Origin of the sequence: Enterococcus sp. AZ088, from assembly GCF_051714845.1 — a bacterium.
Taxonomy (GTDB): domain Bacteria; phylum Bacillota; class Bacilli; order Lactobacillales; family Enterococcaceae; genus Enterococcus; species Enterococcus faecalis.
Window position 1 is genome coordinate 1,045,134 of sequence record NZ_JBIOSQ010000001.1, and the last position, 115,343, is coordinate 1,160,476.

General features: G+C 37.5%; 109 protein-coding genes, 1 tRNA gene, 1 pseudogene and 1 riboswitch (2 of these 112 cut by a window edge). Of the genes and pseudogenes, 87 read left to right on the plus strand and 24 right to left on the minus strand.

Features of this window, described 5'->3' with window-relative positions:
* On the minus strand, positions 1–428 hold the beginning of the coding sequence (locus IGL17_RS05260) for an NAD(P)-dependent malic enzyme (protein WP_002382174.1). Its footprint begins 742 nt before the window's first position; only the first 428 of its 1,170 coding nucleotides appear in the window; it begins with the start codon at positions 426–428; its stop codon lies off the left edge, out of view.
* Positions 429–459: 31 nt separating this feature from the next.
* Positions 460–1,785 (minus strand): 2-hydroxycarboxylate transporter family protein, encoded by a 1,326-nt coding sequence (locus tag IGL17_RS05265; RefSeq protein ID WP_002357930.1) that lies wholly within the window; start codon positions 1,783–1,785, stop codon positions 460–462.
* A gap of 147 nt (positions 1,786–1,932) precedes the next feature.
* Between IGL17_RS05265 and IGL17_RS05270 the strand changes: the two genes are divergently transcribed.
* From IGL17_RS05270 to IGL17_RS05280, 3 genes are all read left to right on the plus strand, one after another.
* A complete protein-coding gene (locus IGL17_RS05270) occupies positions 1,933–3,483 on the plus strand; it encodes a Spo0B domain-containing protein (RefSeq protein ID WP_016617880.1) in 1,551 nt (516 codons plus the stop codon).
* Complete coding sequence (locus tag IGL17_RS05275) at positions 3,464–4,156, plus strand: response regulator (RefSeq protein ID WP_010713498.1); 693 nt, start codon at positions 3,464–3,466, stop codon at positions 4,154–4,156. Before IGL17_RS05270 ends, IGL17_RS05275 begins: the two co-directional genes overlap by 20 nt.
* 185 nt (positions 4,157–4,341) lie before the next feature.
* The gene (locus IGL17_RS05280; protein ID WP_025193343.1) at positions 4,342–5,685 is read left to right on the plus strand and encodes an NADH peroxidase; all 1,344 of its coding nucleotides are present in this window, start codon (positions 4,342–4,344) and stop codon (positions 5,683–5,685) included.
* Positions 5,686–5,737: 52 nt separating this feature from the next.
* Here IGL17_RS05280 and IGL17_RS05285 read toward each other — a convergent pair whose 3' ends face one another.
* Positions 5,738–6,649, minus strand: coding sequence for an LCP family glycopolymer transferase (locus tag IGL17_RS05285; RefSeq protein ID WP_016617882.1), 912 nt, complete (start codon positions 6,647–6,649; stop codon positions 5,738–5,740).
* Positions 6,650–6,926: 277 nt separating this feature from the next.
* On the opposite strand from IGL17_RS05285, the gene alsS reads away from it, so the two are divergent.
* The 3 genes from alsS to IGL17_RS05300 all read left to right on the plus strand — a co-directional run bounded on the left by alsS (position 6,927) and on the right by IGL17_RS05300 (position 10,527).
* Complete coding sequence (gene alsS, locus IGL17_RS05290) at positions 6,927–8,579, plus strand: acetolactate synthase AlsS (RefSeq protein ID WP_002357923.1); 1,653 nt, start codon at positions 6,927–6,929, stop codon at positions 8,577–8,579.
* A gap of 11 nt (positions 8,580–8,590) precedes the next feature.
* Positions 8,591–9,295 (plus strand): acetolactate decarboxylase, encoded by a 705-nt coding sequence (gene budA, locus IGL17_RS05295; RefSeq protein WP_002366507.1) that lies wholly within the window; start codon positions 8,591–8,593, stop codon positions 9,293–9,295.
* Positions 9,296–9,444: 149 nt separating this feature from the next.
* Positions 9,445–10,527: a PA2928 family protein gene (locus tag IGL17_RS05300; RefSeq protein WP_002366508.1), complete on the plus strand. Its 1,083-nt coding sequence runs from the start codon at positions 9,445–9,447 to the stop codon at positions 10,525–10,527.
* A 114-nt stretch (positions 10,528–10,641) separates the two neighbouring features.
* Here IGL17_RS05300 and IGL17_RS05305 read toward each other — a convergent pair whose 3' ends face one another.
* Positions 10,642–11,403, minus strand: a complete 762-nt coding sequence (locus IGL17_RS05305; protein ID WP_025193344.1) for a WxL domain-containing protein — start codon at positions 11,401–11,403, stop codon at positions 10,642–10,644.
* Positions 11,404–11,633: 230 nt separating this feature from the next.
* On the opposite strand from IGL17_RS05305, the gene IGL17_RS05310 reads away from it, so the two are divergent.
* The 23 genes from IGL17_RS05310 (at position 11,634) to IGL17_RS05420 (ending at position 39,336) form a co-directional block, all read left to right on the plus strand.
* Entirely contained in the window at positions 11,634–12,014 is a 381-nt protein-coding gene (locus IGL17_RS05310) for a hypothetical protein (protein ID WP_002393185.1), read from the plus strand.
* Between the two features lie 207 nt (positions 12,015–12,221).
* Entirely contained in the window at positions 12,222–13,058 is an 837-nt protein-coding gene (locus IGL17_RS05315) for an ABC transporter permease (RefSeq protein ID WP_002382189.1), read from the plus strand.
* Positions 13,051–13,830: an ABC transporter permease gene (locus IGL17_RS05320; protein WP_002357916.1), complete on the plus strand. Its 780-nt coding sequence runs from the start codon at positions 13,051–13,053 to the stop codon at positions 13,828–13,830. Before IGL17_RS05315 ends, IGL17_RS05320 begins: the two co-directional genes overlap by 8 nt.
* Positions 13,831–13,868: 38 nt before the next feature.
* Complete coding sequence (locus IGL17_RS05325; RefSeq protein WP_002384674.1) at positions 13,869–14,909, plus strand: ABC transporter ATP-binding protein; 1,041 nt, start codon at positions 13,869–13,871, stop codon at positions 14,907–14,909.
* Positions 14,910–14,935: 26 nt separating this feature from the next.
* Positions 14,936–16,000, plus strand: coding sequence for an ABC transporter substrate-binding protein (locus tag IGL17_RS05330; protein WP_002357914.1), 1,065 nt, complete (start codon positions 14,936–14,938; stop codon positions 15,998–16,000).
* Positions 15,976–17,760 (plus strand): adenine deaminase, encoded by a 1,785-nt coding sequence (locus tag IGL17_RS05335; protein WP_016617884.1) that lies wholly within the window; start codon positions 15,976–15,978, stop codon positions 17,758–17,760. The genes IGL17_RS05330 and IGL17_RS05335 overlap by 25 nt, the downstream gene beginning before the upstream one ends.
* Entirely contained in the window at positions 17,744–19,072 is a 1,329-nt protein-coding gene (locus tag IGL17_RS05340; RefSeq protein ID WP_016617885.1) for an amidohydrolase, read from the plus strand. Before IGL17_RS05335 ends, IGL17_RS05340 begins: the two co-directional genes overlap by 17 nt.
* 184 nt (positions 19,073–19,256) lie before the next feature.
* Positions 19,257–20,147 carry a helix-turn-helix domain-containing protein gene (locus tag IGL17_RS05345; RefSeq protein WP_002399965.1) on the plus strand — a complete coding sequence of 297 codons (891 nt, stop codon included), beginning with the start codon at positions 19,257–19,259 and terminating at the stop codon, positions 20,145–20,147.
* Positions 20,148–20,366: 219 nt separating this feature from the next.
* Complete coding sequence (locus IGL17_RS05350; RefSeq protein WP_033624238.1) at positions 20,367–21,302, plus strand: FAD:protein FMN transferase; 936 nt, start codon at positions 20,367–20,369, stop codon at positions 21,300–21,302.
* A 26-nt stretch (positions 21,303–21,328) separates the two neighbouring features.
* Positions 21,329–21,937, plus strand: a complete 609-nt coding sequence (locus tag IGL17_RS05355) for an NADPH-dependent FMN reductase (protein WP_002357907.1) — start codon at positions 21,329–21,331, stop codon at positions 21,935–21,937.
* Positions 21,938–21,955: 18 nt separating this feature from the next.
* A complete protein-coding gene (locus tag IGL17_RS05360; RefSeq protein ID WP_002360528.1) occupies positions 21,956–23,212 on the plus strand; it encodes an NADPH-dependent oxidoreductase in 1,257 nt (418 codons plus the stop codon).
* A 411-nt stretch (positions 23,213–23,623) separates the two neighbouring features.
* Positions 23,624–25,114 carry a helix-turn-helix domain-containing protein gene (locus IGL17_RS05365; RefSeq protein ID WP_016617887.1) on the plus strand — a complete coding sequence of 497 codons (1,491 nt, stop codon included), beginning with the start codon at positions 23,624–23,626 and terminating at the stop codon, positions 25,112–25,114.
* Positions 25,065–25,739: an AP endonuclease gene (locus IGL17_RS05370; protein ID WP_016617888.1), complete on the plus strand. Its 675-nt coding sequence runs from the start codon at positions 25,065–25,067 to the stop codon at positions 25,737–25,739. Before IGL17_RS05365 ends, IGL17_RS05370 begins: the two co-directional genes overlap by 50 nt.
* A 257-nt stretch (positions 25,740–25,996) precedes the next feature.
* Entirely contained in the window at positions 25,997–26,887 is an 891-nt protein-coding gene (locus tag IGL17_RS05375; protein ID WP_002384670.1) for a metallophosphoesterase, read from the plus strand.
* 291 nt (positions 26,888–27,178) lie between these two features.
* Positions 27,179–28,090, plus strand: a complete 912-nt coding sequence (locus IGL17_RS05380; RefSeq protein WP_002382199.1) for an ABC transporter permease — start codon at positions 27,179–27,181, stop codon at positions 28,088–28,090.
* Between the two features lie 14 nt (positions 28,091–28,104).
* Entirely contained in the window at positions 28,105–28,986 is an 882-nt protein-coding gene (locus IGL17_RS05385) for a carbohydrate ABC transporter permease (RefSeq protein WP_002357901.1), read from the plus strand.
* Between the two features lie 17 nt (positions 28,987–29,003).
* Positions 29,004–30,602: an ABC transporter substrate-binding protein gene (locus IGL17_RS05390; RefSeq protein ID WP_002357899.1), complete on the plus strand. Its 1,599-nt coding sequence runs from the start codon at positions 29,004–29,006 to the stop codon at positions 30,600–30,602.
* Positions 30,603–30,658: 56 nt separating this feature from the next.
* Positions 30,659–31,252 (plus strand): DUF624 domain-containing protein, encoded by a 594-nt coding sequence (locus IGL17_RS05395; RefSeq protein ID WP_010713489.1) that lies wholly within the window; start codon positions 30,659–30,661, stop codon positions 31,250–31,252.
* Positions 31,245–32,162: an acetylxylan esterase gene (locus IGL17_RS05400; RefSeq protein WP_002382200.1), complete on the plus strand. Its 918-nt coding sequence runs from the start codon at positions 31,245–31,247 to the stop codon at positions 32,160–32,162. Before IGL17_RS05395 ends, IGL17_RS05400 begins: the two co-directional genes overlap by 8 nt.
* Complete coding sequence (locus IGL17_RS05405) at positions 32,143–32,907, plus strand: endonuclease/exonuclease/phosphatase family protein (RefSeq protein WP_016617890.1); 765 nt, start codon at positions 32,143–32,145, stop codon at positions 32,905–32,907. Before IGL17_RS05400 ends, IGL17_RS05405 begins: the two co-directional genes overlap by 20 nt.
* A 4-nt stretch (positions 32,908–32,911) precedes the next feature.
* Entirely contained in the window at positions 32,912–35,062 is a 2,151-nt protein-coding gene (locus IGL17_RS05410; protein ID WP_033624239.1) for a glycoside hydrolase family 3 N-terminal domain-containing protein, read from the plus strand.
* A 17-nt stretch (positions 35,063–35,079) separates the two neighbouring features.
* Complete coding sequence (locus tag IGL17_RS05415; RefSeq protein ID WP_016617892.1) at positions 35,080–38,355, plus strand: GH36-type glycosyl hydrolase domain-containing protein; 3,276 nt, start codon at positions 35,080–35,082, stop codon at positions 38,353–38,355.
* Between the two features lie 15 nt (positions 38,356–38,370).
* Positions 38,371–39,336, plus strand: a complete 966-nt coding sequence (locus tag IGL17_RS05420; protein ID WP_002375065.1) for a LacI family DNA-binding transcriptional regulator — start codon at positions 38,371–38,373, stop codon at positions 39,334–39,336.
* A gap of 32 nt (positions 39,337–39,368) precedes the next feature.
* Here IGL17_RS05420 and IGL17_RS05425 read toward each other — a convergent pair whose 3' ends face one another.
* Complete coding sequence (locus IGL17_RS05425) at positions 39,369–39,899, minus strand: DUF5067 domain-containing protein (RefSeq protein WP_002384665.1); 531 nt, start codon at positions 39,897–39,899, stop codon at positions 39,369–39,371.
* A 270-nt stretch (positions 39,900–40,169) separates the two neighbouring features.
* A complete protein-coding gene (locus tag IGL17_RS05430) occupies positions 40,170–40,883 on the minus strand; it encodes a GntR family transcriptional regulator (protein WP_002366529.1) in 714 nt (237 codons plus the stop codon).
* A gap of 242 nt (positions 40,884–41,125) precedes the next feature.
* Here IGL17_RS05430 and IGL17_RS05435 point away from each other — a divergent pair, with 242 nt between their 5' ends.
* The 3 genes from IGL17_RS05435 (at position 41,126) to IGL17_RS05445 (ending at position 44,565) form a co-directional block, all read left to right on the plus strand.
* Complete coding sequence (locus IGL17_RS05435; protein ID WP_002375063.1) at positions 41,126–42,559, plus strand: glycoside hydrolase family 1 protein; 1,434 nt, start codon at positions 41,126–41,128, stop codon at positions 42,557–42,559.
* Between the two features lie 24 nt (positions 42,560–42,583).
* Positions 42,584–43,633, plus strand: a complete 1,050-nt coding sequence (locus IGL17_RS05440) for an oxidoreductase (protein ID WP_010712336.1) — start codon at positions 42,584–42,586, stop codon at positions 43,631–43,633.
* Between the two features lie 473 nt (positions 43,634–44,106).
* Complete coding sequence (locus IGL17_RS05445) at positions 44,107–44,565, plus strand: DUF441 domain-containing protein (protein ID WP_002357887.1); 459 nt, start codon at positions 44,107–44,109, stop codon at positions 44,563–44,565.
* Positions 44,566–44,603: 38 nt separating this feature from the next.
* On the opposite strand, the gene IGL17_RS05450 is transcribed toward IGL17_RS05445, so the two are convergent.
* The 3 genes from IGL17_RS05450 to efbA all read right to left on the minus strand — a co-directional run bounded on the left by IGL17_RS05450 (position 44,604) and on the right by efbA (position 47,151).
* Positions 44,604–44,945, minus strand: a complete 342-nt coding sequence (locus tag IGL17_RS05450; RefSeq protein WP_002391631.1) for an iron-sulfur cluster biosynthesis family protein — start codon at positions 44,943–44,945, stop codon at positions 44,604–44,606.
* Positions 44,946–45,018: 73 nt separating this feature from the next.
* Positions 45,019–45,282 carry a hypothetical protein gene (locus tag IGL17_RS05455; protein WP_002381957.1) on the minus strand — a complete coding sequence of 88 codons (264 nt, stop codon included), beginning with the start codon at positions 45,280–45,282 and terminating at the stop codon, positions 45,019–45,021.
* A 156-nt stretch (positions 45,283–45,438) separates the two neighbouring features.
* Entirely contained in the window at positions 45,439–47,151 is a 1,713-nt protein-coding gene (gene efbA, locus IGL17_RS05460) for a fibronectin-binding protein EfbA (protein ID WP_002407011.1), read from the minus strand.
* A 219-nt stretch (positions 47,152–47,370) separates the two neighbouring features.
* On the opposite strand from efbA, the gene IGL17_RS05465 reads away from it, so the two are divergent.
* Positions 47,371–48,030, plus strand: a complete 660-nt coding sequence (locus tag IGL17_RS05465; protein ID WP_002386659.1) for a hypothetical protein — start codon at positions 47,371–47,373, stop codon at positions 48,028–48,030.
* 433 nt (positions 48,031–48,463) lie between these two features.
* Here IGL17_RS05465 and IGL17_RS05470 read toward each other — a convergent pair.
* A pseudogene (locus IGL17_RS05470) lies at positions 48,464–49,008 on the minus strand (hypothetical protein).
* Between the two features lies 1 nt (position 49,009).
* Here IGL17_RS05470 and trpX point away from each other — a divergent pair.
* From trpX to IGL17_RS05485, 3 genes are read left to right on the plus strand one after another with little or no spacing between them, the layout of a single operon-like run.
* On the plus strand, positions 49,010–49,999 hold the full coding sequence (gene trpX / locus IGL17_RS05475) for a tryptophan ABC transporter substrate-binding protein (protein ID WP_002391629.1): 990 nt from the start codon (positions 49,010–49,012) through the stop codon (positions 49,997–49,999).
* Positions 50,000–50,023: 24 nt separating this feature from the next.
* Positions 50,024–50,911, plus strand: coding sequence for an ABC transporter permease (locus IGL17_RS05480; RefSeq protein ID WP_002361674.1), 888 nt, complete (start codon positions 50,024–50,026; stop codon positions 50,909–50,911).
* Positions 50,908–51,675 carry an ABC transporter ATP-binding protein gene (locus IGL17_RS05485; RefSeq protein ID WP_002357878.1) on the plus strand — a complete coding sequence of 256 codons (768 nt, stop codon included), beginning with the start codon at positions 50,908–50,910 and terminating at the stop codon, positions 51,673–51,675. The genes IGL17_RS05480 and IGL17_RS05485 overlap by 4 nt, the downstream gene beginning before the upstream one ends.
* A gap of 31 nt (positions 51,676–51,706) precedes the next feature.
* On the opposite strand, the gene IGL17_RS05490 is transcribed toward IGL17_RS05485, so the two are convergent.
* Entirely contained in the window at positions 51,707–52,168 is a 462-nt protein-coding gene (locus IGL17_RS05490; protein WP_002357877.1) for a threonine/serine exporter family protein, read from the minus strand.
* Positions 52,169–52,179: 11 nt separating this feature from the next.
* Positions 52,180–52,956 carry a threonine/serine exporter family protein gene (locus IGL17_RS05495; RefSeq protein WP_016617893.1) on the minus strand — a complete coding sequence of 259 codons (777 nt, stop codon included), beginning with the start codon at positions 52,954–52,956 and terminating at the stop codon, positions 52,180–52,182.
* A gap of 231 nt (positions 52,957–53,187) precedes the next feature.
* Between IGL17_RS05495 and IGL17_RS05500 the strand changes: the two genes are divergently transcribed.
* Complete coding sequence (locus tag IGL17_RS05500) at positions 53,188–53,394, plus strand: hypothetical protein (RefSeq protein WP_002357875.1); 207 nt, start codon at positions 53,188–53,190, stop codon at positions 53,392–53,394.
* Positions 53,395–53,411: 17 nt separating this feature from the next.
* Here the strand turns inward: IGL17_RS05500 and IGL17_RS05505 are convergent, their stop codons facing one another.
* Positions 53,412–54,191 (minus strand): Cof-type HAD-IIB family hydrolase, encoded by a 780-nt coding sequence (locus IGL17_RS05505; protein WP_002363786.1) that lies wholly within the window; start codon positions 54,189–54,191, stop codon positions 53,412–53,414.
* A gap of 214 nt (positions 54,192–54,405) precedes the next feature.
* On the opposite strand from IGL17_RS05505, the gene IGL17_RS05510 reads away from it, so the two are divergent.
* Together IGL17_RS05510 and IGL17_RS05515 are read left to right on the plus strand one after the other, a co-directional pair.
* On the plus strand, positions 54,406–55,125 hold the full coding sequence (locus IGL17_RS05510; RefSeq protein ID WP_002381953.1) for a response regulator transcription factor: 720 nt from the start codon (positions 54,406–54,408) through the stop codon (positions 55,123–55,125).
* Positions 55,125–56,594, plus strand: a complete 1,470-nt coding sequence (locus tag IGL17_RS05515) for a sensor histidine kinase (protein WP_002366540.1) — start codon at positions 55,125–55,127, stop codon at positions 56,592–56,594. The genes IGL17_RS05510 and IGL17_RS05515 overlap by 1 nt, the downstream gene beginning before the upstream one ends.
* 37 nt (positions 56,595–56,631) lie before the next feature.
* On the opposite strand, the gene IGL17_RS05520 is transcribed toward IGL17_RS05515, so the two are convergent.
* From IGL17_RS05520 to IGL17_RS05530, 3 genes are all read right to left on the minus strand, one after another.
* Positions 56,632–57,183, minus strand: a complete 552-nt coding sequence (locus tag IGL17_RS05520) for a hypothetical protein (protein ID WP_002360506.1) — start codon at positions 57,181–57,183, stop codon at positions 56,632–56,634.
* Positions 57,184–57,197: 14 nt separating this feature from the next.
* Positions 57,198–57,899: a hypothetical protein gene (locus tag IGL17_RS05525; RefSeq protein WP_002357870.1), complete on the minus strand. Its 702-nt coding sequence runs from the start codon at positions 57,897–57,899 to the stop codon at positions 57,198–57,200.
* A 105-nt stretch (positions 57,900–58,004) separates the two neighbouring features.
* Positions 58,005–60,113 (minus strand): LTA synthase family protein, encoded by a 2,109-nt coding sequence (locus IGL17_RS05530; protein ID WP_002357869.1) that lies wholly within the window; start codon positions 60,111–60,113, stop codon positions 58,005–58,007.
* A 257-nt stretch (positions 60,114–60,370) separates the two neighbouring features.
* Between IGL17_RS05530 and IGL17_RS05535 the strand changes: the two genes are divergently transcribed.
* Positions 60,371–61,543, plus strand: a complete 1,173-nt coding sequence (locus IGL17_RS05535; RefSeq protein WP_002410029.1) for a class I SAM-dependent rRNA methyltransferase — start codon at positions 60,371–60,373, stop codon at positions 61,541–61,543.
* A gap of 66 nt (positions 61,544–61,609) precedes the next feature.
* On the opposite strand, the gene rnhC is transcribed toward IGL17_RS05535, so the two are convergent.
* Complete coding sequence (gene rnhC / locus IGL17_RS05540; RefSeq protein WP_002382224.1) at positions 61,610–62,527, minus strand: ribonuclease HIII; 918 nt, start codon at positions 62,525–62,527, stop codon at positions 61,610–61,612.
* A gap of 218 nt (positions 62,528–62,745) precedes the next feature.
* Here rnhC and IGL17_RS05545 point away from each other — a divergent pair, with 218 nt between their 5' ends.
* The 8 genes from IGL17_RS05545 to rbfA all read left to right on the plus strand — a co-directional run bounded on the left by IGL17_RS05545 (position 62,746) and on the right by rbfA (position 72,615).
* Positions 62,746–65,166, plus strand: a complete 2,421-nt coding sequence (locus IGL17_RS05545; protein WP_016617894.1) for a cation-translocating P-type ATPase — start codon at positions 62,746–62,748, stop codon at positions 65,164–65,166.
* A 141-nt stretch (positions 65,167–65,307) separates the two neighbouring features.
* A complete protein-coding gene (locus IGL17_RS05550) occupies positions 65,308–67,194 on the plus strand; it encodes an Ig-like domain-containing protein (RefSeq protein WP_016617895.1) in 1,887 nt (628 codons plus the stop codon).
* Between the two features lie 205 nt (positions 67,195–67,399).
* The gene (gene rimP / locus IGL17_RS05555) at positions 67,400–67,873 is read left to right on the plus strand and encodes a ribosome maturation factor RimP (protein ID WP_002357863.1); all 474 of its coding nucleotides are present in this window, start codon (positions 67,400–67,402) and stop codon (positions 67,871–67,873) included.
* Positions 67,874–68,016: 143 nt separating this feature from the next.
* On the plus strand, positions 68,017–69,216 hold the full coding sequence (gene nusA, locus IGL17_RS05560; protein WP_002357862.1) for a transcription termination factor NusA: 1,200 nt from the start codon (positions 68,017–68,019) through the stop codon (positions 69,214–69,216).
* 20 nt (positions 69,217–69,236) lie between these two features.
* Positions 69,237–69,536 carry an RNase P modulator RnpM gene (gene rnpM / locus IGL17_RS05565; RefSeq protein ID WP_002363794.1) on the plus strand — a complete coding sequence of 100 codons (300 nt, stop codon included), beginning with the start codon at positions 69,237–69,239 and terminating at the stop codon, positions 69,534–69,536.
* Positions 69,526–69,831 carry a YlxQ-related RNA-binding protein gene (locus IGL17_RS05570; RefSeq protein ID WP_002357860.1) on the plus strand — a complete coding sequence of 102 codons (306 nt, stop codon included), beginning with the start codon at positions 69,526–69,528 and terminating at the stop codon, positions 69,829–69,831. The genes rnpM and IGL17_RS05570 overlap by 11 nt, the downstream gene beginning before the upstream one ends.
* Positions 69,832–69,843: 12 nt before the next feature.
* Positions 69,844–72,240, plus strand: a complete 2,397-nt coding sequence (gene infB, locus IGL17_RS05575) for a translation initiation factor IF-2 (RefSeq protein ID WP_016617896.1) — start codon at positions 69,844–69,846, stop codon at positions 72,238–72,240.
* Between the two features lie 24 nt (positions 72,241–72,264).
* Positions 72,265–72,615, plus strand: coding sequence for a 30S ribosome-binding factor RbfA (rbfA, locus tag IGL17_RS05580; protein ID WP_002360497.1), 351 nt, complete (start codon positions 72,265–72,267; stop codon positions 72,613–72,615).
* A 372-nt stretch (positions 72,616–72,987) separates the two neighbouring features.
* Here rbfA and IGL17_RS05585 read toward each other — a convergent pair whose 3' ends face one another.
* Together IGL17_RS05585 and IGL17_RS05590 are read right to left on the minus strand one after the other, a co-directional pair.
* Positions 72,988–73,473: a toxin gene (locus IGL17_RS05585; protein ID WP_002382232.1), complete on the minus strand. Its 486-nt coding sequence runs from the start codon at positions 73,471–73,473 to the stop codon at positions 72,988–72,990.
* A 34-nt stretch (positions 73,474–73,507) separates the two neighbouring features.
* Positions 73,508–73,990 (minus strand): helix-turn-helix domain-containing protein, encoded by a 483-nt coding sequence (locus tag IGL17_RS05590; protein ID WP_002357856.1) that lies wholly within the window; start codon positions 73,988–73,990, stop codon positions 73,508–73,510.
* 168 nt (positions 73,991–74,158) lie between these two features.
* On the opposite strand from IGL17_RS05590, the gene IGL17_RS05595 reads away from it, so the two are divergent.
* From IGL17_RS05595 to IGL17_RS05705, 23 genes are all read left to right on the plus strand, one after another.
* Complete coding sequence (locus IGL17_RS05595; RefSeq protein WP_002379367.1) at positions 74,159–74,341, plus strand: hypothetical protein; 183 nt, start codon at positions 74,159–74,161, stop codon at positions 74,339–74,341.
* Between the two features lie 45 nt (positions 74,342–74,386).
* The gene (locus tag IGL17_RS05600; protein ID WP_016617897.1) at positions 74,387–75,142 is read left to right on the plus strand and encodes a DnaD domain protein; all 756 of its coding nucleotides are present in this window, start codon (positions 74,387–74,389) and stop codon (positions 75,140–75,142) included.
* An 18-nt stretch (positions 75,143–75,160) separates the two neighbouring features.
* Complete coding sequence (locus IGL17_RS05605) at positions 75,161–76,003, plus strand: ATP-binding protein (RefSeq protein WP_016617898.1); 843 nt, start codon at positions 75,161–75,163, stop codon at positions 76,001–76,003.
* 66 nt (positions 76,004–76,069) lie between these two features.
* Complete coding sequence (locus IGL17_RS05610; protein ID WP_016617899.1) at positions 76,070–76,468, plus strand: hypothetical protein; 399 nt, start codon at positions 76,070–76,072, stop codon at positions 76,466–76,468.
* Between the two features lie 13 nt (positions 76,469–76,481).
* The gene (locus tag IGL17_RS05615; RefSeq protein ID WP_002360491.1) at positions 76,482–76,889 is read left to right on the plus strand and encodes a RinA family phage transcriptional activator; all 408 of its coding nucleotides are present in this window, start codon (positions 76,482–76,484) and stop codon (positions 76,887–76,889) included.
* Positions 76,890–77,110: 221 nt separating this feature from the next.
* Entirely contained in the window at positions 77,111–77,527 is a 417-nt protein-coding gene (locus tag IGL17_RS05620) for a hypothetical protein (RefSeq protein ID WP_002382237.1), read from the plus strand.
* Positions 77,528–77,539: 12 nt separating this feature from the next.
* Positions 77,540–78,052: a phage major tail protein, TP901-1 family gene (locus tag IGL17_RS05625; RefSeq protein WP_438839739.1), complete on the plus strand. Its 513-nt coding sequence runs from the start codon at positions 77,540–77,542 to the stop codon at positions 78,050–78,052.
* Positions 78,053–78,085: 33 nt separating this feature from the next.
* Entirely contained in the window at positions 78,086–78,445 is a 360-nt protein-coding gene (locus IGL17_RS05630) for a tail assembly chaperone (RefSeq protein ID WP_002357848.1), read from the plus strand.
* Positions 78,446–78,462: 17 nt separating this feature from the next.
* Positions 78,463–78,831, plus strand: coding sequence for a hypothetical protein (locus tag IGL17_RS05635; RefSeq protein ID WP_002361692.1), 369 nt, complete (start codon positions 78,463–78,465; stop codon positions 78,829–78,831).
* Positions 78,821–81,754, plus strand: coding sequence for a phage tail protein (locus tag IGL17_RS05640; RefSeq protein ID WP_016617900.1), 2,934 nt, complete (start codon positions 78,821–78,823; stop codon positions 81,752–81,754). Before IGL17_RS05635 ends, IGL17_RS05640 begins: the two co-directional genes overlap by 11 nt.
* 1 nt (position 81,755) lies before the next feature.
* Positions 81,756–82,682 (plus strand): distal tail protein Dit, encoded by a 927-nt coding sequence (locus tag IGL17_RS05645; protein WP_002365553.1) that lies wholly within the window; start codon positions 81,756–81,758, stop codon positions 82,680–82,682.
* Between the two features lie 12 nt (positions 82,683–82,694).
* Positions 82,695–84,152 carry a phage tail protein gene (locus IGL17_RS05650; protein WP_016617901.1) on the plus strand — a complete coding sequence of 486 codons (1,458 nt, stop codon included), beginning with the start codon at positions 82,695–82,697 and terminating at the stop codon, positions 84,150–84,152.
* 32 nt (positions 84,153–84,184) lie between these two features.
* Positions 84,185–85,954 carry a hypothetical protein gene (locus tag IGL17_RS05655; RefSeq protein WP_016617902.1) on the plus strand — a complete coding sequence of 590 codons (1,770 nt, stop codon included), beginning with the start codon at positions 84,185–84,187 and terminating at the stop codon, positions 85,952–85,954.
* Between the two features lie 23 nt (positions 85,955–85,977).
* On the plus strand, positions 85,978–86,373 hold the full coding sequence (locus IGL17_RS05660; protein WP_002357842.1) for a phage holin family protein: 396 nt from the start codon (positions 85,978–85,980) through the stop codon (positions 86,371–86,373).
* Positions 86,374–86,491: 118 nt separating this feature from the next.
* Positions 86,492–87,616 carry an SH3 domain-containing protein gene (locus IGL17_RS05665; RefSeq protein WP_016617903.1) on the plus strand — a complete coding sequence of 375 codons (1,125 nt, stop codon included), beginning with the start codon at positions 86,492–86,494 and terminating at the stop codon, positions 87,614–87,616.
* Between the two features lie 155 nt (positions 87,617–87,771).
* The gene (gene truB / locus IGL17_RS05670) at positions 87,772–88,692 is read left to right on the plus strand and encodes a tRNA pseudouridine(55) synthase TruB (protein ID WP_010713466.1); all 921 of its coding nucleotides are present in this window, start codon (positions 87,772–87,774) and stop codon (positions 88,690–88,692) included.
* A 25-nt stretch (positions 88,693–88,717) separates the two neighbouring features.
* A complete protein-coding gene (ribF, locus tag IGL17_RS05675) occupies positions 88,718–89,668 on the plus strand; it encodes a riboflavin biosynthesis protein RibF (protein WP_010828738.1) in 951 nt (316 codons plus the stop codon).
* Positions 89,668–90,264 (plus strand): GNAT family N-acetyltransferase, encoded by a 597-nt coding sequence (locus tag IGL17_RS05680; RefSeq protein WP_016617904.1) that lies wholly within the window; start codon positions 89,668–89,670, stop codon positions 90,262–90,264. Before ribF ends, IGL17_RS05680 begins: the two co-directional genes overlap by 1 nt.
* 149 nt (positions 90,265–90,413) lie before the next feature.
* The gene (locus tag IGL17_RS05685) at positions 90,414–90,737 is read left to right on the plus strand and encodes a PadR family transcriptional regulator (RefSeq protein ID WP_010775788.1); all 324 of its coding nucleotides are present in this window, start codon (positions 90,414–90,416) and stop codon (positions 90,735–90,737) included.
* 3 nt (positions 90,738–90,740) lie between these two features.
* Entirely contained in the window at positions 90,741–91,082 is a 342-nt protein-coding gene (locus IGL17_RS05690; protein WP_002357836.1) for a DUF1048 domain-containing protein, read from the plus strand.
* A gap of 24 nt (positions 91,083–91,106) precedes the next feature.
* On the plus strand, positions 91,107–91,367 hold the full coding sequence (locus tag IGL17_RS05695; protein WP_002360471.1) for a DUF2087 domain-containing protein: 261 nt from the start codon (positions 91,107–91,109) through the stop codon (positions 91,365–91,367).
* 158 nt (positions 91,368–91,525) lie between these two features.
* Complete coding sequence (locus tag IGL17_RS05700) at positions 91,526–92,701, plus strand: FtsW/RodA/SpoVE family cell cycle protein (RefSeq protein ID WP_002357834.1); 1,176 nt, start codon at positions 91,526–91,528, stop codon at positions 92,699–92,701.
* Complete coding sequence (locus tag IGL17_RS05705; protein WP_002357833.1) at positions 92,667–93,815, plus strand: FtsW/RodA/SpoVE family cell cycle protein; 1,149 nt, start codon at positions 92,667–92,669, stop codon at positions 93,813–93,815. Before IGL17_RS05700 ends, IGL17_RS05705 begins: the two co-directional genes overlap by 35 nt.
* Positions 93,816–93,876: 61 nt before the next feature.
* On the opposite strand, the gene IGL17_RS05710 is transcribed toward IGL17_RS05705, so the two are convergent.
* Complete coding sequence (locus IGL17_RS05710) at positions 93,877–94,764, minus strand: LysR family transcriptional regulator (RefSeq protein ID WP_002357832.1); 888 nt, start codon at positions 94,762–94,764, stop codon at positions 93,877–93,879.
* Between the two features lie 23 nt (positions 94,765–94,787).
* The gene (locus IGL17_RS05715; RefSeq protein WP_002382245.1) at positions 94,788–95,663 is read right to left on the minus strand and encodes a LysR family transcriptional regulator; all 876 of its coding nucleotides are present in this window, start codon (positions 95,661–95,663) and stop codon (positions 94,788–94,790) included.
* 252 nt (positions 95,664–95,915) lie between these two features.
* Positions 95,916–96,086: riboswitch (M-box (ykoK) riboswitch) on the plus strand.
* Positions 96,087–96,199: 113 nt separating this feature from the next.
* On the opposite strand from IGL17_RS05715, the gene mgtA reads away from it, so the two are divergent.
* The 12 genes from mgtA to IGL17_RS05775 all read left to right on the plus strand — a co-directional run bounded on the left by mgtA (position 96,200) and on the right by IGL17_RS05775 (position 110,832).
* A complete protein-coding gene (gene mgtA / locus IGL17_RS05720; RefSeq protein WP_002357830.1) occupies positions 96,200–98,860 on the plus strand; it encodes a magnesium-translocating P-type ATPase in 2,661 nt (886 codons plus the stop codon).
* A gap of 243 nt (positions 98,861–99,103) precedes the next feature.
* Positions 99,104–100,252 carry a radical SAM family heme chaperone HemW gene (gene hemW, locus IGL17_RS05725; protein ID WP_016617906.1) on the plus strand — a complete coding sequence of 383 codons (1,149 nt, stop codon included), beginning with the start codon at positions 99,104–99,106 and terminating at the stop codon, positions 100,250–100,252.
* A 225-nt stretch (positions 100,253–100,477) separates the two neighbouring features.
* Entirely contained in the window at positions 100,478–101,521 is a 1,044-nt protein-coding gene (gene hrcA, locus IGL17_RS05730) for a heat-inducible transcriptional repressor HrcA (protein ID WP_002357828.1), read from the plus strand.
* A 54-nt stretch (positions 101,522–101,575) separates the two neighbouring features.
* A complete protein-coding gene (gene grpE / locus IGL17_RS05735) occupies positions 101,576–102,115 on the plus strand; it encodes a nucleotide exchange factor GrpE (protein WP_002357827.1) in 540 nt (179 codons plus the stop codon).
* 59 nt (positions 102,116–102,174) lie between these two features.
* Entirely contained in the window at positions 102,175–104,004 is a 1,830-nt protein-coding gene (gene dnaK, locus IGL17_RS05740) for a molecular chaperone DnaK (RefSeq protein WP_002357825.1), read from the plus strand.
* Between the two features lie 114 nt (positions 104,005–104,118).
* Positions 104,119–104,241: a hypothetical protein gene (locus tag IGL17_RS05745; RefSeq protein WP_002357824.1), complete on the plus strand. Its 123-nt coding sequence runs from the start codon at positions 104,119–104,121 to the stop codon at positions 104,239–104,241.
* A gap of 54 nt (positions 104,242–104,295) precedes the next feature.
* Positions 104,296–105,465 carry a molecular chaperone DnaJ gene (gene dnaJ / locus IGL17_RS05750; RefSeq protein WP_002357822.1) on the plus strand — a complete coding sequence of 390 codons (1,170 nt, stop codon included), beginning with the start codon at positions 104,296–104,298 and terminating at the stop codon, positions 105,463–105,465.
* Positions 105,466–105,703: 238 nt separating this feature from the next.
* Positions 105,704–106,438, plus strand: a complete 735-nt coding sequence (locus tag IGL17_RS05755) for a metallophosphoesterase family protein (protein ID WP_016617908.1) — start codon at positions 105,704–105,706, stop codon at positions 106,436–106,438.
* Between the two features lie 97 nt (positions 106,439–106,535).
* Entirely contained in the window at positions 106,536–108,728 is a 2,193-nt protein-coding gene (locus IGL17_RS05760; RefSeq protein WP_002360465.1) for a Tex family protein, read from the plus strand.
* A gap of 26 nt (positions 108,729–108,754) precedes the next feature.
* Positions 108,755–109,216, plus strand: a complete 462-nt coding sequence (locus IGL17_RS05765) for a SprT family protein (protein ID WP_002365561.1) — start codon at positions 108,755–108,757, stop codon at positions 109,214–109,216.
* Positions 109,217–109,284: 68 nt separating this feature from the next.
* A tRNA-Leu gene (locus IGL17_RS05770) sits at positions 109,285–109,368 on the plus strand.
* A 246-nt stretch (positions 109,369–109,614) separates the two neighbouring features.
* The gene (locus IGL17_RS05775; protein ID WP_002357817.1) at positions 109,615–110,832 is read left to right on the plus strand and encodes a pyridoxal phosphate-dependent aminotransferase; all 1,218 of its coding nucleotides are present in this window, start codon (positions 109,615–109,617) and stop codon (positions 110,830–110,832) included.
* A gap of 65 nt (positions 110,833–110,897) precedes the next feature.
* Here the strand turns inward: IGL17_RS05775 and IGL17_RS05780 are convergent, their stop codons facing one another.
* Positions 110,898–111,074, minus strand: a complete 177-nt coding sequence (locus tag IGL17_RS05780; protein WP_002357816.1) for a hypothetical protein — start codon at positions 111,072–111,074, stop codon at positions 110,898–110,900.
* 177 nt (positions 111,075–111,251) lie between these two features.
* Between IGL17_RS05780 and IGL17_RS05785 the strand changes: the two genes are divergently transcribed.
* Positions 111,252–112,079: a helix-turn-helix domain-containing protein gene (locus tag IGL17_RS05785; RefSeq protein WP_002381942.1), complete on the plus strand. Its 828-nt coding sequence runs from the start codon at positions 111,252–111,254 to the stop codon at positions 112,077–112,079.
* A gap of 100 nt (positions 112,080–112,179) precedes the next feature.
* Positions 112,180–113,328 carry an N-acetylglucosamine-6-phosphate deacetylase gene (gene nagA / locus IGL17_RS05790; RefSeq protein ID WP_002357814.1) on the plus strand — a complete coding sequence of 383 codons (1,149 nt, stop codon included), beginning with the start codon at positions 112,180–112,182 and terminating at the stop codon, positions 113,326–113,328.
* A gap of 42 nt (positions 113,329–113,370) precedes the next feature.
* Here nagA and IGL17_RS05795 read toward each other — a convergent pair whose 3' ends face one another.
* Together IGL17_RS05795 and IGL17_RS05800 are read right to left on the minus strand one after the other, a co-directional pair.
* The gene (locus IGL17_RS05795) at positions 113,371–113,757 is read right to left on the minus strand and encodes a hypothetical protein (RefSeq protein WP_002357813.1); all 387 of its coding nucleotides are present in this window, start codon (positions 113,755–113,757) and stop codon (positions 113,371–113,373) included.
* 13 nt (positions 113,758–113,770) lie between these two features.
* A complete protein-coding gene (locus IGL17_RS05800; protein ID WP_002363828.1) occupies positions 113,771–114,430 on the minus strand; it encodes a DNA/RNA non-specific endonuclease in 660 nt (219 codons plus the stop codon).
* A gap of 160 nt (positions 114,431–114,590) precedes the next feature.
* Between IGL17_RS05800 and IGL17_RS05805 the strand changes: the two genes are divergently transcribed.
* The gene (locus IGL17_RS05805; protein WP_002363831.1) at positions 114,591–115,292 is read left to right on the plus strand and encodes an ABC transporter ATP-binding protein; all 702 of its coding nucleotides are present in this window, start codon (positions 114,591–114,593) and stop codon (positions 115,290–115,292) included.
* Between the two features lie 9 nt (positions 115,293–115,301).
* Positions 115,302–115,343, plus strand: the 5' portion of a protein-coding gene (locus IGL17_RS05810) for an FtsX-like permease family protein (protein WP_438839740.1). It continues 2,595 nt past the right edge of the window; only the first 42 of its 2,637 coding nucleotides appear in the window; it begins with the start codon at positions 115,302–115,304; its stop codon lies off the right edge, out of view.

The following is a 115,343-nucleotide window of genomic DNA, read 5'->3' on the forward strand; positions in this document are numbered from 1 at the left end:
CAACGAGGAGCGCTGATATCTTCCAAGTTAATTCCCCCAAAGGTTGGAGCCAAAAATTTCACCGTTTGAATAATTTCTTCAGTATCTTGTGTATCTAAAACAAGGGGAATCGAATCCACACCAGCAAAGCGTTTAAACAATGCAGCTTTTCCTTCCATGACAGGCATCGCTGCTTCAGGACCAATGTTACCTAAACCTAAAACTGCTGAACCATCACTAATAACGGCGACGGTGTTTTTCTTTGTCGTTAATTCGTAAGCGCGTTCTTTTTTTTCATGTATGGCAGAAGAAACAGCCGCAACACCTGGTGTGTAGGCAATTCCTAAATCTGCTTTTGTTTCAATCGGAACTTTAGGGCAGACTTCTAATTTTCCCCCAAATTTTTTTGCTTGCTCAATCGCTAATTCTTTTACATCTTTTGTTGACATATCATTTTCCTCCTAAATAATTCACTTATAGTTAAAAAAGCATTCTAAAAATAGCAGTCATTGTTATTACTGTAATGGCACCGCCTAAACGTGTCGCAACTTGTGCAAACGGCATTAAGTTCATTCGATTGGCTGTACTTAAAATAGCCACATCGCCAGTCCCACCCATACCACTCTGACAAGCGGAGACAATGGCAGCCTCAACGGGATTCATATTCATGAAGCGTGAAACGAAAAATCCTGTAGCAATAACAGTGAAAACGACACTAATTACCACAACAAAATATTGCCAGCTAAGCATTCCTACGACATCTTTTAAAGGAATATATAACATACCTAAGCCGACCATTAACGGGAACGTAAAATTGCCAGAGATAAATTTATAAAGCTGTTTTGATCCGCGTTGGGTTTCTTTCGGTACTACGTTTAAGTATTTTAAAAAGGCTGCGACAACAATCATCAAAACAGGACCAGGAAAGCCTGTTAAGTGTTGCAATAAACCGCCTGTAATAAATAAGGTACACGCAATTAAAACACCAGCACCCATTAATTTTACATCAATTGGTGCTTTGTCTTCTTCTAAAGCATCACTTAAATCATCTGAATTGGTAATTTTAATCAACTGACCTTGTCCAGAAAGTTCAGGGCGTTTTTCTCCTAAACGACTAAGTAAACCTGAACACATGATAGCAAAAAAATTACCAATAATGGTTGCGGGAATTAATTGCCCCACTAATTGTTCACTTGGCAATCCAGTAATGGCACTATAACCAAGGGATAAAGGAAGAATACCTTCACCGATTCCACCAGCTAAAACAGGAGTGACGATATAGAAAAGGCTATGTTTCCAACCGAGACCTAACAGCGTTCCAACAAGGGTCCCAACGCCCATTGCTAAAATCATTCCTAATGCCATCGGGACAATCATGCGCATTAAACCTTGGACTAAAATTTTGCGGTTCATTCCAAGGATACTTCCACAAACTAAACAAGCAATATAGAAATAGAGAAAGTTTGCTTGTTTCATTAAAATATCTGTTGAGTCTAAGACATTTTGGTTGAGTAAATTGAAAAAGACCATAATTGATGGTACTAATAAAGATAAAATTGCGGGACCGCCAAAATGTTTCAAAATAGGAATATTTCCACCAATTGTTCCAAGTAACCAACCCATTGTTAAAATTACGGCAAAACCACCTAACATATTGACTGGTAGTTGTTCTAATAGAGCCGTAACAAGAATAATGCTAGCTGTTACAAGATAAACAGGTAACGTAACCGAACCAATCCTCGTTTTGGTTAATTTGTTGCGCCAATCTGTTTCATTAGCAGCTGTTGCGTGCAATTTCTTTTCCATGCTATTTCCTCCTATAACTTTAATCTATATTCATCATAATGTAAACGTTTTCTGTAGAGTAGATTATTTAATTAATTTAACTAAAGAAAAGTTTTTTAACCAAATCTTCCTATGCTATACTTTATTTGAAGAGAAAAGAGGGATGGAATGAAGCGTGGCGGGAAATTATGGTGCTTCTTATCAGTGATTTTTATTGCAACATTAATTACTATGATTACTTTCTTTTACGGAGTAACGACGGTCCAAACAATTAAAGAAGTTCGTAAAAACCAAGAGCAAGCACTTTTAGCCGTCGGGGAACAGTTGGCTATTGAACCGAATGTTATTGAAGCCTTAAAGAATGATCACTATTCAGATGAATTGGAAGCGTATACGGTTCGTTTAGGTGAAATCCATCAGTTGGATTTTATCGTGATTATGAATATGCAGGGGATTCGTTTAACACATCCTGATCGCCAAAAAATAGGTAAGCATTTTGAAGGTGGCGATGAAGTGCGAGCATTAAAAGGGGAGGAACATTTGTCTGTTAGTCAAGGGAGTTTAGGAGAATCATTACGAGGTTTTGTCCCAGTCTATGATCAAGGAAAACAAATTGGGGTTGTGGCAATGGGCATTAAAATGACCTCGCTTTCACAATTGATTGAACGAACAAAAAATGATTACACAGTGAGTGTCCTTTTAAGTGTTGGTTTTGGCTTTATATTAGCCATCGTGGTTTCTTATTATTTAAAAAAACAACTTCACGATTTAGAGCCAAGAGAAATTGCTCGTCTATTAGAAGAGCGAAACGCCATGCTTGAGGAAACGAAAGACGCAATCCTTGTGATTGATACCGATCAAAATATTTTATTAGCAAATATTGAAGCAACTAAAATGTATCATAATATAACAAATAGTGAAGAAAATTTACTAGGAAAGAAACTTTCAGCATTGGTTTTATCTCCTGAAAAATTAATCGTACATTCAAAAACAGAGCAATTCTATCGTCAAAATGGCCAGGATTATTTCGTCTCAATCGCCCCGATTAATGTCCGTAAAAAAACAATTGGGCATGTTATCTTTCTGAAAAATGCGACGGAAACGTTTATTGTCGCAGAACAGCTTGTCAGCACAACGACATATGCTTCGGCATTACAAAGTCAATCACACGAATTTATGAATAAGATGCATGTCATTTATGGCTTAGTCGATTTAGAAGATTACGAGGCGCTAAAACATTATCTAGCCGATTTATTGAAACCAGAAAAGGAATTTGCACAGCGCTTAGCTATTTTGGTTAGGAATCCTATTTTAGCAGGTTTTTTAAGTGGGGAAAGAATCAAGTTTGCAGAAATTAAAACACAATTAGCTATTGAAATTTATCCAGAAATTCCACCAAATAAACGAGATGAAGATACGCAAAATTTGATTGCTATCTACCGTTATATTCATCGTTTCCTGATGGAACAACCGTTACCAGAAGAGATCATTGAAACCATTGATTATCAGCCAGGAAGTTTGACGACGACTTATTCGTTTGCTTATCCAAAAGAACAACTGGAACGCTTTGAACAAGAGTTTTTCACTTCTTATTTGGCAAGATTATTAGAGAATGCGGAAGCGACATTGACTTGGGAAAACCAACAAAACAATTGGCTTGTCCTTCGCATAAATGTTCATTACGAAGGAGCAGAGGAAAATGAACCTATTGATTATTGAAGACGATCCTATGGTTGCATATATACATCAAAAATATCTTGAAAAATTAATTCACCAACCGACTATTTTTACGGCGGCAACAATTGCTGAAGGTCTACAACTAACGAAAGAAAAACAACCAGCACTTGTTTTATTAGATGTTCATTTAAAAGATGGCAATGGCTTGACCTATCTGGCAACAATTAGAGATGAAAAAATTGACACAGAAGTTATCCTGATTACGGCTGCCAACGAGTTAGAAAATGTTAAACGAAGCTTACATTTAGGCGTTTTAGACTATTTAGTTAAACCCTTTTCTTTTGAGCGATTTCAACAAAGTATCGAAAACTATCAGAAAAAAGCTGCTCAATTCACGCTGGAAACGAAGGAGCTTTCGCAAACAAAAGTGGACCAATTGTTTCATTCTTCACAGACAAACGCACGTAAAAATGAACAAGATCTTCAAAACATGTCCTTAGAAAAAGGACTAACACAAGCAACATTACAATTATTGTTAAAAAAAATAGACGAATTTACCGACTATTTTACGATTCAAGAATTATCAGAAGCGAGTCAGCTTTCACATGTTTCTGTTCGCAAATATGTGTTGTTTCTAGAAAAAAATAACCTTTTAGAAAGTAAAAATAGCTATTTAAAAGTGGGGCGTCCCTATCAATCGTATCGGAGAATTTAGTATTTTTTATTTTTTAGTAAATAAAAAAAGTAATTGAAAAGTGGCGAAATACAGAGGATACTCCTTTTTATTCTCATTTAAAGAACTTAATTGAGAATGAAAAAGAGGATATTATTTGTTGTTTTTTGAGAATATATGATATTCTTTATTATGTAAGAAATAATATTATATGGGAGGAACGAGCGATGAAAGTTATTGTTTTAGGATCATCACATGGAGGTTATGAAGCGGTAGAAGAATTACTAAATCTTCATCCTGATGCAGAAATTCAATGGTATGAGAAAGGTGATTTTATCTCATTCTTGTCTTGTGGCATGCAGTTGTACCTAGAAGGAAAAGTGAAAGATGTTAATTCTGTTCGCTATATGACTGGCGAAAAAATGGAGAGCCGTGGTGTAAATGTCTTTTCTAATACTGAAATTACAGCGATTCAACCAAAAGAACATCAAGTGACAGTGAAAGATTTAGTGTCAGGTGAAGAACGTGTTGAAAATTATGATAAATTAATCATCAGTCCCGGAGCTGTCCCATTTGAATTAGATATTTCAGGTAAAGATTTGGATAATATTTACTTGATGCGTGGTCGTCAATGGGCCATTAAATTAAAACAAAAAACAGTAGATCCAGAAGTCAATAATGTGGTTGTGATTGGTAGTGGTTATATTGGGATTGAAGCTGCCGAAGCATTTGCAAAAGCCGGTAAAAAGGTTACCGTTATTGACATTTTAGATCGTCCATTAGGGGTGTATCTAGATAAAGAATTTACAGATGTTTTAACAGAAGAGATGGAAGCTAATAATATTACCATTGCAACTGGTGAAACAGTTGAACGTTACGAAGGCGACGGTCGTGTGCAAAAAGTCGTTACAGATAAAAATGCGTACGATGCTGATTTGGTCGTTGTAGCGGTTGGCGTCCGTCCAAACACTGCTTGGTTAAAAGGTACCTTAGAATTACATCCGAATGGCCTAATCAAGACGGATGAATACATGCGGACAAGTGAGCCAGATGTATTTGCAGTAGGGGATGCTACGTTAATTAAATACAATCCTGCAGACACAGAAGTAAATATTGCCTTAGCAACGAATGCTCGCAAACAAGGTCGCTTTGCTGTGAAAAACCTAGAGGAACCAGTTAAACCTTTCCCTGGTGTTCAAGGATCTTCTGGCTTGGCCGTCTTTGATTATAAATTTGCTTCAACAGGGATTAACGAAGTCATGGCTCAAAAATTAGGAAAAGAAACAAAAGCGGTGACAGTAGTAGAAGACTACTTGATGGACTTCAATCCAGACAAACAAAAAGCTTGGTTTAAATTAGTGTATGATCCTGAAACAACACAAATTTTAGGCGCTCAATTAATGTCGAAAGCAGATTTAACTGCAAACATTAATGCTATTTCATTAGCGATTCAAGCCAAAATGACAATTGAAGACTTAGCCTATGCGGACTTCTTCTTCCAACCAGCGTTTGACAAACCTTGGAACATTATTAATACAGCGGCTTTAGAAGCGGTAAAACAAGAACGTTAATAGAAGAGAAAATAAAACCCATGAGTATTTATAGTACTCGTGGGTTTTATTTTTATTTTGTATTCAATTGATTTTTCAACTCTTGTTGGACACGAGTTAATTCTTGTTCATCCACACGTTGATAGGAAACACCATCTTGCATAAAACCAGTACCTTGAAGTTGGTCTTGTTTCACTTTACCAAAGGCACTGCGATAATCTAAGGCAATTTTTTTCATGTCATCAAAACTTAAATCTGTCTTCATATTATCAGAAACAGCTGTTAAAATTTCTTGATAGTTGCTCACGCTATTAAGACTTAAGACTTTTTGGACGATGCCTTCAATCACTTTTCTTTGCCGTTCTTGGCGGCCGTAGTCACCATTAGGATCTTCGTAACGCATTCTTGAATAGGAGAGTGCTTGTTCACCATCCAATGAAATTTTACCAATCGTAAAATCATATCCGTCTTGTGAAAAAGTCAGATTATTGTTCACTTCGATTCCGCCAACCGCGTTGACTAATTCTTTTAAACCAGCCATATTAATTGAAACATAATGATTAATAGGTATATTTAAATAGTTTTCAACTGTGTCCATTGCTAAAGATGCCCCACCAAAAGCATAGGCGTGATTCAATTTATCTTGTTTTCCTTGACCTGGAATATCAACATAGGTATCGCGAGCAAGACTGACTAAGGTTGTTTGCTTGTCACGAGGGTTAACTGTTGCAACAATTGTTGTATCCGAACGACCTTGCTCGACACGCCCATCATCGCCTGTATCGATCCCTAATAATAAAACAGAAAAAGGCTCCTTATTGTTTAAATTGACCTGACTTTTTTTAGATCGTTCTACTGTTTCATAGGTTTTATCCATTGATTTAGAAACATCCCAATAAAGTTTTGCTCCCATTGCAACAACTGCAAGAAATAGAACCAAGATAATTCCAAAGATAATGGCAAAAATTTTCTTCCCTTTTGACATATTTTTCCTCCAATAATTTATCACAGGTTGTGATTTTTTTCTTATAGGTTAATCTTACTAATTTTTAGTGAAGAAGTATATAATAATTGTTGAAAGACTATAAAACTTTAAGGTATTTTGCATTATTTTTGCTTAATCTTTTGAAATATCTCAATTCTATTAAAATATGCGAATTAGTATATTACACGTTTTCAAGGTGTTTCATTGTTGATTAATTAGAATTTTAGTGGTATTTTTGTATTTGTAATTAGTACAGATTTTAATTGGAGGTATAACAGTGAGTAAAAAAGGATCAGATATCATAGTAGAAAGTTTAATCAATCACGAAGTGCCCTATATTTTTGGGATTCCCGGTGCAAAAATTGATGGGGTTTTTGATGCATTAGTTGATAAAGGCCCAGAATTAATTTTAGCTCGACATGAACAAAACGCTGCCTTTATGGCACAAGGGATTGGTCGTTTGACGGGAGAGCCTGGCTTAGTTATTGCAACTAGTGGACCTGGTGCCAGCAATTTAGCAACTGGGTTAGTAACTGCGACTGCAGAAGGGGACCCTGTTTTAGCATTGGCTGGACAGGTGAAACGGTCCGATTTGTCAAAATTAACTCACCAAAGCATGAATAATGCTGCATTATTTAGTCCAATAACAAAATTCAGTACAGAAATTCAAGATCCAGAAACATTATCTGAAAATATTGCCAATGCTTACCGTATCGCCAAAACAGCGAAAAAAGGTGCAACGTTCTTATCGATCCCACAAGATGTCACAGATAGTCCGGTGACAGGCGAAGCAATTAAGCCTTTGTCGGCTCCGAAACTGGGCCATGCATCAGCAGAAACAATCGCAGCTTTAGCTGAACGAATCAAGCAAGCGAAATTACCTGTTTTACTTTTAGGAATGCGGGCCTCTGCACGAAAAGTTACCGCAGCCATTCGTGAATTGGTTGCTATAACTGGTTTGCCAGTCGTGGAAACGTTCCAAGGAGCAGGCATTATTTCAAAAGAATTAGAAGAACATTTCTTTGGGCGTGTTGGTTTATTTCGAAACCAACCTGGGGATCGTTTGTTAAAAAGAAGTGATTTAGTGATTGCGATTGGTTATGACCCAATTGAATATGAGGCACGTAATTGGAATGCAGAAAAAGATGCGCGCGTTATTGTTATTGATGAAGTTCAAATGGAAATTGACCAATATATGCAACCGGAAGAAGAGCTAATTGGTGATATGTCTAAAAATATTTTGAAATTATCAGAAGCATTTAGTGAACCAATATTAACAGAAGATGCGCAAGATTATTTAGAAACGCTTCAAGAAAAATTAACGATTAAAGAAGTAAAAACAAGTACAATTGAAAATCGATTACATCCATTAGAAATTGTTCAAACGCTTCAAGAAAAAACCACGAATGAAATGACAGTTACTGTTGACGTAGGGAGTCACTACATTTGGATGGCTCGCCACTTTAGAAGTTATGAACCGCGTCATTTATTATTTAGTAACGGTATGCAAACATTAGGTGTCGCTTTGCCTTGGGCAATCTCGGCTGCGCTGGTTCGTCCGAATACACAAATTATCTCTGTTTCTGGGGACGGCGGTTTCCTATTTTCGGCGCAAGAATTAGAAACAGCGGTTCGTTTAAAGCAAAATATCGTGCATATTATTTGGAATGATGGTAGTTATGATATGGTTAAATTCCAAGAAGAAATGAAATATAATCGATCCTCTGGCGTAGATTTTGGTCCAGTTGATTTTGTGAAATATGCTGAAGCTTTTGGAGCCAAAGGGGTTCGAGTACATTCACAAGCAGAATTTGCCGCAGCTTTAGAAGAAGGAATGCAAACAGAAGGCCCAGTGATTATTGATGTTCCTGTGGATTATTCAGATAATCAAGAATTAGGTAAAACATTGTTACCAGATCAACTTTATTAGGAGATGGAAAAATGAGCGAACAATATGTTTATCAACATGGTACGCTAGGCGGTTTAATGGAAAGTTTGATGGCAGGAACGGCAGAAATTGGTACGTTACTCACGCAAGGTGATTTTGGAATTGGGACATTAGAAGGCTCAAATGGCGAAATTATTTTATTGGACGGTATATTGTATCATGCGAATCAAACTGGCGAAATTACTATTTTAGAAGGCGAAGAATTAACGCCATATGCCGCAGTTACTCGTTTTCAAGAAGATGGCGCATTCCCTGTATCAACGGAAACCGATGAAAATATTAAAGCACAAATTTTAGAAAAAATTAGTCCTAATTTTTTTGCGGCAATTAAAATTAGCGGTCTTTTTGCGAAGATGCATGTCCGTGTGGCACCTAAACAAGAAAAACCATATCCACCATTTGTAGAAGCAGCACGCAATCAACCTGAATTTACAGCGGAGAATATTCAGGGAACAGTTGTAGGGTTCTTTACACCTAAATTATTTCATGGTGCTTCTGCTGCAGGATTTCATTTGCACTTTATCAGTGAGGATCACCAATTTGGTGGGCACATTCTTGATTTTGGCATTAAACAAGGGACTGTTTCGTGGATGGAAGCAGCAGAATTGCGGCAGCATTTTCCAGTTCATGATGCTGACTATCGGAATAAAGAAATTGATATTGCAAAAGCTTTGTCCGCAATTGAAGAAGCGGAATAACAAGGCACATTTCTCCACGCCCATTCAAGTTGACCTAGTTAGTCAACTTGAATGGGCTTATTGCTGCTCGTCGCTTTTTGTTGTTATTTTTCAAAAAAAAATAGTATCCTTTTTATAATAAGCAAATAACAATTGGAAAGGATGGCGTAATGGACACACTTTATAGAAGTTGGCAATTGTCTGGTTGGCTTTATCATGATATTTTTGTCATCATTGTAGCAATTATTTTTATAGTAATTAGTGGTATTTTGGTTATTTCCTTAATAAGAAGGCGGAGTACAAGGCGACTGGTTCCCTATGCGTTAATTTTGTTGGTTTATCTTGCAGTGGTACATTTTGCTGGTTTAATCTTTTTCGGAATGTTTCGTTCAGTAACGATTGAAGAGAAAAGTGCGACGTTTTATTCTGAAAAAACGAAAGGCTTAACTTCAATCGAGCGAATGATTATCCCAAATGGACGAACGAATGGCATTAGCACCAGTAACTCATTGTTCCAAGTGATTTCTGTTAATAGTCAGACGGGCGAACGAATGTGGAGTAAACGTTTAGGTTGGCGTGATTATTTAATTGGTCAAACAGATCAATATGTGGTTTTGAATAATGCTGATAACGAGGCCATTTACTTACTCGATACAAAAACAGGGAAAAAACAGTTTTCTGAAGCGGATTTAGTGAAGAAATTCCCTGAATTAAAAGACTATTTAAGCTCTGATTTCGTTGATTATCGTTTTATGGATAATCGCTATCTCTATATTTATGGATTAAACAATCGATATTATCAATTAGATTTGAAAAATTGGCAGTTAAAACAAGATCCAACTTTCAAAGAAGTCTTTCAAACACAAGAAGCGCCTAAATGGACGGTAGATTCAAATGAGAGTCAAATTGGTCAAAAGCTGTCATCGGAAGAGCGTACAACAGTGCAAGGAAAACTAGAAGAGCAACTAATAGCACCAGTTTTATTAGGCAAGAAAGATGAAGCAAATTATTATGTTCTGTCATACAAGAAAAGACAAAGTAATCAAGCGATAGTTGGCTTATACAATTGGCAGAAAAAAACATACGAGTGGCAAACACCGTTGCTTTTAACTAAAGAAAATGTACCTATTGAAGCTTTTCAAGTAGAGGATGCGTTATTCATTAAAGTCCCGCGTTATTTATACAAAATTAACCTGAATAATGGTAATCAAGAATATCAGTTTGATTACCGTTGGGGCCAAGTGATTCGTTAAACGAAAAGTGGTAAAGCATGCTTAGACAAATAGAAGGAGCAAATAGTCCTTATGATATAAAAAAACGCTTAGAAGAGTAGTGATTCCGCTAGTTTTCTAAGCGTTTTTTTTATTTTATGCAGGTCCAGAGATTAAATTCCAGATAATCGAACCTGTATATGCGCCAGGAAATAATTGTGAAACAGGGGTTTGGATTGCAAGAGAAATATCGGTCATGCGGCCACTCCACATGCCTTGTCCTTTTCTATCACCAGCGTTACTCATTAAAGTCGCACCGTTACCGATAATAATTGGGTTGGTCGGGAAGTCGGGTGCAGCAGGATCTTCTGAAAAATCCAGTCCATACATTGTATTTGTCATAAAGAAACGCCTTAACGTTTTGTCATAGCGAGCATAGCCGCCTGTTAATTGAAACGTAATGATGCCTAGTAAAGAATGAGCTTCGTTTCGCATGTGTGGGATTTCAGCAGTGACATGCCAACCAGTTAAGGCTCCGCGAACATCCCCCATCCCGAAGTGTCTCATTGTATGAGTATTGCCTTCAGAAGGTCGTATAGGAACTGCTGTTAAATCACCAGAAATCGCTTGAGTTTCAAAAGTAAATTCTTTCGGAATGAAGAGCAAGTCAAAACTAGTGTTAGGATTTTCTAAGTCAGGATCAATGGCATCGTCAACCGATTCATCGCCAGGCAGCCCTCCAAGTTCTAGTTCAACTGAAACCGGCGTTTTTCCAGAACGGGTGGCAAAAGAAACCGATGGGTCAAAAGTAAAGAGACTGAATATTAGAAACAAGGCTGCCATTGATTGATAAGTGAGTAGATTTTTTTTATTCAAGAAAGTTCCTCCTTTAGGTGCTGATAATATAAGTATACGCAAAAAGAGCTGTTTTTATTTATCAGTAATTTACAGGGAATTCGAAAATATTGAGACAAATAGTTTTTAATATTAGTTGAGAAAGGTGAGTCGACAATTTTTACTTGTTGATTCTGTCTTTTTTGAGCACCATTCGTTATATCAAGCATGCTAAAATATAAAAGAAATCATCAGGTATCACTAATGAAAAGGGAGAGGAGGAGAAAACTTTGAGTAAGTGTTTGGGGTTGTTGATGATTTTATTTGTATTATCTGGCTGTTCAGGAAGTAGGGATTCACAACAGGAAGTCGTTATAGAAAAGTCTGCTAATAATGACAAAGTAAGACAATTTGTCGATCAAAAAAATCCGCATTTAGGAACGCAATTAGAAGCAGAATCTTATACTAAACAGGAAGCGATTGAATTTTTACAAAATGGTTTAGGGATACCAACGAATGACTCGGCGTTTCATTATACGTTTAAGCAGTCAAATAAAGGAAGTTATGTTGTTCAAATTATATCTGAAAAGAATAGTGTCTCAAAAGAGAATGAATTGTTCGGATATTATCAGGTGTATCAAGATGGTATTATAGTGAAAATGATGGAAAAGGATCAAACGTTCCAAGAAAATTAAGTGATAAATAAAAAAGTTGACAAAAAACACAAACAGTCTTGTTTGTGTTTTTTTGTTTAATGTTCGTGTTTTATTTTTTAATAACCTTTTTCGAAAAAATATACGAACGTTCGGGTTTAAAAACGAACAAAAAGATGAAAATGTGTTGAAATATACGTTTTCCTTGCGTATACTGATGAAGTGAAAAAACGAACGAGGAGTGTACGAATGAACAAGAAAGTTCCTTATTTAATTGTGGCACCGGGGCTAGTACTATTATTATTTTTCTTAATGATTCCATTAATTACTAGCATTTTGCCAACCATTTTTACTGATCATGGCTTGACACTAAATCAGTATGTTACTTTTTTTAAAGATGACTATAATGTTTCAATTTTCTGGCGAACGATAAGAGTTTCGTTAATAGTGACGGGTATTTCAATTGTGTTGGGCATTCCAACGGCATACTTTATTGCTGGAGTTTCCAAAAAATGGCGTGGCTTTTTAATGGCTATGACCTTGTTTCCACTATTAACCAACTCAGTTATTCGAAGTTTTGCTTGGATTAACATTTTAGGAAAAAACGGTGTAGTGAATACGTTGTTATTAAAAACGGGCTTAATTGAGCAACCGCTGAATTTATTGTATACAGAATTTGCAATTATTATCGGTTCAGTGTATTTATTTTTACCGACAATGATTATGACCTTAGTTGGGGTTATGGAAAACATTGAAGGAGAAATGCTAGAAGCGGCTGAGACGCTAGGCGCCAATCCAATGACGGCTTTTCGGAAAATTGTTTTACCTTTATCAATTCCAGGCACCATTGTAGGAAGTATATTAGTGTTTACAGGAACTTTAACGGCTTATACGACGCCACAGCTGTTAGGTGGTAACCAAAAAATGATGATGTCGACCTTCTTATATCAAAAGGCTAATACTTTAGGTGATTGGCAATCGGCGAGTGTTCTTGCATTTATTATGATTTTAACGACATTAATTGTGATGAAAGGCCTAGACATGGTCGCTAAGAAAGTAGATCGGAGAGAAGCAAATCATGCGTAAGCAAAAAGGACTATCTGTTATTGCAATTCTAGTTTTTCTGTTTTTATTTTTACCATTATGTTTGATTGTGGTGACTTCTTTTGGAACAGCCGCAGCGATTCAATTTCCGATTAAAGGCTTTACTTTAGATTGGTACGCCAAAGCCTTACAATCGGAAACGTTTATGGACAGTTTTAAGTTAAGCTTGTTGATTGGGGTATTAGCGACTGTTTTAGCATTAATAGTAGGGATTCCGGCTTCCTATGCGCTGGCACGTTATTCCGTTCGTGGGCGCAACTTTATTAAAAGCTTTTTCTTATCCCCAACTGTGATTCCAGGAATTGTGGTCGGGTATACGTTATTTCAATATATTGTTATTAAATTAGGTTTGCCTGTCTTTCAAGGATTGTTAATGGGGCATTTTTTAATTAGTTTGCCTTATATTATTCGAGTGGTTGGATCAAGTATGGAACAACTAGATTATTCAATGGAAGAAGTAGCTTGGACATTAGGTTGTACAAGATTGCGAGCTTTCATTCAAATTGTTTTACCCAATGTGTCTTCAGGAATTTTTGCAGCCTTTATGTTAGCATTTGTCAATTCGTTTAACAATGTTCCTGTATCGATGTTTTTATCAGGTCCCGGTGTGACGATGCTGCCTACTTCTTTATTAAGTTATATGGAATACAATTATGATCCAACTGTTTCAGCAATTTCTGTATTGTTGATGCTACTAACAATGGGCTTAATGTTTTTAATTGAAAAAACGTTGGGACTAGCTTCCATTGCCTAAAACATGGAAGAAGCACGAGATAGAAAGAGGAGAAAATTTTGACTTTTGTGGATTTAAAAGATATTCGCGTCAGCTATGACGGAAAACAAGATATTTTAAAAGATTTAAATATTTCAATGGAAAAAGGAGAGTTAGTTTCTTTATTAGGACCGAGTGGTTGTGGTAAAACGACTACGCTAAGAGTGATTGCTGGATTAATTAAGCCAAACGACGGACAGTTTTTCGTTGACCAAGAAGAACTAACAAAGGTTCCTGTCCATAAAAGAAACTTCGGGATGGTTTTTCAAAGCTATGCGTTATTTCCCCATTTAACGATTGCAGAAAATGTCGCTTTTGGGCTGAAATTACGCAAAGAAAGCAAACAAACCATGGACCAAAAAGTCACGGAAATGCTAAAAGTATGTGGTTTAGAAAGCTTGGGCGACCGTTATCCAAAACAATTATCTGGTGGTCAAAGACAGCGGGTTGCGCTAGCACGTGCTCTGATTATCGAACCTAAACTATTACTACTGGATGAACCGTTGAGTAATTTAGATGCAAAATTACGAGTGGCAATGCGGATTGAAATCAAACGGATTCAACAACAATTAGGCATTACGACAGTTTTTGTCACACATGACCAAGAAGAATGTTTTTCTATTTCAGATAAAGTGGCCATTATGAATAATGGCGTGATTGAACAATATGATTCACCAGAAACGATTTATCGTTTGCCTCGTACTAAATTTGTCGCTGAATTTATCGGTTTTGAAAACTTTTTCTCTGTCGAAAAAATGGAAGCTGGTCATTATCGGACACAAACAAATCAAATAGTGAAAACGACTAATCCTGAACCAAATGTTACAACGACAGTGGCAACGATTCGTCCAGAGGACATTGAGATTGTTTCAGAAGCTGCTACTAATACTGTCGCAGGTACTGTCGCTGTCCGAACATTTTTAGGGAAAAGCTATCAATATGAAGTGGAAACAGCGTTAGGTACATTGCTGGTTAATGGAACAAGTGAACAGTTATATGAAACAAACGAAACCATTCACTTGGCTTTTCCAGCTGAGAAATTAGTTATTTTAGAAAAATAAAAACCATTTTGGAGGAAGATTTAAAAATGAAAAAACGCGTAATTTTAGGGACATTAGTCGCTGCAACGTTATTAATGACTGCTTGTGGAAACAGCGAAGCAACTACGAAAAGCGAGAGCAAAGGTGGAAGTAATGCTTTAGTCGTTTCAACTTTCGGATTAAGTGAAGATATTGTCAAAAAAGACATTATCGCTCCGTTTGAAAAAGAGAATGAAGCGAAAGTTACCTTAGAAGTAGGCAATAGCGCAGACCGCTTTACGAAATTAAAAAATAATCCCAATGCGGGAATTGATGTCATTGAATTAGCACAAGCAAATGCAGCACAAGGTGGAAAAGAAGGGTTATTTGAAAAAATTACAGAAAAAGAAGTACCTAATTTAAGTCAGTTAACGCCGGGAGCAAAAGAGGTTTTTGAAAGTGGTGCTGGCGTACCAATTGCTGTAAACAGTATCGGGATTGTTTACAACAAAGAAAAATTAGGCAAAGAAATTAAGAACTGGGATGACTTATGGTCAGCTGATTTGAAAGGTAAAATTTCTGTTCCAGACGTTGCCACGACGGCAGGTCCTTTAATGTTATACGTTGCTAGTGAACATGCTGGTCAAGATATTACAAAAGATAACGGGAAGGCCGCTTTTGAAGCGATGAAAGAATTAAAACCAAACGTTGTTAAAACGTATTCAAAATCGTCAGACTTAGCTAATATGTTCCAATCTGGTGAAATTGAAGCAGCTGTGGTTGCTGATTTTGCGGTTGATATTATTCAAGGCGCAGCAGAAAACGTGACGTATGTCGTCCCAGAAAGCGGCACGTATGCCAACTATAATACAGTCAATATTCCTAAAAAAGCACAAAACAAAGAAACTGCCTTTAAATTTGTTAACGCACGGATTAGTGAAGAATCACAAAAGGCCAAAGCGATTTCATTAAATGAAGGACCTACAAATCAACAAGTAACGCTAAGCGAAAAAGAAGCGAAAAATAAAACATATGGTGCCATTGCCGAACGTGCCAAAACAGTCGATTTTAATTTTATTAATAGTCAACTAGCGGATTGGATTGATCAATGGAACCGGACGATGAATCAATAGTTTTAGAAAAGAGGGACAAAATGAACGTCGATGTATTACTAAAAAATGTGTGGCTGTATCAAACAGTCACTCAAACATTCGTTCAACGAAATGTTGCGATTAAAAATGATAAATTTTATTACATTTATGAAGAAGAGAACGTCAATTTACATCCCCAAAAAACAATTAATGCCGAGAATCAATGGATGATTCCCGGCTTAATTGATGCACACATGCATATTGAAAGTTCCATGACGACACCTACTATTTTTTCCAAAGCAGTAGTGCGTTACGGTGTGACAACGGTGATTGCCGATGCCCATGAAATGGCTAACGTATTTGGCTTAGAAGGCTTAAAAGCTTTTATGGCCGCTGAAACAGAACTAGATATCTTTCACGCAATTCCTTCCTCGGTTCCTTCGACCACTCCCGAATTAGAAACAACTGGTGGGATTATCGGCTTAGCAGAAGTAGCAGAATTACTCAAAGAGCCAAAAGTGATTTGTTTAGGGGAAGCCATGAATTTTAAAGGGATTTCCTATGAGCCAGATTCTTTAATTCGTCAAATTATCGATTTGTGCCAAAAACAACGACCAACCATGCCTTTAGAAGGCCACTGTCCTAAAATCGAAGATCAAGAGTTAGCAGATTTTCTATATAGTGGTATCACTTCAGATCATACCCATCAATTTCCTAAAACGTTAAAAGAAAAAATTGAAGCGGGCGTCTTTATTCAATTTCAAAATAAATCAATCACTCCTGAAAACATTCAGGTGATAGTAGACAATGACTTCTACAATTATGCAAGTATTATCACGGATGACGTGATGGCTGATGATTTGCTAAAAGGTCATCTAAATGAAAATGTCAAAAAAGCCGTTCATGCAGGATTGCCTATCGAAAAAGCCATTTATATGGCAACTTATACGCCGGCCAAACGAATGGGTCTCCATGATCGTGGCGAAATTGCACCTGGTAAAAAAGCTGACTTTTTGTTATTAAATGACTTAGAAAGTTTTGATATTAATACGGTTTATAAATCTGGAAAGGTCGTTTTTGAAAAAGGCGAGCCCTTCCATTATCCAGAAAAAATCGAAGAGTTTCCAGCCGCTTACCAACAAACCATCCAATGTAAAAAGTTAACAGAAGAAGATTTACTTTTAAAGGTGGCTACAACAAAAGAAACAGTTCGTTGTAATGTGATTCAAAAACAAGAGATTGGCACATTTACAGAGCGAATTACAAAAGAAATTCCTGTTGAAAATGGGTTGTTGCAATGGCAAAAAGCCAACTGTGCCTTATTAATTGTGATGGAACGTTACGGAAAAAATGGCAATATTTCTTTTTCTTTAATGGATCAACCCCTTTCCGAGAAAGGAGCCATTGCGACAACCTGGGCCCATGATCATCATAATTTAATGGTGATGGGTAATACGATTGAGGATATTTTATTAGCGCAGAATGAATTATTAGCGATGCAAGGCGGCTATTTGGTTGCTTCGGATCAGCAAGTGATGGCAACTTGTCCTTTACCAATTGGTGGGATTTTGTCGCAAGCACCGATTGAACAATTAGGCGCTTCTTTGCAAAAAGTTCGACAAGCTATGCAAGCGTTAGGCTATCAAAATATGAATGAAATCATGTCTTTTTCTACACTATCATTGCCTGTCTCGCCAGCCATTAAAGTGACAGATTTTGGGATGATGGATACGAAGTCACAACGTTTCTATCCATTAGTTTTTCCAGAGGATGGAGTTCTTTTGCATGAAAACACTCATTAAAAATGTGCATATACTAACAATGGATGAGCAATTTTCAGAAATCAAAGCCGGCTATTTAGTGATTGAAGAAGACACAATTGTGGAATTAGCACCAATGACCACACTTGATGAAAAGCGAATGGCTGCAAATCAAGTAATCGATGGTCAAAATGGAATTTTAATGCCTGGGATGATTAACACCCATACCCATGTAGGCATGATTCCGTTTCGTTCGTTAGGAGACGATGTGCCAGATCGACTCCGGCGTTTTCTTTTTCCATTAGAACAATTCATGACAAAAGAATTAGTAGGATGCAGTAGTGATTATGCAATTGCCGAAATGTTACTGAGTGGTATTACGAGCTTTTGTGATATGTATTATTTTGAAGATGAAATTGCTAAAAGTTGTGAAAAAATGAGTGTTCGTGCTTTGCTCGGAGAGACGATCATTGATATGCCCACTTGTGATAGTCCAGAACCTTCAAGCGGTCTTTTTTACGCGGAAACCTTTATTCGCAAGTGGCAAGGCCATCCGTTGATTACGCCTATACTTGCGCCACATGCACCGAATACCAATTCACCAGAAGTGTTGGCAAAAATTATTGAACTTAGTCGGCGATACCAAGTTCCTGTGACCATGCACGTTGCTGAAATGACTTATGAAATGGCTGAGTTTGAAAAAGCCTATCAAAAAACACCAATTGCTTTCTTAGAAGAACTGGGTTATTTGAGCGAGCCGTTTATTTTAGCGCATTGTATTTTGGCAACAGATGAAGATCTTGCGAGTTTAGCTGCTACTAATGGAAAAGCGCGTGTCGCTCATTGTATCGGTGCGAATACTAAATCAGCCAAAGGCGTAGCGCCGATTAAGCAAATGCTTGATCAAGGGATTATTGTCGGTTTAGGCACGGATGGACCTAGTAGTGGGAATACATTAGATTTATTCACCCAAATGCGCATGGTTGCGAATTTTCATAAGACAGCACACCAAGATCGCTCCTTGTTTCCTGCAAAAGAAATTGTTTATCTGGCAACGATGGGGGGCGCTAAAACGTTAGGTTTGGCGGAGCAAGTCGGTTCATTGGAAGTGGGCAAAAAAGCGGATATAACATTAATTGAAACGCAATCAGTTAATATGTTTCCGATTTTTGATGCCTATTCAGCGTTGGTTTATTCAGCAAATGCTAGCAATGTTGAAGCTGTTTGGGTGAACGGTCAACAGTTAGTTGCCAATAAAGAATTACAACAAGCTAATCTCAAAGAAATCAAGGAAAAATTATATCAGGCCATGAATACGTTTGTGAAAGAAGCTAAAAAAAGAGCTGCTCTCTAAACAGAGCAAGTAGGACGTATCGGATTGATTAAATAACGCTGAATTGACGTTTAGTGATTTAGGTTCTAATAGAGCGCAGACAAACTTTTAATGAAAGAGTTGTCTGTGTTCTTTTTTGTTATAAACATTTTTCTTTTTCTATATATATTTTTAAGGTAAGTTGTATTATAGTAAGTTTGAGAAGATGAGAATGAGAGGAAAAGCAATGAATATACAACGGTTTATAGAAAAACGCAAAGCACGTGGTTTGTCACAAAGTGAATTGGCTAAAGGGATTTGTACGCAAGTTACGGTTAGTCGCTTTGAAAAGAATGGTCAAGTCCCAACTTTAAAAATATTGATCCAACTATGTAATCGTTTAGAGCTACCTTTGGGGGAACTCTTCCCGCGCGTAGGGATTAAACAACCTGAAATTCTTGAAAAAATGGAAGAAGCAGAATTCTTCTTGATTACCAGCGAACATGACCAATTGCAAACAATTTTAAAAAATATTCCTTTTGATGAAATCAAAGATTCCCAACTGTTATTAGAATATTATTATTTACAAGGCTTTGTCATGATTTTTCAAAATGCTTCGTTGATGGATTGCTTATTTACCTTTGAAAAACTTCTGTTTGAAGAGCAAAAATACACGAGCGATATTTACCGTTTGTTAGCTTTTACTGGAATTGGCATGGCCTATGCCAAAGAAGGCGAAATTGAGAAAGCCGAATTTTATTTCAATAAGGTCTTCAAGGAAATTTATCTCTATACTATTCAATCAATGGAAGATACTTGGCGAGTATTAAATGTTGTCTTTCACTGTGGTGTTTTTTATGCAGAAAAAGGCGATTTAGAAACAAGTGATGCTTTGTTAGAGTATGCGATTTCCATCTGTTCTGATAATCACGTCACGTATTACTTGGCAAGAGCAGCTTTCCAGCTTGCGAAAAATGCCTTAGCTGAAGAAAAGCCGCAAGAGCAAATTTTAGAACTACTACAAGATGCCCGCGCGTATGCAAAAATCAATAAAAACCGCATCTTGTTGGAAGCAATTCAAACATTGAAAGAAACAATTTTATCTAAGGGAAATTAGTTTATATAGAAAATTATATATTTATTTTCAAAATATAATAAAAAAAGCGTTTTTTAAAAGAGTTCAAGACAAGTTACGACCTTAAATGAAAATTTTAAGGTCGTTATTTTATATAAAAAAATATATAAACGACTTGACTGGCATCAAATAAAGGCGTATGATTCATTTGTGAATAAATGTGAAATAAAACACAATCTTTCGTGGAGAGGAAGTCTTGAGGTGCAACAAAGTCAAACTATTTATTTGATGGGCACAGTAATAGATGTATTTGTAGACCATGAAGAACCTGAAAAAATTCTAGAAGAAGTGCACCAACGATTGATCACTTATGAACAACGTTTTAGTGCAAATGATTCAACTTCGGAACTGATGGCTGTCAATCAACAAGCTGGGCAAAAACCAGTTAGCGTTCATCCAGAGTTGTATCAATTAATTACATTAGGGAAAAAACATAGTTGTGATCCAGCTAGTCATTTGAATGTTACCATTGGCCCACTAGTTCAAACGTGGCGAATCGGTTTTAAAGATGCCCGTGTCCCGTCAGAAAAGGAGATTAAAGCCTGTTTGAAAAAAATTAATCCAGAAAAGATTCACTTAAATCCCTTAAAACAAACGGTTTTTTTGGAAGAAGAAGGAATGAAATTAGATCTGGGGGCTTTAGCAAAAGGCTATATCGCTGATTTACTAATTGCCTATTTGAAAGAAGTCCATGTGACGTCTGCTTTGATTAATCTGGGCGGCAATATTGTGACGTTGGGGCCCTCTATGCATCAAAACAAAAAATGGCGAATTGGTATTCGCAATCCGCAAGAATCCAGAGAAACAATCAGCTTACTTGTCGAAGTGGCTAATCAATCGGTTGTGACGTCGGGTATTTATGAAAGAAGTTTAACCGAAGCTGGGCGAGTCTATCACCATCTGTTGGATCCGACAACCGGTTACCCATTGGAAACTGAAATGGCCAGCATCACAATTATCTCGGATGCTTCAGTGGATGGTGAGATTTGGACAACGCGTTTATTTGGTTATCCAATTCCAGAAGCGCTTGAAATCCTCAATCAACTAGATGGGATTGAAGGAGTCATCATTACACAAGACCAGCAAATTTTATATAGCAGTGGGTTAGCAGATACTCTTCACATTATCCATTCATAGAACCGAAAAAGAAAGGACAGCTCATTATGAAAAAAATTATCGGCTTAGTAGGAACGAACTCAGAGCAATCAACCAATCGTCAACTTTTGCAATTTATGCAACACTATTTTGCGCAGGAGGCTGACATTGAACTAGTTGAAATTGTTGACTTTCCTATGTTTAACAAGCCAGAAGACAAAGTTTTGCCAGAAATAGTTAAAACGGTTGCTGAAAAAATTGAAGCAGCAGATGGCGTCATTATCAGTACGCCTGAATATGACCATGCGGTGCCGGCTTCTTTGATGAATGCCCTAAGTTGGTTATCTTACGGGATTTTTCCGTTTGTTGATAAACCAGTTATGATTACTGGTGCATCCTATGGCACGTTAGGTTCCTCTAGAGCACAAGCGCATCTGCGTCAAATTTTAGATGCTCCTGAATTGAAAGCACGAATTATGCCAAGCTCTGAATTTCTATTAGCGCATTCCTTACAAGCTTTTGATGAAAACAATGCGTTAAAAGATTCAGAACAAATAGATAAACTAGCTGGTTTGTTTGCAGATTTTTGTGTATTTATTGAAATTACAGAACAGCTGAAACATGCGCATGCGCAAAATAAAAAAGAAGCAGAAAATTTCTCATGGGAAACGATTTAACGAAATGGAGTGAATAAAATGAAATTAATTGGGATCGTCGGATCAAACGCTGATTCTTCTTATAATCGGTTACTACTGCAATATATTGGCAAAGAGTTTTATAAAATGTTCGACTTGGAAATTTTAGAAATTAAAGATATTCCAATGTTTAATCAAAGTAAGGATCAAACGAACAGTGTCTTGATTCAGAATATGAATCGCAAAATTTTACAAGCAGACGGCGTAATTATTGCGACGCCCGAACATAACCATACCATTCCTGCCGGTTTGAAAAGTGTGTTAGAATGGTTATCTTTCAAAATTCATCCGCTGGAAAATAAACCAGTAATGATTGTTGGTTGCTCTTATTATGATCAAGGAACCTCGCGTGCGCAATTACATCTCCGTCAAATTCTTGATGCACCTGGTGTCAATGCAATCGTGATGCCTGGAAACGAGTTTTTATTAGGAAAAGCGAAAGAAGCATTTGATGAAAACGGCAACTTAATTGCGGAGGGAACACGTCAATTTTTAGAAAGCACATTACAAAAATTCGTGGAATTCATTGATGTGATTTCAAAATTAGAAGGGGCTAAGCCAAAAGACTTACCTGAAGATTTACATGCAAAAGGAACCATTGAAACAACGATCGAAGGGGTTGATATGGCAGCAGATGATTGGGTAGAACAAGCAGCAGAAGCGGTTCAGGCTGTGGAAGGCGACACATACGTAAAATTAGATCGAGGCATTTTAACCGTAGATCAGCTAAATTATTTCTTAAAATCAATGCCAATGGAATTGACTTACGCAGACAGTAATAATCAATTTTTATATTACAATAAAAAAATGGCTGCTGAAGAAATGTTTGCTAAACGGCAACCAGGACAAGTTGGTAATCCATTAGCGAATTGCCATCCACCAAAAGCATTGAAAAATGTAGAATGGGTGATTCAACAATTACGGTCAGGAAAAACAGATGCTATTCGCGTTCATGTTCCAATGCACGGACCAGATACCTATGTAGTGCATAACTATCAAGCGATGTATGATGATAATGGAAATTACGCGGGAATTAATGAGTATATTTTAGACTTTAAACCAATTGTTGATTGGTATTTAAAACAAACTGGGCAAGAATTAGTCGGTGGAAAAAACGTCGATGCAGTCAGTGGTGCCTCCAAAAAAGAAGCGCCAGAAACGGCAGATAGTGTCTCAAGTGCATCAGTCCATGAAGAAGAGTCAGCGACCGAAAAGCCAACAGTTGACAGCGTTTCTAGCGCTTCAATTAAAGAGTAAAATAACAGTAAAAAATAGCGGCAACAAGTAGTCATACTGTATTCAGATTAGCAATGCCAAATGAGGACTTTTATTGACAGAAGCTGATACTTAAAAGAGTAAGAACTTTATAGGAAGATAGTATAGAAGACGAACCAAAAGTTTCAATCATTTTTGACGAATAGGCTAGAAAAGAAACAGAAAATTAGTCAAACAAATCAGCTTTTCTTTAAATTTAAAGTAAAAAAATAACAAAAAAAGCCTCCTTGGTGACGCAAGGGGGCTTTTTTTGGTTAAAATAATACTTTTCTATGAAGATTCCTAAATATCGAAAGAATCATTTTTAAATTTGTGGAAAAAATAAGCAAGATTGACACTCACGTCTTGTTAAAAAAATAGATACTTAAGGCGTGATAGTTTGGAGTTGAAAATGTGACTACTTTGTTAGATGAATTATTAGACCAAGAATTCCGAGATAAATTACTTATTTATCAAACTTTTATGAATAGTGAAGGTCCATTATTAAAAGAAGAATTTTATGGATATTTTGATTTATCCACTCAAAAGTTAGAATCGTTGTGCCGTCAAATAAATTATGAATGTACACAGATTTCTTCAAGGAGTCAAATTCTTTTTCCAGCTAAAGGACTGATTAGTGCGCAAAAATTATCGCAAATTGATTATCAAGCCTTAAGAAAATATTATTTTGATCAATCACTAATGGCCAAGTTGCTTCTTGATGTGGGCCTCTATCAAAAGCACACGATTCAAGAATTTTCTCAAATTCATTTTATGAGCAAAAGCAAAATTTATGCCTTCTCGTATAAACTAAATCTGATTTTAGCTAATTGGCGTATTAAATTAAAGTCAACAGGCTTGGTTGGAGAAGAGAAAAATATCCGAAGTTTTTGTTTTCAATGCTTGTATTATTTTTATGGAAGTAATCAAGAAAGGCTGCCTAACATTTTGCTGGAAAATAGTCCTGGCATTAAACGATTTATAAACGATTTACAACTGATGTATCAAAGAACGTTTAGTCTTAATCAAAGCGCACAACTATTTATTCTTTTAACGATCCAACGTTTTCGTGTGTTTTCTGATCATGTAGTGGACTCTTTTACGGAAGTTCATGTGCCTAGCTGTTTACAGCATGCGTTTGAAAAAATTTATACAAGCGAAACCCCTCTTTTTAAAGAGGATTTTGGCAAAGAGACTTCATATATTTTTCTTTTTTTAAGTTTAAATGAATACATTGATAGTCCGATTGTTTTTCCAGATAAGTTAACCATGTTAGACGAATTTATTGATCATATGAATAGTGTTATTCCTTTCTTTGAAAAGCGAATTACGGTGGAAACAAAAGAAAAATTAAAGTTGATTTGTTATCGCTGGGACCGCCTATACTTTTCAGTGGCTGCATTTATTCCCGCCAAGCAGAGCAGTTTCTTTGAAGAGCGGTTTCCTCAAATTCATCGCGCCTTAGATGGTTTTGTACAAAAGACAGAGTCGCTGCATCAAAAACGATTTTTAATGTATGAACGCGTGCATCTATACTATGATTTTATGTTTTGTTTGTTAAATGATCGGTCTTTTTGCGCAATTGAAAAAACGATTCATGTATTTGTTGATTTTTCTGGTGGGGAGGATTATAACCGCTTTATTGCAAAAATTATTGCTTCTTTCAATTATATGGATGTCATGATTGATCACAAATTAACCTTAGAAACCGATTTGTATTTGTCCGATTTTTATAGTTCGAAAGTACGGTGTCGTCAATTGACATGGCGTCATTTGCCGGAAACAAAAGATTGGCAAGTATTTGCTGAGGTGGTCAGAGAACTAAGAAAGGGAGAGACTCAGAAAAATGAGCACTATGGGAGAGAACCAATCGAGATGTGGCGAGAACAAGAATACGAAGGATAGTCAATTGAGACAAGCAGGTAACTATAAAGATTTAACTGGCCAAAAGTTTGGTGAGTTGACAGTAGTAGCACCAACGGCAAAAAGAAAAGAAGGGCTAATTGTTTGGGCCTGTCGCTGTTCTTGTGGGAGCTATACAGAAGCTTCAAGAAGACAACTAATTCGTGGGTATCGAACCAAATGTGCGCACCATCGCTATCAAACAATGTTGAAAAAAAACTATCATGAATTAGTCGTGGTACGGATCGAAAGTATTCAACAGACAATGAAAGCGTATTGTCTGTGTTCGTGCGGACAAGCTTGCTGGGTTCGCTGTGAAAATTTGTTGAATGGCCATACCAAAAGTTGCGGTCATCGTAAAAAGAAGGATTACCGACAAAGAGTTGCTGGCGTAATTCCAGGGAAGTTACAAAGTAAACGCCCCAAAAATAATAGCAGTGGACACAAAGGGGTGAGCCAGACCGCTTCTGGGAAATGGCTGGCTTATATCTCTTTGAAAGGCAAGCGCCATAACTTAGGTATCTTTACGAAAAAAAGTGAAGCAATTTTAGCAAGAAAATTAGCAGAACGTCGTCTATTTCAACCAATTTTACAACAAGAAATAGTGACTATAAATAAGGAAGTTTAGCGACAGAGAGGATGCGAAAGATGTTAGCAGGCTTATTTTCAGTAACTGGAATGATTTTATTGGGGATTTTATTTTGCTTAATTGGTTATCAAACGTTTCGAAAACATCATCATTAAGAGAAGAATGTTCTAGCTAGATAATTTCATCGACAGATGAAATTATCTAGCTTTTTTTATAAAAAAGCTAAGAAAAGGATAAGAGATTGTGGAAATTCTTTAGGTTGTTTAACAAAGCCTTAATTTCCTTTGTTTTAGATTGTGGTTAAGAAGATTTTTCTCTATACTAAGTCTTCGGAAATCAAAGAAAAGAAAGGAGCGAGTGATGTGGTTAAAAAAATTGGTTTAAGTATAATGCTCTTATTTTTTTTCTTAATTATCGCACTCCCAATCTATGCGTGGAAGATTGAGCCGAATTTAGTTCACGTTAATCAGGTGACTTTGGGAAAGAAAAATCAACGAGAACCATTGAATGTTGTGCAACTTTCGGATATACAAGTTTCAGAATTTTATGAGACGAAGCGGTTAGATAAAGTCATAAAAAAAGTCAATCGTGAAAAACCAGATATTATCGTTTTTACAGGTGATTTATTTGACAATTATGCCAAAAATCCGCAACAAAAAGAACCGATGATTGAAAAATTAAAACAGTTGCAAGCGACAATTGGAAAATATGCAGTTTGGGGAAATCATGATTACGGTGGCGGTGCTTCTGCGGTGTATGATGAAGTCATGGAGGCCAGTGGCTTTACCGTTATGAAAAACCAAGGAGAAACAGTAACCTTAGCAGATGGACGCCGTCTTTTTATTGGTGGTTTAGATGACTCGTTATTAGGAAATCCTTCCGTTTCAGAAACATTATCCTATCGAGAAACGTATGACTATGCGTTATTAATGACCCATGAACCAGATGTCGCGGATGCATTTGTTGGTACGGGTACACAGTTAGTTTTAGCAGGACATAGCCATGGCGGACAAATTTGGATTCCTTTTTATCCAATCACAAATGTTTTAGCAGAAAAGTATACCAGAGGATTGTATCAGTTGGACCAAGAAACGCAACTATATGTTAATACAGGCCTAGGAACGACCGCCATTCATGCCCGTTTTGGGGTGATCCCTGAAATTACACATTTTACTATCTATATTTAAAAAGTCTGGTCAATCCGACCAGACTTTTTTCTGTTATTTAACAGAATTATTTTTAAGAAAAAGATGTTCATATTTTGGTGAAACGTTTCTATAAAATGCTTTAAAATATCTAGAAAAGAGTATTTTTATGGAAAAAGAAGTAGGGAAAATAATTTCTTTGTAAATGGTCTATAGCGCTTTTTAATGCTGTTATTTTTAAATAAAACCGTAATGTAAGGGTTTACAACTGTTTGAAGTGAATGTATAATCTGTTTGTAGAAACGTTTCACTAAAAAGAAAGGAACCCTGCTTATGAAAAAACTAAAAAAGTTTTATGATCAGCGGCAATTGCATTGGATGGTACTTCCGGGTGTAGCATTCATGATTGTCTTTAACTACATTCCAATTTATGGAATTATCATTGCTTTTAAAAATTATACGATTGTTGATACGGTTTCTTCTGCACCATGGGTTGGACTTGAAAATTTTCGAATCATTATGGAAGATAGTTTTTTTTGGGAAGCAGTTCGTAATACCTTAGCGATTAGTTTAATGAAACTTTTTTTAGGATTCGCTATTCCGATTATCTTAGCGGTAATGATTTTTGAAATGAGAGATGGACATTTAAAAAAAGTGATTCAGACAATTTCTTATATTCCGCACTTTTTTTCTTGGATCGTTTTAGGCGGGATGTTGATTTCGTGGCTTTCAACAAATGGCTTTATCAACCAAGTCATGATGTCGTTAGGCTTAATGAATCAGGGCGTCAATCATTTGTTAGATCCTGATAAGTATTGGTGGATTGCTGTTCTTTCTGATTTGTGGAAAGAAGTAGGTTGGGGCACGATTCTCTATCTTGCTGGCATGTCTCGTATTGATCCAACGTTTTATGAAGCGGCGAGAATTGATGGTGCTTCAAAATTAACACAAATCCGAACGATTACTTTGCCCTTATTAGCGCCGATTATTTCGTTGAACTTAATTCTAAATGTTAGCGGTTTATTGGGATCGAACTTAGATCAAACGTTGGTTTTAATGAATGCTCAAAACCAAAACAAATCAGAAGTAATTAATTCATTTGTTTATCGTATGGGGCTAACGCAAGGGGACTTTTCTTATGCGACGGCAGTTGGTTTAGGGATTTCTGTTATTTCAATTGTTTTATTAGTCATTACAGATCGCATTACTAGAAAAATGAACAATGGTCGGTCGGTTATTTTATAAAGGAGGCAACAGCTGTGATTAAAAGAAAATCAAAAGAAAACAAATGGTTTTACTTTTTCAATACGTTAATTCTTGTGTTGTTTTCTTTATTAATTATCGTGCCAATTTGGAATATTTTAGTTTCCTCAGTTTCGTCAAGTTCGGGTTTAGCCGGTAAAGGCTTGGTTTTATGGCCGAAAGGATTTACGCTAGAAAATTATCGGAAAGTTTTTTCGGATAGTAGCATTCCGCGAGCGTTTTTGATTTCTGTTTTAAAAACAGTCATCGGTGCGTCGACGCATACACTGTTCTGTGCGATTGTTGCCTATGGACTTAGTAAATCTAGACTAGTCGGGCGTAACATTTATACAACGATGGGTGTTATTACAATGTACTTTGGTGGGGGCATGATTCCCACGTATCTTTTGATTAAGTCATTAGGACTCTTAGATACCTTCTGGGTATATATCATTCCAGCTTTATTTAGCTATTATGATGTAGTTATCTTAATGAACTTTTTCCGAGAAATTCCACCATCTTTAGAAGAATCCGCCAAAATAGACGGCGCCAGTGAGTTTCAAATTTTTTATAAAATCTTTTTACCTTTAACAAAACCGGCATTAGCCACCATTATTTTATTTAATGGGGTTGGTCAATGGAATGACTTTATGACCACGAAATTATACATTACCAAAGAATATTTGTATCCATTGCAGATGAAAATTTATGAAATTATTGTTCAATCAAACTTGAGTACCATGACAGAGAGCGGCAGTACAGATATGGTGGTGCAGGCAACGACACGTGGTGTTCAGCTGGCAACAATTGTCATTACAACGATACCAATTTTAATCATTTATCCATTACTACAAAAACACTTTATCGGCGGTATGATGGCCGGTGCAGTAAAAGAATAAAGAAAGTAGGGAACAATATGAAAAAAGTTTTAGGCGGTTTATTGGTGGCAACGGCGGTCGTTAGTTTAGCGGCCTGTAGCGGAGGGGAAAAGAAAGCTAGCTCAGATGTCTCAATTAAGGATCGGTATGAATTAGATGAAAAGACGCCTGCTTGGAAGTTAGATAAGAAGAAAGAACCGACCAAGATTAAATGGTATATTAACTCAGATTGGACGGCATTGCCTTTTGGAAAAGATGTGACCACTGCGCAGATTAAAAAAGATTTAAATGTGGATATTGAATTTATTTCCGGCGATGATTCAAAATTAAATGCCATGATTTCAAGTGGAGATATGCCTGATATTGTGACATTAACTGAAAAAACTGGACAAGCAGCATTGAAAGCAGATTCTTGGGCCTATTCTTTAAACGATTTAGCTAAAAAATATGACCCCTATTTAATGAAAGTTGTTAACCAAGATACGTTTAAATGGTATGCCTTAGAGGATGGAAAAACATATGGTTACCCTAATTACTCTAATACAAAAGCGGATTATGAAAGTGGAAATATCCCAGTAAATGATAATTTTGTTATTCGTGAAGATGTCTATAATGCATTAGGCAAGCCAGACGTTTCAACACCAGAAAATTTTGAAAAAGTCATGCAACAGATTAAAGAAAAATATCCTGAGATGACCCCAATGGGCTTCACCACAGTGGGCGATGGTGCAGGACCATTTTTAGACAAATTACAAGACTTCTTAGGTGTTCCTTTAGAGGATAAAAATGGTAAATACTATGATCGAAATTTAGATAAAGAATACTTAGAATGGTTAAAAACATTTAATGATGTTTACCGAGCAGGAAATATTAGTGATGATAGCTTCACAGATGATGGAGCGACGTTTGATGAAAAAGTGAAACAAGGAAATTATGCAACCATGCTCGTTGCTGGAACCAGTGGTCAAGGTGGGAACTTCACAGAATTTATGAAAAAATCTGGCACACGTTATATAGCCATTGATGGACCAAGTAGCACTTCTGGCCGAAAACCAACATTAAATCAAACCGGCATTTCAGGTTGGTTAAGTAATTACATTACGAAAGATGCGAAAGATCCAGCGAAAGTCACTCAACTGTTCACATATTTAATTGATGAACCGGGACAAATTTTAACAAAATATGGCGTTGAAGGAGTTACTTATGCGTACAATGATCAAGGAAAAATTGATTATTTACCAGAAGTGAAAAAATTAGAACAAACAGACAATGATGCCTACAACAAAAAATATGGCATTAGTCGTTTCCTATACTTTAACAATGACCGTGTTAATAAACTAAAAGTGCCAATGGAAAGTGCTTTAACGCAAATGCAAGAATGGGGCAAAGGAAAATTAGTCCCACATTTCGTAATTGAAAATATTAATCCAGATGCAGGAACGCCGGAAGCTCGGGCGAATGAAGCGATTGAAACCAAACTAAATACAACCGTTATTTCAATGATTCGTGCGAAAGATGATAAAGCCTTTGACAAATCTTTAGAAGACTACAAAGCATTCTTAAAATCAAATAAATGGGATGCAATTGAAAAAATAAAATCTGAGAAAATGGCGGAAAACAGAGACAAACTTAAGTAAGAGAGGAGGAGAGAAAAGCGGATAAAGCAACGAGAAATCCGCTTTTCTCTTTTAATATGAATAAGCTATTTGCATATGAAGGTTGGTATTATCGGATTTTTTCTTTTATTGCCAACTTGATCATTATTAATTTTCTCTTTTTAATTACCTGTATAACAGGCATCTTTAGCGGTGTCGGCTTAATTGCGTTGTATCGAACGATCTATCGTTTGTATCGTGAAAAAGATATTCCTGTTTTGCGAACGTTTTGGACAGCATTAAAAAATAACATCATGCGAGGTTTTATTTTAACAGGTGTCTTGTTCGTTGCTTTTTTACTGGGCGGTATTGTCGTAACAAGTTTATTTAAAATAGCCACTAGTTTAGGTTTCTTAGCTATTTTTCTATTAAGTTTTGTTGCATTATTTTTGACGAGTTTTCTTTTTCTCTTTTCCGTTTTTAATTGGTCCGTTAAAAAGACACTAAGTGAGACGGTTTATGTGGTCTTAAGTAATAGTGCCAATGCGATTATTTTGTTTATTTTACCTCTTTTAACGTTTGTTTTTTTCTATAAGCTTAATTTGTTTTTATATATTGCGTTAGGATTCGGGACAACGGCTTTTCTTCAAGTTGCGTTTTTTCAGAAAGTGTTAGGTGTGGAACATGAATGAGTATTTTGAGTTTTGGCAAAAGACCAAGGAAGAACTTCAAAAAATACCGCTAGATATCCATCGGCGGGTCATTGACTATCCATTGGAAAATGTTCAAGTGGAACAGGTCGACTTTTTAAGTTTCCTAGGTGAGCGCATCTTTGGCTATTTGTTACTTCCTAAAACGGCGGGGAAACAGCCAATAGTGATTGACTGTTTAGGCTATATGAATCATATTCAAGAACCTTGGCAATTTGCTCATTGGACACAAATTGGTTGTGCTTGTTTTGTCATTGATAATCGAGGTCAAGGGGGATTAACCAAAGATCGCGTGCCATATCAAACAATTTGGCATGAAGCACCAATGGGACGAGGATTTCTAGACAAAGAAGATTGGTACCAACGCCGCTTGTTTGCCGACCATTTACGTAGCGTAGAAGTGGTGCGGACCTTTACTGAAATTAATCAGGACCAAATCATTCTTCGTGGTGGTTCCCAAGGGGGTGGCGTAGTGTTAATGGTGAATAGTTTAGTCGACTTCCCGATTTTAGCTACTTTTGCAGATGTTCCAAGTCATTCTTGTTTAGAAAATCGAGTAGCAGAAGGAACGGGTTCGTATCAAATTATTCATCAGTACTTACAAGAGCATCCTCAAGCGCATGAAAAAATTGCCGCGGTTCTTCCTTATTTTGATAGTCGCCACTTTGTTTCGCAAATTAAAAATCCAGTCTTTGCTTCTGTTGGGAGTCACGATCCGATATGTCCAATGAAAGATTTTTTCCCTTCTTATCATCAGATAAAGGCAAGAAAAGCAGTCAGAGTGTATTGGAAAAAAGGCCATGGTGGCGGTGAAACAACCCAGATCCGTCGTGAGATGCGTCAAATTCAACAACTATTGCAGGAGGTTAAAAATGAAAATAGCTACGTATAATGTCCGGGTAGATACAGAGTATGACCAAGATTGGCAATGGTCTTTTCGTAAAGAGGCTGTTTGTCAGTTAATCAATTTTCATGATTGGAGCCTTTGTTGTATTCAAGAAGTACGACCGAATCAAGTCAGGGATTTAAAGGCGTATACAACATTCACCTGTCTTTCTGCGGAAAGAGAAGGGGATGGTCAAGGAGAAGGACTAGCGATTCTCTATAACGAACAAAAAGTTCAGGCTATTGATACAGGGTATTTTTGGTTATCTGAAACACCTCAGCAGCCAAGTATCCATCCTGAAGCTGGCTGTCCAAGAATTGCTTTGTGGGGACTATTTAAGGAAACGACTCAAAATACGCCTTTTTTAGTCATCAATATTCATTTGGATCATATTTCAGATCATGCTCGTTTAGCAGGAATGACCGTTATCTTAGAGGAGTTACATGACAAAATTGCACAGTATCCAACTTTATTAATGGGCGATTTTAATGCAGAGTCGGGTGAAGCGGTGCATCAAGTTGTTCAAAAAAAATTTCAAGATAGCAAAAATTTAGCTACTCATTATGGCCCAAGAGGAACATTTCAAAATTTTACTTACACAAAACCTTGGGCGGAATTAGAAGAAATTGATTATATTTATGTAAAAGGTTGGCAAGTACAGCAAACCGCAAGTTTAACAGATAGTATCGATGGACGTTTTCCCTCCGACCATTTTCCTTTAGAAGCAGAAGTATGTATTGAAGAAAGGTGAGAGTATGAAAGAAAATCAACTGATTCAATTAGTCGAAGAAATGACAATTGATGAGAAAATTAATCAATTATTACAATTAGCAGCAGCGTTTTATTCAGATAAAGCAGAAGAAAAGACCGGCCCTATGTCAGAGCTAGGACTAAGTCAAGAAACGATTGATACGGCGGGGACAACACTAGGTGTTTCCGGTGCAAACGAAGCAAAACGTGTTCAAAAAGAATATATGCAAAATCATCGATTAAATATTCCAACACTTTTAATGGCGGATATTATTCATGGTTTCAGAACCATCTTTCCGATTCCTTTGGCTTTAGGAAGCACTTGGGATGAAGCAGCGGTTGAAAAAATGGCGGAGATTTCAGCAAAAGAAGCTGCTGTTTCAGGATTACATGTAACCTTTTCACCAATGGTTGATTTAGTGCGCGATCCACGTTGGGGACGTGTCATGGAGTCAACAGGTGAAGATCCATTACTCAACAGTCGCTTAGCTGCTGCAATGGTTAGAGGTTACCAAGGAGAAAATTTAAAAGAGGACAATTGGCGAGTAGCCGCGTGCGTGAAGCACTTTGCGGCATATGGTGGTGCCTTAGCTGGTCGGGATTATAATACGGTAGATATGTCTGAACGGCAGCTAAGAGAAATGTATTTACCTGGCTATAAAGCTGGATTAGATGCGGGTGCAAAACTTGTCATGACGTCCTTCAATACAGTGGATGGGATTCCTGCTACAGGCAACCAATGGCTGTTTAGAGACGTATTACGAAATGAATTTGGGTTTGAAGGAGTTGTGATTTCAGACTGGGGAGCGATTAAAGAATTAATTCCTCATGGCGTTGCCAAAGATGAAAAAGAGGCAGCAGAATTGGCTATCAAAGCTGGTGTAGATATTGAAATGATGACCACGTGTTATCCAGATTATTTAAAAGAATTACTTGAAGAAGGCCGGATTGCTGAAACACTTATTGATGAAGCAGTTATGCGAATTTTAAAACTAAAAAATGAGCTAGGCTTATTTGAAAATCCCTATCGTGGTGCGGATGAACAAGCGGAAGCAGAAGTGATTTTAAGCAAAGAACATCGAGAAATAGCTAAAAAGATTGCTCAAAAATCAATGCTTCTTTTAAAAAATGAAAATATTTTGCCTTTTACGCCGCAAGAAAAAATCGCGCTTGTCGGCCCAGGGGCCCAATCACAAGATATTTTAGGGGCTTGGTCATGGCAAGGAAAGAAAGAAGAAGCCATTTCCCTCGTGGCTGGTGCCCAAAAATTAACTACAAATCTCCTAGTTGCCCAAGAACCCTTTGATTACTTTGAACCGACCGTGGCGGCCATTGAAGAGGCTTTAACATTAGCTAGTCAAGCAGATAAAGTAGTAGTGGCACTAGGCGAAACAGATTGGATGAGTGGGGAAGCTGCCAGCCGCAGTGATATTCGTCTACCCGAAAAACAATTAGCAGTAGTGGCACAAATTATTGAGAAAAATCCCAATGTTGTTGTCACGGTCTACAGTGGCCGGCCCTTAGATTTACAAGGGATAGATGTTGCAAAAGGAATTGTGCAAGCTTGGCAACCTGGAACAGAAGGGGGCAATGCGCTAGCAGAAATTTTGTGGGGACAGTACAATCCAAGTGGTCGTTTAAGTATGTCGTTTCCAGAAACGGTTGGTCAAGTGCCAATTTTTTACAATGTCGACAATACTGGGCGCCCTTATGAGTCAGCACCAGAAGAAAAATATGTTTCTAAATATTTAGATGTCTCTAATTACGCTAAATATCCCTTTGGATTTGGCTTAAGTTATAGTCATTTCTCTTATCAACCAATTCAACTAAGTGCATTAACATTTACCAAAGAACAACCAATCACGGTCTCTGTTTTAGTAAGAAATGACAGTCCAATCGCTGGAGAGGAAACCGTGCAATTTTATGTACGTGATTTGGTGGGACAAGTGGTTCGCCCAATTAAAGAGTTAAAAGATTTCCAAAAAGTTTGGCTGGAACCAAAGGAAGAAAAAGAAGTTCAGTTTCTTCTTTCAGAGGATATGGTGCGCTATGTTCATTCAGATAATCAGGTAACCAGTGATGCAGGTGAATTTATCGTAATGATTGGTGGAAATAGTCGCGATGTACAAACCACAACAGTCACGTTAAATGAATAAGATGGGAAGGATAAGTTATGCAGATAAAGAAGCTTAAGCAAGCAGACACAGTCGCTACATTTCTAGAGACAGGTGATTTAAAAGAATTGAATAGCTGTGGCATGATGATTAATCAATTAGAAGGCAATCCTTTAGACGGCAGTATGAACCAACTCTATTTGCGGATAATTACAGGGGACACAATTAATTATCGACCAATGATTGGTTCCAACAGTCAAAGTGATTTTTATCTTTCAGATAATCAATTGACATGGCGGGGTGAATTTGAAGCGGTTCGTTACCAAGTTGACTTTCGTTTGGGGCCAAGCAATCAATGGTTCTGGCGGGTTAATGTCACTGGAACTGGCTTAGTAGATATTGTTTATGGTCAAGATATTGGCTTAGCGACAAAAGGAGCCGTTCAGTCAAATGAAGCGTATGTGTCGCAGTATCTTGATCATCACATTTGGCAAGAGGGCGAAGAGCTTGTTGTTTTATCAAGACAAAATCAACCGCAAAATGAGAAGTTTCCAGCCCTTATTCAAGGGAGTTTTCAAAAATTAGTAGGCTACTCAACGGACGGCTATCAATTTTTCGGACGTTCATTTAAACAAACAAACACACCAGAAGCATTGGGGAAAAGATATTTAGCAAATGAAGTCTATCAATATGAATTTGCTTACACCGCTTTACAAACGGAAGCCGTCCAATTAACGAATGAAAGTAAGGAATTTGTTTTTTATGGTGCGGTAACAGAAACACATCCGCAAGCATTAGCTGAACCCTTTTTATCGAAAGAAGACTTACAAGCTATTTATGAAACTGTGACATTCGATTCATTAGAAGGAACACAGGACTATCCTCCGAAACTTTTAGGAGAACCTATCACAGGAAATCCATTAACAGAAGAAGAGTTGGCCGCACTTTATCCCATTCAGACACAAATTGAAAAAGTAGCAGGTCAGACGTATTCCTTTTTCACGGAAAATTACCATCACGTTGTTCTTCAAGAAAAAGAAATTGCCATGGAAAGAGCGCATGGCCACATTTTATTAAGTGGTAAAGGCTTAACGGTTGCTGAACCTTTGCTTAGTACGACAGTGTATATGTATGGCATTTTCAATTCACAAGTAGTTTTAGGGAATACAACCATGAACAAATTAATGAGTAATAGCCGAAACGCTTTAAACGTTATGAAACGCTCTGGTCAACGAATCTACATTTTAGAGAATGGCTTATGGCGCTTACTAACAATGCCTTCTGCTTTTGAAATGGGGTTGAACTCTGCTACTTGGTATTATAAGTTGCCAAAGGATACAATTCGTGTACGCACTTTCACTTCGCCTGATTCAAGAGTGATTCAATTGGAAGTGACCAGTCAAAAGGATGTATATATGTGGGCTGTTTCTAACCATTTGTTATTAGGACCGGAAGAAGTACCAACCTATCAATTAGAACAAGCTGGCAAAACGCTTCGAGTGACGGGAAATCATTCTGCTACAGAAAATTATTACCCAGAACTAACCTATGCATTGACAGTTGATAAATCATTTCAAGTAACCGATAGCACATTATTTGGTGGAGCTGAAGCGGACTTATTAGTCTTGGCAATCGAAAAGACCCAAAAATTTTCACTACTTATTACGGGCAGTATAGAGGACCAAGCATTAGTTAATACACCATTAGATTTTGAAAAAGCAGAAAGTCAATATTTGGCATTCATTAATGGCTTGTTGCATCATTTTGAGTTAACACACGCAGACTCAAGTGTGCAGCAAATGAATCAATTAACTCGTTGGTATACTCATAATATGCTCGTTCATTATTTGTCGCCACATGGCTTAGAACAGTATGGTGGAGCAGCTTGGGGCACACGAGATGTGTCGCAAGGACCGACAGAATTTTTCTTTGCGACGCAACAGCCTAAGATCGTGGCCTCCATTATTCAGCATCTATTTGAAAATCAATTTGATGACGATGGCAACTGGCCGCAATGGTTTATGTTTGACCGATACGAAGAACAAAAAGCCAGTGAAAGCCATGGCGATATTATCGTCTGGCCATTGAAAGTAGTGACTGATTATTTGGAACAAACCGCAGATTATTCAATCTTAGCTACGGAAATCCCTTATACAAGTCGCAAAGATAATCACAAAACAAAAGAAACAGCATCTTTATTTGAACATTTGAAAAAAGAAATAAATTATATTGAACAACATTTTTTACCAGAAACTTTTCTATCCTGTTACGGTGACGGCGATTGGGATGACACGTTACAACCTTATGATAATCGTCTTAAAGAGCAAATGGCTAGTAGTTGGACCGTTGCCTTAACGTATCAAGTATTGAAAAAATTTGCGGCTTTAATTACGGAAATCGATGCTACTTATAGTCAGCACTTAGCAATTTTAGTCGCAGGAATAAAGAACGATTTTCAAAAATATATGTTGGCGGATGAAACGATTCCAGGGTTTATTTATATGGAAACGCCAGAAACTTTTGAACAAATGATTCACCCAAATGACCAAAAAACAGGGATTCAATATCGATTATTGCCAATGACTCGTAGTATGTTAGCTGAATTATTAACACCGGAACAAGTAAGTCATCATTTAGAAATTATTGAAAAAGAATTAACGTTTCCTGATGGCGTGCGCTTAATGAACAAACCAGCGAACTATCGAGGCGGTGTGAGCACTAATTTTAAACGAGCAGAACAGGCGGCTAATTTTGGTCGCGAAATTGGTTTACAGTATGTTCATGCGCACATTCGCTATACAGAAGCGATGGCGAAAATTGGTCAGCGAGACAAAACCTGGCAAGCATTAATGCAAATCAATCCAGTTCAATTAAAAGAAGTGGTTCACAATGCAGACTTACGTCAAGCCAATGCCTATTTTAGTAGTTCCGATGGCGATTTTAAAACAAGGTATGAATCACAAGAAAATTTTGGTAAACTAAAAGATGGAAGTATTGGTGTAAAAGGTGGCTGGCGAATTTATTCAAGCGGGCCGGGAATTTATTTAAATCAATTAATTACAGCTGTTTTAGGGATTCGGCAAAAGGCTCAAAGTGTGGTTTTTGATCCCGTGTTACCAGAAAAATTGTCTGGTTTAGCACTAACTTACCAATTGTTTGATAAACCTGTCACATATAAATTTTATCCAAATCAGTCAGCGAAAATAGTTATTGATGGTCAAGAGGTTCCGTTTAAGTTTGAAGAAAACCCTTATCGAGAAGGGGGAATGGAAGTTCAAAAAGACGAGGTGCTTTCATTATTAAATGAAGCAAGTGTTATTGAAATTTACCATTAGAAAGGAGAGTAGTCCATGGTAGGAATTAAAGATATTGCAAAAAAAGCAGGCGTATCAATCTCGACCGTTTCTTACGCATTGAATGGGAGTTCAAAGGTAACTGAAGAAACACGAACGCGCATCCAAGCAATTGCTGAAGAGCTAAACTATGTTCCTAACATGGCCGCTCGCACATTAAAACGTCGTCAAACCAATATTATTGGTGTCTATTTGGCCGATTATGGCGGTAGTTTTTATGGTGAATTGTTGGAGGGAATTAAGAAAGGCTTAGCACTGTTTGATTATGAGATGATTGTCTGCAGCGGTAAAAAGTCACATCTTTTCATTCCTGAAAAAATGGTGGATGGGGCAATTATTTTAGATTGGACATTTCCAACAAAAGAAATTGAAAAGTTTGCTGAACGAGGCCATTCGATCGTTGTCCTTGATCGAACCACTGAGCATAGGAATATTCGGCAAGTTCTCTTGGATAATCGTGGCGGTGCCACGCAGGCAATTGAGCAATTTGTCAATGTGGGTTCAAAAAAAGTTCTTCTGCTTTCTGGACCAGAACAAGGTTATGATAGCCAAGAAAGATTGGCTGTTAGTACACGAGAATTAACTCGTTTTGGGATACCTTATGAAATTATCCAAGGCGATTTTACCGAACCTTCTGGCTATGCGGCTGCTAAAAAAATTTTGAGTCAACCACAGACAGAACCAGTCGATGTTTTTGCTTTTAATGATGAAATGGCGATTGGTGTCTATAAATATGTTGCAGAAACAAATTACCAAATGGGGAAAGACATTCGGATTATTGGTTTTGATAATTCTGAACTAGGTGCGTTTGTACAACCGCGATTAGCAACAATTGCCTATTCTAAACATCGATGGGGCATGGTGGCTGCAGAGAAAATTATTCATTTAATGCGGGGAGAAGCTGCTGAGAGCGAACACATTTACACACGTTTTATAGAAGGAGAATCTTTTCCGTCTGAATAATAAATAAAAAGTTTGGTCCAATGCTAGCTAAGCTAGCGGACCAAACTTTTTTCTGTAATGGTAATTTCTTCTGATGCAATGGGTTCATCCAGACTGAGAAGGCGATCTCTAAATTTAAAATGGACCGGCTTGTTCTCATTAATAAATTCATACGGGTAAGCGCCTTGGATTGTTTCACCAGGATTGATTTCATCTGCTAAACGATCTAATTTGTCTTGGAAAGGTGAATCTGTTAAGACTGCATATTGTAAATTTTGGGCTTTTCCGTGGACAGTTTGGCTAACTTCCATAAAACTTTGAATCATTAGCTGAATATTTTGTGTTTTTTCGGTTGTATTGGTTAATTCAAACAGGACATAAAACATTGGTTTGCCTTGATAATCTTTTCCTTTATGCAAGGCAGTTAAGGCTAAACGCCCATCTGGAACCAACAATGTTCGATTTTCATACGTCCCAATACTTGTCGCCAACACTTCATCAGGTGCGGGCGCACTTTGACTTGCTGGGCTGCCACTTACAGTTGAACAAGCACTTAATAAGGTACTTAGAACGAGTAAGCTCATTAAAATGTAGGGTTTCCTCATATAAAGTCCTCACTTTGGTTGATTGACTATGTAAAAAACAAATTGCTTGTATCTATATTAAAAAGAGTGCTACAAGCAATATTTTAATCGTAGTTCTAGTAAATAGCAATACTTTTATCAAAATTCATGTTTGGAAATATAATTTGAAAAATATTTTTAACTAGCAGAAAAACATTTCTAACAAAAAGTATTGGCTCAAAGTAAAGAGATCGTTTTGTTAGAAATGAGAAATGGCAACATAAAAGTTTTCTATTTTTCTGCAATTAAGACAGTTTCAAAAGTGAATTCACTAGGAATATGATTCGCAATTGAGTATTCAAAAATATGTCCATTGCCTAGGTAAGCAATTTGTTCTGCACGCATCAGGAAATCATTATCGGTTAAGTTTAAATATTTTTTTTCCAACGCAGAAGGACGGATCCCAGAAATGCTGACCCGCGCACTTTGAATTTTTTGATGCAATTGTTCCGAAATATATTGATAAATGGAGACTTTCAATTCTTTCATTGTCAAGTTCGGAATTAGGGCAACGGGCATCCAAGTATATTCAATAATTGAGGGCACATCTTCGATAATCCGTAAGCGAATAATTTTGTAGACTAACTCTTCTTCTGTAATACTTAATTTTTCAGTCACCCAAGGCTCAGGTACTTCTGTTGCAAAGCCTAAAACCACGGATTCAACTTTTCCATCGTAGGTTGAGTAAGTGCCGGTTAACGGAGAAAATTTAGTAATGGTTCGATTTTGAAAGTCTTGAACAAAGCTACCCGAGCCACGTCGTCTGACAACATAACCTTCTTGCACAAGCAAATGTAAGGCTTTTGTAATGGTTAGTTCGCTGACTTGATATTTTTCTGCAAGAAGACGACCTTGGGGTAACTTTTGATTAATGGGATAAACACCTGCTTCGATATCCTGTTTTATAGCAGCATAAATTTCTTTATAACGTGTATTTGTCCGCATCAGAGTCCTCCTTTATCACCAGTATTTCTCTCATTATACCATGAATTTAACATGTTAAAACTATATATTTATTTTTAACGTAACCACTTAATAATCAAGTACTTAAATAAAAGTAGTTGACTTATTCTTTTTAAAACTATATAGTTTTAAAAGTAAACAGAAGAACTTATTGATCTGATTGGTACTTTTTGTGAAAACCTTTTACAATAAAAGGGCAGCACAGAAAAGAGGGAGGTATGACAATGGAACATCACCAACTAAAAGCATTTCCGCAAGATTTTTTATGGGGCTCTGCTTCGGCAGCTTATCAAGTAGAAGGTGCTTGGAATGAAGACGGCAAAGGCGCATCTGTTTGGGATGAATTTGTTCGGCTACCAGGAAAAACGTTCAAAGAGACAACTGGCGATTTAGCCGTCGATCATTATCATCGTTTTAAAGAAGATGTGGCTTTAATGAAACAACAAGGTTTAAAAGCATATCGTTTCTCGATTGCATGGACACGAATTTTACCTGAAGGACGTGGTCAAGTAAATCAAGCGGGACTGAAATTTTATTCAGATTTAATTGATGAGTTATTAGCGGCAGGAATTGAACCAATGGTAACTTTATATCATTGGGATTTGCCAGCTGTTTTGCAAAAAGAATATGGTGGCTGGGAATCAAGAAAAATTATTGCTGATTTTGTGGCCTATGCGAAAATTTTATTTGACGCTTTCCGTGGCAAAGTTCGCTATTGGATTAGTTTAAACGAACAAAATGTGTTTACTTCGTTAGGTTATCAATTAGCCGTGCATCCTCCCGGCGTAACAGACAATAAACGGATGTATGAGGCCAATCATATTGCTAATTTAGCCAATGCAGCAGTGATTAATGCGTTTCATGAATTAGAAATGCCTGGCAAAATTGGCCCTAGCTTTGCTTATACGCCTGTTTATGCCGTTGATGCGCATCCTGCCAATGTTTTAGCGGCTGAAAATGCAGAAGATTTGCTGTCGCATTTTTGGTTAGATGTCTATCTTTGGGGAGAATACCCAATTGCCGCATTAAATTACTTACAGGAGCAAGGTGTGGCCCCAACGATAAAAGAGGGCGATTTAGCGTTACTACGTTCAGCCAAGCCTGATTTTCTAGGTATTAATTATTATCGGACGGATACGGTTGCTGCTAATCCATTAGATGGTGTTGGAATAGGGAAGATGAATACAACGGGTGAAAAGGGTTCTGAAACGGAATCTGGGGTACCGGGTTTATTTAAAAAAGTAAATAATCCATATGTTGAACGAACGAACTGGGATTGGGCCATTGACCCGCAAGGTTTGAGAATTGCCTTACGACGATTAGCTAGTCGCTATCAAGTGCCTATTTTAATTACTGAAAATGGGTTAGGCGAATATGATACCTTAACAGAAGATAAACAAATTCACGATACGTATCGCATTGATTATTTGCGAAGCCATATCCAAGCGATTCAAGAGGCGATTACGGATGGCGTTTCAGTTATTGGTTATTGTACATGGAGTTACACCGATTTACTGTCGTGGCTTAACGGCTATCAAAAGCGTTATGGTTTTGTCTATGTGGATCAAGATGAAACACAAAAAGGTTCCTTAGAAAGAATCCCGAAAGACAGTTATTATTGGTATCAAAAAGTCATTGAAACAAATGGACTTATCTAATTATAAGAAAAGAGTGTGGAAAATATGACAGTAAAAATGGGGTTTATTGGATTTGGTAAAAGTGCCAACCGCTACCATTTACCTTACGTAATGATTCGAGAAACACTAGAAGTGAAAACGATTTTCGATTTACATGTTAATGAAAAAGCAGCAGCGCCCTTTAAAGAAAAAGGCGTAAATTTTACCACTGACCTTAATGAATTATTGACGGATCCAGAAATTGAATTGATCACAATCTGTACGCCTGCGCATACACATTATGATTTAGCCAAACAAGCCATTTTAGCTGGTAAATCAGTGATTGTGGAAAAACCATTTTGTGATACGTTAGAACACGCAGAGGAATTATTTGCATTAGGGCAAGAAAAAGGGGTAGTAGTGATGCCTTATCAAAATCGACGTTTCGACGGCGATTACCTAGCGATGAAGCAAGTAGTAGAGCAAGGCTTTTTAGGAGAAATCAATGAAGTGGAAACGCATATTGATTATTATCGACCAGGAAGTATCACGGAACAAGGACCTAAAGAAAATGGTTCGTTTTACGGACTAGGCATTCATTTAATGGATCGCATGATTGCTCTTTTCGGGCGTCCAGATCAAGTCACTTATGATATTCGTAATAATGAAGTGAGCGAGGCAGTCGATAATTATTTTGACGTTGATTTACATTATGGTTCAAAATTAAAAGTAAAAGTTAAAACGAATCATTCTGTCGCTAGTCCGTATCCACGTTTTATTGTTCATGGCAGCAATGGCTCGTTCATCAAATATGGCGAAGATCAACAAGAAAATGATTTAAAAGCCGGAATCATGCCGGATGCACCAGGCTTTGGAGAAGATTCACCAATGTATTATGGAGAAGTGACCTACCGTAATGGCAATGGCGACTGGATTAAAAAACAAATTAAAACGCCTGTAGGTGATTACGGTCGTTATTATGATGCCGTCTATGAAACGTTGAAAAATGGTGCACCGCAACTAGTAACTAAAGAGCAAGCATTAACTAACATCGAAATTTTAGAAGCAGGTTTTCTTAACCCAAGTCCAAGTGTTTATCGTTTGAAAGAAAACTAAAGCGTGTTTAAATGACTTGAAAAGCGCCTGCCCCACAGTCCAGACAACTGTGGGGCAGGCGCTTTTATTTATAAAGAGTTGTGAATTTTAATATAAGAAACGTATATTGTTAGTAAAAATAAAAAAAGGAAAGACATCTTAGTAGCACTACTTCCCCAAGAATTGCTACTAAAATGTCTTTTGTGATGCTCGCTCAATTGAAGAGCCTTAAATAGGATATCGAATATCCAGTATAAATGCAAGTAAACTACTTTATAGTTAATATTAGTATACTTCATAAAATAATTTTTCAAAGAGAAAAAGGCTTGTTATGAGAAAAAATTAATTTTTAACTCGTTTTTTCTAAGCAAGATTCGGTTGAAAAAGACAATAATTACTGAAGCTGAATGGTAATTAAAGAGGTTCTTTGCTAAAATAGGAAAGACAAGAAAGTTTGGTTAACGAAAGAACCAAATCAGAAAGGAGGACAACCAGTGGAAAGTTGGCTTTTTTTACTACTGATTGCCTTGATTGCGTTTGTTGCAAAAAATCAAAGTTTATTAATTGCGTCAGTTGTTGTGCTTGCTTTAAAAGCTTTACCAAATAGTGCGAAAATCATGTCGTGGTTGTCAGATAAAGGCATTAATTTAGGCGTCACAATTATTTCAATTACCATTTTAGTCCCGATTGCTACAGGACAAATTGGCTTAAAGGATTTAATTCAATCATTCAAAACACCGATGGGATGGCTGGGGATACTTTGTGGAATTCTGGTGGCTGTTTTATCCTCAAAAGGAGTAGGTTTAATTAATCAATCGCCTGAGATTACGGTGGCCTTAGTTTTTGGAACGATTCTTGGCGTCGTTTTTTTAAAAGGAATTGCAGCTGGTCCGATTATTGCATCGGGGATGATGTACGTAATCATTACTACCTTTCAAGCCTTTCAACACTAAAAAAGCAAACAAAACGCGTAAACGTTTTGTTTGCTTTTTTAGTGTTGATAAATGTCCACATTACTATCTAATATGCCACTTTCATTTTTTAAAGTAATGGTTCCCGCATTCGGATGAATCACTAGCTGTAAATGCCCTGTTAAAAACATTTGGTCATACGTTGAAGTATACACGTGAAAAGAATCATTAGCAATTGTTTCGGTATAAGGCGCTTCTGCTTGATCAACAGGAACGATAATGAAACGATCGCCAATCATACAACAACCTTCTGCGGAAGAATAAGGATTAGAGCCGTCATTTGCTACCAACAAGAAGGTGTTCGTTTCAGTTAAGAAAGGGGCTAAACGTTGTTTTACTTCTTCAGAAATAGTCAGAGACATTTGCCTCACTCCTTTAAATAGTATGTAAAAGGAAGAGGGTAGCTTGTCGCTATGCCGCTCTTCAAAGGTTTTGTTATTTGCTTGTTTCTTTACTGCTTTTTTTGAAAAGAGCAATAGAAAAGGCGACAACTAAGACAACTGTTGCAGCTAAAACAAATGGATTTTTTGTTGCTGATGTGAACCCTAGGACTGTTGAACCAATCGCACCTACGTAAGATAAAATAATCGCTGCTTTCTTTGGTGTTGAAAGTTCTGTAAAGCTATCGCGGAAGGCGACACCTAAACCTAAAGCGCCAATAAAGGCAAACATCCCAAAAATAATGTGTAAAAAGACCATGAATTTCACCTCCAACAGTCAGTATAGAGAGAAATAGCTAGTTTGTAAACTAATTGAGCTTACTTGTGTTATTTATCACTTGATAAATGTTTTTGCCAATGCAAAAAAAACAACGCACGATCAATCAGCAGTACGTTGTTTTTTAGTTTAATATAATTAGGAAGCAGAAGCCTTATTTTGCTGGATTTTTTTGATTGATTCTTCTGTTGGCGTCACATATAACGTTCGTTGGTTTTCATAAATCACATAACCTGGTTTTGCTCCATTGGGTTTATGCACATGTTTTACTTGGACATAGTCAACAGGCACTTGTGAAGAAAGTCGATATTTTGAAAAATAAGCTGCTAGAAGTGCGGCTTCAGTAAGGGTTTCTTCGCTAGGATGTGCGTCACGAATAATTACATGAGATCCAGGAATATCTTTGGCATGGAGCCAATAATCAGTTTTTTTAGCGGTTCGTAAAGTCAATTGATCATTTTGCAAATTGTTTTTTCCAACGAGAATAGGTGTGCCATCTGTAGCATAAAAAAGATCGGGTTGGCTTTTTTTTGGCTGTTTTTGTTTTTTATTTTTTTTACGTTTTAAATAGCCTTGTTCAATCAGTTCTTCACGAATCACTTCAATGTCCATTGGTGTCGCAATTTCAAGTTGTGCCACAACTGACTCTAAATAAGAAATTTCTTGTTGTGTTTGCTGAATTTGTGTCTTAACAACTCGGACAGCATTTTTCAATTTTTGGTATTTTTGAAAATATTTTTGTGCATTTTGATTAGGTGAAAGTGCAGGATTTAGCGAGATACGCAACGGTGCATTTTCTTCATAATAATTTGGTAATTCCACCTCGGTGGCTCCTTTTGGAACTTGTGCCATGAAGGTTGTTAATAGTTCTCCGTCGCGACGGTAATTTTCAGCGTTTTCTGTATCGGCTAAGGTTTGCTGTAATTTTTTAAGTTTCTTTTGATTTCTTTTTAGTTCATTTTCAATTTTGCGAATTAGTTCGCCGCCTTGTTGTTTGACACGGTCTTTCTCTGCTTTACCAGAATAAAAGGCATCTAGTAATTCACTGAGTGTCGGATACGTTGTTTGTTCACCAACTAATGATTGATAAGGAATGGGCGTAAAATATTCTTTTTTTTCAGTGACGGTTAATGTCGGTACAACAGCTTCAGTGACTGAGGACCAAAATTCCGTCCAGATGGCCATTTTTTCATTTGGTTGTGCAAGTAAACGGGCACTTAATTCGTCTGCTGTATCTTTGCCTAGACCTTGGAAATGTTGTTGTAAATAGCGTCCGTTTAATTCAGGAGCTGTAGAAAGAAGCGCAAAGACTTCTTCTTTTGAGGCCGTGAGCGGATTAAGTCCCATTGGTTTTGGCGGTTCAATATAAGTTGCTCCAGGAAGCAACGAACGATAACTATTTTGGCTCATTCCAATGTGTTTTATCGCATCTAAGATTTTTCCAGAAGATTGGTTAACTAAAACGATTGTACTGTGACGTCCCATTAATTCAACAATCAAAACAATATTTTGTAAGTCACCTAGTTCATCTCTTTTTGAAAAGGTGAAGTGAATCACGCGATCATTTTCTATTTGTTGAATCGTTTCTAAAATGGCACCGTCCAGAAATTTTCGTAACATCATCACAAAATTAGGAGGTGTTTCCGGATTGCTATAGGTAATTGTAGATAGTTGTATGCGCGCATAACTAGGATGTGCTGATAATAATAATTTATGGTTTTTACCTTTCGCACGAATGACTAAAACGACTTCGTTTTCATAAGGTTGATGGATTTTTGAAATCCGACCACTTACGAGTGTTTCTGTCAACTCATGAACCATGCTATGAGTAAATACGCCATCAAATGACATAATAAATCCCTCGTTTCTTTCCGACTAATAGCTTTATTATAGCGGAGTTTTTGAATTTAAGAAAGAAGCTTGTTAAAAAGGAGTTGGGTTTTCCTTAGAAAGCTGGGGAAGTTTGCTGGTTTTTTTAGTAATTAAAGCGCAAGGGTAGGCAAGAAAGAAAATGATTAGTATAATAGATAAGAACTAAAAGCGAGGAGCGATTAGAAGTTGAATAATTTTATGGAAGAACTAAAAGAGGCACTTTATGAATTAAGACAAAGAAAACTGTTAATGATTACCGCTATTGTAGCATTAGTATTAATAATTGGCTCAATCATTTTTATTCCAACGATGCAAAAAAATATTCGAGCTGCTCAAGTTGAATCGTTAGTCGCAGGACCCATCAAATCAGAGAAAGTCAGTGTCTTAGATTACAAAACAGCAGACAAGAAAATCCAAGAAACAGGAGCCATGTCAGTCATGTTTGCTAAACCATCTGGCAAGCAATACGATCAAATGGTGAAGCTGTTTAATTCAGATAAAATGAATGAATTTCATCGTTCGCTGTATATCTATCCGTTAATTTATAATGCTGGCAAAGCACAAGAGCAATACAATGTTAGCGGCGATGAGATCACGCTTGTTTTCTTTGAAAATGGCAAAGAAAAGACACGGACGGTTGTCGAAAAATCTATGGATTTAAAAACACAATTAATACCAGAATTAAATCGATTACCGATGGCTGGCGTTTTGAAAGACCAACAAAAGGCGGCCCAAGAAGCTGAAAAAGAAGCAGCAAAGACCGCTGAAACACAGACGACGACCAGCACGACTGGCGTTGCTCAATCTACTGAAACGACGACAGAAAGCACTGATACAGTACCAGAAACTGGTGAATAATAGCTAGCTATGTTAAACTTAGATTGTAGAAAGTTTTAAGGAATTAGAAAGAGGGGATTTTCGATGGCATTAGTAATTTCAATGACGATTTTAGTAAGTTTATGGCTGATTCAATCGCAAAAACAAGCAGTTAAAGTTCCCGTGAAAATTGAAAGAAACCGAAACAATTAAGTGGTAAATATGCTGAAATAAAGAAAAACGAGCCTCTCATAAGAGTGGCTCGTTTTTTAGAAGTAAAAGAAATGCAAGAAAATAAAAACTTTTTCTTGACGAACAAAATCAATATAGTGTAGACTACCTTTAACAACATAACTAGGAGGGAAAATACATGACACAATTATCTAACGTAAAAGAAATGCACCAATCATGGCAAAACTGGCGTAGATAGTTGTATGTATGATTCTTTCATAGATACAACTTTAGAAGACTTATTCTAAAAAGTGTATCTATGCTGGTTATATTCAAGAAGAAAAAACGACCACATAGAGGACCCATCTATGTGGTTTTTGTTTTGCATAAAAACAACGACCACTCCTAAACACTTAGGATAAGTCGTTGTTTTTTGCTACGAATCACTACGATTGGTACGAAGTGACAGAGTAGATGATGAGTAGTACAAGGTGAGCGAAGAGAACGTTGTCACATTCGTAGAATCACTACGATTGGCACGAAGTGACAGAGTAGATGCAGGCTGCGTATACTCGCCGCAGTTTGGCCTTCAAGAGTGATGAGTAGTACAAGGTGAACGAAGAGAACGTTGTCCCATTCGTAGAAAAAGTACTCCTGCGATTCTCACAAAGTTGCGATCCTCGTCGCAGTTAAATCCTGACATTTGTAAAAAAGTGTTCCTAGGATTTTGACTAAGTAGAGGATTACGAATCTCAGTTTCACTTTCAACGGAAGAAACGCCCTATAGATAATGGTTTTATTATTAAAAAGAAAAAGTTGCCAAACAAAAGGGCAGTTAGGAGAATGCAAAATGAAAAATAAACGTTTAACGTTTGTCGTGTCTTTATTAGCTATTTATTTAATTGGTGCTTTTTTTGTGAATCAAAAAGTGACGAATTCAAAGAAAGAAACAGTTACTGTAGGGGTTTTGCAGTTTGTCAGTCACCCCGCATTGGACGAAATTTATAAAGGTGTCGAAGAAGGATTAAAGGAAAATGGTTATGACAAAGGCAAAAACTTAGAAATTATTTTTCAAAATGGTCAAGCCGACCAGAGTAAGTTAGCAATCATGAGTCAACAATTAGTACAAAAAAAGGCAGACGTTTTAATTGGTATCGCCACGCCAGCTGCGCAAGCGTTAGCCAACACTACCCAAGAAATCCCAATCATTTTAGGCGCCATTACGGACCCTGTTAGTGCAGGATTGGTGAAAGACAATCAAAAGCCAGGCGGTAATATCACGGGTGTTAGTGATCAATCTCCTTTGTCAGCTCAGATGGATTTACTAAAAGAATTGATACCAGCTGCCAAAAAAATAGGTATTCTCTATGCTTCCTCAGAAGAAAACTCTCGATACCAAGTAGCTGAAGCGCAGAAAGCAGCTGAAGCCAAAGGATTGACAGTGAAAACATATGCTGTGCCATCAAGTAATGAAATAGCACAAACGGTTCAAGTGATGACTAAGGAAACAGATGTGATTTATATACCAACTGATAATACGATTGCTAATGCTATGCAAACGGTAGTCGGAGAAGCAAATCGAACCAAGACGCCGATTATTCCTTCGGTGGATACAATGGTAGAACAAGGCGGTTTAGCAACTGTTGGGATTAATCAACATGCGTTGGGGGTACAAGCCGGCAAAATGGCAGCAGAGGTTCTGTCTGGAAAAAGTCAACCAGCAACTACACCCATTTATACCTTTAATACAGGCGACACAATTATCAATGAAAAACAAGCTCAAAAGTTAGGAATTACGATTCCCGCAGAGTTAGCAAAAAAATCGAAATTGATTAACTAATTATCAAAGAAAGTAGGAGAAGCGATGATTGTTTCAGCAATTGGACAAGGAATGTTATGGGCCTTGTTAGGACTAGGTATTTTTATGACTTATCGTATTTTAAATTTTCCAGATATGACCACAGAAGGTTCATTTCCGTTAGGAGGGGCGGTTTGTGTAACTGCCATTACAACAGGGGTTTCACCATTTGTAGCGACTCTTTTAGGGGTCGGAGCAGGAATGCTTGCCGGTTTAGTGACTGGTTTACTATTTACAAAAGGAAAAATTCCAATTATTTTAGCAGGAATTTTAGTGATGTCTGGTTTAAATTCCGTGATTTTATTTGTGATGAAATCGCCAAATAAGTCTTTATTAAACCAACCGAAGATTCAAGATGTTTTTCAAAAAATGGCCTTACCAGATTATTATGATACTATTTTTTTAGGGATTAGTGTTTTGGCTGTGGTAATGATTTTACTGTTATTTTTCTTTAACACTAGTTTAGGACAAGCCTATATTGCGACAGGTGACAATGAAGAAATGGCTCGCTCGATTGGCATTCAAACGGATCGCATGAAAATTTTAGGATTGGTTTTATCGAATGGCTTGATTGGCTTATCTGGCGCTTTGATTGCCCAAAATGATGGATATGCGGATGTAAGTAAAGGAACCGGTGTCATTGTGATTGGCTTGGCTTCACTCATTATTGGTGAAGTACTGTTTGGAGAATTAACGTTTGGTGAACGGCTGATGGCGATTGTTGTAGGGAGTATTATTTATCAACTATTGATTTTATTAGTGATTAAATTAGGCTTTGATACGACGTATTTGAAAATCTTCTCAGCAGTGATTTTAGCAATCTGTTTAATGATCCCACAATTGAAAAAAGCATTACACCTACACGGCTTTTCTGATAAGGGGGAAACGAAATGAAACCAGTTGTTGAATTAAAAAATGCGACAAAAATCATTGATAATGGGATGAATGAAAAAAAAGTGATTTTGGATCATGTGAACTTAGCCATTTATCCTGGGGACTTCATTACTGTTTTAGGTGGAAATGGCGCAGGCAAGAGTACGCTGTTCAATAGTTTAGCAGGAACTTTGACACTAACAGAGGGACAATTTTTAATTGAAGGAGTCAATCGCACCAATCTTTCTGAAGTCAAACGGGCCAAATCTCTAGCGCGTGTTTTTCAAGATCCTAAAATGGGGACAGCACCAAGAATGACTGTGGCAGAAAATTTATTGCTTGCCATGAAACGCGGACAAAAACGTCCCTTAACATTACGGAAGATAAATGAGCAACGCGCCTTGTTTACAAAAATCTGTCAAGAAGTTGGCAATGGCTTGGAAAATCATCTGGATACACCGACAGGTAACCTTTCTGGCGGTCAACGCCAAGCCTTAAGTTTATTAATGGCCACTATCACAAAACCAGAATTATTACTTTTAGATGAACATACTGCTGCCTTAGATCCCAAAACATCCAAGCAGTTGATGCACTTAACGGAACAACGGATTGAAGAAGGGAACTTAACTTGTTTAATGATTACCCATCGAATGGAAGATGCTTTACGATATGGCAATCGTTTAATTGTTTTACAAAAAGGTAAAATTGTTCAAGATTTAAACGCTGCTGAAAAAGCACAATTAACGCTACAAGATTTGTTGCTGTTCTTTGAAGAAGTAGAATAAAAAAACAAGCTCAGAAAATGAGCTTGTTTTTTTATTTTTTGACCAATCGGAAGAGTCGCTTGGGGAAAAAACGTTTGACAATTCGTTCCAGTAGCGATGTCACCATAAAGCCCGCTGCGATGGCTGCAGCAGTAAAGACAACTTTTAAAATCAACTGCAAACCGTCATCAATATTTCCTAACAAAATGCTCCGAACTGCTTGATAGGCAGGGCCTCCTGGCACTAAAGGAACCAAACTCGGAATATAAAAAATAATCATCGGCATTTTTTTGTAACGGGAAAAAAAGATACTAGCGATTCCTAACCCGACCGTTCCTAAAAAGTTTGCAAAGGTTTGACTAGCATCAAAAGTTTGCGTTAAGACATAATAAATCATCCAGCCTGTCATGCCAGTAATGCCACAAGCCACCAGTGCTTTACGAGGAATGTTCGTAATAATACCAAACGTCACAGTTGCTAAAAAACTAAAGAGAAGATGAAAAATTAGTTCCATTTGAACACTCCTTACATAAATAATTTAAAAATCAAGGCAATTCCCAGGCCAACAGACCCAGCAATAAAAATAGCTTCTGTCCCTCGCGCCGTCCCGCTGATGAGGTGGCCCGCTAAAATGTCGCGAAAAGAGTTCGTAATCGCCACACCTGGAACTAACGGCATTACCGCACCAATAATAATATTATCGATGTTGACTGCTAAGCGAAAATGCACAGCCAAATAGGCCAACAAACCAATGACAAAAGCGGCTGCGAATGAATCGAGGTAAGGAACTTGGAATAACTTTTGGGTAAAAAGATAACTGGCATACCCAATCACGCCAACAAAAAAAGTTGCAATAAAATCTTGCCAAGTGCCACCAAAAATGTACATTAACGTACAACTAACAATTCCGGCTGCTAACAAGCGTAACGAAATTGAAAAAGTGGGGGTATCTGTTTCTAATAGAGTTAAGCGCTGATAAAGCTCTGGTAGAGTAATCTCTTTTTGCGCAAATTCTCTTGATAATTGATTGACAAGGCTAACTTTTTCCAAATTAATCGAGCGCTGGGGAATGTTTTCTAATTGCGTATAATTACTGGAACGAAAGCCCACGAAAATCCCTGTAGCCGTCGTGTAACAAACGCTCTCTGGCTCGCCAGCATTTGTAGCAATCCGAGTAATTGTATCTTCGGTTCTATATACTTCAGATCCGCTTTCCAGCATAATTTTTCCAGCTAAAATGCATGTATCAATAATTAATTGTTTTCTTTTTTCGCTATTAACCAAAGGAATGGCTCCTTTCATTTCGAGTTCACTTTTAGTGTATCATTTTTTTTAAGAACTGTACGCAATTTAAAACAGAGATAGAAAAAAAGTGTGATTTTTTACAAAAATGAAACGAATCTTAAGAATAAATGAAAACAAATAAGGAATTAGTAAAAATTATGGGTTAGTTGTAAGAATCTAGGATCTTTCCTTGCATTTTAGTAGGAAACATCCTATCCTAAACATAGAAAAACAAAGGGGTCAATAAAAATGGACAACCAATGGTTACTCTACGGAATTAGCAGTGTTGTATTAATTATTTTAATCAGAAGAACAATCCTATCAGGAAACATCGTATTAAGTTGTTTGTTGGGAGCGATTTTGCTGATTCAAGTAGTGGGAGTAGCTCTCTGTGCTCAGCAGAAAAAGAAAAATGAACATACAAAAGAACTACCTTCTTCTAAAGTACATCAATAGAAGAAGGTAGTTTTCTCTTATAGTAAATCAAATTTTTTCAAGCCATTAACAATGCCATTCTCAGTATTTTTAGTTGAAATAAAGGTGGCTTTTTCTTTTAGTTCTTCTCGCGCATTACCCATGGCAATTCCATAATCACAGGCCTCAAACAGCGCCAAATCATTGATGCCATCACCAAAGGCATAAGTGGGAATGCCGTTTAATCCCAAGGTGTTAAAAAGATTTTTGACACCAGAGCCTTTAGAGACCCCTTTACGAACAATATCAATTGAAAAAGGACCATTGCGATAAAAGGTTAATTCAGGAAATCGCTCATAGTAATATTCATCATCATCGCCATGTTGACTTAAGACCAACATCATGTTGACGGCATCATTCTCATAACCTGTGGGATCAATTTCTGGAACAGCTGAATGAATATAGTCATAGGCTTGTTTCACTGTGCCAGTATGCCCTGTACAAAAAATACGGCGCTCATTGTAAAAAGCCAATTCATGACCACGCTGTTTGACATGTTCATGCAGTGAAACACATTCCTCTGTTGTAAATTCATCTGAATAAATCGTTTTTCCTTCATAATGAATAAATTGCCCGTTCATTACAATCGCTGAGTCAATGCCACTGGCTTTCATAATTGGCTGAATCTCACACAAGGTCCGTCCTGTCGCAATTAAAGGTAAAATTTGATTGTCTTTCAAGGCCGCCACTGCTGCGGTAATCTCAGGAGTAATTTGCGATGTTCCATCTAACAAAGTTCCATCTAAATCAAAAAAAGTAATAGCTTTCATTTTATCCATACCCTAACATCCTCTCTACGCTTGTTATTTTAACAAACTTTTCTGAAAAGACAATGGGTTCCTTTCGTTTTCTTTAAAAGAGTAGGAAAAAAAGTGATTTTTGATGGTTCTGTAAAGGATTTTTGAAGAAATATAGAATCGGTTGGTACAAATTCAATTTTAGAGTATACTACAATAGAGCAGTTTTATGAAAAGTGAATAAGGAGTGAATGAAATGAATATATTAATGATTGAAGACAATGAATCCGTCTCAGAAATGATGCAAATGTTTTTCTTAAATGAAGGGTGGGAAGCTACCTTTAAAGATGATGGCAAAGAAGGATTGGCGACTTTTCTTGCTTCGCCAGAAAAATGGGACATGATTACGTTAGACTTAAACTTACCTAGTATGGATGGGATGGCTGTTTGTCGTGAAATTCGCAAAGTTTCAGCCAATGTTCCCATTATTATGTTGACCGCTCGTGATTCTGAAAGTGACCAAGTAATTGGCCTTGAAATGGGTGCGGATGATTATGTGACAAAACCATTTAGTCCATTAACTTTGATTGCACGGATGAAAGCTCTACATCGTCGTGCCGAGGTGGCAGAGGCTGCGCATGATACGTCTGAGAATACAGATGAAACATTTGATGTGATTACGGATCATTTTAAAATGAATACGAAAACACGAGAAACATATTTAGATAATCAATTAATTGAAGGCTTAACACCTAAAGAATTTGATTTGCTATACACTTTAGCAAAAAAACCACGCCAAGTCTTTTCACGCGAACAACTACTAGAATTGGTTTGGGACTATCAATACTTTGGCGATGAACGGACAGTTGATGCCCATATCAAAAAATTACGACAAAAAATTGAAAAAGTGGGTCCTCAAGTCATCCAAACGGTTTGGGGCGTAGGGTATAAATTCGACGATTCAGGTGTTGCTTAATGAAGTATTTGTATCAACAATTACTTGCTTTTATAGGTGTGATTGCTCTGATTATTCTCATTGTCGGAACGTCTTTCACACAATTGACCAAGCGCACAATGCAAGAAAATAACTATGAACAGCTATATGGTTATGCAGAATCGGCTTTAGAAACACGTGACTTTTTTATTAATGTCGCAGGCGTTTCGGATCGAGATGTTTTATCCTATTCATTTCAGTTGACTGAGCGCGTACTCCAGAAGCAAGATGTGCAATTTGTGTTTATTAACAAGGACCGCGAAGTGCAGTACCCACCAGTTGATAGCACAAAAAAATTAGACTTTTCCTTAATCGATAAAAATTGGGATCAAATCATGAAAGGCAATCGTGTTTATGCAACAGAAAACATTGATATTTACGGGGCCCGAAATACTTCGTCCTATGTAATGTTACCGGTGTATGCATCAAATCAGTCTTCTGATAAAAAAGTGATTATTGGTTCACTCGTTATTACACAACCTGCCAAAAACGTTGACCGAAGTGTCCAGTCCGTGACACAAAACTTGATTAAAGGCTTTATTTTTTCTGGTGTGATTGCCTTGTTACTAAGTTATCTATTTGCGACTTTCCAAGTGAAACGAATTAATCGGATGCGTAAAGCCACCAAAGAAATTACTAGTGGAAATTTTGATATTCAATTACCGGTCCATGACAAAGATGAATTTGATGACCTAGCAGAAGATTTTAATAAAATGGCCGCATCTTTAAAAGAATCACAAGAAGAAATCAATCGGCAAGAAGAGCGCCGTCGTCAATTTATGGCGGATGCCTCTCATGAAATGCGGACGCCTTTAACAACTATTAATGGCTTGTTAGAGGGATTGCAGTATAATGCTATTCCTGAAAATCAAAAAGAGAATGCGATTAAACTGATGCAAAATGAGACCGCTCGCTTGATTCGCTTAGTCAATGAAAATCTTGATTATGAAAAAATTCGGACCAACCAGATTCAAATTGTTGTGAAGAAGTTCAACGGAACAGAAGCTTTAGAAAATATTGTGACTCAACTAACGGCCAAAGCTGAAGCCGCCGGTAATCAATTGTATTTAGACACCACCGAACCAATTGATGTGTATGCCGATTATGATCGTTTCGTTCAAGTAGTTGTCAATATTGTTCAAAATGCCATCCAATTTACTGAAAATGGCGAAATTCATATTGCTTTAGAAAAAGGCTATTTAGAAACCATTGTCCGTATTTCTGATACAGGAATCGGCATGACGGAAGAGCAAATTCTGAATATCTGGGATCGTTATTACAAAGTAGATCCATCCCGTAAAAATACGAAATATGGAGAATCAGGATTAGGCTTACCAATCGTTCAACAATTGGTCCGCTTGCATAAAGGAAAAATCAATGTTGAAAGTGAACCTGGTAAAGGCACCACATTTATTATTTCATTTCCTGATGTTGAAATCACTGAAAACTAAAGAAAACGTCTGGTCACAATCAGTGCCAGACGTTTTTTTAGTTTAATAACGCATGTAGAGACAGGGGGTGCACATAGGGACTATCAATAATTTGTGGATCTTTTGTCAGAAATAGCAAGCGCTTGTTTCTTTTTTGAACTGCTATTTTTAATTGAGGTAAAATTTCTTGACGTTGTCCAATCGTTAATGAAGAAAAGATGTCATCAATCACTAACGTACTTGTTTTTGAAAGCAAAAGTTGTATTATGCGCATTTTAATTTTTTCAAAAGTCGTAAAAGAAGTAAATGAACGACCAAGTAAGGCAGGTTCTAATTGGAACACCTGGAAAGCTTCGGCTAGAACTACTTTTCGATCCCGTTCTTTGATCGTACTAGCGATAAATAAATTTTCTTCTAATGGCAAGTAGGGCAGAAAGGTTTCACTAGAAGAAAGCCTAGTAATGGTTAATTGGTTTGTTTGGAAAAAATCGGCCAATGCGAGTTCTTGTTCTGGAGCAGAATAAATGATTCCATAAACTTCTCGCAAAGCTAACGCGTCGAATGAGGATTTTTTTTCGGTTGTTTTTTTGAATGATGGTGTGACATTCATAGAAAATCCCTCCCTTATTTCTGATGTGTGCGTAAATAAATCAATGTGAAAGGAGTCCCGCAAACAAGAGGAATGCCAAGCAAGATTAAGCAGTTAACAAAGCAATTACGGATTGTATAAAGCGACTGCATACTTTTAAAATCAAAAGAAAACGCTTGGATCGTTTGAATCCCTAAATGCTGGATATTTGTAATCGTGACATCCTGGTCGGTACTTTTAGCTAAAAATGCTGGAGTTTCCAAATGAGACCACTGTAAAATAGCATCACGAGCAGCCCAAAGAACAGTATTATACGTTTCTTGAAACATTAAAGTGAAAAGTAAAAAACTGAAAATTCCTAATAGAGCCGGTAAACATAACTCTAGTAAGAGCTGTTTGGTGACATACATATTTGAAAAGTGCATGTGATACCATGTATGTATTTCTTCCTTTTTTATGCGTAATGTCACATACATCAACAGAAGAAAAGTAACACCAAAGAAAATGACACTACCTAGATAGAGGTGCCAATAGTATTGGATCAGTTGGTAATGGTAACTAGTTTGTTTTTCAATATCGACAAAGTCTGGCATCGTTCGTAAAAACTCTTTTTCAAAATCAATTAAGTTAAACAGCCCAGTCAATAAGAAAGAGAACAGGAAGAAGAAGAGTGCAGTGATTAACGTGATTTTTTTATGATAAAAACTACTAGCTGTAGCGTAACGGACACTTCTCATCAACTTTCACCTCTCTAAACTATCTTTAGTATAGTGAAATAATATGAATTAATTATGAAAAAGTAGCAAAAAAGCTTGAGCAAATTGCTCAAGCTTTTTGAAGATTTATTTACCAGTTTTTTGATAGCCTTGATAACTGTCAGTGTGATATTCATCAACGGTTGATTTATTATTGTTTTTACTGTAAACACTCGTTGATTTTTCACCTTTTTCTTTTTCAATTGCTTCCAGTTGTTGCAATTGGTTCTTGTAATCATAGTCTTCTGGGTTAACTGGTTTTAAGCCGCTATTGGTATAGAAACGAAGCAAGTCACCGTTAGTAATTTGGTCAGACGTTTCTAATTGTTTCGTCGCTTTGGCTTTTAAATCAGCGACTTCTTTCTTAACTTCTTCGGTTGGCTCTGTAATTAAAGTGCCTGTTTTAGTATCGTAAATGCTAGAACCTAAAATAGTATATTTAGGTGTTACAACATTGCCGTTGCGGAAAGCAACGATTTGATTGTGTTGTTTAGAGAATAAATCTTGGCCTAACTGAATGTAGTTTTTCGTATCGACACCAAGCAAGTGTAGAAGGGTTGGTAAGGCATCAACTTGGCCGCCATACGTATGGTTCACACCGCCATTTTCTTGACCAGGAACGTGAATCATATAAGGAACACGTTGCATATTGGCGTTGTCAAAATCGTTCCAATCTGCTTTGGTTTTACCTACTAACTCTGCTAAGTTTTGGTTTCTTGAATTAGAAACCCCATAGTGATCGCCATAAAGAACAATGACTGAGTTTTCATAGAGACCTGAAGATTTCAAGTAGTTAAAGAATTCTTCGACCGCTTTATCTAAATAATTCGCTGTTGCAAAGTAACCATTAATTGTTTCGTCAGAGGTTTTTGCAATTGGGAATCCTGCTTCATCGTTTGTAAATTGAGAATAAGGATAATGATTGGATACAGCAATAAATTTAGAATAGAACGGTTGTTGTAAATGTTCTAAATATTGAACGGATTGATTAAAGAATGGTTTATCGTGTAACCCATATTGGAATGAGTTATCTGAATTAACATCATAATAACTAGCATCAAAGAAATAGTCATAGCCTAAACGTTTATAGGTTTCATTCCGATTCCAGAAGTTACCGGCATTTCCGTGGAAAGCAGCGCTAGTGTAACCTTGCGTTTGTTTTAAAATATCGGGTGCTGCTTCAAACGTATTTTTCCCACCAACTTGTGTAAAGAGTGAACCTTGGTCTAAACCAAATAGTGAATTTTCAAGTAACGTTTCGGCATCACTTGTTTTTCCTTGACCAACTTGGTGGAAGAAGTTATCAAAGCTAAAGGTACTTTTACTATTGTAAAGACTATTGATAAATGGTGTGACTTCGTGTTCTACGCCATTTTCATCTTTTAATTTGTAATTAACTAAAAATTGTTGGAAACTTTCTAAATGGATATAAATTACATTTTTGCCTTTTGCAATACCAAACTTACTATCATCGGGTGCCGCATATTGTTGTTTCACGTAATCTTCAACTTGTTTCATATCGTTAGCACTAGCTTCGGCACGGACTTGGTTTGTTTGGTAAGTTGTAATGCCATCGTACACGGTAAAGGCATTTAAGCCTAAGAATTTCACGATATAGTCACGAGAGAATTGACGTCCTAATAATTGGGGACGTTCTGTTTCAGCCATAAATAGATTGAATAAGAAAAAGACAACAGAAAGGAGTGTGACAGAGACTGCTACACGTGCGCGGACTGGACGCGCATCTGTTTTAATTTTTTTCGTTAATAATAATACGCCAATAATAATGAAGTCTAAGAAATAAATGACGTCATAAGGTCTAAAGAGACGTAAGGCACTTTCGCCAAGACCGCTAGCTACTTTGCCAGCACCAAGCATCGTATTAACTGTGATGAAGTCAGTAAATTCTCGATAATACACGACATTTGAGAAGAGCAGTAAACTCATCAAGAAGTAAATAATCATCATTGTAATATAAGAAGCTTTTTTACGGCGAACATACAAAGCGATGGCTAATAAAAAGACCGTTGTGGCAATTGGATTAATTAAGAGTATGAAATACTCGTTAATATTTTCCAAACGTAAATGGAAATCAACGGCGTACGCAAAGAGGTTTTTTAGCCACAGTAAGATGGCGATTAGCGAGAATAACCCCAGTCGCGTGTTCAAAATATTTGTTTTAAATAATTTTTTCAAAATAAACGTCCTTTCTAAACGATGATTCTATAAAAGTAAAATTAGGTAAATTTCGTATTTTACAATATCGCTTTAATTTTACTCTTTCACAAATTTTATGTCAATTCTTACCGAAGTGAGGAATGGTGATGTTAAAGAAAACTTACTATTTCCTTAAACTTTTTAGTTCGTTAAATGACGTGAAGCTTGAATCCTTTAAAGACAGATGGGCCTTTTTTTGCTATACTAGATAGGACTTTGAAAAGTAGGTGTACAGAATGAAACTTCAAGTAACTAAAAAAGCAGAACATAAATTTAAAAAAGGATATCCTTTAATTCAGAAAGAAGATTTGCAACAAGTGCCGGCGCCGTTGCCAACAGATTGGCTTACTTTGATTGATAGTAAAGGCCAGCGTTTAGCCGAAGGATATTTAGGCGAACAAAATAAAGGAATTGGTTGGTTGCTGTCATGGCATGGACCAATTAATCAATCTTTTTTTCAACAACTCTTTGAAATAAGTCGTAAGAAGCGGACGTCTTTTGAAAAGGATTCGCTAACAACCGCTTATCGATTATTTAATGGAGAAGGGGATGGCATTGGGGGTCTAATTATCGATCGCTATGCAGATTACGCCGTTTTTTCATGGTATAATGAAACCCTTTATCAGAAAAAAGCCGAACTTTTGACGGCGTTTCGCACAGTTTACCCTGACATTATTGGTGCCTACGAAAAGATTCGCTTTTCCACAAAAAATTTACCCGAATCACAGTTTTTGTATGGCGAACAAGCACCCGAGCCATTACTTGTCACTGAAAATGGCGTTCAATTTGCTACCTATTTAAACGAAGGATTAATGACAGGCATCTTTTTAGATCAAAAAGAAGTTCGTGGTCGATTAGTAGATGGTTTTGCAGTAGGGAAAACAGTCTTAAATATGTTTAGTTATACAGGTGCTTTTTCAGTAGCTGCCGCTATGGGGGGTGCCGTGGCCACCACTAGTGTGGATTTAGCTAAACGAAGCTTACCGAAAACGACTGAGCAATTTGAAGTCAATCATTTAAATCTTGCCCCGCAAAAGATTATTGTCATGGATGTTTTTGACTACTTTAAATATGCTTCACGTAAAGGCTTGAGTTATGACATGATCATTTTGGATCCGCCGAGTTTTGCTCGCAACAAAAAGAAAGTTTTTTCCGTTGCTAAAAATTATGGGGAGCTAGTGAAAGATTCTATTGATATTTTAACGGATAAGGGAACGCTTATTGCCTCAACCAATGCGGCAAATTTATCCTTAGCCAAATATAAAAAAATGGTGATTACTGCCTTGCAAGAGAAAAATGTTCGTTACAAGATTACGGACACGTATCAATTACCGGCAGACTTTCAAGTGAATCCTAATTTTCCAGAAGGTAATTACTTAAAAGTCCTGTTTATCGAAATTGAAAAATAATTTTTTACACCAAGCAAAAGTCCCAGCGCCGCTAATCGGCATTGGGACTTTTGCTTGGTGTTTATTTTATAGTAACTTTTGGGCTTTTTGGGTATTTGCAAAATGCAGCTTCGCGTAGTTCGCTAATAAGTCTAGGCCGCCTTTTTTCAAAATACGGGCGGCTACTTGGTCTGATTTGCTGCCAGCACCAGAGGGCACAGAGAAACCCAATTCTGCAGATTCTTTGTCTAACTCTTCTAAAAAAGCAGCGCGGCTAATAATAGAGGCGGCAGCAACGGCAACATGATACTGCTCTCCTTTAGTGACGAAGAACAATTTTTCAGTGACTTGATTTTTTTCATTACGAACATATTTCCGATAGTTATTTTCAGGGGTGAATTGGTCAATCAAAATCCCTTCTGGCTTTGTGGGAGCCAACTCTTGTAGCAACAGATAAATCGCTTGGTTATGCAAAGCGACTTTCATGTGTACAGCATTGTAGTTTGGTTGGATCTCATTGTATTTTTTTGGTTCAACGATTAATAACTTGTAAGGAATCAGTTCTTTAATGACATGTGACAATTGAATAATTTGTGGGTCGGTTAATTCTTTGGAATCACGAACACCCAATGCTTTTAGTTTGCTAATCATGCTTTTGTCAACATAGGCAGCACAGACAGTTACAGGACCAAAATAGCTGCCATTACCGACTTCATCGGAACCTATCACAGACCAGTTGCCAAAATCAGCAGGCAGTGTAGTAGTCTGGGCAGAAACTTTTTTCTGTGGTGTGGTACTCGTTCCTTCCCAACGAGCGGCCTCTTTTTCAGCTTGAGGTCCCTGAAACATGACTTTACCTGATTGATAAGCAGTGATGGTAGTGGTGCCAACCTTGGCCACAAAGACAGTATAAGGGACCGTTTTATTTAAACGATTGGGTTGATAAACAGTGGTCATCTCTGCTAATGTTTTTTTACTAACTTTAATTACGTGATTCTGTGCCATCAATTGTTCCTCATTTCTTGATATTTCTTCTTTACTATAGTAAAGGAAAAACAAGTAAATGAAAAGGTTTTGCGTTAGCTTGTTCCTGAAAATGACAATGTTTAGGAAATGTATAATTTTTTTCTATAGTTGGGCGCTAGTTGTTATCTAAATTTTTATTCAGTGCTATACTGTGGGAGAGAAGGAGACGATGAAAGAGTCGACTAGAACAAGGGGTGATGTGTTTGAGAAGAAAAAAAGAAATGCAAGAAAATGAACCAATAGCAGTGACTGCTAACGCGGAACGCTATTATCCAGAAGATAAACAAGGCTTGACGGCCGCACAAGTTGAAGAAAGACAGCGAAAAGGCTTAGTCAATGCCGCCGTCGATACAGAGTTTATCACAACGAAACAGATTGTTATTAATAACGTATTTACGTATTTCAACTTAATTTTTGTGGTACTAGGTGTGTTATTAATGCTGGTACAATCTTATAAAAATATGACCTTTTTGCCAGTAGTAATCATTAATACGGTCATTGGAATTTACCAAGAAATTAAGTCGAAGAAAGTATTAGATAGCTTAAATATTCTAAACGCTACAAAAGTAACCGTTGTAAGGGATGGCCAAGAACAAGAAATTTCGCCAGATGAACTGGTTTTGGATGATGTGGTGCTCTTTAAATCGGGTGAACAGATTTCTGGGGATGCAATTGTCTTATCTGGTGAAGTCCGTGTGAATGAATCCTTGTTAACTGGGGAATCTGATGAGATTACCAAAGTAGCAGATAGTCAACTTTTGTCAGGTAGCTTTATTGTGTCAGGTTCTTGTTATGCAAGAATTGATAAAATTGGCGCTGAGGCCTATGTTCATCAATTAACGCTTGAAGCGAAATCAATTAAAAAAGGGGAACAATCAGAGATGGTCGGTTCCATTAACCGTTTGGTGAAATGGGTAGGGATTATTATTGTTCCAATCGGCTGTGTTCTATTTTTCCAAAGTTATTTCATCAACCATCAAGGGCTTCATGACAGCATTGTCTCCATGGAAGCTGCCTTGATTGGGATGATTCCAGAAGGGTTGTACCTTTTAACAACCGTTGCATTAGCTGCCAGCACAATGCGCTTAGCGAAGCGCGGCGTTTTATTGCACAACATGAAAAGTATCGAATCCTTAGCACGTGTCGATGTGTTATGTGTAGATAAAACAGGAACAATTACTGAAAACACGATGGAAGTCCAAGAGTTGGTTCCTGTGGCGAGTATCGAAAATGATGGTACAGACTTAACCAATGTCGAAAAATTAATTGGCGATTTTTGCCGAACAATGTCAGCAGACAATGATACGATGAAAGCGATGAAAGAATTTTTTGTTACTAATAATCAGAGGGAAGCCGTTAGCTATACCTCGTTTTCGTCTGTCGAAAAATTTAGTAGCGTGACTTTCCCAGAAGCGACGTATATTCTTGGGGCGCCAGAGATGATTTTGAGAGACAATTATGAAATGTATCAATCTGAAGTGGAACATTATACAAGTCAAGGCTATCGCTTATTGGTGTTCGGAAAGTATTTAGGAGAATTTCAGGAAACGTTGGCAGCAGAGGTTCAACCTCTAGGCTACATTCTTCTTTGGAATCCGATTCGTAAAGAAGCCAAAGCAACTTTTGAATATTTCGCTGAACAAAATGTGGCCATTAAGGTCATTTCTGGCGATAATCCTTTAACAGTATCCAATGTAGCACAAGCGGCAGGCATTATTGGTGCTGAAAATTATGTGGACGCGCGAACATTAACTACAATGGAAGCCCAGACAGAAGCTTTAGAAAAATACACCGTTTTTGGTCGTGTCACGCCAGAACAAAAGAAACAATTTGTACTATTGTTGAAAAAATTAGATCATACAGTGGCGATGACAGGGGATGGAGTCAATGATATTTTAGCCATGAAAGAAGCAGATTGTAGTATTGCCATGGCTTCAGGAAATCAAGCTACAGCACAAGCCTCGCAAGTTGTGTTGTTGGATTCTGATTTTTCAACGATGCCGGAGGTTGTCTTTGAAGGCCGCCAAGTAGTTAATAACATTGAACGTTCTTCAAGTTTATTCCTTGTAAAAAATATTTTCTCCTTGCTGATGTCTGTCTTTGCTATGATTTTTGCCGTGACATATCCTTTACAACCGACACAAGTCACATTGATTAGTTTATTTACAATTGGTATTCCTTCGACATTTCTAGCTTTGGAACCAAATCATCGTCGCATTGAAGGGAAATTTCTTTTCAATGTGTTATCAAAAGCAATTCCTGGTGGGTTAACGGATATGTTAGTAGTCGGTGCTTTACTAATTTGTGGTGATATTCTTGCACTTCAAAAAACGGACATTTCAACGACTGCAACATTGTTGCTAGTTTCAGTCGGCTTTATGGTTCTTTATAAAATTAGTTCACCAATGAATCGTTACCGCAAGCGCGTAATGATTGGCTGTTTAATCGGAATGGTTATTACAAGTATTTCCATGAAAAACTTGTTCTCGTTAACTTCGGTATCGCCAACAGCCTTGTTACTTTTAGCCATTCTTTTCTTTGCAGCAGACTCAACTTTCCAACATTTATCAACCATTTCTGAAAAAGTTCAATTATGGTTTTATAAGAAAAGACATTAGGAGCAAAACACCGAGCCAAAATTATTTTGGTTCGGTGTTTTTTGTTTTTTATTGTTGGGAAAAATAAAAACACTTGTACCTAGTTAATCCTTGATAGTATAAACCTAACCAATTATTTTAGATAGGAAGGATTGAATAAAAATGAAAAAAAGAAGTTTTGTCTATTGGGGAATGTTTTTCATTCTTTTGTCGACGCTGATAACGCCTTTTCTGAAACTTGAAACAGGATATGCGCAAACGGAACCAACTAGTACCAGTGAAACCAATCAAACTTCTGCTACGCCAAATGTAGTGCCGCGTAAGCAGGTAGGCAACATTGTGACAGCGATTCAGCTAACGGACAAAGAGGGAAACCCACTTGGGACCATTAATCAATATACAGACATCTACCTCCGAATTGAGTTCAACTTACCGGATAATACCGTTAATAGTGGGGATACGAGTGTGATTACTTTACCCGAAGAGCTACGTCTCGAGAAAAATATGACCTTTAATGTAGTAGATGATACAGGTGCTGTGGTTGCAATTGCACAGACCGATGTAGCAAATAAAACGGTCACGTTAACGTATACAGATTACGTAGAAAACCATGCCAATATTAGTGGGTCTTTATATTTTACAAGTTTGATTGATTTCGAAAATGTCGAAAATGAATCCAAGATTCCTATTTACGTCACGGTTGAAGGGGAAAAAATATTTGCTGGCGATCTTGATTACCAAGGTGAAGGCGATGATGTTAACGAAAAATTTAGCAAGTATTCGTGGTTTATCGAAGACGATCCAACCGAAATTTACAATGTACTACGGATTAATCCAACAGGGCAAACGTATACTGATTTAGAAGTGGAAGATGTGCTAAAAACAGCAAGTTTAAGTTATATCAAAGACACTATGAAAATTGAACGAGGACAATGGAAACTGGATGGAAACGCTATTTGGCAGTTCACGCCAGAGGAAGATATAACTGGTCAGTTGGCTGTCCAGTATGGTCCTGATGACCGTAATTTTTCGGTGCATTTTGGCAATATTGGGACTAACGAATATCGTATCACCTATAAAACCAAAATCGATCATCTTCCCGAAAAAGGTGAAACCTTCACAAATTATGCAAAATTAACAGAAAATCAAACGGTGGTGGAAGAAGTCGAAGTGAGTCGTGTCTCACAAACGGGTGGTGGAGAAGCCAATGGTGAACAATATGTTGTTGAAATTCATAAAGAAGATGAAGCAGGCCAGCGTTTAGCAGGTGCAGAGTTTGAACTCATTCGTAACTCAACCAATCAAACAGTGGCCAAAATCACAACAGATCAAAACGGAACAGCGATTGTTAAAGGCTTGTTAAAAGATAACTATACTTTAGAAGAAACCAAAGCACCTACCGGTTACCAACTTTCGCAAAACAAGATTCCAATAACGCCTGAAGACTTTGGTAAAAACTTAGTTGCACTGAAAACTGTTGTGAATCATAAGATTTCATATCAACCAGTCGCTGCTTCATTTTTAGCTGGAAAAGTTCTTTTAGGAAAACCACTGAAGGATGCTGAATTTCAATTTGAATTGTTAGATGAGAAAGGCACAGTACTAGAAACGGTTAGTAACGATACTTTAGGGAAAATTCAATTTTCACCATTAACCTTTGAAACTCCTGGAAACTATCAATACACCATTCGGGAAGTAAACACGCAACAGGCAGGTGTTTCCTACGATACGCACAACCTTCAAGTTCAAGTAACCGTCGAGGCGCTTTTAGGAAATCTTGTGGCGACTACTCAGTATGATGGAGGTCAAGTATTTACTAATCACTATACGCCAGAAAAACCTATAGAGGGTACCACACCACCAACGAGTGGGACAACAGATACTACCACGAATTCAACCACAGAAACTACTTCAATAACCATTGAAAAACAGGCGATTCGTAATAAAGAATTGCCAAAAACAGGAGAAACAAAAGAAAACGCGTTTCTTTTCTTAGGTAGCCTTCTTTTGATTCAAGGAGTATTTATCTATTTTAAAACGAAAAAATAATCGCTTAGATAGTTTCAGTAATCGAGACAAAATGTGCAAATTTCGAGAGATTTAGCTTGTTCATTTGAGTTTGGAATGGTTCTGTGCTATACTATCTTTAGCGTAATGATACTAGTTGGGAGTGAGCGGATTTCTGCTCACTCTTTTTGATGGAAAAGTCATCAGGACACGGTTCGTTACATCAATCTCGAAGGAGGCGAAAATTTTGAGTAGTGCTGTGGAAACTGTAACAAAGTTAGTCACACCAATCTTAGAAGAACAAAATTTTGAACTTGTGGAAGTAGAGTTTGTTAAGGAAGGAAAAAATTGGTTTTTACGAGTATTTATCGATAAAGAAGGTGGCATTGATATTGAGGAATGTGCCTTTGTCAGCGAAAAATTAAGTGAAAAACTAGATGCAATGGATCCAGATCCAATTCCGCAAGCGTACTTTCTGGAAGTTTCTTCTCCGGGAGCAGAACGTCCGTTAAAGAAAGAAAGCGATTATGAACAAGCGGTAGGCAAGTACATTCATATTTCTCTTTATCAAGCAGTTGATGGAGAAAAACAGATTGAAGGTACCTTAGTCCATCTTGATTCAGAACAATTAACATTAAGTGTAAAAATTAAAACCAGAGTGAAGGAAATGACTTTTGAACGTAAAAATATCGCAAAAGCTCGTTTAGCCATTCAATTTTAATCAACAGACTCGAAGGTAAAAAAGGGTCCACTAAAAGTTTTACTTTTAGCTAGGCCTGTGACAAGTTTTAACGAGAAGTTTTTCCCTTGGAAGAAGAACCACTCGTTCAGCTTTAACGAATCCATAGGAGGAAAAGAAAAACAATGAGCAAAGAAATGTTAAATGCATTAGACGTATTAGAAGCTGAAAAAGGGATTCCTAAAGATACGGTGATTGAAGCGTTACAAGCAGCTTTAGTTTCTGCATATAAAAGACATTATGGACAAGCAAGCAACGTCGAAGTTGAATTTGAACCAAAAAAAGGCAATATTCACGTATATGCTGTCAAAGAAGTAACAGAAGAAGTATTTGATTCACAACTGGAAGTTTCATTAAAAGATGCCGTTGCATTAAATGGGGCATATGAAATCGGCGACAAAATTCGTTTTGAGGTTACGCCAAAAGACTTTGGCCGCATTGCTGCCCAAACAGCAAAGCAAGTAATTTTACAACGTGTCCGTGAAGCAGAAAGAACAATTATTTATAATGAATTTAGCGAATACGAAAATGACATCATGCAAGGAATTGTTGAACGTCAAGATCGTCGTTATATTTATGTAAACTTAGGCAAAATCGAAGCAGTCTTATCAAAACAAGATCAAATGCCAAATGAATTTTACCAACCGCATGATCGGATTAAAGTTTACGTATCACGTGTTGAAAACACATCAAAAGGCCCACAAGTTTTTGTAAGCCGTAGTCATCCAGATTTACTAAAACGTCTTTTTGAACAAGAAATTCCAGAAGTTTATGATGGAATTGTTGAAATCGTAAGCGTCGCTCGTGAAGCTGGCGATCGTTCAAAAGTAGCCGTTCGTTCAACAGATCCTAATATTGACCCAGTGGGTACCTGTGTTGGTCCAAAAGGCCAACGTGTCCAAGCGATTGTGAATGAATTAAAAGGCGAAAATATGGATATTGTGGAATGGAACGAAGATCCAGCTATTTATATTAGTAATGCCTTGAATCCAGCTCAAGTATTAGATGTTATTTTTGATCCAGAAAATAGCAAAGCATGTACAGTTGTTGTACCTGATTATCAATTGTCATTAGCAATTGGTAAACGTGGTCAAAATGCGCGCTTAGCTGCTAAATTAACGGGCCATAAAATTGATATCAAATCAGAATCTGATATGGCTGAATTTTATGAACAACAAGCCAATCAAGAAGTTGCCGAAGTTGCAGAAGAAATGGATGAAGCAATTATCCATTCAGATATGACGGCAGATGATTACGAAAACTTGGCTGCTGAAGAAGCAGTTGTTGAAGCAGAAATTACAGAAGAATTACCTGAACAAGAATAACGTTTTTGGAGGGTGAAAAAATGAAAAAGAGAAAAATTCCAATGCGTAAATCGGTTGTTTCAGGCGAAATGAAACCGAAAAAAGAATTAGTCAGAATTACTCGCTCCAAAGAAGGTGAAGTGGCCTTAGATCCAACTGGTAAATTACCTGGACGTGGCGCTTACGTTGATTTGGATCCTGCGGAAGTCCAAAAAGCTTGGGATAAAAAAATTCTTGATCGTGTCTTAGAAACAAAATTAAGTGATGAATTTTATCAAGAACTATTGGATTATGTAACACATCAAAAAGCCCGCAAAGAGTTGTTTGGCGATGGAAAATAAAACCAAAATTTTGAACCTTTTAGGTTTAGCAATGCGCGCCGGTAAATTAGTCACAGGCGAGGAATTAACCCTTAAAGATATTCGTGCAAACAAAGCAAAATTTGTGTTTGTTGCGCAAGATGCCAGTGAGAATACTAGAAAGAAAATCAAGGACAAAAGTTCTTATTATAATGTTCCTGTTAGCGAACTGTTCAGTCAATTCGAGCTCAGCCAAGCGATTGGGCGACCACGAATGGTTATCGGAGTAACTGATGCAGGATTTGCCACCAAAATCAAGGAATTACTAAAAGGTTAGGAAGGTGATTGCATGGGAAAAAAAAGAATTTATGAACTAGCAAAAGAAATGAATAAAGCAAGCAAAGACGTTGTCGATAAAGCGCATCAATTAGGTATGGATGTTAAAAACCATATGGGCGCAATTAGTTCCGAGCAAGAAACAAAGCTTCGTCAAGCATTCGGAGGAGGAAGTACCGTAAATACTCAATCAAAAGCAACAAACAACCAAAAGCCACAAACAACACAAAATAAACCAGCCAATAAGAAACCAATGAACAATAAACCTGGTGAACAAAGAAATAACCAAAATCGTCCAAACAATCAATCAACGAATGGACAACAAAGAAATAACAACAACCAAAATCGTCACGGCCAAAGCAACACACAGAACCGTAGCAATCAAACAAATACAAACAATCAAAACCGCAATACCCAAAACAATAACGGTTCTACAACGAATCAAAATCGGACCAGCCAAAATAACAATGGCGGGAACAACCAAAACCGTGGCGGCCAAAACCGTAACAACAATTTTGGTGGCGGTCAAAATCGTAATAACCGGAATAACTTTAATAACCAAAACCGCAATCGTTTCAATAAAAAAGGGAAAAAAGGCAAACATCAACAAGAATCAGCGAAGCCAGCAGTACCAGCACGTAAATTCCGTGAATTACCAGATGTTTTAGAATATACAGAAGGTATGAACGTGGCGGATATTGCGAAAAAAATCCACCGCGAACCAGCGGAAATCATCAAAAAATTATTTATGATGGGTGTCATGGTTAACCAAAACCAAGCCCTAGATAAAGATACAATTGAATTATTAGCTGTGGACTATGGCATGGAACCGCAAGAAAAAGTCCAAGTTGATATTGCGGACATTGATAAATTCTTCGAACCAGAAGCAGTTGTTGAAGAAAACTTAACTACACGTCCCCCTGTTGTCACAATCATGGGACACGTAGACCACGGGAAAACAACATTATTAGATACATTGCGCCATTCTCGTGTGACTTCAGGTGAAGCAGGCGGTATCACGCAGCATATTGGTGCCTATCAGTTAGATATTGATGGCAAACCAATTACGTTCTTAGATACACCAGGACATGCGGCCTTTACTAGTATGCGCGCGCGTGGTGCCAGCATCACTGATATTACCATCTTAGTTGTTGCAGCGGACGATGGAGTAATGCCACAAACAATCGAGGCGATTAACCATGCCAAAGCGGCAAAAGTGCCGATTATTGTAGCAGTTAACAAAATTGATAAGCCTGGTGCGAACCCTGATCATGTGAAACAAGAATTAAGTGAACATGAATTAATTCCTGAAGAATGGGGTGGAGATACGATTTTCGTCAATATTTCAGCGAAATTCAATCAAAACATTGATGAGCTATTGGAAAATATTTTATTGATTGCTGAAGTAGAAGACTTAAAAGCTGATCCAACGCAAAAAGCAATTGGAACAGTGATTGAAGCGCGCTTAGATAAAGGTAAAGGTCCGGTTGCGACATTACTCGTTCAACAAGGAACTTTACATGTTGGTGATCCAATCGTTGTTGGTAATACTTACGGACGTGTTCGTGTGATGACCAATGACATGGGCCGCCGTGATAAAGAAGCAGGACCAGCAACTCCTGTGGAAATTACCGGATTAAATGATGTTCCTCAAGCGGGTGATCGTTTTGTGGTCTTTGAAGATGAAAAAACAGCACGTCAAGCAGGGGAAGAACGGGCTAAACGTGCGTTGCTTGAACAACGTTCAGCAAGTAGCCGTGTGACATTGGATAACTTATTTGAAAGTCTAAAAGAAGGCGAATTAAAAGAAGTTAATATCATTGTCAAAGCAGACGTACAAGGATCTGCCGAAGCCGTTTCAGCAAGTTTACAAAAAATTGATGTAGAAGGCGTTCGTGTGAAAATTGTTCACGCGGCAGTTGGGGCCATCAATGAAAGCGACGTAACTTTAGCTGCAGCTAGTAATGCGATTATTATCGGCTTTAACGTTCGCCCAACACCACAAGCAAAACAACAAGCAGAACAAGAAGAAGTTGATATTCGTTTACACCGTATTATCTATAAAGCCCTAGAAGAAATCGAAACAGCGATGAAAGGGTTATTAGATCCAGAATTTGAAGAAAAAATTACGGGTCAAATGACGGTTCGTGAATTGTACAAAGTATCTAAAGTTGGCACAATCGCTGGCTGTTATGTTACAGAAGGCTTTATTCGCCGCGATAGTGGCGTTCGTGTCATTCGTGATGGTATTGTTATTTATGAAGGTAAATTAGCAAGCTTGAAACGCTTTAAAGATGACGTGAAAGAAGTCAAACTTGGTTTTGAATGTGGCGCTATGATTGAAAACTTCAATGATTTACGTGTAGATGATGCGATTGAAGGCTTCATTATGGAAGAAATCAAACAATAATTTTAGTAATTGGAGGAAGACACTATGGCAAATTATCGTGACCGTCGTGTAGGTCAAGAAATCATGCGTGAAGTGAATGATATCTTGAACAAACGCATCAGAGATCCACGCGTCCAAGGCATCACTATTACAGATGTTCGTGTGACCGGTGATTTACAACAAGCAACGATTTATTACAGCTTGTTATCTGATTTAGCTTCCGAACAACAAAAAGCTCAACAAGGATTAGACAAAGCCAAAGGACTGATTCGTAAAGAATTAGGACAACGGTTAACCTTGTATAAAACACCAGAGTTGATTTTTGAAAGAGACGAATCTGTCCAATACGGAAATCACATTGATGAGTTGATTCGTAAGTTGAATCAAGGTGAATAATTAAAAAGAAAAAGCACACCAGACGAATGGTGTGCTTTTTCTTTTCATGATTTCTTGATAAAATAGTCATGGAGGTGCAAAGATGAAAAGAATTGTTGTTTTCTATAAAAATGGAGATCGTTATTTAAAAGAAATGGGTTCAGGCAAGAGTTCCCTGTACTTTTTTCTTTTCTTCTTTGTACTACATAGTATGCGGGAACATATTATTCAGTTCATCGGATTTTGGCCGTCATTTATATTCGTCCTCATACTTGTCCCAAATCTTATGCTTGGCGTCGGACATATTAACCATTGGTACAAAAACCGCTCTTGAATTTTCCAGAATACTTTTAAGCATGGAACAAAATCCTTATTGATTTTGTTCCATGCTTTTTAAGTTAACCCAGTATTTAATACCATCACAGAATAATCCCTAAATTCAAAAATCCGTCCTTTATAAAGATAAGTGGCGCCATACTTTTGTCGATAGTACGTAATCACATTTTTTAATGTTTCAACATCGATTTCCAAAAATTCAGCACAAGAATAATGGTTACTTAAGCCAGCTTCAGAGCAACGAATTAAATCGTCTAATGTAACTAATTGCTCTAAGGCCACATTGCGAGCTTTCAACTCTTGCTTCCGATTTTCTGTACAATTTTGATTTAAAATAGTGCCAACGGATGTTTGATAATGCCCGTATTCCTCGGCTAAAATATTCTTCTTTTGACGGGTACTCAATGTTTTTTCAATATAAATTTTGCCATTTCGATACAACCCATAACAACCTGTTTGATTGTATAAATCAATTTCTAAAACCGTCACATCCTTTTGAATGGAACTGACGAGTTTTTCATAATCATTCACTTTACCATTCACCTGCCATTACTTAATAAAAAGAGTAGATGGGAAGTTAATCCTCTTTTTTGTCAGAAGAAATCGATTGTTGATATTTGGCATCAATTTCATCCAAGTAATCGTGAATTTTCTCGATTTCTTCTTTTGAAAATATCTTTTCTGGATCCCCAGCGTGGGCAGCCAGTGTCATTTCGTCACGGCGAGGGAATGAGAGAATTTCTGCTTGCGTTTGTTGTTCGTGTAATTGTTGTTCGGCAAATTGATAAACGATGGCTTGTCGTTGGGGTTCTAATTTTTTATAAATGCGGTCGATAGTTGAGGCATTTTTTTCCATGGGAACCTCTTGTCCCATCAACCAGGCCTCATTAATATCTAATGCATCTGCAATGCGATAAACTTTGTCTTGTTTTGCTTCGTAACGACCAGCTAGCCAATCGCTGATCGAAGATTTACCGATGCCAGTTTTTTTCGCTAATTCACTAGGTTTGATGTTCTTGGCTGTTAAAGCCTCTTTTAAACGGATAGCAAAAATGTTCATATTTCCGAACCTCCTATTGCCTCAAAGTATACTATACCTGTTTAGAGAAGGCAAGTAACAATCGCAATTAAATTTAGCAGTTCATAAAACCGAACTTATGAGTTGACAGTGAAAATATTTGATGCTAAGATAGAGCCATTCAAATGTTCGGTTAACTGAACTATTTTTTTGAACACTTTGTTCGGAAAACCGTATTTTGGTGGAAAGGGTGAAGAAATGAGTCGGAATTATAAAAAAACGTTGTCGGATATGTTACTTTTAGCAATTATTTTATTAATAAGCAGTGTCTCAATAAAAATTGGGGCCATCGTGATTGGTATGATTGGCCTCATGGAATTACTAACAGAGTAACAATAATTTAGTCAAAAGGAGAGAAGCGGATTGGCAGAACGACGCATGTTTGCAAAAACGATTATTGATAGTGATGCGTTTTTAGATATGCCCTTATCAAGTCAGGCCCTGTATTTTCATTTAGCGATGCGTGCCGATGATGATGGATTTATCAATAATCCCAAAAAATTGCAGCGAATGGTTGGTTGTGGGGAAGACGATCTAAAATTGCTAATGGTTAAAAAATTTATTCTAGTATTTGAAAGTGGTGTGATCGTTATCAAACATTGGAAAATTCATAATTATATTCGCAGTGATCGTTACAAACCAACCTTGTATCAAGAAGAGAAAAATCAGATTGTTGAAAAAAATAGCAAAGCTTATACGTTTAAAGCAGAATCGTCTGTCAGTGGTCAACCAGCTGACTACCAACGGTTACCACAGGAAAGCATAGTCCAGTCTAAGTTAGGTCAGAGTCAAGGTAGTAGTTCAGAAAACGATTGTTTAAAGACGATTTATCATTTTTATGAGGAAAACGGCTTTGGTACACTGGCCTCAAAAACAAGCCAAGATTTTAAGTATTGGTTGCAAGATTTTATACAAAAAGGGGCTAGCCAAGAGGAAGCATGCCAATTAATCTTGCATGCTTTAGGAATTGCCGTCGATCGAAATAAACGGAATTACGGCTATGTAAATGCTATTTTGAAAAGTTGGGAGCAACAAAATTATTTATCCGTACATGAAGTTCTAGTAAATGATAAAAAACAAGTGTCGGAGCACGCGCCGCAAATGACAGAAGAATATCAAGAGTTAGGTTTTTAAAGAAAGGAGGAAATCAGTATGCATGCGACAGATCAAACTTTTCAAATACTATTGAGTCAATTGTTAGAAAAAGTTGAAGACCGATGTCCTGAATGTGGCAGTGAACAATATGTTTGGCAACAAAAAAATAAAGATGGCACAGAACGTTGTGCCCCAACTTGTTGGTCGTGTGGGTATAAAATGCTAAAAAAACATGAACAACAAGCCAATCAACAACGTTCTCAAGAGAGTTTTATGGCGCGTACACAAAAATTTTTTCATCAAGGGTCCTTAATTGCTGATGATGCGCTACGGCAATGTCGCTTAACCAATTACCAAACCACTGAATTAGAAACAAGACAAGCAAAAGAACGGGCCTTAGCAACAGTTTCAGCGATTGTTGAAGGAAAGCCAATCCACGTTATTTTTTCAGGGAAACCTGGTGTCGGTAAAAGTCATTTGGCTATCAGTATTTTAGTTGAAGTCTTAGAACGCTCTGCATATCAAAAGTATTGTTTATTTGTCAGCTACTCTGAGTTATTAGAAAAACTAAAAATGTCCATGAATGAATCGGCCAAAAGCCAAGCAAAGGCTCAAGCGTATATTACTAGAATGAAAAAAGCAGACGTTTTGGTCTTAGATGATTTAGGTGCTGAATTAGGAATTAAAAATAAAGTTAGTACGGATTTTAACAATGACATCTTAAACCGAATTTTAGAAGCTAGACAGAATAAAGCAACTATTTTTACTACTAATTTTTCTGGAAAACAACTGGTGGAGGCCTATGGAACACGCATTATTTCTCGTCTAATGAAGCACGCCAGTGGCTATGTTTTCCAATATAAAGACACAACAGACAAACGAATGAGGAGTGTGAAATAAATATGTTAACAATTATTATTGGGTTTATCTTTTGGACAATGACACTAATGTTAGGTTATCTAATTGGTGAAAGAGAAGGCCGTAAACATGAGTAATTTAACAAAACGTAAAAAAGATTTATTTGAAATGAAAAGCGTTGTATTTAAAGATATTTCAAAGCAACAAAGCGAAAAAGCACAAAAAAGAAAACGACTCGTACAACTAATGAATCAATATCCCGATTGGGCAAGTCAAAAAAATAAACTTATTATGCAGGAAATTCAAGAATTAGGACAAGCAATCGGTAATTGGTCGATGGATCAATCAAGACCCATCCAATCCATCAAGGCCGCATCGTTTACAAAAAGCGAGTATCTCTATTTAATTTGGCTCGGTTATTCAGATGAAGCGATTCGTCACGGCTTAGACATGTCGAAAGAGTGTTATTTTATTTATCGATTAACACTTTTAAATGAACAAAAGTAAAGGAGATTAACCAATGCGTACGTCAACATTTAATTATATCAAAGATATTTTAGCAGACTTTTATAAAACAGATGAGTATATCCGGCAACGGGAAGAAGAATTACGGCACCCTTATCAAGAAGCAGATTTAAATGCTGGTATTAGAGGACAAGGACTTCACTCTGTAGTGACCGAACGAATGGCGATTACGATAGCTATGGATCGTCGTCTGTGGAACTTAGAGAGAAATCGAGACATTATCAAAAATTGTTTAGCTGAAGCGGATGAACAAACGCGCGTGATTATTGAAGAACTATATATGAAAAAACGGCCCTCTTTAACATTAATTGGACTTGCCCAGCAATTATTTATTAGTAAAAGCCAAGCCTATAAATTAAGAAATCATTTCTTTGAAGCGGTGGCGGATGAACTAGGGATGTAAACATGGAAAAAGCGTGGAATTTTTTCAGGTGTCAACATGGTAAATTAATAGTGTCGAAAGAGATAGATAAACGTGAGGCAACCAAAAAAATGAAGACACGGAATTCTATAATTTTGACTGCTTTCTTGTGTCAGCTATGAAGGAGCAGAAAATGCCGGCTACTTTCAAAATCCTTCATTTTGACTAGAAGAGAGCCAATTTGTTAACCAATCCTGAATTTTTTGAATGGAAAGGTGGCGCTAAAAATGAATGAAGCGGAACAAGAGTTATATGAAGCCCTTGTTGCAATCTGCCAGACGTCAGGATTTTTGTTGCTAGAGGAACTGCCGACAGATTTACCAGATCAGCCATTTGTTTACTTAGGTGATAGTAAAGAATTACCTAAGCCAACTAAATCAGCTATTTTGGGAGAGATTGAATTAATAATGCATGTTTATGGTGCGTTATCTGAACGACAACAAATTTCTACAATTAAAGGAACGATTTTACGGCAGGCAACTAGTAACTTAAAACGAACGGCTCATTTTAATTGGGGTATCAAACATCAAGAAGTCAAAGCACAAATGGTAAAAGATACCAAACAAATGAAAAAAACAATTTGGCATGCTGTACTACCATTACACATGCAATTTTACTAGGAGGAATTATCAATGGGAGAAGTTATGCAAGGAAAAGACCGTATTTTATTAGTTCGTCGCTTGGATGAAGCAGCGACAAAGAAAGCAATGAAACCCTTATTTCAAATTGAACATGAATGGGAATTCTCACGTGAATCGAGCGGTACGCAAACAAAAGATGGCGTTGCGAATGCTGTTTCTGGTTTAGAAGTTACGTTATCGTTAAGCGGTTTAGCCTCTCGCGATGATGAAAATTTATACATGAAAGACGCAGTTGAAGATGGCATCTTAATGGAATTTTGGGATGTTGATTTAAAAGGTGAAAAAAATGCGGAAGGTAAATATCCAGCAATTTATGCCCAAGGTTATGTAAATTCATGGAGTTTACCAGCCAATGTAGAAGAATTAGTAGAAATCGAAACAGAAGCCTCTATTAATGGCAAACCACAAGATGGCTTTGCAACAGTAGAAGCAGATATTATTGTGGAAGCACAATATGCGTTCCAAGATACCGTTCCAGATAAAGCACCACAACCTGGCGCATAATCAAAAAAGTGTTGAATTTTAGGAGGATAAAAAATGAATTTAGAGATTAACGGAAAAACAATTGAAGTGAAATTTACGATTGGCGCGATTCGCGAATTAGATAAACGTTACCAAATTGAAAATGGCGCTGCCAAATTCGGCATGGGCATCAGTTCAGCAATGATTTATTTACGCCAATACAATCCAGTAATCTTAGTTGACATCATGGAAGCTTTACAAAGTGGGCAATTAAAAATAGGTAAGTCGGAAATTGAAGCATGGTTAATGACCCAAGATGTCAAAAAACTTTCAGATGACTTGCTTAAAGAAATGGGAAAGCAACCTCTTACAAAACCAATGATCGATCAGTTCAGCAAAGAAGCGAAGAAAGCAGAAGCGCAAGCGACCAACTAATTAAAACGAGCGATGACGTGTATCACGACATCGCTCTTTCTGCTTTTCGCTACTTAGGCTGTCGCTCATTTGAAGAAGTGGATCGGATGACCATGTCTGAATTTGAATTACGAATGATTGCTTTTAATTTAGCAGAAGTAGATGAAGAGCGGAAAAGGCACGAGCTTGCCTACTTAAATGTTAAAGCGCAAGCGACAAACAAAAAAGGAAAACCCGTTTTTGAAAGCTTTAAAAGTTTTTATGATTATGAAAAACGAGTTGCTGAAGTTCTGGCAGCTAACCAGCCACAACGAACAAAATTAAATGAGCGGAAAAAAACGCAACTTGCCACTGTGGCAGAGCGTCTACGCCGCTATCGAGAAGGGAGGAGAGTAGATGGAGAATGACAAAGAAAAAACGCCGTTATCGGAGGCAAAGAAAAGCCTTGCAGGCGTCCAACAAGCATTAAAAAGTATGAGCGGTGAGTATGCCTTATTAAGTGGATATTTAGGGAAAATTAGTGCGGGTGTCAATCAGTCAGCCACGGTCATGAACACATTTAAAACCGTCATGCAACAATCTGGAGAAACAGTGAAAAAAACAGGAGACGAAACAGCAAAGGCAGCAGATCAAATGAACACAGCGTTAACAGATTCTGCTGAACAAGCCGGTGAAGCAGCTAAAAAAGCGGGGAAAGAAACCTCTGATGGCTTTACTAATGCACAAAATAATATGCTGAGCTTTGGGACGGCCATGACTAGTGCCGTTTCCTTACCTATGCTGAACATTTTAAAAACAGCTATGGGCGTCGGTGCTGGGGTCAGTGGCGAATTTCAAGGAATGCAAGGACTGATTATGGCCAGTGCAGGAGGGATTTCTGATTCATTGCAAGGCGAGTTGCAAGGGGCATTGACTCAGATGAATCAATCATTTGAAGCGGCGGCACAAGTGATTCAAAGCGTGATGGCTCCAGGAATGGAAATTTTGGTTCAAGTGGTTATCACAGTCGTCAAAGGCATTACAGCTTTGGTGAATTTATTTATCAAATTACCAAAACCCGTCCAAGTTTTTATTGTTGCCATTATGGGTATTTTAGCCGCCATTGGGCCCATGCTGATTATGGTAACGATGGCTCAGCAAAAATTTCAACAGTTTAGTGCTGGTTTGGCTCTTGTACAAGGAAACATTGGGAAGTTAGGTGGTGGCTTATCAAAACTAAGTGCTAGTTTTAGTGCCTTAAGTGGAGGACCATTAATTTTAATTGTAGCAGCCGTTTTAGCAGCGGTAGCAGCGTTTATTTATTTCTATAAAACCAATGAAACATTTAGAAATAGTATCAATAGCTTAGCTAGTGCCATTCAAGGAGCTGTTTCAGCGGCGTTTGGCCAATTGGTAGGACTGCTACAACAGATCCAGCCGGCCTTTCAGCAAGTAATGGCAGTTTTTAAACAATTTTTTGCAGTAGGCTTAGAGAAAATGGCGACTATTTTTTCAACAATTGGTCGTGTGCTAGCAGGCGTTTTTGCCAGCGGTTTGCAATTAGGTAGTAACTTATTAGGGCAATTTGGTGGCACCTTTGACAAAGCTGGTTTAGCGGTTGGTCTTTTGGTAAAAGTTCTGACAAAGGTTGCACTGGCTGCATTAGGAATTTCTGGGCCGTTTGGTCTAATTATTTCCTTGATTGTTTCATTCGTGACGGCCTGGATGAAAACCGGTGATTTGAGTGCGGGTGGTATTACCCAAGTCTTTGATAATTTAGGTAACACGATTACATCGGTTACAACAATGCTTGCGGCTAATCTACCGAAAGTTATACAACTTTTTACAACCGTCTTAACCAGTATTCTCGGGAAAATAACAGAAGCTATTCCAAGCATCGTAACCGCGTTATCTAGTTTAATTACGTTAATTGTTGGTGCGATCGTTGCCAATTTGCCCGTCTTAATTGAAGCGGCAACACAAATTATTACTACGTTGATTCAGGGGATTACAACAGTCTTACCAATGTTGATAGAAGTTGGTTTGAGCTTATTAATGACTTTAGTTAATGCGATTGTCACCGCCTTGCCAACAATTACAACTGCAGCGATTAATATCATCACTACATTAGTGACAGCTTTTGTCACAGCGTTACCAATGCTAGTTACAGCAGGTGTTTCAATTATCACGGCCTTAGTCAATGCATTTGTTACGATGTTACCGTTGATTTTGACTGCTGGTTTACAAATTTTGATGGCATTAGTCACTGGGATTATGACGATTTTACCTCAGTTAATTCAATCAGCGCTGACGATTATTCTAGCGTTAGTGACTGCGTTGGTAGGTGCCTTGCCACAGATTATCAGCGCAGGTGTCAAATTGTTAATGGCGTTAATTCAAGGAATTATTTCGATTTTACCAACCTTAGTTGCGGCAGCTATTACCTTAATTTTGACATTGGTAAATGCCTTAATTGGTGCCTTGCCACAAATCATCAGCGCAGGCGTCAAATTGCTAATGGCTTTGATCCAAGGGATTATTTCAATTTTACCGCAACTGGTTACTGCAGCAATTACGCTAATTACCGCTTTAATGGGTGCGTTAATCAATGCGTTGCCACAGTTGTTAAGTGCTGGGATTCAACTGATTCAAGCCTTAATTAATGGTGTACTCAGTCTATTGGGTGCCTTGCTGTCCGCAGCAGGAACATTAATCTCACAAATGATCACGAAGATTGGTTCTTATTTTGGTCAACTGTTAGCTTCGGGCGGACAGTTAGTTGAAAATATCAAAAATGGGGTTACCAATGCAGCCGATCAGGTAAAAAATGCCATTGGTTCTGTAATTGAAGGTGCTTGGCAAGCAATCCAAGGTTGGTTTTCAAAATTCACCGATGCCGGTGCGAATATTGTCGGTATGATTGCTGATGGAATTACAGGCGCAATTGGAAAAGCCAAAGAAGCAATCGATGGGGTCGTCAGTAAAATTCGTAACTTTTTACCATTTTCACCAGCAAAAGAAGGTCCCTTATCTGATTTGCATAAATTGAATTTCGGCGGCACGATTGCCACGGGGATTTATGCAGGCGAAACAGCCGTTAGTAGAGCAATGGCTTCTATTTTAGACTTACCGCTGTTAAATGATTTTGCCTTGGACTTAGCTGGTCGAGGAAACTTCACAGCAACGATTGACCATCGTTTAGAAAATGATGCATACAATCGACCATTATTTGTGACAGTAGAGTCAACGTTAGATGGAAAAGTTGTCGCAGCTACTACGGCGCCTTATTTAGCAACAGAGTTACAACGACAACAAGTGAAACAAAATAACCGCTTAGGAAGGAGAGGATAACATGTATAAATTTGTTGATACCAATCAAGCAACTCATTCAACGCCTCTTCCTTCAGAAGCGTTGAATTTTAACGGCCAATTTTTAGAAAAAGTCATCCCTGGCTATCAAACATTATCAGTTTCAGGACGAGAATTAGTTCCAAGCGAAATTGAAAGCTATCAATTAGGGATTCGTGATGGCAAACGCCACGTTTATGCGCGGATTCCAGAACGAGAATTAACAGTCAAATATCGACTTTCAGCTGTGAATAATGAAGCGTTTCGAGATGCATTTAATCATTTAAATGTTGCTTTGTTTACGGAAAAAGACGTTTCTATTTGGTTTAACGATGAACCGGAAATGCTGTGGTTTGGCAGTAAGTCTTCAGTGAGTGATGTACCCGAAGGTGTTAACCAAGTAACAGGCACCTTTACTTTATTGCTTTCTGATCCGTATAAATACACACGGAGTGATGCGACTAGTGTGATGTGGGGTTCGCCAACCATTACATTTCAAGCGAATTACTTAATGGGGAATACAGGCTCAGGTGCAGTTGATTTTCCAATTTTAATTGAAGGCGGGGCTTATTGGGGGTCAACCATGATTACCTTTCAAAATCGGGCCTACACGATGGGGGATTTAGGCAAAGAAGTTCGGCCAATTGAAATTTATCCTACGGTTGAAGGGTTAAAAGTCAAACCGACCATTATTTTAACAGGAACCGGACGTGGTGTTTGGATTAAAACACGGAACGATACAATTAACTTAGGAGACTTTGATCGTTCGGAAATTATTATCGATACTGAAAATTTTTATCTGACAAAAAATGGTGCACCGATGATTCGACCAATGAACGATTTTTATCTATATCCCAATGAACCGCTGTATATTCAAGCCAAAGATAGCGACTTCCGCTTGACGATTCGCTATCCTAACCGATTTGTGTAGGAGGGTGATTAAATGTTAATGGCGCTGGATTTGAAAAGAACATATACGGCAATTTTGGACAATGCCTATCAAGTCAGCTATGAAAAAATAGAGAACAAAATTGGCAGTTTAGATTTTACCATGCCGCTAGATGATCCTAAAAATGAATTTATTGAAGAAATGCAATGGGTGGAACTGACCGACAATGAGAATGAATATATTGGTTTATATCGCGTGATGCCAACCACAATTAAGAAAGATGCGAACAATAATCAAATTCACTACTCTGCCACAGAAGCATTATGTACCTTAGGTGATACTGTCCTTTTTGGTTGTCACGAAATTAAAAACAAAACAACGAAAGAGGCCATTCAATTTCTATTGAATAAACAAAAAACAAAGCATTGGGTCCTGAAAAAATGTGATTTTTCAAGGAAATTAACCTATAAATGGGAGAATGAAAATGGGCTAGTCGAGCCTTTATTTAGCATCCCAGCCGATTTCGAAGAGGAATATCTTTGGCAATGGAATACAGAGGTCTATCCTTTTGAACTTTCATTAGTCAAACCACCAACAGAACCAGTTGCGCGAATTCAAGAAGGTTACAATATGCAAGGATTTGAAATAGAACATAATCCCAAGATGCTAATCAATCGGATTTATCCATTAGGTTCAGGCGAAGGTGTTAACAAAGTCAATATTCGCTCGGTCAATCAAGGGGTTCCGTATTTAGAGAACAAGGCCGCAATTGACCGCTATGGTTTATTGGAGTCAATTTGGGTAGAACAGCGTTTTTCTGATCCCAAGGCATTAAAGGAAAATGCTTTGCGAATGTTAGAAGAATGGACCAAACCACAAGTTTCTTGGGTAGTGACTGCAGCTGATTTAATTAAATTAACAGATCAACCTTTGGCAATCGATCGTTTGCGGTTGGGTACGGTTATCATGATTAATACGAATGAATTTGGGAGTGTCAACCTTCGTATCAAAAAAGAAAGTAAAAAAGATGTCTTTGGTGCCCCCCAAGACATTCAGCTAGAGTTGGGAAATCTGCAAGAAACAATTCATAGTACCATGACAGCTTTCAGTCGGAAACAAGAGATTAGCGAAACTTACGCACAAGGGGCGACGACACTTTTAAATCGTTCAATACAAGGAGAACTTAGCAAGACACAGCCAGTGGAGCTGAATTTATACTTTGACGAGGACATTCTTTATATAAACACCGCAGAATTAACGTTCAAGGCAACTGCTAAAGGACCTTCGCATTCTGTAACGAACATTGATTTGGTAGTGGATGGCAAAAAATTACCCCAACTATCATTGCAACAACAACGGCTAAACATTTTGAGTTATTTACGAAAAACAACAGATGGAAAAATCGAACGCGGCAATCACACGCTTCAATTTTTCTCTCATCAGCCACTATGGTTGGATGCTTCGGTCATCTGTCGTGTGTATATTCAATCCCAATTGGGTGGCCAGTTTTAATAAAATAATGAAAACTAGAGGAGTGTGACGAAATGTCAGTAGAACATATTGAAGAATTAGATACCCTGAATCAAGGTCGCCTTAAAATCAATGCAATCTTGGATCAGTCGAATGCATCAGCTGAGAAAGTAGATGCTTACCAAGTCCAGTTAACGAATGGAATTTCTGAAGCGAAAAACATCGCAGATGAAGCTGGCAAAGAAGCCGTACAAATTGCCACCGATGCAGGCAATCAAGCAAATGAAACAGCCAACCAAGCGATGAACAATGCCAAAACAGCAATTACGATTGCAGGAAATGCAGTTTCAACGGCAAATAATAATAAACAAGAATTTGATACTTTACGAAATGATTTCGATCAATTAGTAGCAGAAGCAGGTGATAGTAATCCAGAAATTGTCCAAGCACGCACAGATACGCAAGGCATCAAACAAGCTACTCTAGCGAATCGTCTTCAAATTGATTTGAATGACCGCATGACAAAAGCAGACGGCATTTCTTTATTGGCTAAGCCAACCACTGTCAAATTGAAGTTAGACTTTAACGGTAAAACGGCCGGCAATACAGCCACCAATGCAAACAGTTATTCCACTGATTTTACGGCTAAAATTCTTAAGAAGCCAACAGACGTTTGGGAGGAAGTTTCCCAAGCGGACTACAATAAAATGGCCAGCCGTGATGATGAGGGTGTGAAAACAGGTTCCACCCAAAGTGGTGTGATTCCACAACAATTAGCGGCCTTCAATCTCGTTGAAGCCGCAAAAAAATTAATTCCACAAATGTTTGAAACATTCACAACTGACGAGGCGGTGGCATTTGTTCGCCAGAACGTTCAATTTTTTACGATTAATCAACGTGTGAAAGCTGCTGCGCCCAATAATCAAACGATTAAAATCGCTGCGTATTTACCAACTACGGATAATTGGGTAACTCAAATTCAAGAATCAGCAAAAGAGTTCAGCGATTTTTCAATTCAAATCAATGATCAGAATTTTATCACAGATGAAGGTTTCATTTATTTAATGAGCTATACAGATTCATCGAATGGGGTGACGCCAGCCAACGTAGAAGTTGATTACGTGGGACTTCATATTGGTCTGTCTGTTGATGCCCAAGCGGTTTTAGCGAAGAGTGGTTTTGTTCAGGCAGAGCAACTCAATACCCATGTGGAAAATCAGGATAATCCGCACCAAGTAACCGCTGAACAAGTGGGGCTAGGCAATGTAGAAAATTATGGCTTCGCATCAGACAGCGAAGCAGTCGCGGGAACTTTAACGAGTAAATATATGCACCCGAAAAACGTTGCGGAAGCGATTAAAGGTCAAGCTGTGACACAAACAGGTGATCAAGAGATTGCTGGGGTGAAGAATTTTGTAACTATGCCAACCGTCAATGGTTTGCCTTTGGAATCCTCTAGAATGGCCATTTATGAAGCTAGTGGAGTCGGTGAAGTCGAGGCAAAATATCAGGCGGCCTTTAATAAGGATAATATGAAATTTGTATTAATTAGGGTAGGAAATCGTGTCGATGCATTTGTAAGATGTAATTTGAGTGATCCGACGAAATTGAATAACCACATGCCTAAAGTATTTAACATACCAACTGGGTACAAAATGTCCTCAAAAATAAGTGCTAGTATTTGGAATATTCCGCTCTCAGTTGCACCTTACGCTTTTCCGTATCCTAATTGTAATGCACTATATGAAATCGGAAATCAAGGGATAATTTTTGCCTCAAGCAGAGCCGGAAATATTTACCTCCAAGGAAGTTGGTACACGGACGATCCGTTTCCGACAAAATAACAAGCTAGTTTAGGAGTCTTTTTATGGAACGTTATCTCAACACAATAACAATGCTTTTAAGCATTTTCGGTGGGATTGTCGTACGTTTATTAGGTGGATTAGATCAATTGTTGGATGTCTTCCTCTTTTTAATTATTGTCGATTTCATCACAGGTTGGATTAAGGCAATCGCCACAAAAGAATTGTCCAGTCGGATTGGTATGCTCGGAATTGCGAAAAAAGTGACGATGTTATTTGTGGTTGCTGTAGCGGTTCGTGTTGAAAAAGTTGTGGGGAACAATTTGCCAATTCGGGAAATGGTTCTGATTTTTTACATTGCGAACGAAGGACTTTCTTTTTTTGAAAATATTGCGACCTTTATTCCTATGCCGAAAAAGTTAAAAGAGTTATTTATTCAGTTAAAAAATAAAGATGATTAAGTAGAAGTAGTCGGGACAAACGTAGAACTTTCGGCTGATTGCCGAAGAAATTACTTCTGTCCCGCCATTTATCTGCAGGTTTAAGCCGTGAAAGGGAAGTTATTTTGACTTTCCTTTCATGGCTTTTTTTAGAAAGGAGTATGCTATGTTTAAAAAATTAATGATTCAACTTGCTTTAGTGATTGGCTTAAGTTTAACGATTCCGATGACGGCTTGCGCTTACACCATCGAAGCGGATCCAATCAACTTTACTTATTTTCCAGGCTCTGCAAGCAATGAATTAATTGTTTTACATGAATCAGGAAACGAGCGGAACCTAGGACCACACAGTTTAGACAATGAAGTGGCCTATATGAAACGAAATTGGTCAAATGCTTATGTCTCATATTTTGTCGGATCTGGTGGACGAGTGAAACAATTAGCTCCTGCTGGTCAAATTCAATATGGCGCAGGTTCTTTAGCTAATCAAAAAGCCTATGCGCAAATCGAATTGGCTCGAACGAATAATGCGGCGACGTTTAAAAAAGATTATGCTGCCTATGTTAATTTGGCCCGTGATTTGGCTCAGAACATTGGTGCTGATTTTTCGCTGGACGATGGAACAGGTTATGGCATAGTCACTCATGATTGGATTACAAAAAATTGGTGGGGAGATCATACAGATCCTTATGGTTATTTAGCGCGTTGGGGGATTAGTAAAGCGCAGTTGGCACAAGATTTACAAACGGGCGTTTCTGAAACAGGTGAGACTGTCATTGTTCAGCCAGGTAAACCTAATGCACCAAAATATCAAGTAGGACAAGCAATTCGTTTCACTTCAATCTATACAACACCAGATGCTTTAATCAATGAACATCTATCAGCAGAGGCACTTTGGACACAGGTAGGAACAATTACAGCGAAATTACCAGACCGACAAAACCTTTACCGTATTGAAAATAGCGGACATTTGTTAGGTTATGTGAACGACGGCGACATTGCTGAACTTTGGCGCCCGCAAACGAAGAAATCATTTCTAATTGGTGTGGACGAAGGCATTGTTTTAAGAGCAGGACAACCTAGTTTGTCAGCACCTATTTATGGTATCTGGCCCAAAAATACTCGCTTTTATTACGATGCGTTTTATATTGCAGATGGGTATGTTTTTATTGGTGGAACAGATACGACAGGCGCGAGAATTTATTTGCCAATCGGACCAAACGATGGCAACGCACAGAATACATGGGGATCATTTACTAGCTAAAAAAAAAGCCACAAACTCTGCTTTTATCAGAGTTTGTGGCTTTTTTTGCATTTAGCAGAGATTTTGCCAAAGGGAATAAGCAATGGAGACTGCGAAGCTAGGTACTTTTATGCTATAATGACAAAGTTAGTATTATCGGAACTGGAGGAACTATAATGGACGGCATTTTACCGTTATGGAAGGAACGTGGCATGACAAGTCATGACTGCGTATTTAAATTGAGAAAAATTTTACATACCAAAAAAATTGGTCATGGTGGTACGCTAGATCCGGATGTCGAAGGGGTCTTACCCATCTGCGTTGGCAAAGGAACGAAAGTGATCGAATACATGGTAGATTCTGGCAAAACCTATGAAGGTGAAATTACACTTGGATTTGCTACGACAACCGAAGATGTTAGTGGTGAAATTGTTGAAAAAAAACCAGTTACAACACCTCTGCCAACTGAACAAATTGATCAAGCAATGGCCGAAATGACAGGTGAAATCACACAAATCCCACCGATGTTTTCTGCGGTGAAAGTCAATGGTAAACGTTTATATGAATATGCGCGGAATGGGGAAGAAGTTGAACGGCCCCAACGAAAAGCAATGATTTATTCATTTGAACGCACTAGTGAACCAATTTTTAATGAATCCGCTCAAACACAAAGTTGGCGGTTTAAAGTGGTCTGTGGCAAAGGAACCTATGTGCGGACACTATCCGTGGATACTGGCAAAAAATTAGGCTATCCTGCCCATATGTCGGATTTAACGAGAACGGCAAGTGGCGGTTTGCAAGCTGCGCAATGCTTAACGTTAGAAGAAGTAGCCAAACAAATGGCTGCTGAAACAATCGATCAATGCCTGTTGCCCATTGAGACAGCAGTAGAACAATTCCCACGAATTGATTTATCAGATGAATTGTATCAAAAAGTAAAAAATGGCATGCGTTTGCACAAAAAAGAACTAGGAATAAAGGCAATGCCAGAATCCTTAGTTGCCTTATTTTACCAAAATCAAGTGGTTAGTTTATACATGCCACACCCAACGCATGATAAATTATTGAAACCAAGTAAAGTTCTACGGAACAATTAAATAAAAAAGAAGGAAGTTTTTGCACATGCAAGTTATTCAACTACATCATCCCTATGAACCCACTCAAATTCCTAATGAAGAAGTCGTGATGGTCCTAGGCTTTTTTGACGGTGTTCACAAAGGCCACCAAAAAGTAATTGAAACAGGCAAAAAGATTGCTGAGGAAAAAGGCTTGAAGTTAGCTGTGATGACCTTCAACCAACACCCATCAATCGTTTTTCAAAAAGTTTTACCAGAAAATATGAAATATTTAACTAGCTTGGAACAAAAAGAACGCCTAATGGCCAACTTGGGCGTTGATATTTTATATATTGTCGAATTTACTTCAGCGTTTGCTCGATTAAAACCGCAAGATTTTGTCGATCAGTATATCGTTAATTTAAATAGTGCAGTGGCAGTCTCTGGGTTTGATTATACGTATGGTCCTAAAGAAATCGCTGGAGTCAAACAGTTACCAACTTATGCGCAAGGCCGTTTTGAAGTGGTGACAGTACCAAAAGAAGAAATGACTGGTGCCAAAATTAGCTCAACAAGAATTCGCGAAAAAATGGAAGCCGGCGAAATGGAGGAGGTCACGGAGTTGTTAGGATATATTTATGAAACAGAAGGAACAGTTGTCCATGGCGATGCTCGTGGCCGTTTATTGGGTTTCCCGACCGCTAATGTCAAAGTGAAAAGCACCGTGCGCTTACCAAGAATTGGCGTCTATGCTGTGCAAATCGAAGTTGGTGGCAAATGGTATGTCGGCATGGGCTCAATTGGTCATAATGACACCTTTGGAGAAGGACGCGATCTAACCGTGGAAGTCTATATTTTGGACTTCCATCAAGACATCTATGGTGAGCAAGTGGTGGTTCGTTGGAATCATTATTTACGTGACCAAGTGAAATTCAATGGGGCTGAAGCCTTGATCGACCAATTAAAACAAGATGAACGAGATACGGCTGACTATTTCCAACAATCTGAGGATAAATAATGAAGATTCGTCAAGAAAAACCTGCAGAGTATCAAGCTGTAGAACGTTTAACGTATCAAGCGTTTAAGGGATTAAACTTGACCGAAAACTGGCGTCCCACAGAGCATTTTATCGTGCATTTATTAAGAGAAAGTGCCGACTTTATTCCGGAGTTGTCCTTAGTTTCAGAAACTGATCAAGGAAAATTAACGGGTCATATTATGTCTTCAAAAGCCAAACTACGATTACCTGATCATACAGAAAAGGCTGTTTTGACCGTTGGGCCGCTAAGTGTCTATCTAGAAGCACAGAACACGGGTGTAGGCTCAGCGTTAATTAAGCATTCTGTTCAGAAGGCCAAAGAATTAGGCGTCGGCGGATTGATTATCCTGGGCCATCCAACTTACTATACGAAGTTCGGTTTTGTTCCAGCGACTACTTTTCAGATTACGTTACCGGAAAAAGAAACATCAGAAGCATTATTGGCTTTGGAATTACTGCCAGGTTATTTTGGTACAAGTGGTGGGGAGTGGCATTTTTCAACATGCTTTGCTTATCCAGAAACACACCTTGCAGAATTAGAAGCCTTTGAAGCAGACCTCGGAATAAATGAATAAAGAATAATAAGACACGACAACCACTAGTTAAGTACTGGTAGTTGTCGTGTCTTTACTACTTTTTACTACAAAGTAGTTGACAGAACCGGTACTCAGTATTATTATGTAGTGGTACATAGTAATAAAGAGTAGTTCAGGGAGGAAAAGCAGTGAAGCAGACAGAGTTGCTAAAAGGCATTTTAGAAGGTTTAGTTTTAGCCATCATCCAAAGGAAAGAAACATATGGTTATGAAATTACAAAAATTTTAAATGACCAAGGGTTTACTGAAATTGTTGAAGGAACCATTTATACGATTTTACTGCGTTTAGAAAAAAATCAATGGGTTATAGCTGAAAAAAAACCTTCAGAAAAAGGGCCAATGCGGAAGTTCTATCGCTTAACCTCATCAGGAGAAGCAGAACTCGCTGATTTTTGGCAGCGGTGGACGTTGCTTTCAAAACAAGTAAACAAGATGAAAAAAATGGAGGGATAGAGCATGTCAAATTTTAAAGCGTTGATCAAAAAAGTTGTGGGGGATAAAAAAGAGTACAAAGAATATAAACGACGTATTGCAGCATTACCAGCAGAGTATCGACAAGTATTTCAAGAAATTGAAAAATATGCATGGCATTTTTCAGATCATAGCGGAGCCAATATGTTCAATGCGTTGACTGATTTACTTGATTTGTTTGAAGAAGGAGCTGCTAACGGAACACCTATCAAAAATATTACGGGAGAAAAAGTAGGCGATTTTGCTGAAACAATTGTCAATGAAGTCGCTGGCAAATGGACCGATAAACAGAAAGAAAAACTGAATCATCAATTTTCTAAACAATAGTCAAAACAAAAAAGGAGAATAAACATGGTTGAAAATTTTTTTAAAGAAGGAAAGTTGCTGGTTATTCCCAAGAAAAATGCGAAAAAAGTCCAAGTGTTTCAACGTGTGGCCAACCAATTTGAATTTGGGAAAGAATATACGGAAAAAGAAGTCAATCAGCGACTTAGAGAAATCTATGAAGATTATGCACTTTTGAGACGGTATTTAGTAGATTATCAGTATTTAGAAAGAGATAAGTTTGGAAAAATTTATCAGAAATGTGAGCAACACACAAAAATTATATAAATGTCTTTTTTTAAAAGTAGTGAAACTAGGTGAAATGAACCAAGTCTAGCTACTTTTTGTTATGTAAGCTTAGTAATAGTTCTATAAAAAACTCTCTATTTGTTTTCTAACTCAGACTGGTAAGATTGATTTAATTAGAAAAAGATAGAGGTGAGAGAATGAATCTACGTACTTTAGGTCTAACAAAAATTCTTTTGACCTTTATTATATTAAGTATTATTGGCGCGTTAATGATTTATAGCGCCAGTAGCTATGACTTGTTGATGCAAGGCGTGAAGCCCACTGCTGTGTTTATTAAACAAGGCATTATTATGTGTCTCAGCTGGGTGCTAATGTTCGTGATCTACAAAGTTCGACTAGAAGTGTTATTTAATAAAAAAATTGCGATTGGTCTGCTTTTAGTTTCGGTACTATTACTGTTAATGGTTCGACTACCTTTTTTTGGTGTAGCAGCGAATGGCGCACAACGTTGGATTTCTCTCTTTGGAATCCAATTTCAGCCATCAGAGCTTTGTAATTTTGCGATTATTTATTACTTGAGCTGTTATTTAGGTGAAAAAGAAAATGGCTTGACAACGAAGCAGTTAAGGAAACAATGGCTGTTTGTTTTGGTCGTTGCATTTTTAGTTTTAATTCAACCCAAAGTTGGCGGGGCCATTCTTATTTTAGTTATTGGCAGTGTCTTAATTTTCTCAGCAAGTATTCATGCAAAATTTAGTGTAATTGCTGCGGGGATTGTCGTTGCTAGCGCGGCGCTTCTTTCTAAAATAATTATTTTTCTAGGCGATCACCGCTACTTACCACATTTTTTTGCGCATGTGTATGACCGCTTAGTTGTTTTGAAAAATCCGTTTTTATCCTTTCATGATCGAGGATTTCAGCCTTCAATGGCCTATTTAGCAATGTATAATGGTGGGTTTTGGGGCACTGGATTAGCCAATGGTATGGTAAAAAAAGGTGGCTTGCCAGAAGGTCAAACCGATTTTATTTTTGCGGTGATTGTGGAAGAACTTGGTTTGATTGGCGGCTTACTATTACTATTTCTTTTGTTATTTTTAGCGGCCTCGATTTTGCGGAGTAGTTGTGTAATAAAGAATCATTGTTACGGCTTGTTTTTGTTAGGGGTCGGGACCTTGATTTTAGCTCAAACGGCGATTAACATTGGTGGCGTTTTGGGTTTGATTCCAATGACGGGAATTCCTTTACCGTTTGTTAGTTACGGTGGGACAAGTTATTTAATCTTTTCAGTGGCATTAGGAATCGTCATTAAAATTATTGCAAACGAAAGGCGGCAGTTAAATGGTCAATACAAAAAAATTCAACTTACATCTTAATTATGATTTATTATTGCCCATTTTTTTACTCACACTTTTATCTTCTGGTGTGCAATATTGGATTGCCGTTAATGAAGGAAAAGACGGAACTGTGCCAGCATTAAAACAACTTTTCTTTATTTTTGTTGGTTATGCGGGCATGTTTTTAGCTAGTCGGCTGTCACAGAAGTTTATTTGGAAAGTAGCTCCTTTTTTCTATGGGTTTTCATTAATCTTAATGAGTGCTTTGTATTTTTCCTATGACAAAGGAATGTATTTATTGACGGGCACAAAGCGCTGGTTAGATTTAGGGTTTATTAAATTTCAGCCATCAGAAATTGCGAAAATTGCGTTTATTTTAATGTTGGCAAAAATTATTGTCCAACATGAGCAACAAGACTGGTCTGATAAATGGCGTTCAGACAAGCAACTTCTAAAAAAAATCGTTGCGGTTAGTGTCCCTGTTTTTTTCTTGATGGCGGTACAAAAAGATTTTGGGACATCCCTTGTTTTCGTAACGATTATCCTATCTCTTTTAGTTATTTCAGGAATTGATCGCAAAATTTTAATCATTATTTTCAGTGCTTTAGCAACGTTAGGCGTGGTCTTGATTCTGTTAGTCTTTACAGAGTGGGGGCACAAAGTACTCTTCTTTTTACATTTTAAACAATATCAATTGGATCGAATTTTAGCATGGATTCATCCCTATGATTATGTCGATAAAATCTCCTATCAACAAGTACAAGGTTTATTGGCAATTGGTTCGGGTGGTTTATTTGGCAAGGGTGTGCATGGGATTGAAGTGTATGTCCCTGTTCGTGAGTCTGATATGGTTTTTACTTTTATCGGGGAAGCCTGGGGCTTTGTGGGCAGTGCCACCGTTGTTTTTCTCTATTTTTACTTGTTTTATCAAGTTTTAGTAGCTGGCTTGCGGAGCAATTCGCGTTTTTGTATGTACATCTGTGTCGCCCTCATTTTTTCGCTGGTTTTTCAAACGGTGGAGAATATCGGTGCGGTGATTGGACTGCTGCCGTTAAAAGGTATTCCGCTTCCGTTTTTAAGTCAAGGAGGCACTTCGTTAGTGATGGCTATCACTTCTTTAGGATTTGTCAAAGGAAGAGAAGCCGCTACCTGAAAACACAAATAAAAACCAAGACTGGAACTCGCTTGCCGACAAGCTCTAGTCTTGGTTTTTACTATTGAAATTGTTTTTGGCATTCAGCCAAAAGTTGTTGAAGTTGTCGACTCATGTAACGTTCTTTTAAATAATAAACTGCCATGTTTCGTTTAGGTAGTTCTTGGTAAGTTAGTGTATGAATCGAATTGTCTAAAAGTTGAATATTTGTGTATTCGGGGACAATAGCGAAACTATCGGAATGAGACACCAAGTGAGTAATAAGTGAAAGAGTATCCACTTGAATGACTTTCTCTGGAGAAAAATTAGAAAACGTAGTATCTAGCCAATTGGTTAATTTGTTTTGCTCGGAAAATTCGGTATTTAAACGGACGAAGGGGTACATTGTTAGTTCTTTTAAAATTTCTTCCGTCGTGGCTTTGGCCAAAGCTGGATGATCATTTCTTAAAATGAATTGATAATTTGCTGTAAATAAATCAATTTTACCAATATGTTCAGGTAATGGTAAGTCAGCAAAGGAAATACCAAAATCTGCATCCATTGTTTCCAAGGATTGAAGAATATTTTCTGTAATAATAGTATGGACTTGTAAGTTGGATGAACGATCCGTTAATGTTGTCATTAGTAAGTCATTCAATTTATATTCTAAATCACAGAGATAAGTGGCTACATAAATATGGTTGGAAGAATGATTAATTTCTTTTAGCTCTTCTTCAATTGAGACCAACTCATTGGTGATGCGCCAACAATATTTTTCTAAAATTAATCCAGCCGGTGTTAAGGTGGTAGTTTGACCTTGGCGATTAAAAAGTTCAGCGCCTAACGTTGCTTCAAGAATTTTTATTTGCTTACTTAATGCAGCTTGAGAAATTGCTAAATTTTCGGCTGCTTTAGTAAATTGTTTCACTTTGCATAACTCTAAAAAATAATGTAAACGAAATAGTTCCATGGGAATTCCTCCTTTTTCTATTCCTAGAATAAATAACGTAATTGTTCAAATAAATAACGGTGTGCTTCACAATGTCCGTGATGATTATTCTGAACTAAATAGATGGCTCGTTCTGGACTATCTTCCAGAGGAATACCAACTAAGTTACGTCTGTTTAGTTCATCAGTGAGTGAATAGGGAAGGATGCTACAGGCTTTTTCTCGTTGGACCATGTCTAAGACTAAATGAAGAGAAGGAAGTTCGATGACGATTTGCCGATTTTCCCAATTGATTTTACGTTCCCAACGTTTAAACACTTTTTTTTCATATACTTGATCGGAATATGCAGCAAAAGGTAAAGAACGAATTTCGTCAATCGTCACGCTATCGGCATGGGCTAAAGGATGATTTTTATTGACACAAAGGAGATAGCTTTCTGTATAAATTAATTCTTTCTCTAATGGAATCGAGGTATCCAAAAATATCCCAATCCCAATGTCAATTAAATCTGTTTCCAAGGCTGTTTCAAGATCGTAATAATACTTAAAATCAATACTTACATACGGATAGGATTGATTAAATAACAACAAGACTTCTCCAAATGCTTTATCTATATCAATTAAGTTTGTTCCAATCCGAATGGTCGTTGTCGATCCTTGGGTCACTAATTCATTAATCTCTTCTTGCGCTTCCTTAATGAGTGCAAAAATCATCTCTGTTCGCTTGGCGACGACTTCGCCTGCTGGAGAAAGCCGACAATGTTTCTTGTCTCTTAAAATTAATGAAGCACCTAATTCACGTTCCAACTCCTTGAGCTGGGTACTTAAATAAGGTTGACTCGTATGGAGCTTTTGAGAAGCTAAAGTAAAACTCGCATACTTTGAAACTGCCATAAAATATTCTAGTTGTTGTAATTTCATTTTCCTCACCGCCGTTTCTTTAACTATACAAAAAATAGCAGAAGAAAAGCTTCTCGACAAGGCTATCTGACGGTCTTTAGATTAATTTAACCAGTTATGATTCTATGAATAAATACGAATCATACCAGAAAACCATAGTAAATAAGCGGATTATTTTTCTTTTTGTTACTGAATGGACAAAAAGTTATCTACTAAAAACTTTTTCTATATCGTTATTTTTTCATGGAAGAATTATACTTGCTGTTGTAATTAAATAAGATTTGTTAGGTGAGGCTCCTATACAAACATAGGCTACTGCCCAAAAATGTCGAGAGACGCCAATGGGTAGAACAGGAACTGTCGAATGAAGGCTTTTCTTAAGGTAGCTAAAAGCAATCGCTTTTTACGTTGTATAGTGCTAAAGCTCAACGATAAGAACGATTATTCTTTGACACGTTGAGTTTTCAGCGTGTCTTTTTTTGTGGAAAGGGTGAGGAAAATGGAAGATGAACCGATCGTCAATTCAAGTCAACAACAGATAAATGAGGTGAAAGAAAATGGAAAAGAAAATGCGTCACTTGGGCCATGACTATAGTTACAAAAAGTTTGCCCATTCAGAAGTAGAAAAAGTTTTACAACGTTTCGGCTCAACTTGGGATGGCATTAAACACCAAGATATTGAAGAATTACAAGAACGTTATGGCCGCAATAAAATTATGAATGAAAAAAAAGCTTCACGGCTGCGACTTTTTATAAAATCGTATATCACGCCGTTTACTTTGGTGTTATTAGCACTAGCCACGATTTCATTTTTTACAGAATATGTCTATGCTGCGCCAGAGGAAAAAGATGTTACTGGCGTGTTAATTATGTTAGCGATGGTCATCTTAAGCGGCACGATGAGTTTTGTCCAATCAGTCAAATCAAGCAATGCAGTTGAAAAATTACAAAATATGATTAAAGTTACAGCGACAGTCATTCGTGACAAGAAGCAAATGGAAATTCCTATTGAGGAAGTTGTGTGTGGCGACTTAGTCCAACTATCCGCTGGCGATATGATTCCAGCCGATTTACGTTTAATCCAATCTAAGGACTTATTTGTTTCCCAATCATCCCTGACTGGAGAGAGTTTTCCCATTGAAAAACACGCGACTCATCAAAAAGATAGTGATCAAATTGATACAGAATACGACAATCTTTTGTTTTTAGGAACAAATGTAATTAGTGGCACTGGTTTGGGCATTGTCATTAAAGTTGGTAATCAAACTTTATTCGGACGGATGGCTTCTGATAACGGAGAAGAGCAGCAGCAGACGAGTTTTGAAACAGGAATTAATAAAACAACGTGGGTGCTGATTCGCTTTATGTTGGTTATTACGCCAACTGTTTTTCTAATTAATGGGTTAACAAAAGGCGATTGGGTGGAAGCGTTAATGTTTGCGATTGCCACAGCTGTCGGCTTGACACCAGAAATGTTACCTATGATTGTAACAACCAATTTAGTCAAAGGTTCTCGAGAAATGGCTAAAGAAGGCACGATTATGAAAAATGTCAATGCCATTCAAAATTTTGGCGGGATGGATGTACTTTGTACGGATAAAACAGGTACCTTAACACAAGATAAAGTAATTTTAGAATACCACTATAATATTGGATGCCAAGAAGATCAAAAAGTCTTGGATTTAGCATTTCTAAACAGTTATTTTCAAACAGGTTTGCGTAATTTAATGGATAACGCCGTTATTCAAGCGGCGACACAAGAAAGTGATATACAATCAGATGATTTTTATAAAGTAGATGAAATTCCTTTCGATTTCAATCGACGTCGAATGAGTGTGATTATCAAAGAGTTTAAAACGCGAGAAACACGCTTAATTACCAAAGGTGCGGTTGAAGAAATGCTCTTGGTCTGCACACAGGTACTTTTAGATGGCGAAATTGTGCCCTTAACAGAGACGCTGCGTCAAAAAATTACCAAAGACGTTGAAGCTTTAAATCGAGATGGTTTGCGCGTTCTAGCAATTGCCGATAAAAAAGTCGAAGCGGCTGAATGGGAGTATACAACTAAAGATGAATCAGAGTTGATTTTACAAGGTTATCTTGCCTTCTTGGATCCGCCAAAAGAAACAGCAGCGGCAGCTATTCACGCCTTGCATCAACATAATGTAGCTGTGAAAGTATTAACGGGGGACAATCAGTATGTGACGCATTCTGTTTGTAAAGAAGTTGGTCTGGCTGGCGAAAAAATTATTACAGGAAATGAACTTCAACAATTAAACCAAGAAGAATTAAGAAAAACCGTTCAAGCGTATAATATTTTCGCCAAAATTACGCCTGACCAAAAAGTTCGTATTGTAAATGCGTTAACTGAAAATGGTCAAACTGTTGGCTTTTTAGGTGATGGAATAAATGATGCTGGAGCAATGCGTGCTGCTGATGTAGGAATCTCTGTTGATACAGCTGTCGATGTAGCGAAAGAATCGGCGGATGTAATTTTATTGAGAAAAGATTTAATGGTTTTGGAAAAAGGAATTTTATCTGGACGGCGCGTGTTTACGAACACGATGAAGTACGTCAAATTAACAGCAAGTTCTAATTTTGGCAATGTGTTTTCCGTGATCCCAGCAAGTATCTTTTTACCATTTTTACCGATTGCTCCGATTCAATCGCTATTATTAAATCTAATTTACGATACTTCGTGTATGTCAGTTCCTTGGGACAAAGTAGATGAAGAATACGTAGAAAAACCAAAAAAATGGGAACCAAAATCAATTGGTAATTTTATGCGTTGGTTTGGCCCAACGAGTTCTATTTTTGATATTGTTACCTATTTATTTATGTATTTCATTGTGTGTCCGGCTATCCTAGGTGGCTCATTCTTTGAATTAAATGGAGCAGATCAATTGCTCTTTATCGGTATTTTCCATGCAGGGTGGTTCATTGAGTCCTTATGGTCCCAAATGCTCGTCTTGCATTTCCTACGAACAGAAAAAATGCCTTTCCTTCAAAGTAGTGCTTCTGGAATTATGACGTTAGTCACTACAGCAGGGATTGTTCTCGGAACTGTTTTACCCTTTACCGCTTTCGGTGCAGAACTAGGATTTGTCGGTTTATCACCAAGCTATTTCTTGTATTTAATCCCGACAATTGTTGCTTATTTAGCACTGGTTGCGTTCATTAAAGTTTTATACGTCAAACGTTACGGTCAATTACTGTAACTGATTTGTACTATTATATATAGAAAAATTTTTTTACTTTTCTTTCAAGGTTGAGGAGGTGTCGGTTTTTATGACAGCTCCTCGTTGTTGTTTTAAGTGACTGTGCGAATTTTTTTATGGATTTATTTGTCATTTACAGTTAGTATGGCTAGTAGAGACTTTCCAAAAAGAACGAGCTTTTTGGTAATAAGGAGATAAAACGAGCTAATGACCAAAACAAACCAACTTTCAACTTCAACGCCGATGTTCGATCGGTCGACCTATATTCATATTCCATTTTGTGAGCATATTTGTTATTATTGCGATTTTAACAAGGTCTTTTTAGAAGGACAACCAGTTGATGAATATATTCAGAGTTTATTAAAAGAAATTCAACTTACGCAAGCATTGTATCCAGAACAAGAAATGAAAACCATCTATATTGGCGGAGGCACGCCAACTTCATTATCAGCGAAACAGTTAGATGTGCTACTAAAAGGGGTTCGCGAACAGCTAACGTTTGATGACCGAAATGAATTTACGGTGGAAGCAAACCCTGGGGATTTAACCCAAGAAAAATTACAAGTCATGAAAAACTATGGCGTCAATCGTCTTTCGATGGGCGTTCAGACATTTGATGATCGCTTGCTCAAAAAAATCGGTCGCAAGCACACCGCCGCAGATGTTTATGAAACAATGAAATTTTTAGAAAAAGAAAATTTTACCAATGTCAGTATTGACTTAATCTATGCTTTACCTGGACAAACATTGGAAAGTTTTCGCGATACTTTGACAAGAGCCTTAGCATTGGACTTGCCACACTATTCGCTTTATTCATTAATTCTTGAAAATAAAACAATGTTCATGAACTGGGTTCGTCAAGGACGGTTACAGCTGCCTGAAGAAGAAATCGAAGCACAAATGTTTGACGAAACGATTGAAGCAATGGAGAAAAAAGGACGTCACCAATATGAAGTCAGTAATTTTGCTTTAACAGGAAAAGAAAGCCAGCATAATCTGGCTTATTGGAATAATGACCACTACTATGGATTTGGCGCAGGTGCCAGCGGCTATCTTGGGCAAACTCGTTACAAAAATCACGGTCCAATCCAACATTATTTGAAACCCTTGCGAGAAAATCAATTGCCAATTGTGGAGACTGAAGAATTAACTCGTCTAAATCAAATAGAAGAGGAGCTATTTTTAGGCTTACGTAAAAAAGTAGGCATTTCTAAACAAAAATTCCAACAAAAATTTCAGGAACCAATTGAAGCAATTTATGGAGAGGTCATTCAACGCTTAATCAAAGAAGAATTATTAATTGAAGAAGCAGATATCTTACGTTTAACGAAAAAAGGACTATTTGTGGGGAATAATGTTTTTGAAGCATTTTTGTTAAGTGAAAAAGAGTAAAAAAATAAAAAAATCATCGAAGTGTGACAAAGCATTTCGATGATTTTTTTATTACAAAAGTTGGTATTGATGGTTTTTGAAGGTGGTTTGCAGCGATTAGCACTCTTGTGTGAAGAGTGCTAAAAAGTTGCGTATTTCCCTTGACAAAAAGGTAAGGACTTGTTATATTAGTATATGTAGTTAGCACTTAGATGTTAAGAGTGCTAATGAAGGGTGGTAATAACGATGATTACAGAAAGACAACAAAATATCTTGAGACTTATCATCCAAAATTACACGAACACGGGCTTACCTGTCGGTTCTAAGAAATTGATGGAGGATGGCATTGCCTCTAGTTCTGCCACAATTCGTAATGATATGAAAGCATTAGAAGAATACGGCTTATTAGCTAAGACCCATTCTTCTTCAGGGCGAATCCCCTCAATGGCTGGTTATCGTTACTACGTGGATCATCTTTTACAACCAACACAAGTAGAAGAGAACGAACTTAGAAGGATCCGTCAATCTTTTGGAAAAGAATTTCATGAGATTAATGATATTATTCGACAATCAGCTGAAATTCTATCAGAATTGACAAGTTATACTGCTTTTTCATTAGGACCTGAAGTGAAAGAACGGAAATTAACCGGCTTTCGAATGGTTCCTTTGAATGATCGGCAAGTCCTTGCTATTATAGTGACAGATAAAGGCAATGTTGAAAACCAAGTATTTGCCATTCCTGCCGCTGTTTCTAGCCAAGATCTTGAAAAAATGACACAAATCATCAATGATAAGTTGGTTGGACAACCTTTGTTGACCGTTTATCATCGTTTGCGGACGGAGATTCCGATGATTTTACATCGCTATTTCCAAACGCCAGAAGGAATGATGAACTTATTCGATGAGATGTTAGGACATGCCTTTGAAGAAAAAGTCTTTGTCGGTGGTCGCATGAATTTGTTAGATTTTGGCATCAAACAAGATATTGAACAATTGAAATCTGTCTATTCCTTTATGCAAAATTCTGATGAGCTGACGCATTTATTAAATGGTTCTGCAACAACAGAAAATCCAATTGTTTTTCGTATCGGCTCAGAAATTGGCAACAATCTCTTAGAAGATATGAGCATGATCACTGCTACGTATGAAGTATCAGGACATGGCAAAGGAACAATTGCCCTGCTAGGACCAACCAGTATGCCGTATTCAAAAATATTCGGTTTGGTAGACACGTTTCGACATGAGCTAGCTTCACAACTAGGTGACTATTACCGTTTTTTAGGTAATTAAGCAAACCTTGTTAGGATAAGAAGTAGATGCATAAAGAGAAAGGAAGTTGCTGAAGTGAGTAAAAAAGAAGAGAAGCAAGAAGAATTACAAGAAGAAATGGAAGCTGTTGATGCTGCTGGCGTTTCTGAAGTAGAAGTTGAAGCAACAGAGATTGAAAATCTTAAAGCAGAGCTTTCCGAAATGGAAGACAAGTTCTTGCGGGCAAGAGCCGAAATTGCTAATATGAGCAATCGAAATAAAAACGAACGAGAATTATTAGTTCGTTACCGCTCACAAGATTTAGGTAAAAAGATTTTACCATCTATTGATAATTTAGAACGAGCAATGGCTATTGAAGTATCAGATGAACAAGGCGAAAGCTTGAAAAAAGGTATTTCGATGGTGCTAGAAAGTATTACTGTGGCTTTAAAAGAAGAAGGAATTGAAGAAATCCCAGCAATGGGTGAAACCTTTGATCCAAATTTACATCAAGCCGTTCAAACAGTCCCTGCTTCTGAAGAAACCCCAGCAGATACCATTGTTGAAGTTCTACAAAAAGGGTACAAATTACAAGATCGTGTGTTACGACCATCAATGGTCATTGTTGCACAATAACAAACGTTAATTAAAAATATATTATTATAGAAAACTAATACAGATTGGAGATATTCACTATGAGTAAAATTATTGGTATTGACTTAGGAACAACAAACTCAGCTGTCGCAGTGCTAGAAGGCGGCGAAGCGAAAATTATTGCAAACCCAGAAGGTAACCGCACAACTCCTTCTGTCGTTTCATTCAAAAACGGTGAAATTCAAGTGGGCGAAGTAGCAAAACGTCAAGCTGTTACAAATCCTAACACGATTTCATCTATTAAACGTCACATGGGTGAAGCTGGCTACAAAGTTGATGTTGAAGGAAAATCATATACACCACAAGAAGTTTCTGCAATGATCTTACAATATTTAAAAGGTTTTGCTGAAGACTATTTAGGTGAAAAAGTTGAAAAAGCAGTTATTACAGTTCCTGCATATTTCAACGATGCGCAACGTCAAGCAACAAAAGATGCTGGTAAAATTGCTGGTTTAGAAGTAGAACGGATCGTTAACGAACCAACAGCAGCAGCTTTAGCTTATGGTTTAGATAAAACAGACAAAGATGAAAAAATTCTTGTCTTTGACCTTGGTGGTGGTACATTCGACGTGTCAATCCTTGAATTAGGCGATGGCGTTTTCGATGTATTATCAACAGCCGGTGATAACAACCTAGGTGGGGATGACTTTGATAATAAGATCATTGACTACATGGTTGCAGAATTTAAAAAAGAAAATGGCATTGACTTAGCTAACGATAAAATGGCATTACAACGTTTGAAAGATGCTGCTGAAAAAGCGAAAAAAGACTTGTCAGGTGTAACAAGCACACAAATCAGCTTGCCATTTATTACTGCTGGCGAAGCAGGACCATTGCACTTAGAAATGAACTTAACTCGTGCAAAATTTGATGAATTAACAAGTGATTTAGTTGAACGTACAAAAGTACCAGTACGTCAAGCCTTAAAAGATGCTGGATTAAATCCTTCTGAAATCGACGAAGTTATCCTAGTTGGTGGTTCAACACGTATTCCAGCTGTAGTTGAAGCTGTTCGCAAAGAAACAAACAAAGAACCAAACAAATCAGTTAACCCTGACGAAGTAGTAGCAATGGGTGCTGCAATCCAAGGTGGCGTAATCACTGGTGATGTTAAAGACGTTGTCTTATTAGACGTAACACCGTTGTCATTAGGTATTGAAACAATGGGTGGCGTATTTACAAAATTAATTGATCGTAACACTACGATTCCAACAAGTAAATCACAAGTCTTCTCAACTGCTGCTGACAATCAACCAGCTGTTGATATTCACGTTTTACAAGGTGAACGTCCAATGGCCGCTGATAATAAAACATTAGGTCGTTTCCAATTAACAGATATTCCTGCGGCTCCTCGTGGTGTGCCACAAATTGAAGTAAGCTTTGACATTGATAAAAACGGGATTGTAAATGTTCGTGCGAAAGACTTAGGCACTCAAAAAGAACAAACAATCACGATTAAATCTTCTTCAGGTTTATCTGATGATGAAATCGAACGTATGGTAAAAGATGCTGAAGCAAACGCTGAAGCAGATAAACAACGTAAAGAAGAAGTTGACTTACGTAACGATGCGGATGCTTTATTATTCACTGTTGATAAAACATTGAAAGAATTAGAAGGAAAAGTAGACGCTGAAGAAGTGAAAAAAGCAGAAGATGCGCGTGATGAATTAAAAGCAGCCATCGAAGCAAACGATATCGAACAAATGAAAGCAAAACGTGATTCATTGAATGAAATCGTCCAAAACTTAACAGTAAAACTTTACGAACAAGCTGCGCAACAACAAGCACAAGAAAATCCTGAAGCTGCTCAAGGTGGCGCTGATGATGTTGTTGATGCTGATTTTGAAGAAGTAAATGGTGATGACAAATAATCAATAACAATTGATTTTAGGGACTGGATCATTAGTACAATGACTAATGTCCCAGTCCCTTGTCTTTTGTGAGAAAATCAACCACAATCAAGTTAGCAAGAAACTATTTAGGTTTTGAAAGAACTGTGGTATGATTACAACGATGTTAAACAAGCTGAAAATACCTATTCACAGCTAGTAACACTGATTCAAGGTGTGACAGATAATCCAACCAGAGAGACCGAAAGCAATCGATGAATTTGGCTGGTTCTAAACACATTGTAAAGTTTGAAGAAAGTTGGAGGGAAGTCAATGGCGACGAAACGAGATTATTATGAAGTGCTAGGATTAGCAAAAGGTGCTTCAGATGATGAAATTAAAAAAGCATACCGCAAACTTTCCAAAAAGTACCATCCAGATATTAACAAAGAAGCCGATGCGGAAGAAAAATTTAAAGAAGTTTCTGAAGCGTATGAAGTATTAAGTGATCCACAGAAAAAAGCGGCCTATGACCAATATGGCCATGCAGGAACTGATCCTAATTACGGTGGCGGCGCTGGTGGCTTTGGCGGTTTCGGTGGCGGCGGATTTAGCAGTAGTGGTTTTGGTGGATTCGAAGATATTTTCGATTCATTCTTTGGCGGCGGCGGTGGCCGTTCTGTTGATCCAAATGCACCAAGACAAGGCGCCGATTTACAATATACAATTCAATTGAAATTTGAAGAAGCTATTTTCGGTGTCGAAAAAGAGATTAAGTACAATCGAGAAGATACTTGTGCAACCTGTGGCGGTAATGGCGCCAAACCAGGCACACACCCAGAAACTTGTCATAAATGTCATGGCTCTGGAACAATCAATGTTGAACGTCAAACGCCATTAGGTCGTATGATGAGTCGTCAAACTTGTGATGTGTGTCATGGCACAGGGAAAGAAATTAAAGAACCATGTCCAACCTGTCATGGCACAGGTCATGAGAAAAAAGCACATACTGTCAAAGTAAATGTGCCTGCTGGAGTAGAAGACGGCCAACAAATGCGCTTAGCTAACCAAGGAGAAGCGGGTACCAATGGTGGACCATATGGTGATTTATATGTAGTCTTTCGTGTTGAAGATAGTGATATTTTCGATCGAGATGGCGCAGAAATCTACTATGATTTACCAGTAAGTTTTGTCCAAGCAGCTCTAGGGGACGAAGTAACTGTACCAACTGTTCATGGTGACGTGAAATTAAAAATTCCGGCTGGAACACAAACTGGCACAAACTTCCGCTTAAGAGGCAAAGGTGCGCCACGTTTACGTGGTGGGGGCAATGGTGATCAACACGTGAAAGTGAAATTAATAACACCAAAAAATCTTAATGAAGAACAAAAGGATGCCCTACGAGCTTTTGCAAAAGCTGGCGGACAAAATGTAACTGAACAACAAGAAGAAGGCTTCTTTGATAAAATGAAAGATGCGTTTGGCGGTAAGAAGAAAAAATAAAACAAACGAGTCAGAGACAAAAGCAGTTAGCTCCAAGTGTTCATCACTCTCGAAGGCTAAATTGCAACGAGTAATTGTAGGTGCTGCTTTTGTTCAACTGATTATTTTAAGATTTAGAGAGTGGGACATAAGTCGTTTTGACTTATGTCCTATTTTCGTTTTTTATTTCCAAACATTTTACGAGAATATTTTAAAATTTAGCGTATACTTAATATAAGCAAGTTAGGAGGGCTTATTTATGAAACCATATGTTTATGTAATCAGTGATATTCATGGACAAGCAGATTTGTTTGATGCCTTACTCACAGACTATGACCCAGTCGAGCATCAGCTAGTTTTAATTGGTGATTTAAACGACCGTGGTCCGCATTCTAAAGCCTGTTTTCTCAAAGGAAAAGAACTTGTCGAGCAACACGGCGCTGTTTATTTACGAGGCAATCATGAAGAATATTTTTTGCAGTTTCTTCAAAATCCAGAGGACTGGTTTGCAGGATATGTTCGCAATGGTGGCAAGGAAACAATTGAAAGTCTCTTGCATCCAGGAGCTACTGCAGAATACTCACCAACAGAAATGGCCTTAATGATCCGTAGTCGCTATCCAGAGTTAATTGATTTTTTAACAAAACGACCACTTTATTTTGAATGGGAGCATTACTTATTTGTGCATGCTGGGGTTGATTTAACGATGGAAGATTGGCGGCAAACAGCACCTAAGGATTTTTTGTGGATTCGCGAACCCTTTCATCAAGGGAAAAATAATACAGGCAAGACCATTGTTTTTGGTCATACCATTACTCCGATGTTACATGGTGATATGCAGACCACGGACCTTTGGAAAAGTGATGGAAAAATTGGGATAGATGGTGGTGCTATTTTTGGCGGCTCTGTACATGGTGTGATTTTTAATGAAAATGGCATTGTCCAAGATATCGAATATCAAAAACGCACCCCTGCGTGGCAACCAGAATTTTGATTCCTTAATCGCACGAATCAGTTACCTCACTTCTATATTTAGAAGCAAAAATATGCTAAAATAGATAAGTATGCATAAGAAAAGAGGTATCTAGTTAATGGCAGAAGCTTATAACGAAGAAGTAGTAGCGCTACTTCAAAAAGAATTGACAACGTATCGTTCAAAACAAATAACAACGGTTTTAACTTTATTAAATGAAGGAAATACAGTTCCTTTTATTGCTCGTTACCGGAAAGAAATGACTGGAAGTTTAGATGAAGTCCAAATCCGTGAAATAGAAGAACGTTATCATTATTTACAAAACTTGAAAAAGCGGAAAGAAGAAGTTCTCCGTTTAATTGAAGAGCAAGGAAAACTAACAAAAGAACTCAAAACAGATATTCAAAAAGCAGTAAAAATGCAACAAGTGGAAGATTTATATCGACCATATAAACAAAAACGTCGGACTAAAGCGACTATCGCGAAAGAAAAAGGGTTGGAACCATTAGCAGATTGGTTGCTCTCTTTACCTGAAAACGCGGATATCTTAGCTAAAGCGGCTACTTTTATTAATGAAGAAAAAGAAGTTGCAACCGCCGAGATAGCCTTGCAAGGTGCTCATGAAATTTTAGCAGAACGTATTAGCGATGAACCAAAATACCGAACATGGTTACGTGATTATATGGTTAAACATGCGCAATACGTTAGCGTAGTTAAGGATGAAGAAAAAGACGAAAAGCGGACCTATGAAATGTATTACGATTTTGCAGAACCAGTTAGCAAAATGGTGCCGCACCGTGTCTTAGCAACGAATCGTGGTGAAAAAGAAGACATTTTAAAGGTTTCCCTTGTCGCTGATGAAACAAAAATTAATGATTATTTCCAACGTCAACTAATCGGCAAACAAGCAACAAGTTTTGCTGCTCCATACATTGAGGCTGCTTATTTAGATAGCTATAAACGATTTATTGGACCAGCGATTGAACGGGAGATCCGCAATGAATTAACAGAAAAAGCTGATGAACAAGCGATTGCAATTTTCGGTGAAAATTTACGTAATTTATTATTACAGTCACCACTTAAAGGAAAAGTTGTTCTAGGATTTGACCCGGCTTATCGGACAGGCTGTAAATTAGCAGTTGTCGATGAAACTGGTAAAGTTTTAGCAATTCAAGTGATTTATCCACATAAACCAGCGACTGCTGCGAAACGTGAAGCCGCTGGTCCAGCCTTTAAAAAGATCATTGAAGACTATCAAGTGGACATGGTAGCTATTGGGAACGGAACGGCAAGTCGTGAATCTGAATTGTTTGTGGCAGAGCAATTAAAAGCGGTGAAACGGGACGTCTTTTACGTGATTGTTAATGAAGCAGGGGCTTCCGTTTACTCTGCGAGTGAAGTGGCTCGTAAAGAGTTTCCTGATTTACAAGTCGAAGAACGAAGTGCGGTCAGCATTGCACGTCGTTTACAAGATCCGTTGGCAGAATTAGTAAAAATTGATCCCAAAGCAGTCGGGGTCGGTCAATATCAGCATGACGTATCGCAAAAACGTCTTGCCGAGCAATTGGATTTTGTTGTAGAAACTGCGGTAAACCAAGTTGGTGTTGATGTGAATACAGCGAGTGCTCAACTTTTACAACATATTTCTGGCTTAAATAAAACAACGGCGCAAAACTTAGTCACTTATCGTGATGAAAATGGTGTCTTTACAGCACGAAATCAAGTCAAAAAAGTACCTCGTTTAGGACCAAAAGCATTTGAACAAGCAATTGGCTTTTTACGAATTCCTAATGGCAAAAATGTGTTAGATAACACTGGCATTCACCCAGAAAGTTATCCAGTAGCACAAGCAATTTTAGAAAAAGCAGAGATTGCTTCTAAAGAGTTAGGGACAGCAGAAGCTATCGAAAAATTGAAACAGTTACCAGTGAATCAATTAGCTACTGAGTTAGAAGTAGGTTCAGAAACACTCACAGATATTATTGCTAGTTTAATCCAACCAGGTCGTGATATGCGCGATGAGATGTCAGCGCCACTTTTACGTAAAGACGTGTTGACGATGGAAGATTTGAAACCAGGAATGGAAATGCAAGGGACTGTTCGAAATGTAATTGACTTTGGTGCGTTTGTCGATATTGGTGTGAAGCAAGATGGCTTAGTCCACATTTCTAAGTTAAGTACTAAATTTGTTAAGCACCCAACGGATGTTGTTGCGGTGGGGGATGTAGTCACAGTTTGGGTAGAAGATGTTGACTTGAAAAAGGGGCGTATTAGTTTAACCATGTTGCCTCGGGCTGATAGAAAAGAGTAACAATGAAAGAGTCTCAACCAGTCTTGATGACAGATCAAGCGCTTCAAACGCTAGTGGAAAAAATTTCAATCGTATTTTTTCAGAAACCTTTTCTGCATCAAGCTACATTTAATCGGCGGTTAAAAACTACGGGCGGTCGCTATCATTTAGCTTCGCATCACCTGGATTTTAATCCAACTGTCTTTTTAAAGTATGGACAAGAGGAACTGGAAAAAGTCATTAAGCATGAGTTATGTCACTATCATTTACATTTAGCTGGCAAAGGCTATCAGCATAAAGATAAGGACTTTAAAGAGTTATTGGCTAAGACTGGCGGTGCCCGTTACGCACCGCCTCTAGTAGAACGGAAAAAAGCAGTTTTCCATCAGTATCAATGTCAGTCTTGTGGAGAAGTCATCCTCAGAAAACGACGAATTGATACGACACGATATGTCTGCGGAAAATGTCATGGGCGTTTGTCCTGGCAAGCGAAAAAAGAACAAATCTAACGATTCTGGTCTTTGTTATCTTGACAAAGACCAGTAATTATTTTAGGATAAATAAGTGCTCTTAAAATGCAGATGTGTTGGAATTGGCAGACAAGCATGATTGAGGGTCATGTGGACAGATGTCCGTGTGGGTTCGAGTCCCATCATCTGCATCAACTAGTATAACAAGAGGTCGGGACAGAAGTGTTTAACTCCGAGAAATAAGAAGGAGTTGCTTCTGTTCCCGCCGTTTATCAGTTTTTGAGCGTGGAGCAAAAATCCAAAGTGATTTTTGTCCCACGCTCTTGTTTATTACGGAAAAACCATCAATTTTTTATTAAATTCTGATATTTATTATTGCTTTTTCATTATAGTTGGCGTAACTTTAGAGTATAAATTTGTGAAGCGAGGGAGTCCGTGTGAGAAATTTTAAAAAATCCGATAAATTAAATAACGTAAGTTACGATGTCCGTGGTCCTGTTTTAGAAGAAGCAGAACGCATGCAAGAAGAGGGCATACGTATTTTGAAATTAAATACAGGGAATCCAGCGCCATTTGGTTTTGATGCCCCAAATGAAATTGTGCGCGACATGATTGTGAATGTTCGCGATTCAGAAGGTTATTCCGATTCAAAAGGTATTTTTTCTGCAAGAAAAGCGATTGAACAATATTGCCAATTAAAAAAATTTCCTAATGTAACGATTAATGATATTTACACTGGTAATGGCGTGAGTGAACTAATTACCATGTGTATGCAAGGCTTGTTAAATAACGGCGATGAAGTACTTGTGCCAATGCCAGACTATCCTTTATGGACTGCTTCTGTTTCTTTGGCGGGCGGTACACCCGTTCATTATATTTGTGATGAGCAAGCAGAATGGTATCCAGACATTGATGATATAAAATCAAAAATAACTTCGAATACAAAAGCAATCGTTATTATAAATCCAAATAATCCGACTGGTGCTTTATATCCGAAAGAGTTATTACTAGAAATTGTCGAAGTGGCACGTCAAAATGATTTAATTATTTACTCTGATGAAATTTATGATCGCTTGGTCATGGACGGTTTGGTTCATGTACCGATTGCTACATTAGCACCTGATTTATTTGTCGTAACATTGAATGGTTTGTCAAAATCACATCGAGTGGCAGGCTTTCGATGCGGTTGGATGGTGTTAAGTGGAGATAAATCACGAGTAAAAGGGTATATCGAAGGGCTAAATATGCTTGCTTCCATGCGGTTATGTTCGAATGTGTTGTCACAACAAATCATTCAAACCGCATTAGGCGGCTATCAAAGTGTCGATGATTTACTTTTACCAGGTGGCAGAATTTACGAACAACGAGAATTTATTTACAATGCGATAAATGATATTCCTGGTTTATCAGCCGTGAAGCCTAAAGCAGCTTTCTATATTTTCCCGAAAATTGATACGGCCAAATTTGACATTTATGATGATGAAAAATTTGTTTTAGATTTCTTACACAAACATCATATTTTATTAGTCCATGGTGGTGGGTTCAACTGGCAACAACCCGATCACTTCCGTATTGTTTATTTACCGAAGATGGAAGACTTAAAAACTACAGCAGATAAAATGCGTGAATTTTTAAGTACCTACAAACAAAAATAAAAGAACTACCAAAAAATAGCCTCTAACGAAGCTATTTTTTGGTAGTTCTTGTTTTATCAACAATACTATTCTGCGGTTTCACATGCTTTTTTACTAATAATCATTCGGTTGGTATATTTTTCTTCCATATCAGGACTAGGATTTGCTACTACGATGAGATAAGAATTTTCATACTCCTTCTCCACAAAGCCTGAATAATTTGTTTTTTCCCAAATGAAGTGAACCTTTTTCTCTTCGGCCATACAATAACACTCCTTTTTAATAAAAATGAACCTATTTATTTTCTAAGAAAACCTTAGATAATGTTCTTGCAGTATATTATGCAATAAAGTACAATAAAAGCATAATGCGAATTCGCATATTTTGACAAAATCCCCATTTTGCAAGGAAAATGGCCGATATAAATAGGAGCTATTGTGATGAATTCTTTAGGTGCAGTTATTAAAGAAATTAGAAAAAATAGAAAATTGACACAGAAAATGTTATCAGAAGACATCTGTTCGCAAAGTGTTTTAAGTCGCATTGAAAACAATGAAGAGTTGCCAAACGTTCTCGTAATGCAACAACTTTGTGATCGTTTAGGTGTGACTGTTGACCAGATTATGCGTTATAAATCTGGTGATGTGCACGTTGTTACATATTCATTTGAAAAAATGGCTGAATATTTTCGCCATAAAAAATATCAATTATTATTAAATTATTTAAAGGAAAATCGTATTGAAGAACAATTGTATTTAGATACGGACTGGCAAAAATATTATTATTATTTAGGTAGTTGTGAATTGTTTGTTCTAAATGATTATGAAAAAGCTATTGCTAGCTTGCGTAAAGGGTTATCTTTCACCTATAAAGCCGATAAGTTAAATGTTTCTGATTTAGAGATTCAATTAATTAGTTGTCTAGGTGCTACTTATGGTTACATGGGCAATCGAGTAGAAGCAGAACGATTTTTAAGTTTGAGTATTCATTATTTTAATCAATTGCCAAATGAACGCAGTAATGCAGAATTAACGAAAATATTTTTTAATTATGCTGATTTCTTATTCAAAAATTATACAGAAAAAGATGCCGAAATTTATGTGGATCAAGGAATTACTTGGGCCCGCAAAAAAAATAGTTATTATTATTTAAGTGAATTATTAAATCTAAAATATTTAGTTTTAATGAGAAAGAATAAACACGAAGAAGCAGAACGTTATTTAAACTTAGCACAACAAATGAAAAATGTGGAAAGTGGCAATCTTTAAAAAATCCTCAGAATTGCTTAAAAGGTCTACACCATTTCTTGACTTTTGTACTGATTAAGAGTACTTTTGAAGTAAGTAAAATAAAGAAAGAAGGATGAAGATGAAAACATTTATCTTTGCAGACAAGTTCTTTTTAAAAAGCGATGTTAAAGGACCTGGTTATTTAGAAATCACGGATGGTATCTTTGGTAATTATACAAAAGATGAACCGCAAGGGGACGTAAAAATTATTCGTGAGGAAGGCAAATGGATTGCCCCAGGTTTAGTCGATACTCATATTCATGGTTACATGAATCATGACGTAATGGATAACGATGCAGAAGGCATTAAAGTGATGTCTGAAGGCTTATTATCTTGTGGTGTAACTTCATTTTTACCAACAACGTTAACTTCAAGTAAAGAACGTTTAACAGACGTTGCACGTACGATTGGTCAAGTCTACCAAGAAGTACCTGGTGCAAAAATTCAAGGGATTTACTTTGAAGGACCTTTCTTTACTGAAGAACATAAAGGCGCACAAAATCCAAGTTATTTTGGAGATCCAGACCTTGATACATTCCACGAATGGCAAGAAGCTTCAGGCGGAATTATTAAGAAAATTGCGTTGGCACCAGAACGTAATGGTGTGAAAGAATTTGTTGAAACCGTTACAGATGAAGGTGTCGTTGTTGCTTTAGGCCATAGTAATGCGACCTTAGAAGAAGCTGATGTGGCAGTTGAAGCAGGCGCTAGCGTTTTTGTTCATGCATATAATGGGATGCGTGGCTTAAATCACCGTGAACCAGGGATGGTTGGTGCATTGTTAACGTTACAACACGTTTTCTCTGAATTAATTTGTGATGGACATCATGTACATCCGCAAGCGGCTGAAGTATTGATGGAAAAAGCGGGCCATGATCACGTTGCGTTAATTACAGACTGCATGATGGCTGGCGGTATGCCAGATGGCAACTACAATTTAGGTGAATTTCCTGTTGTGGTAGCAGAAGGAACGGCTCGTTTGGATACTGGGAACTTAGCAGGTAGTATTTTAAAACTAAAAGAAGCAATTAAAAATGTAGTTGATTGGGGTATTGCAACACCTGCACAAGCAATTATGATGGCTTCATTAGTTCCTGCGATCAGCTGTAAAATTGATGATCAATGCGGCATGATTGCAAATGGTCGCGATGCTGACTTTATCGTATTAGAACCAACCATGGAATTAGCAGCTACTTATTTAGATGGCGTTGAACGTTATCGAGCATAAGACACAAGAAAAAGCTTGCGGAAATTTATCCGCAAGCTTTTTTTATAATTCTTTTGGTAAAATCGCAGAAGTGATTTCTTTGTTCTCGTAGGCAATAAAAAAATCGATTAATTGCTTGTCAAATTGCTCAATATCCTCTTTGTAAAGGGAGCTAGGAATCACAAAGGTTTGCTCTAGGGTGCCTGCTAGATAATCGCCATCTAAACTTTGGGCGACAACTAAAAATTCTTGTTCGCGCCAATGTTCCACATCTGTTTCAGAAATGGTTTCCGGAGAGGCTAAAAATTTACAATTTTCGACAAATTGTTCATCAATTTCTTCACTGAAAGTTAATTCAGCATCCTCTTCTTGAGGTTGAGAGAGGATTGCTTGCAAAAATGTTTGTGGTTTTGCATCGGGTAATGTTTCTTTTAGCTGTTCAAAATCCAATGAAAGTTCCTCCTTATTGTTTGTTTAAAATAGTTACTGAAAAATCAATGGGTGAATTTGTTTTAAGGCTTTTGGCTTCTAAGATGATTTTTTCAGCCAACAAATCGTTTCCGTTATATACAGGTGTCACGCGATAGCGAACGGTTTCGCCGCGATCAAGAGCTGCCCGAATCTGATTTTCATATTTCGTCATATAAGGAGTGTTGACAGGATTCTGATACAAGGTGGTTAAGTTACGTGGATCATCACCACTGCCTCCCATTTGACGGCCGATTAGGTGGCCACGCGAATGATTAGCTTTTCCTGAAATGAAACCAGCTGGTCGAATATCTTTATTAGCGGAAGTTCCTGTATTGACCATGGCGGGTTTTAATAGCGCATCAGCGCCTGTCGCTCGTTTTAGACGATCTAGAGAATGATAAGTAATCCAGCCGTTTGAGCTATCCTTTAATTCCTCTGCTGAAAATGTGGCTTTACCATTTTCAATGGGTCCAGGATTATCTCCTTTTGGTGCTGGTGTGCTTGAAGGGGTGGTTGTTTGTGGTTGAACATTAAATAAATCTTGTAAAGCATCAGGAACTTTAACGCCAACCGCGCCTAAAATTAAAATGATTAATGCGCCAATCAGCATGATGGTTGAATTAAATGGTGGTTTCTTCTTTCTGTTTGCCATAACGTGCTCCTCTAATTTTATACTTGCAATAGTCCAAATTTAAGTGGACCATCTTTTCTATTATACGTAAATTTGCTAAAAAATCAAAAAAGGCTTTTCTTTGAAAGACTTGTATTCTCAGATATGTTACTATTTTAATGTAGAAGGGAAGGGATAGTGGATGGCCTATATTGAAGTCAAAAATGAATACAAGCGTTACCAAATGGGAGAGACAACTATTACTGCGAATGACGGCATTTCTTTTGAAGTGGAAAAAGGAGAAGTAGCGGTTATTTTAGGCCCCAGCGGTGCTGGAAAATCAACTGTTTTAAATATTCTTGGTGGAATGGACAGCTGTGATGAAGGGGAAATTATTATTGATGGCACAGATATCGCTCAGTTTTCAGAGAAACAATTAACCACTTATCGACGCAATGATGTCGGGTTTGTTTTCCAATTTTACAATTTAGTCCCAAATTTAACGGCAAAAGAAAATGTCGAATTGGCTTCGCAAATCGTTGCGGATGCGTTGGATTCGACCAATGTTTTACAATCGGTGGGTTTAGGGGAACGTTTAGATAATTTTCCAGCGCAACTTTCTGGTGGTGAACAACAACGAGTAACCATCGCCCGTGCGATTGCTAAAAAGCCCAAGTTACTTTTATGTGATGAACCGACAGGAGCACTGGATTATGAAACAGGGAAACAAATTTTAACCATTTTGCAAAACACTGCTCGTGAAACTGGAACGACCGTCTTAATTATTACCCACAATTCAGCCATTGCAGAAATGGCCGATCGGGTAATTCGAATTAATGATGCAAAAGTTCGCGAAATGACTGTGAATGATCAGCCTAAATTGGTTGCTGAAATTGAATGGTAGGTGCCTAAAATGAAGAAAACAGCGCTAATTAAAACAAGCTTACGTGAAATT

Bases quoted from the DNA above. Each gene is read 5' to 3' on its own strand.
- IGL17_RS05275 (WP_010713498.1), top strand. From the start codon at position 3,464: ATGAACCTATTGATTATTGAAGACGATCCTATGGTTGCATATATACAT.
- IGL17_RS05520 (WP_002360506.1), bottom strand. From the start codon at position 57,183: ATGAATGTCACACCATCATTCAAAAAAACAACCGAAAAAAAATCCTCA.
- IGL17_RS05410 (WP_033624239.1), top strand. From the start codon at position 32,912: ATGAAAGAAAATCAACTGATTCAATTAGTCGAAGAAATGACAATTGAT.
- rbfA (WP_002360497.1), top strand. From the start codon at position 72,265: ATGGCAAATTATCGTGACCGTCGTGTAGGTCAAGAAATCATGCGTGAA.
- budA (WP_002366507.1), top strand. From the start codon at position 8,591: ATGAGCGAACAATATGTTTATCAACATGGTACGCTAGGCGGTTTAATG.
- IGL17_RS05690 (WP_002357836.1), top strand. From the start codon at position 90,741: ATGTCAAATTTTAAAGCGTTGATCAAAAAAGTTGTGGGGGATAAAAAA.
- IGL17_RS05330 (WP_002357914.1), top strand. From the start codon at position 14,936: ATGAAAAAACGCGTAATTTTAGGGACATTAGTCGCTGCAACGTTATTA.
- IGL17_RS05630 (WP_002357848.1), top strand. From the start codon at position 78,086: ATGAATTTAGAGATTAACGGAAAAACAATTGAAGTGAAATTTACGATT.
- truB (WP_010713466.1), top strand. From the start codon at position 87,772: ATGGACGGCATTTTACCGTTATGGAAGGAACGTGGCATGACAAGTCAT.
- IGL17_RS05270 (WP_016617880.1), top strand. From the start codon at position 1,933: ATGAAGCGTGGCGGGAAATTATGGTGCTTCTTATCAGTGATTTTTATT.
- IGL17_RS05465 (WP_002386659.1), top strand. From the start codon at position 47,371: ATGGAAGAACTAAAAGAGGCACTTTATGAATTAAGACAAAGAAAACTG.
- IGL17_RS05415 (WP_016617892.1), top strand. From the start codon at position 35,080: ATGCAGATAAAGAAGCTTAAGCAAGCAGACACAGTCGCTACATTTCTA.
- IGL17_RS05660 (WP_002357842.1), top strand. From the start codon at position 85,978: ATGGAACGTTATCTCAACACAATAACAATGCTTTTAAGCATTTTCGGT.
- IGL17_RS05435 (WP_002375063.1), top strand. From the start codon at position 41,126: ATGGAACATCACCAACTAAAAGCATTTCCGCAAGATTTTTTATGGGGC.
- IGL17_RS05665 (WP_016617903.1), top strand. From the start codon at position 86,492: ATGGCTTTTTTTAGAAAGGAGTATGCTATGTTTAAAAAATTAATGATT.
- IGL17_RS05615 (WP_002360491.1), top strand. From the start codon at position 76,482: ATGCGTACGTCAACATTTAATTATATCAAAGATATTTTAGCAGACTTT.
- IGL17_RS05655 (WP_016617902.1), top strand. From the start codon at position 84,185: ATGTCAGTAGAACATATTGAAGAATTAGATACCCTGAATCAAGGTCGC.
- IGL17_RS05285 (WP_016617882.1), bottom strand. From the start codon at position 6,649: ATGTCAAAAGGGAAGAAAATTTTTGCCATTATCTTTGGAATTATCTTG.
- ribF (WP_010828738.1), top strand. From the start codon at position 88,718: ATGCAAGTTATTCAACTACATCATCCCTATGAACCCACTCAAATTCCT.
- IGL17_RS05605 (WP_016617898.1), top strand. From the start codon at position 75,161: ATGCATGCGACAGATCAAACTTTTCAAATACTATTGAGTCAATTGTTA.
- IGL17_RS05550 (WP_016617895.1), top strand. From the start codon at position 65,308: ATGAAAAAAAGAAGTTTTGTCTATTGGGGAATGTTTTTCATTCTTTTG.
- efbA (WP_002407011.1), bottom strand. From the start codon at position 47,151: ATGTCATTTGATGGCGTATTTACTCATAGCATGGTTCATGAGTTGACA.
- IGL17_RS05800 (WP_002363828.1), bottom strand. From the start codon at position 114,430: ATGGCAAACAGAAAGAAGAAACCACCATTTAATTCAACCATCATGCTG.
- IGL17_RS05755 (WP_016617908.1), top strand. From the start codon at position 105,704: ATGAAACCATATGTTTATGTAATCAGTGATATTCATGGACAAGCAGAT.
- infB (WP_016617896.1), top strand. From the start codon at position 69,844: ATGGGAAAAAAAAGAATTTATGAACTAGCAAAAGAAATGAATAAAGCA.
- IGL17_RS05340 (WP_016617885.1), top strand. From the start codon at position 17,744: ATGAAAACACTCATTAAAAATGTGCATATACTAACAATGGATGAGCAA.
- IGL17_RS05450 (WP_002391631.1), bottom strand. From the start codon at position 44,945: ATGTCTCTGACTATTTCTGAAGAAGTAAAACAACGTTTAGCCCCTTTC.
- IGL17_RS05400 (WP_002382200.1), top strand. From the start codon at position 31,245: ATGAATGAGTATTTTGAGTTTTGGCAAAAGACCAAGGAAGAACTTCAA.
- IGL17_RS05570 (WP_002357860.1), top strand. From the start codon at position 69,526: ATGGAAAATAAAACCAAAATTTTGAACCTTTTAGGTTTAGCAATGCGC.
- IGL17_RS05780 (WP_002357816.1), bottom strand. From the start codon at position 111,074: ATGGCCGAAGAGAAAAAGGTTCACTTCATTTGGGAAAAAACAAATTAT.
- IGL17_RS05640 (WP_016617900.1), top strand. From the start codon at position 78,821: ATGGAGAATGACAAAGAAAAAACGCCGTTATCGGAGGCAAAGAAAAGC.
- IGL17_RS05705 (WP_002357833.1), top strand. From the start codon at position 92,667: ATGGTCAATACAAAAAAATTCAACTTACATCTTAATTATGATTTATTA.
- IGL17_RS05545 (WP_016617894.1), top strand. From the start codon at position 62,746: ATGTGTTTGAGAAGAAAAAAAGAAATGCAAGAAAATGAACCAATAGCA.
- IGL17_RS05495 (WP_016617893.1), bottom strand. From the start codon at position 52,956: ATGAAAGGAGCCATTCCTTTGGTTAATAGCGAAAAAAGAAAACAATTA.
- IGL17_RS05360 (WP_002360528.1), top strand. From the start codon at position 21,956: ATGAAATTAATTGGGATCGTCGGATCAAACGCTGATTCTTCTTATAAT.
- IGL17_RS05390 (WP_002357899.1), top strand. From the start codon at position 29,004: ATGAAAAAAGTTTTAGGCGGTTTATTGGTGGCAACGGCGGTCGTTAGT.
- IGL17_RS05535 (WP_002410029.1), top strand. From the start codon at position 60,371: ATGAAACTTCAAGTAACTAAAAAAGCAGAACATAAATTTAAAAAAGGA.
- trpX (WP_002391629.1), top strand. From the start codon at position 49,010: ATGAAAAATAAACGTTTAACGTTTGTCGTGTCTTTATTAGCTATTTAT.
- rnhC (WP_002382224.1), bottom strand. From the start codon at position 62,527: ATGGCACAGAATCACGTAATTAAAGTTAGTAAAAAAACATTAGCAGAG.
- IGL17_RS05805 (WP_002363831.1), top strand. From the start codon at position 114,591: ATGGCCTATATTGAAGTCAAAAATGAATACAAGCGTTACCAAATGGGA.
- dnaK (WP_002357825.1), top strand. From the start codon at position 102,175: ATGAGTAAAATTATTGGTATTGACTTAGGAACAACAAACTCAGCTGTC.
- IGL17_RS05265 (WP_002357930.1), bottom strand. From the start codon at position 1,785: ATGGAAAAGAAATTGCACGCAACAGCTGCTAATGAAACAGATTGGCGC.
- hrcA (WP_002357828.1), top strand. From the start codon at position 100,478: ATGATTACAGAAAGACAACAAAATATCTTGAGACTTATCATCCAAAAT.
- rnpM (WP_002363794.1), top strand. From the start codon at position 69,237: ATGAAAAAGAGAAAAATTCCAATGCGTAAATCGGTTGTTTCAGGCGAA.
- mgtA (WP_002357830.1), top strand. From the start codon at position 96,200: ATGGAAAAGAAAATGCGTCACTTGGGCCATGACTATAGTTACAAAAAG.
- IGL17_RS05315 (WP_002382189.1), top strand. From the start codon at position 12,222: ATGAACAAGAAAGTTCCTTATTTAATTGTGGCACCGGGGCTAGTACTA.
- IGL17_RS05430 (WP_002366529.1), bottom strand. From the start codon at position 40,883: ATGCGGACAAATACACGTTATAAAGAAATTTATGCTGCTATAAAACAG.
- IGL17_RS05680 (WP_016617904.1), top strand. From the start codon at position 89,668: ATGAAGATTCGTCAAGAAAAACCTGCAGAGTATCAAGCTGTAGAACGT.
- IGL17_RS05420 (WP_002375065.1), top strand. From the start codon at position 38,371: ATGGTAGGAATTAAAGATATTGCAAAAAAAGCAGGCGTATCAATCTCG.
- IGL17_RS05335 (WP_016617884.1), top strand. From the start codon at position 15,976: ATGGAACCGGACGATGAATCAATAGTTTTAGAAAAGAGGGACAAAATG.
- IGL17_RS05645 (WP_002365553.1), top strand. From the start codon at position 81,756: ATGTATAAATTTGTTGATACCAATCAAGCAACTCATTCAACGCCTCTT.
- IGL17_RS05695 (WP_002360471.1), top strand. From the start codon at position 91,107: ATGGTTGAAAATTTTTTTAAAGAAGGAAAGTTGCTGGTTATTCCCAAG.
- IGL17_RS05485 (WP_002357878.1), top strand. From the start codon at position 50,908: ATGAAACCAGTTGTTGAATTAAAAAATGCGACAAAAATCATTGATAAT.
- IGL17_RS05395 (WP_010713489.1), top strand. From the start codon at position 30,659: ATGAATAAGCTATTTGCATATGAAGGTTGGTATTATCGGATTTTTTCT.
- IGL17_RS05715 (WP_002382245.1), bottom strand. From the start codon at position 95,663: ATGAAATTACAACAACTAGAATATTTTATGGCAGTTTCAAAGTATGCG.
- IGL17_RS05525 (WP_002357870.1), bottom strand. From the start codon at position 57,899: ATGAGAAGTGTCCGTTACGCTACAGCTAGTAGTTTTTATCATAAAAAA.
- IGL17_RS05320 (WP_002357916.1), top strand. From the start codon at position 13,051: ATGCGTAAGCAAAAAGGACTATCTGTTATTGCAATTCTAGTTTTTCTG.
- IGL17_RS05710 (WP_002357832.1), bottom strand. From the start codon at position 94,764: ATGGAACTATTTCGTTTACATTATTTTTTAGAGTTATGCAAAGTGAAA.
- IGL17_RS05500 (WP_002357875.1), top strand. From the start codon at position 53,188: ATGGACAACCAATGGTTACTCTACGGAATTAGCAGTGTTGTATTAATT.
- IGL17_RS05700 (WP_002357834.1), top strand. From the start codon at position 91,526: ATGAATCTACGTACTTTAGGTCTAACAAAAATTCTTTTGACCTTTATT.
- IGL17_RS05310 (WP_002393185.1), top strand. From the start codon at position 11,634: ATGATTTTATTTGTATTATCTGGCTGTTCAGGAAGTAGGGATTCACAA.
- IGL17_RS05505 (WP_002363786.1), bottom strand. From the start codon at position 54,191: ATGGATAAAATGAAAGCTATTACTTTTTTTGATTTAGATGGAACTTTG.
- IGL17_RS05785 (WP_002381942.1), top strand. From the start codon at position 111,252: ATGAATTCTTTAGGTGCAGTTATTAAAGAAATTAGAAAAAATAGAAAA.
- IGL17_RS05625 (WP_438839739.1), top strand. From the start codon at position 77,540: ATGGGAGAAGTTATGCAAGGAAAAGACCGTATTTTATTAGTTCGTCGC.
- IGL17_RS05510 (WP_002381953.1), top strand. From the start codon at position 54,406: ATGAATATATTAATGATTGAAGACAATGAATCCGTCTCAGAAATGATG.
- IGL17_RS05300 (WP_002366508.1), top strand. From the start codon at position 9,445: ATGGACACACTTTATAGAAGTTGGCAATTGTCTGGTTGGCTTTATCAT.
- IGL17_RS05590 (WP_002357856.1), bottom strand. From the start codon at position 73,990: ATGAACATTTTTGCTATCCGTTTAAAAGAGGCTTTAACAGCCAAGAAC.
- IGL17_RS05765 (WP_002365561.1), top strand. From the start codon at position 108,755: ATGACAGATCAAGCGCTTCAAACGCTAGTGGAAAAAATTTCAATCGTA.
- IGL17_RS05380 (WP_002382199.1), top strand. From the start codon at position 27,179: ATGAAAAAACTAAAAAAGTTTTATGATCAGCGGCAATTGCATTGGATG.
- IGL17_RS05280 (WP_025193343.1), top strand. From the start codon at position 4,342: ATGAAAGTTATTGTTTTAGGATCATCACATGGAGGTTATGAAGCGGTA.
- IGL17_RS05650 (WP_016617901.1), top strand. From the start codon at position 82,695: ATGTTAATGGCGCTGGATTTGAAAAGAACATATACGGCAATTTTGGAC.
- IGL17_RS05405 (WP_016617890.1), top strand. From the start codon at position 32,143: ATGAAAATAGCTACGTATAATGTCCGGGTAGATACAGAGTATGACCAA.
- IGL17_RS05440 (WP_010712336.1), top strand. From the start codon at position 42,584: ATGACAGTAAAAATGGGGTTTATTGGATTTGGTAAAAGTGCCAACCGC.
- dnaJ (WP_002357822.1), top strand. From the start codon at position 104,296: ATGGCGACGAAACGAGATTATTATGAAGTGCTAGGATTAGCAAAAGGT.
- IGL17_RS05600 (WP_016617897.1), top strand. From the start codon at position 74,387: ATGTTTGCAAAAACGATTATTGATAGTGATGCGTTTTTAGATATGCCC.
- hemW (WP_016617906.1), top strand. From the start codon at position 99,104: ATGTTCGATCGGTCGACCTATATTCATATTCCATTTTGTGAGCATATT.
- IGL17_RS05490 (WP_002357877.1), bottom strand. From the start codon at position 52,168: ATGGAACTAATTTTTCATCTTCTCTTTAGTTTTTTAGCAACTGTGACG.
- IGL17_RS05345 (WP_002399965.1), top strand. From the start codon at position 19,257: ATGAGAATGAGAGGAAAAGCAATGAATATACAACGGTTTATAGAAAAA.
- IGL17_RS05480 (WP_002361674.1), top strand. From the start codon at position 50,024: ATGATTGTTTCAGCAATTGGACAAGGAATGTTATGGGCCTTGTTAGGA.
- nusA (WP_002357862.1), top strand. From the start codon at position 68,017: ATGAGCAAAGAAATGTTAAATGCATTAGACGTATTAGAAGCTGAAAAA.
- IGL17_RS05370 (WP_016617888.1), top strand. From the start codon at position 25,065: ATGGGAGAGAACCAATCGAGATGTGGCGAGAACAAGAATACGAAGGAT.
- IGL17_RS05515 (WP_002366540.1), top strand. From the start codon at position 55,125: ATGAAGTATTTGTATCAACAATTACTTGCTTTTATAGGTGTGATTGCT.
- IGL17_RS05425 (WP_002384665.1), bottom strand. From the start codon at position 39,899: ATGAGCTTACTCGTTCTAAGTACCTTATTAAGTGCTTGTTCAACTGTA.
- nagA (WP_002357814.1), top strand. From the start codon at position 112,180: ATGAAAACATTTATCTTTGCAGACAAGTTCTTTTTAAAAAGCGATGTT.
- IGL17_RS05760 (WP_002360465.1), top strand. From the start codon at position 106,536: ATGGCAGAAGCTTATAACGAAGAAGTAGTAGCGCTACTTCAAAAAGAA.
- IGL17_RS05455 (WP_002381957.1), bottom strand. From the start codon at position 45,282: ATGGTCTTTTTACACATTATTTTTGGGATGTTTGCCTTTATTGGCGCT.
- IGL17_RS05355 (WP_002357907.1), top strand. From the start codon at position 21,329: ATGAAAAAAATTATCGGCTTAGTAGGAACGAACTCAGAGCAATCAACC.